At 46.2% G+C, this 115,343-nt stretch carries 95 protein-coding genes (2 of these 95 running past the window's edge); 39 read left to right on the top strand and 56 right to left on the bottom strand.

Annotated features, from left to right (window positions below; all coding sequences use genetic code 11):
- On the bottom strand, positions 1-281 hold the 5' end (the start) of the coding sequence (locus AELLOGFF_RS04475; RefSeq protein ID WP_159267551.1) for an SDR family NAD(P)-dependent oxidoreductase. The gene continues 598 nt to the left of window position 1, outside the view; only the first 281 of its 879 coding nucleotides appear in the window; it begins with the start codon at positions 279-281; its stop codon lies beyond the left edge, outside the window.
- Positions 282-424: 143 nt separating this feature from the next.
- Here AELLOGFF_RS04475 and AELLOGFF_RS04470 point away from each other — a divergent pair, with 143 nt between their 5' ends.
- Positions 425-1,666 carry a cytochrome P450 gene (locus tag AELLOGFF_RS04470; RefSeq protein ID WP_159267550.1) on the top strand — a complete coding sequence of 414 codons (1,242 nt, stop codon included), beginning with the start codon at positions 425-427 and terminating at the stop codon, positions 1,664-1,666.
- Between the two features lie 62 nt (positions 1,667-1,728).
- Here the strand turns inward: AELLOGFF_RS04470 and AELLOGFF_RS04465 are convergent, their stop codons facing one another.
- Positions 1,729-2,748 carry an AraC family transcriptional regulator gene (locus AELLOGFF_RS04465; protein ID WP_159267549.1) on the bottom strand — a complete coding sequence of 340 codons (1,020 nt, stop codon included), beginning with the start codon at positions 2,746-2,748 and terminating at the stop codon, positions 1,729-1,731.
- A gap of 143 nt (positions 2,749-2,891) precedes the next feature.
- Here AELLOGFF_RS04465 and AELLOGFF_RS04460 point away from each other — a divergent pair, with 143 nt between their 5' ends.
- Positions 2,892-5,990, top strand: coding sequence for a parallel beta-helix domain-containing protein (locus tag AELLOGFF_RS04460; RefSeq protein WP_159267548.1), 3,099 nt, complete (start codon positions 2,892-2,894; stop codon positions 5,988-5,990).
- 48 nt (positions 5,991-6,038) lie between these two features.
- On the opposite strand, the gene tmpT is transcribed toward AELLOGFF_RS04460, so the two are convergent.
- The gene (gene tmpT, locus AELLOGFF_RS04455) at positions 6,039-6,677 is read right to left on the bottom strand and encodes a thiopurine S-methyltransferase (RefSeq protein WP_159267547.1); all 639 of its coding nucleotides are present in this window, start codon (positions 6,675-6,677) and stop codon (positions 6,039-6,041) included.
- Positions 6,678-6,906: 229 nt separating this feature from the next.
- On the opposite strand from tmpT, the gene AELLOGFF_RS04450 reads away from it, so the two are divergent.
- The 5 genes from AELLOGFF_RS04450 (at position 6,907) to AELLOGFF_RS04430 (ending at position 13,605) form a co-directional block, all read left to right on the top strand.
- A complete protein-coding gene (locus AELLOGFF_RS04450; RefSeq protein WP_159267546.1) occupies positions 6,907-7,722 on the top strand; it encodes an alpha/beta hydrolase in 816 nt (271 codons plus the stop codon).
- Between the two features lie 153 nt (positions 7,723-7,875).
- Positions 7,876-8,745 (top strand): hypothetical protein, encoded by an 870-nt coding sequence (locus tag AELLOGFF_RS04445; RefSeq protein ID WP_159267545.1) that lies wholly within the window; start codon positions 7,876-7,878, stop codon positions 8,743-8,745.
- Positions 8,736-9,929 carry a hypothetical protein gene (locus tag AELLOGFF_RS04440; protein WP_159267544.1) on the top strand — a complete coding sequence of 398 codons (1,194 nt, stop codon included), beginning with the start codon at positions 8,736-8,738 and terminating at the stop codon, positions 9,927-9,929. The genes AELLOGFF_RS04445 and AELLOGFF_RS04440 overlap by 10 nt, the downstream gene beginning before the upstream one ends.
- A gap of 204 nt (positions 9,930-10,133) precedes the next feature.
- The gene (locus AELLOGFF_RS04435; protein ID WP_159267543.1) at positions 10,134-12,602 is read left to right on the top strand and encodes a TonB-dependent receptor; all 2,469 of its coding nucleotides are present in this window, start codon (positions 10,134-10,136) and stop codon (positions 12,600-12,602) included.
- An 85-nt stretch (positions 12,603-12,687) separates the two neighbouring features.
- Complete coding sequence (locus AELLOGFF_RS04430; RefSeq protein WP_159267542.1) at positions 12,688-13,605, top strand: tyrosine-protein phosphatase; 918 nt, start codon at positions 12,688-12,690, stop codon at positions 13,603-13,605.
- 111 nt (positions 13,606-13,716) lie between these two features.
- Here the strand turns inward: AELLOGFF_RS04430 and AELLOGFF_RS04425 are convergent, their stop codons facing one another.
- The gene (locus AELLOGFF_RS04425) at positions 13,717-15,180 is read right to left on the bottom strand and encodes an amidase (RefSeq protein ID WP_159267541.1); all 1,464 of its coding nucleotides are present in this window, start codon (positions 15,178-15,180) and stop codon (positions 13,717-13,719) included.
- Positions 15,181-15,437: 257 nt separating this feature from the next.
- On the opposite strand from AELLOGFF_RS04425, the gene AELLOGFF_RS04420 reads away from it, so the two are divergent.
- From AELLOGFF_RS04420 to AELLOGFF_RS04390, 7 genes are all read left to right on the top strand, one after another.
- On the top strand, positions 15,438-15,689 hold the full coding sequence (locus AELLOGFF_RS04420; protein ID WP_159267540.1) for a TIGR02647 family protein: 252 nt from the start codon (positions 15,438-15,440) through the stop codon (positions 15,687-15,689).
- Positions 15,690-15,820: 131 nt separating this feature from the next.
- A complete protein-coding gene (locus AELLOGFF_RS04415; protein WP_159267539.1) occupies positions 15,821-16,819 on the top strand; it encodes a metal-dependent hydrolase in 999 nt (332 codons plus the stop codon).
- A gap of 43 nt (positions 16,820-16,862) precedes the next feature.
- Positions 16,863-17,861: an LLM class flavin-dependent oxidoreductase gene (locus tag AELLOGFF_RS04410; protein WP_159267538.1), complete on the top strand. Its 999-nt coding sequence runs from the start codon at positions 16,863-16,865 to the stop codon at positions 17,859-17,861.
- Between the two features lie 213 nt (positions 17,862-18,074).
- Positions 18,075-18,605, top strand: coding sequence for a MarR family winged helix-turn-helix transcriptional regulator (locus AELLOGFF_RS04405; protein ID WP_159267537.1), 531 nt, complete (start codon positions 18,075-18,077; stop codon positions 18,603-18,605).
- Positions 18,602-20,140 carry an efflux transporter outer membrane subunit gene (locus AELLOGFF_RS04400; protein WP_159267536.1) on the top strand — a complete coding sequence of 513 codons (1,539 nt, stop codon included), beginning with the start codon at positions 18,602-18,604 and terminating at the stop codon, positions 20,138-20,140. The genes AELLOGFF_RS04405 and AELLOGFF_RS04400 overlap by 4 nt, the downstream gene beginning before the upstream one ends.
- Positions 20,133-21,326, top strand: coding sequence for an efflux RND transporter periplasmic adaptor subunit (locus AELLOGFF_RS04395; RefSeq protein WP_159267535.1), 1,194 nt, complete (start codon positions 20,133-20,135; stop codon positions 21,324-21,326). The genes AELLOGFF_RS04400 and AELLOGFF_RS04395 overlap by 8 nt, the downstream gene beginning before the upstream one ends.
- Before the next feature lie 12 nt (positions 21,327-21,338).
- On the top strand, positions 21,339-22,904 hold the full coding sequence (locus AELLOGFF_RS04390) for a DHA2 family efflux MFS transporter permease subunit (protein WP_159267534.1): 1,566 nt from the start codon (positions 21,339-21,341) through the stop codon (positions 22,902-22,904).
- A gap of 71 nt (positions 22,905-22,975) precedes the next feature.
- Here AELLOGFF_RS04390 and AELLOGFF_RS04385 read toward each other — a convergent pair whose 3' ends face one another.
- From AELLOGFF_RS04385 to AELLOGFF_RS04375, 3 genes are all read right to left on the bottom strand, one after another.
- Positions 22,976-23,416: a BLUF domain-containing protein gene (locus AELLOGFF_RS04385; RefSeq protein WP_159267533.1), complete on the bottom strand. Its 441-nt coding sequence runs from the start codon at positions 23,414-23,416 to the stop codon at positions 22,976-22,978.
- A 213-nt stretch (positions 23,417-23,629) separates the two neighbouring features.
- On the bottom strand, positions 23,630-24,424 hold the full coding sequence (locus AELLOGFF_RS04380; protein ID WP_159267532.1) for a haloacid dehalogenase type II: 795 nt from the start codon (positions 24,422-24,424) through the stop codon (positions 23,630-23,632).
- 13 nt (positions 24,425-24,437) lie between these two features.
- Positions 24,438-25,019: a TetR/AcrR family transcriptional regulator gene (locus AELLOGFF_RS04375; protein WP_159267531.1), complete on the bottom strand. Its 582-nt coding sequence runs from the start codon at positions 25,017-25,019 to the stop codon at positions 24,438-24,440.
- A gap of 237 nt (positions 25,020-25,256) precedes the next feature.
- On the opposite strand from AELLOGFF_RS04375, the gene AELLOGFF_RS04370 reads away from it, so the two are divergent.
- From AELLOGFF_RS04370 to AELLOGFF_RS04360, 3 genes are all read left to right on the top strand, one after another.
- Positions 25,257-25,814, top strand: coding sequence for a carboxymuconolactone decarboxylase family protein (locus tag AELLOGFF_RS04370; protein WP_159267530.1), 558 nt, complete (start codon positions 25,257-25,259; stop codon positions 25,812-25,814).
- Positions 25,815-26,033: 219 nt separating this feature from the next.
- Positions 26,034-28,184 carry an FAD-dependent oxidoreductase gene (locus AELLOGFF_RS04365; RefSeq protein ID WP_159267529.1) on the top strand — a complete coding sequence of 717 codons (2,151 nt, stop codon included), beginning with the start codon at positions 26,034-26,036 and terminating at the stop codon, positions 28,182-28,184.
- A 106-nt stretch (positions 28,185-28,290) separates the two neighbouring features.
- Complete coding sequence (locus AELLOGFF_RS04360; protein ID WP_159267528.1) at positions 28,291-28,725, top strand: MauE/DoxX family redox-associated membrane protein; 435 nt, start codon at positions 28,291-28,293, stop codon at positions 28,723-28,725.
- A gap of 129 nt (positions 28,726-28,854) precedes the next feature.
- Here AELLOGFF_RS04360 and AELLOGFF_RS04355 read toward each other — a convergent pair whose 3' ends face one another.
- From AELLOGFF_RS04355 to AELLOGFF_RS04340, 4 genes are all read right to left on the bottom strand, one after another.
- Complete coding sequence (locus tag AELLOGFF_RS04355; RefSeq protein ID WP_159267527.1) at positions 28,855-29,460, bottom strand: TetR/AcrR family transcriptional regulator; 606 nt, start codon at positions 29,458-29,460, stop codon at positions 28,855-28,857.
- A 43-nt stretch (positions 29,461-29,503) separates the two neighbouring features.
- On the bottom strand, positions 29,504-30,187 hold the full coding sequence (locus tag AELLOGFF_RS04350; protein ID WP_159267526.1) for a glutathione S-transferase family protein: 684 nt from the start codon (positions 30,185-30,187) through the stop codon (positions 29,504-29,506).
- 23 nt (positions 30,188-30,210) lie between these two features.
- Positions 30,211-32,028 carry a long-chain-acyl-CoA synthetase gene (locus AELLOGFF_RS04345; RefSeq protein WP_159267525.1) on the bottom strand — a complete coding sequence of 606 codons (1,818 nt, stop codon included), beginning with the start codon at positions 32,026-32,028 and terminating at the stop codon, positions 30,211-30,213.
- A gap of 224 nt (positions 32,029-32,252) precedes the next feature.
- The gene (locus AELLOGFF_RS04340; RefSeq protein ID WP_159267524.1) at positions 32,253-33,017 is read right to left on the bottom strand and encodes an SDR family oxidoreductase; all 765 of its coding nucleotides are present in this window, start codon (positions 33,015-33,017) and stop codon (positions 32,253-32,255) included.
- Positions 33,018-33,375: 358 nt separating this feature from the next.
- Between AELLOGFF_RS04340 and AELLOGFF_RS04335 the strand changes: the two genes are divergently transcribed.
- From AELLOGFF_RS04335 to AELLOGFF_RS04295, 9 genes are all read left to right on the top strand, one after another.
- The gene (locus AELLOGFF_RS04335) at positions 33,376-34,014 is read left to right on the top strand and encodes a glutathione S-transferase family protein (RefSeq protein WP_159267523.1); all 639 of its coding nucleotides are present in this window, start codon (positions 33,376-33,378) and stop codon (positions 34,012-34,014) included.
- Positions 34,015-34,124: 110 nt separating this feature from the next.
- Positions 34,125-35,471, top strand: a complete 1,347-nt coding sequence (locus AELLOGFF_RS04330) for a DsbA family protein (protein WP_235035497.1) — start codon at positions 34,125-34,127, stop codon at positions 35,469-35,471.
- Between the two features lie 983 nt (positions 35,472-36,454).
- Positions 36,455-37,837: a TolC family protein gene (locus tag AELLOGFF_RS04325; protein ID WP_200842601.1), complete on the top strand. Its 1,383-nt coding sequence runs from the start codon at positions 36,455-36,457 to the stop codon at positions 37,835-37,837.
- Positions 37,834-39,114, top strand: a complete 1,281-nt coding sequence (locus AELLOGFF_RS04320) for an efflux RND transporter periplasmic adaptor subunit (protein WP_159267521.1) — start codon at positions 37,834-37,836, stop codon at positions 39,112-39,114. Before AELLOGFF_RS04325 ends, AELLOGFF_RS04320 begins: the two co-directional genes overlap by 4 nt.
- Positions 39,107-42,259, top strand: coding sequence for an efflux RND transporter permease subunit (locus tag AELLOGFF_RS04315; RefSeq protein WP_159267520.1), 3,153 nt, complete (start codon positions 39,107-39,109; stop codon positions 42,257-42,259). The genes AELLOGFF_RS04320 and AELLOGFF_RS04315 overlap by 8 nt, the downstream gene beginning before the upstream one ends.
- A gap of 2 nt (positions 42,260-42,261) precedes the next feature.
- Complete coding sequence (locus AELLOGFF_RS04310) at positions 42,262-42,936, top strand: response regulator transcription factor (protein ID WP_159267519.1); 675 nt, start codon at positions 42,262-42,264, stop codon at positions 42,934-42,936.
- A gap of 11 nt (positions 42,937-42,947) precedes the next feature.
- On the top strand, positions 42,948-44,210 hold the full coding sequence (locus tag AELLOGFF_RS04305) for a sensor histidine kinase (RefSeq protein WP_159267518.1): 1,263 nt from the start codon (positions 42,948-42,950) through the stop codon (positions 44,208-44,210).
- Positions 44,211-45,185 (top strand): prolyl aminopeptidase, encoded by a 975-nt coding sequence (gene pip, locus AELLOGFF_RS04300; RefSeq protein ID WP_159267517.1) that lies wholly within the window; start codon positions 44,211-44,213, stop codon positions 45,183-45,185.
- Between the two features lie 84 nt (positions 45,186-45,269).
- Positions 45,270-46,574 carry an NAD(P)/FAD-dependent oxidoreductase gene (locus AELLOGFF_RS04295; protein ID WP_159267516.1) on the top strand — a complete coding sequence of 435 codons (1,305 nt, stop codon included), beginning with the start codon at positions 45,270-45,272 and terminating at the stop codon, positions 46,572-46,574.
- Between the two features lie 103 nt (positions 46,575-46,677).
- Here the strand turns inward: AELLOGFF_RS04295 and AELLOGFF_RS04290 are convergent, their stop codons facing one another.
- Positions 46,678-47,031, bottom strand: coding sequence for a YkgJ family cysteine cluster protein (locus AELLOGFF_RS04290; RefSeq protein ID WP_159267515.1), 354 nt, complete (start codon positions 47,029-47,031; stop codon positions 46,678-46,680).
- A 388-nt stretch (positions 47,032-47,419) separates the two neighbouring features.
- On the bottom strand, positions 47,420-47,845 hold the full coding sequence (gene pedF / locus AELLOGFF_RS04285) for a cytochrome c-550 PedF (protein ID WP_159267514.1): 426 nt from the start codon (positions 47,843-47,845) through the stop codon (positions 47,420-47,422).
- A gap of 366 nt (positions 47,846-48,211) precedes the next feature.
- Here pedF and AELLOGFF_RS04280 point away from each other — a divergent pair, with 366 nt between their 5' ends.
- Together AELLOGFF_RS04280 and AELLOGFF_RS04275 are read left to right on the top strand one after the other, a co-directional pair.
- The gene (locus tag AELLOGFF_RS04280; protein ID WP_159267513.1) at positions 48,212-50,065 is read left to right on the top strand and encodes a methanol/ethanol family PQQ-dependent dehydrogenase; all 1,854 of its coding nucleotides are present in this window, start codon (positions 48,212-48,214) and stop codon (positions 50,063-50,065) included.
- Between the two features lie 59 nt (positions 50,066-50,124).
- Positions 50,125-50,775, top strand: coding sequence for a pentapeptide repeat-containing protein (locus tag AELLOGFF_RS04275; protein WP_159267512.1), 651 nt, complete (start codon positions 50,125-50,127; stop codon positions 50,773-50,775).
- 11 nt (positions 50,776-50,786) lie between these two features.
- Here the strand turns inward: AELLOGFF_RS04275 and AELLOGFF_RS04270 are convergent, their stop codons facing one another.
- Positions 50,787-51,455, bottom strand: coding sequence for a response regulator (locus tag AELLOGFF_RS04270; protein WP_159267511.1), 669 nt, complete (start codon positions 51,453-51,455; stop codon positions 50,787-50,789).
- 645 nt (positions 51,456-52,100) lie between these two features.
- On the opposite strand from AELLOGFF_RS04270, the gene AELLOGFF_RS04265 reads away from it, so the two are divergent.
- Complete coding sequence (locus AELLOGFF_RS04265) at positions 52,101-52,778, top strand: response regulator transcription factor (RefSeq protein WP_159267510.1); 678 nt, start codon at positions 52,101-52,103, stop codon at positions 52,776-52,778.
- A 14-nt stretch (positions 52,779-52,792) separates the two neighbouring features.
- Here AELLOGFF_RS04265 and AELLOGFF_RS04260 read toward each other — a convergent pair whose 3' ends face one another.
- The 9 genes from AELLOGFF_RS04260 to AELLOGFF_RS04220 form a co-directional block, all read right to left on the bottom strand.
- Positions 52,793-55,054, bottom strand: coding sequence for a NahK/ErcS family hybrid sensor histidine kinase/response regulator (locus tag AELLOGFF_RS04260; RefSeq protein WP_159267509.1), 2,262 nt, complete (start codon positions 55,052-55,054; stop codon positions 52,793-52,795).
- 36 nt (positions 55,055-55,090) lie between these two features.
- Positions 55,091-56,272, bottom strand: coding sequence for a nitric oxide-sensing protein NosP (gene nosP, locus AELLOGFF_RS04255; RefSeq protein WP_159267508.1), 1,182 nt, complete (start codon positions 56,270-56,272; stop codon positions 55,091-55,093).
- A 1,024-nt stretch (positions 56,273-57,296) separates the two neighbouring features.
- Complete coding sequence (gene pqqE / locus AELLOGFF_RS04250) at positions 57,297-58,412, bottom strand: pyrroloquinoline quinone biosynthesis protein PqqE (RefSeq protein ID WP_235035500.1); 1,116 nt, start codon at positions 58,410-58,412, stop codon at positions 57,297-57,299.
- Entirely contained in the window at positions 58,405-58,677 is a 273-nt protein-coding gene (pqqD, locus tag AELLOGFF_RS04245; RefSeq protein WP_159267506.1) for a pyrroloquinoline quinone biosynthesis peptide chaperone PqqD, read from the bottom strand. The genes pqqE and pqqD overlap by 8 nt, the downstream gene beginning before the upstream one ends.
- The gene (gene pqqC / locus AELLOGFF_RS04240) at positions 58,674-59,444 is read right to left on the bottom strand and encodes a pyrroloquinoline-quinone synthase PqqC (protein WP_159267505.1); all 771 of its coding nucleotides are present in this window, start codon (positions 59,442-59,444) and stop codon (positions 58,674-58,676) included. Before pqqC ends, pqqD begins: the two co-directional genes overlap by 4 nt.
- Positions 59,445-59,449: 5 nt before the next feature.
- A complete protein-coding gene (gene pqqB / locus AELLOGFF_RS04235) occupies positions 59,450-60,448 on the bottom strand; it encodes a pyrroloquinoline quinone biosynthesis protein PqqB (protein ID WP_159267504.1) in 999 nt (332 codons plus the stop codon).
- 55 nt (positions 60,449-60,503) lie between these two features.
- Positions 60,504-60,575 (bottom strand): pyrroloquinoline quinone precursor peptide PqqA, encoded by a 72-nt coding sequence (gene pqqA / locus AELLOGFF_RS04230; RefSeq protein ID WP_103683251.1) that lies wholly within the window; start codon positions 60,573-60,575, stop codon positions 60,504-60,506.
- 409 nt (positions 60,576-60,984) lie between these two features.
- Complete coding sequence (locus tag AELLOGFF_RS04225) at positions 60,985-62,505, bottom strand: aldehyde dehydrogenase family protein (protein WP_159267503.1); 1,521 nt, start codon at positions 62,503-62,505, stop codon at positions 60,985-60,987.
- 249 nt (positions 62,506-62,754) lie between these two features.
- Entirely contained in the window at positions 62,755-63,936 is a 1,182-nt protein-coding gene (locus tag AELLOGFF_RS04220; protein WP_159267502.1) for a porin, read from the bottom strand.
- 485 nt (positions 63,937-64,421) lie between these two features.
- Between AELLOGFF_RS04220 and AELLOGFF_RS04215 the strand changes: the two genes are divergently transcribed.
- The 5 genes from AELLOGFF_RS04215 (at position 64,422) to AELLOGFF_RS04195 (ending at position 70,343) form a co-directional block, all read left to right on the top strand.
- Positions 64,422-66,452: a NosR/NirI family protein gene (locus tag AELLOGFF_RS04215; protein WP_159267501.1), complete on the top strand. Its 2,031-nt coding sequence runs from the start codon at positions 64,422-64,424 to the stop codon at positions 66,450-66,452.
- Positions 66,453-66,581: 129 nt separating this feature from the next.
- On the top strand, positions 66,582-68,522 hold the full coding sequence (acs, locus tag AELLOGFF_RS04210) for an acetate--CoA ligase (RefSeq protein ID WP_159267500.1): 1,941 nt from the start codon (positions 66,582-66,584) through the stop codon (positions 68,520-68,522).
- Positions 68,523-68,913: 391 nt separating this feature from the next.
- Positions 68,914-68,991 carry a GTP-binding protein gene (locus AELLOGFF_RS18210; RefSeq protein WP_159269273.1) on the top strand — a complete coding sequence of 26 codons (78 nt, stop codon included), beginning with the start codon at positions 68,914-68,916 and terminating at the stop codon, positions 68,989-68,991.
- 76 nt (positions 68,992-69,067) lie between these two features.
- Positions 69,068-69,757, top strand: coding sequence for a DUF1826 domain-containing protein (locus AELLOGFF_RS04200; RefSeq protein WP_159267499.1), 690 nt, complete (start codon positions 69,068-69,070; stop codon positions 69,755-69,757).
- A 124-nt stretch (positions 69,758-69,881) separates the two neighbouring features.
- Positions 69,882-70,343, top strand: a complete 462-nt coding sequence (locus AELLOGFF_RS04195) for a Fur family transcriptional regulator (RefSeq protein ID WP_159267498.1) — start codon at positions 69,882-69,884, stop codon at positions 70,341-70,343.
- Between the two features lie 143 nt (positions 70,344-70,486).
- Here AELLOGFF_RS04195 and AELLOGFF_RS04190 read toward each other — a convergent pair whose 3' ends face one another.
- On the bottom strand, positions 70,487-71,719 hold the full coding sequence (locus AELLOGFF_RS04190; protein WP_159267497.1) for an iron-containing alcohol dehydrogenase: 1,233 nt from the start codon (positions 71,717-71,719) through the stop codon (positions 70,487-70,489).
- A 316-nt stretch (positions 71,720-72,035) separates the two neighbouring features.
- The gene (locus tag AELLOGFF_RS04185; RefSeq protein WP_159267496.1) at positions 72,036-74,033 is read right to left on the bottom strand and encodes an alkyl/aryl-sulfatase; all 1,998 of its coding nucleotides are present in this window, start codon (positions 74,031-74,033) and stop codon (positions 72,036-72,038) included.
- Between the two features lie 371 nt (positions 74,034-74,404).
- On the opposite strand from AELLOGFF_RS04185, the gene AELLOGFF_RS04180 reads away from it, so the two are divergent.
- Positions 74,405-75,529 carry a beta-ketoacyl-ACP synthase III gene (locus AELLOGFF_RS04180; RefSeq protein ID WP_159267495.1) on the top strand — a complete coding sequence of 375 codons (1,125 nt, stop codon included), beginning with the start codon at positions 74,405-74,407 and terminating at the stop codon, positions 75,527-75,529.
- Between the two features lie 102 nt (positions 75,530-75,631).
- On the opposite strand, the gene AELLOGFF_RS04175 is transcribed toward AELLOGFF_RS04180, so the two are convergent.
- The 9 genes from AELLOGFF_RS04175 to AELLOGFF_RS04135 form a co-directional block, all read right to left on the bottom strand.
- Complete coding sequence (locus tag AELLOGFF_RS04175; protein WP_159267494.1) at positions 75,632-76,420, bottom strand: PhzF family phenazine biosynthesis protein; 789 nt, start codon at positions 76,418-76,420, stop codon at positions 75,632-75,634.
- 143 nt (positions 76,421-76,563) lie between these two features.
- Positions 76,564-77,286, bottom strand: coding sequence for a YebC/PmpR family DNA-binding transcriptional regulator (locus tag AELLOGFF_RS04170; RefSeq protein WP_159267493.1), 723 nt, complete (start codon positions 77,284-77,286; stop codon positions 76,564-76,566).
- 122 nt (positions 77,287-77,408) lie between these two features.
- Positions 77,409-78,164 (bottom strand): SDR family NAD(P)-dependent oxidoreductase, encoded by a 756-nt coding sequence (locus AELLOGFF_RS04165; RefSeq protein WP_159267492.1) that lies wholly within the window; start codon positions 78,162-78,164, stop codon positions 77,409-77,411.
- A gap of 39 nt (positions 78,165-78,203) precedes the next feature.
- Positions 78,204-79,325, bottom strand: a complete 1,122-nt coding sequence (locus tag AELLOGFF_RS04160; RefSeq protein ID WP_159267491.1) for a helix-turn-helix transcriptional regulator — start codon at positions 79,323-79,325, stop codon at positions 78,204-78,206.
- Positions 79,326-79,503: 178 nt separating this feature from the next.
- Entirely contained in the window at positions 79,504-80,532 is a 1,029-nt protein-coding gene (dmpG, locus tag AELLOGFF_RS04155) for a 4-hydroxy-2-oxovalerate aldolase (protein ID WP_159267490.1), read from the bottom strand.
- A 12-nt stretch (positions 80,533-80,544) separates the two neighbouring features.
- A complete protein-coding gene (locus tag AELLOGFF_RS04150) occupies positions 80,545-81,462 on the bottom strand; it encodes an acetaldehyde dehydrogenase (acetylating) (RefSeq protein WP_159267489.1) in 918 nt (305 codons plus the stop codon).
- A 43-nt stretch (positions 81,463-81,505) separates the two neighbouring features.
- Positions 81,506-82,297 carry a fumarylacetoacetate hydrolase family protein gene (locus tag AELLOGFF_RS04145; RefSeq protein WP_419183916.1) on the bottom strand — a complete coding sequence of 264 codons (792 nt, stop codon included), beginning with the start codon at positions 82,295-82,297 and terminating at the stop codon, positions 81,506-81,508.
- Positions 82,297-83,130 (bottom strand): alpha/beta fold hydrolase, encoded by an 834-nt coding sequence (locus tag AELLOGFF_RS04140; protein ID WP_159267488.1) that lies wholly within the window; start codon positions 83,128-83,130, stop codon positions 82,297-82,299. The genes AELLOGFF_RS04145 and AELLOGFF_RS04140 overlap by 1 nt, the downstream gene beginning before the upstream one ends.
- Positions 83,131-83,309: 179 nt before the next feature.
- Entirely contained in the window at positions 83,310-84,170 is an 861-nt protein-coding gene (locus AELLOGFF_RS04135) for an SDR family NAD(P)-dependent oxidoreductase (protein WP_159267487.1), read from the bottom strand.
- Positions 84,171-84,399: 229 nt separating this feature from the next.
- Here AELLOGFF_RS04135 and AELLOGFF_RS04130 point away from each other — a divergent pair, with 229 nt between their 5' ends.
- On the top strand, positions 84,400-84,765 hold the full coding sequence (locus tag AELLOGFF_RS04130) for a DUF3703 domain-containing protein (protein ID WP_159267486.1): 366 nt from the start codon (positions 84,400-84,402) through the stop codon (positions 84,763-84,765).
- Positions 84,766-84,772: 7 nt separating this feature from the next.
- Here the strand turns inward: AELLOGFF_RS04130 and AELLOGFF_RS04125 are convergent, their stop codons facing one another.
- From AELLOGFF_RS04125 to AELLOGFF_RS04055, 15 genes are all read right to left on the bottom strand, one after another.
- On the bottom strand, positions 84,773-85,120 hold the full coding sequence (locus AELLOGFF_RS04125; protein WP_159267485.1) for a PBPRA1643 family SWIM/SEC-C metal-binding motif protein: 348 nt from the start codon (positions 85,118-85,120) through the stop codon (positions 84,773-84,775).
- A gap of 84 nt (positions 85,121-85,204) precedes the next feature.
- Positions 85,205-85,582 (bottom strand): STAS/SEC14 domain-containing protein, encoded by a 378-nt coding sequence (locus tag AELLOGFF_RS04120; RefSeq protein WP_159267484.1) that lies wholly within the window; start codon positions 85,580-85,582, stop codon positions 85,205-85,207.
- Between the two features lie 217 nt (positions 85,583-85,799).
- Positions 85,800-86,753, bottom strand: coding sequence for a transglutaminase family protein (locus AELLOGFF_RS04115; RefSeq protein ID WP_159267483.1), 954 nt, complete (start codon positions 86,751-86,753; stop codon positions 85,800-85,802).
- Positions 86,750-89,275, bottom strand: a complete 2,526-nt coding sequence (locus AELLOGFF_RS04110; protein WP_159267482.1) for a circularly permuted type 2 ATP-grasp protein — start codon at positions 89,273-89,275, stop codon at positions 86,750-86,752. Before AELLOGFF_RS04110 ends, AELLOGFF_RS04115 begins: the two co-directional genes overlap by 4 nt.
- Before the next feature lie 218 nt (positions 89,276-89,493).
- A complete protein-coding gene (locus tag AELLOGFF_RS04105) occupies positions 89,494-90,426 on the bottom strand; it encodes an alpha-E domain-containing protein (protein WP_159267481.1) in 933 nt (310 codons plus the stop codon).
- Positions 90,426-91,835 (bottom strand): circularly permuted type 2 ATP-grasp protein, encoded by a 1,410-nt coding sequence (locus tag AELLOGFF_RS04100; protein ID WP_419183921.1) that lies wholly within the window; start codon positions 91,833-91,835, stop codon positions 90,426-90,428. The genes AELLOGFF_RS04105 and AELLOGFF_RS04100 overlap by 1 nt, the downstream gene beginning before the upstream one ends.
- Positions 91,836-92,667: 832 nt before the next feature.
- Positions 92,668-94,290: a dihydrolipoyllysine-residue acetyltransferase gene (aceF, locus tag AELLOGFF_RS04095; protein ID WP_159267479.1), complete on the bottom strand. Its 1,623-nt coding sequence runs from the start codon at positions 94,288-94,290 to the stop codon at positions 92,668-92,670.
- A gap of 21 nt (positions 94,291-94,311) precedes the next feature.
- Positions 94,312-96,957, bottom strand: coding sequence for a pyruvate dehydrogenase (acetyl-transferring), homodimeric type (aceE, locus tag AELLOGFF_RS04090; RefSeq protein ID WP_159269271.1), 2,646 nt, complete (start codon positions 96,955-96,957; stop codon positions 94,312-94,314).
- Positions 96,958-98,208: 1,251 nt separating this feature from the next.
- The gene (locus AELLOGFF_RS04085) at positions 98,209-98,832 is read right to left on the bottom strand and encodes a hypothetical protein (protein ID WP_159267478.1); all 624 of its coding nucleotides are present in this window, start codon (positions 98,830-98,832) and stop codon (positions 98,209-98,211) included.
- Positions 98,833-99,061: 229 nt separating this feature from the next.
- Complete coding sequence (locus AELLOGFF_RS04080; RefSeq protein WP_200842599.1) at positions 99,062-99,865, bottom strand: AraC family transcriptional regulator; 804 nt, start codon at positions 99,863-99,865, stop codon at positions 99,062-99,064.
- Positions 99,819-100,280 carry a carboxymuconolactone decarboxylase family protein gene (locus AELLOGFF_RS04075; RefSeq protein WP_159267477.1) on the bottom strand — a complete coding sequence of 154 codons (462 nt, stop codon included), beginning with the start codon at positions 100,278-100,280 and terminating at the stop codon, positions 99,819-99,821. Before AELLOGFF_RS04075 ends, AELLOGFF_RS04080 begins: the two co-directional genes overlap by 47 nt.
- Positions 100,281-100,482: 202 nt before the next feature.
- Positions 100,483-101,559: an RES family NAD+ phosphorylase gene (locus AELLOGFF_RS04070; protein ID WP_200842598.1), complete on the bottom strand. Its 1,077-nt coding sequence runs from the start codon at positions 101,557-101,559 to the stop codon at positions 100,483-100,485.
- A 531-nt stretch (positions 101,560-102,090) separates the two neighbouring features.
- Positions 102,091-104,928 (bottom strand): insulinase family protein, encoded by a 2,838-nt coding sequence (locus tag AELLOGFF_RS04065; RefSeq protein WP_159267476.1) that lies wholly within the window; start codon positions 104,926-104,928, stop codon positions 102,091-102,093.
- 37 nt (positions 104,929-104,965) lie between these two features.
- Positions 104,966-106,051, bottom strand: coding sequence for an AI-2E family transporter (locus AELLOGFF_RS04060; protein WP_159267475.1), 1,086 nt, complete (start codon positions 106,049-106,051; stop codon positions 104,966-104,968).
- 42 nt (positions 106,052-106,093) lie between these two features.
- On the bottom strand, positions 106,094-106,324 hold the full coding sequence (locus AELLOGFF_RS04055; RefSeq protein ID WP_159267474.1) for a sulfurtransferase TusA family protein: 231 nt from the start codon (positions 106,322-106,324) through the stop codon (positions 106,094-106,096).
- A gap of 272 nt (positions 106,325-106,596) precedes the next feature.
- Here AELLOGFF_RS04055 and AELLOGFF_RS04050 point away from each other — a divergent pair, with 272 nt between their 5' ends.
- The gene (locus tag AELLOGFF_RS04050; RefSeq protein ID WP_235035570.1) at positions 106,597-108,030 is read left to right on the top strand and encodes a M48 family metalloprotease; all 1,434 of its coding nucleotides are present in this window, start codon (positions 106,597-106,599) and stop codon (positions 108,028-108,030) included.
- Positions 108,031-108,095: 65 nt separating this feature from the next.
- Here AELLOGFF_RS04050 and nadA read toward each other — a convergent pair whose 3' ends face one another.
- A complete protein-coding gene (nadA, locus tag AELLOGFF_RS04045) occupies positions 108,096-109,136 on the bottom strand; it encodes a quinolinate synthase NadA (protein ID WP_159267472.1) in 1,041 nt (346 codons plus the stop codon).
- A gap of 401 nt (positions 109,137-109,537) precedes the next feature.
- On the opposite strand from nadA, the gene AELLOGFF_RS04040 reads away from it, so the two are divergent.
- Together AELLOGFF_RS04040 and AELLOGFF_RS04035 are read left to right on the top strand one after the other, a co-directional pair.
- On the top strand, positions 109,538-110,194 hold the full coding sequence (locus tag AELLOGFF_RS04040) for a TetR family transcriptional regulator (RefSeq protein WP_159267471.1): 657 nt from the start codon (positions 109,538-109,540) through the stop codon (positions 110,192-110,194).
- On the top strand, positions 110,184-110,405 hold the full coding sequence (locus AELLOGFF_RS04035; protein WP_159267470.1) for a DUF3820 family protein: 222 nt from the start codon (positions 110,184-110,186) through the stop codon (positions 110,403-110,405). Before AELLOGFF_RS04040 ends, AELLOGFF_RS04035 begins: the two co-directional genes overlap by 11 nt.
- Before the next feature lie 11 nt (positions 110,406-110,416).
- Here the strand turns inward: AELLOGFF_RS04035 and AELLOGFF_RS04030 are convergent, their stop codons facing one another.
- From AELLOGFF_RS04030 to AELLOGFF_RS04005, 6 genes are all read right to left on the bottom strand, one after another.
- The gene (locus AELLOGFF_RS04030; RefSeq protein ID WP_159267469.1) at positions 110,417-110,848 is read right to left on the bottom strand and encodes a hypothetical protein; all 432 of its coding nucleotides are present in this window, start codon (positions 110,846-110,848) and stop codon (positions 110,417-110,419) included.
- A 79-nt stretch (positions 110,849-110,927) separates the two neighbouring features.
- Positions 110,928-113,279 carry a TonB-dependent receptor gene (locus AELLOGFF_RS04025; protein WP_159267468.1) on the bottom strand — a complete coding sequence of 784 codons (2,352 nt, stop codon included), beginning with the start codon at positions 113,277-113,279 and terminating at the stop codon, positions 110,928-110,930.
- Between the two features lie 90 nt (positions 113,280-113,369).
- Entirely contained in the window at positions 113,370-113,747 is a 378-nt protein-coding gene (locus AELLOGFF_RS04020; protein WP_159267467.1) for a hypothetical protein, read from the bottom strand.
- Positions 113,737-114,168 carry a nuclear transport factor 2 family protein gene (locus tag AELLOGFF_RS04015; RefSeq protein ID WP_159267466.1) on the bottom strand — a complete coding sequence of 144 codons (432 nt, stop codon included), beginning with the start codon at positions 114,166-114,168 and terminating at the stop codon, positions 113,737-113,739. The genes AELLOGFF_RS04020 and AELLOGFF_RS04015 overlap by 11 nt, the downstream gene beginning before the upstream one ends.
- Positions 114,169-114,179: 11 nt before the next feature.
- The gene (locus AELLOGFF_RS04010) at positions 114,180-114,488 is read right to left on the bottom strand and encodes a ferredoxin (protein WP_159267465.1); all 309 of its coding nucleotides are present in this window, start codon (positions 114,486-114,488) and stop codon (positions 114,180-114,182) included.
- Between the two features lie 40 nt (positions 114,489-114,528).
- Positions 114,529-115,343: the 3' portion of a cytochrome P450 gene (locus AELLOGFF_RS04005; RefSeq protein WP_159267464.1), read on the bottom strand. It continues 448 nt past the right edge of the window; only the last 815 of its 1,263 coding nucleotides appear in the window; its start codon lies off the right edge, out of view; the stop codon is at positions 114,529-114,531.

Genomic DNA, 115,343 nt, shown 5'->3' with positions numbered 1-115,343 from the left:
CCCACACCGGCATTAGCAAAAACAAGATGGATAGCCCCAAACCTAGCCATTACAGCCTCTACCAAGGCCTTCATTGAATCCGCATTGGTAACATCAGCACGCTGCGCCATACACTCGCAACCCAAGCCCTCTAGTTCAGTTATGGTTCGATCTAGCGCTTTCTCCTCGATATCTGAGATCACCACTTTTGCGCCTTCTTTGGCAAGGGCATGGGCAATTGCCCGCCCGACACCACTGGCGCCACCCGTAATAACGGCCACCTTGCTCTTAAAATTCTTCATGCCCACGTCTCCAGAAATCATTATTAATTATTTAGTAACTTGAGAATAAAATTACACTGGAGTATATTTTTTTGCAAGTAGCGGAATCATATCCTTCACAATAATAATCTGAGCGCAATAAATGCCCGAAGAGAGGACCGACCATGTCAGAAAATGCGACAGCACTACCCCCTATTGAATCCCTGTTTGATCCAAATTCGCAGTCCTATAGCGAAAACCCAGCGCCACAATGCCTTGCCATTGCGGCCCGAGGCCCACTAGTTTGGTATGCACCGTGGCAGGCGTGGATCATGACGCAAATGACCGACATCATGGACTGCTGGAAGCGTGAATACCTTTCTTCTGATTTTTATGACTGGGAATTTGCGCCCCCTCGCCCCACCGAGGAAAACTGGAATAAGTTTGAGAAGGCATTAGTGGGCCACAGCCTTTTGGCAGACCCTGACCACCATCGTTTGGTGCGCAGAATTACCTCACCGGCCTTCTCTCGGAATGTCGTTGAGAATATCCAGCGCCAAATTGAACCGCATGTTAAGCGCCTTTTTGACGATATTGGCACCCCAGAATCATTTGACTACATCACTGAAGTTGCCCAGCACATTCCGTTTATTTCTATCACCGCCATGGTCGGTGTGCCGGAAAAATATTGGCCCGAAATGAAGCGTGTTACCCAGACCTTCACGGAAACATGGAATCCGACAATCTCTGAAGAGCGTCGCCTTCGCGCCCAAGAAGACAGCAATAAAGCCATCGACATTCTTCAAGTAGTGATTGCCGAGCGCCGAGAAAATCCTCAGGACGGTGATTTTCTCAGTGCTTTATTAAAAATTGAAGCAAGCAACGATAATTTTAATGAATGGGATATCATCACCCTGATTCTCGCCCTCATTGGCGCCGGTGCTGACACCACCCTAATTGCTCAGCAGTGGTCGGTTTACGCCTTATTAAAAAATCCCGATCAAGTGCAAGACGCCTTAGAGTCTGCCGACGCCTTCTCAAATGCCTTTAGTGAAATCATGCGCTGGTCAGGTAACTCTAAAATGGGATTTGCGCGCTACGCGCCCAGCGACATGAATTTGCTAGGACAAGAGGTGAAAAAAGGCCAAATGGTTTTGATGATGCCGCACCTCAAAGACCACGACCCAGCTTATTTCAGCAATCCCGAAAAGTTAGATGTAAAACGCAAATTTGAGCCCGACGTGTTGTTTGGTTATGGTCCGCGTTTTTGCATTGGCGCCGCCCTCGCCAAACGACAGCTCTATTTAACCTTGTCAGAAATGTTCAAACGCTTCCCCAATATCACCTTAGCAGAAGAGCCCGAGAGAGATTTAGAAGATCATAATGCGGTGGTGTTTAAACGTTTAATCGTAAAAACCCACCTTTAGTAACATGTTTATTGAGGTGTAACGCAACAAGATAAGCTAGAGGCACAGCTAATTACTGTGCCCTAGTGTTTTATTGGGCTGGATCGCAAGGCTCGCACACTCATCCCGGTTCGTCGCCTAAGCATTTTTCTAAACGACGTTGCATCGGCATAACCAAAGCGTTCTGCTATCGACTCCATGGAGTCACCTTGCTGTAATGACCGCACAGCGAGGGTTTCAAATACCTGTTCCTGTAATTCTTTAAAGGTTAAGTTCTCGTCTTTCAAGCGACGTAGCAAGGTGCGCTCGCCCACCTCCAAACTTGACGCCACCGCACTACGCGACGGCGTAACACCTTGATCGATGAGCCCCAATATGGTTTTTTCAATATGGGCGCTAAGGCTATTAAGGTGGCGTGTTTCATGATCCAAGCGGTAATCTAAGGTTTCATAGAGCTGGGGATCAGAAGAACTCAGAGGGATATCAAGTAGACGTGCATCCATACACAGAGCATATTCACTTGCGTCAAATCGACAGTGACATCCCAGTGCCTGCTCATATCTTTTTTTCATGCCTAAATCTGGCCGCGCAAACCATATCTCAGAGAAGGAGTAGTTTTCAGTGGGAAAACAATCGCGTACGAGACGTGTACAAGCACTAATAAAGGCATCGTATGAATGGTGGGTAACGTCTACGGCGGGATTAACGAGCCTAAATCGCATCACCCCTTGGCCTCGCTCCTCGGCTAAAGAGAATCGCCAAACATCACTCACTAATGAGATTTGATGATTTGCCTCAAGGATAGACTGCCGAAAGGTTGTTGCTACCATCATTTTAAAGGCTAACGAGCCAACCGTGCGGAAATGAAACTTTTTAAGAACGCCTAAGCCAATGTCTGGCGGCCCACCCAAACGGTCTGCGGCCTTCCACAACGAAGTAAGGTCTTCTTGGGTAACCCGCGAAAGTGACATCCAGCTCGTCATATCAAGATCTGCTTCTTTAAATAAGCATTCTTGATCCACATCACAAGCATCCAGAATGACCTGAACGACCATCTGCGCCCATTGCATACTGGTGGTATCTGCACCTGCGCTTTTTGTCACGAATTAACCCATTAACGACACGAATTTGCATTGTATCCGCATTTGTTATTGCTAGGATAGTCCTTTAATTACCAAAGCTAATTCGCCTTTTCTGGCTTTGGCTCCTATTCTCTTTTTTGACAACTCTTGCCGGGCTTTAAACAATGCGGAAACTCTCCAAATATTCGATACACCTCTTTTTAATCCTCCTCTTTCTTGGGCTTGCCGGCTGCGGCGGATCAAGCAGTAGTTCATCTTCTGGCGACAACCCTGATGGTGGCGACCCAGGAACAGAAAACCCCGACCCAAGCGAAGAAGCTGTGGGAAGAACCTTTCTCATTGAGCCCGGTGAGAATGCCACAACTGAAATGTTAGTGGCCATGATAGAAGCCAAACCTAAAGATGTTATTGAATTTGCCGCTGGTTATTTTGAGTTAACATCTGGCATTCAAATTTCTGGCACCGAAGACATCCTAGTTAAGGGCCAAGGCATGGACAAAACCGTCTTGTCTTTCAAAAACAGTGGCTCGCAGGAAGGCTTTTTGGCCACCACCGTTCGCGGTATCACGGTTGAAGACCTAACGGTTCTCGACTCCCCTGGTGACGCATTCAAATTGCAAGGCGTAGACCACGGCACATTACGCCATGTTCGTGCTATCTGGTCTAGCGGGCGCAACACCGACAACGAAGACACGATAACAGCAGAGAACTACACCACTAAACTGAATATTGCTTGTACGGATCCTGCTCGCCACAACCCAGACAACCCAAATCCACTGGAAACCGATACCACGTCTCCCGATTATAACGTGAGTAAATTATCGGGCCGCTATGGGGTTTACCCAGTTAACTCTCAAAACATTCTAGTTGAATTTTCAGAGTCCATCGGTGCATCTGACGCCGGTATTTATGTTGGTCAAACTGACAATGCCATTATTCGTAACAGCCGTACGGCCTTTAACGTATTTGGCTTTGAAATCGAAAACGTTCGTGGCGGTGAGTACAAAGATAATTTATCCGAGTGTAATACCGGCGGCTTTTTGGTCTATGACTTAGATGGCCTAACGCGCTACGGTAGCCGCACTCGCATGCACGGCAACGTCTCACGTAACAACAACACCTACAACTTTGCCGAACCCGGAAGCATTGTCTCTAACGTTCCTCGTGGTACAGGTATGTTGACCATGGGTTACGACAAAATCGACGTCTTTAACAACACCTTCGAAAACAACGGCACCGCCGGTATCTTACACATCAGCTACAAGTTGCTTGGTGTACCAGGTGACCGCCGCATGGACTTATACAGCGAAGGCGTTCATGTTTGGAATAACACCTTTAATGACAACGGTAACGACCTACCTAGCCCAGATTTTGCCGCTATTATCGATACCGGTGGCGAACAAATAACCTCAGCATTTCCAACCTTAGTCGGCTTAAAAATGCTGGTAGGCTCTGGTCAATACCGCGGTGCTCATATTGCATGGGACGGTTACGAAGACGAATACAATCCCGACTGCCCATACCCAACTGACAGCAACGGTGACCCTGTTCCTGCAGATGCAGAAGGCAAACCCATATCAGGCAACCAATACCCCAACCCATCTTGCCGTTACAACGGCTACAAGTTTGACGAGGCCGGTGAACGCAAAAAACCTCAGTGGTGGTATTCCTGTATCGATAAAGACAACACCTTTAATAGCGATAGTGAGACCTTCTCCAATTTCCACGGTACTGAGGGTTTAGAGACACTACTTTATTTCCCCGCTTCTAGTCAGGAAGACATATTAGATATCATCACCAGTATTCCTAACTTCCCTGCTGATACTGATATCACACCACACCTGTGTGACGACACCTATGGCAGCAATATGGAGCCATTACCCGAAATTGAAATTCCTGAATTTGTTCCTTCAGGCAATATTGATCCTGCACCTTCGCAAGCACTCATCGATCAACTTTGTGAAACGAGTGTTGCGGAAGGAAAAATCAACGCAGATGCTTACCGCGTAAACTGCCCACGTTTAGATCAGTACAATTTGTTTAGTGACCCAGAAGACCCTACCAGCCTGCCTAATGGCCAAGGTATACCTTTTGTACTAAACACCAAACTGTTCTCAGACTACTCCACAAAATATCGTGTTGCTTACATCCCAGAAGGCGAGCAGGCCACTTACCGTGATGGTAATGACAGCGCTAATGCTACGATTCTGTTCCCAGTGGGCACGATCTTAGCGAAAACCTTCTCGTTTACCGATGAACCAAGCCAAACTGAAACCGCAGCTGAAACACGCTTAATTATTAAACGTGAAACCAGCGGCGGCCAAGTTTACTGGGAAGGGTTAGAATACAAATGGACGGAAGAAGATGGTAAAAAAGTAGCGACGCTGCTTCAGCAAGGTGACGTTATCAGCGCCAGCTGGGATTACCATGACGTAAACAGTGGTGAGCACTATGTTGGTTCTACCGACGAGTACACGCTTCCCAATGCCAACCAGTGTCAAAGCTGTCACGCCAACGATGATGCAGAAACTGGCTCAGCCCCCATTGGCCCTAAAGCGCGTAACTTAAACCGTCCGTTTGCCAGCGAGTCACCATTAACAACGGGAATAGATTCACATCCTGTAAATGGTAAAAACCAATTGGTTTACTGGTGCCAAAACGGGTTAATGAAAAACTGCCCTGACAATTTAGAAACTGACCCTACAACCTTGTACTTAAGCTCGGTTGAACGTAACCCCATCTTCAACATTCCCGGTGACTCTGGTTATACTGCTGGCAGCGATGAAGATATTGAAGCACGGGTCCGCTCTTACCTAGAGGTTAACTGCGCTCATTGCCACAACCCACGTGGATTAGCACAGAATACCGGCTTCTATATGGATGTCTTCCGTGAAGTAAACGACACCTTTGGTATCTGTAAAGGGCCAACCGCAAGTGGTACAGAAGGTCGTGGCGGCCATGAGTACGATATCGTTCCGGGTAATGCTGCAGAATCAATTTTGCCATACCGCTTAGGACCTGATGCAACCACTCTTGCCGCGCGTATGCCGCCAATCGCTCGCAGCACTGTGCACGGCACCGCCGTAGATTTGGTCTCACAGTGGATCAACGATGTTGTAGATGATTCCTACGATAACGCCGACGCCTGTAACACTAGCTCAAGTGGCGGTGATTTAGACTTCTTGTGCGCACCTGATGAGATCCCACTCATTGGCGGACAGTGTCTACCATTAAGTGACATCTTTGGCCCGCTTATTCCTTAAAGCCAATCCGACATACACCTATGTTCACAGGTGTATGTCATACTTTTCTTATCCTTTCTTTAATAACCACACCACTTCATTCGCTTCAACAGCACCCTTTAAACCACCCTCCAGTTCTACGGTAATTACCCGCTCCAGCTGATAATTTTCAGAGTAATGCTGTCTTATTTCTGCTTCGCTAATTGAAAATGGCGGTCCCGCTTGCAGCGCTTGATCATATTCAAAGCAAATAACTAACTGCGGCGCACCCTGAGCAATCCCTACGACATGCTGGCTATAGCTTTTACGCATCTCTGCCGGCAAAGCTACCAAGGCAGCGCGGTCATAAATGGCATCCACCTCACCAAGCAGTTCAGACGACAAATCGAAGATATCGCCCACGAAAATATCAATATTTTCTGCATGGTAGTGACGCAAATCAGATAACTCATCCACAACCGGAGAAATAGCCAAGTCTTCAAATAGAGCTTGAACTGCCATTTCACTCAACTCTGCACCTACCACGGCATAACCATTGGCTAACAGCCAGCCAATATCATTCGTCTTGCCGCACAGAGGAATAAACACCCTAGCGCCCTTAGCTAAGGCCAATCTTTCAAAATAAGCTTTTAATAAGGGATTCCCCTGCTCTTGATGAAAGCCGATTTCATTCGCTCTCCATCGTTCATGCCAAAACGCTGCGTCCATTGTCACTCCCCTCATTAGCAATTGCGCTAGTCAGTCAGCGCGCTTGTTTGTACGATATTGAATAGATAGCATACAAGCTCAAGTTGACTTCAAGTCAAGCGTGAATTGTTATTTATTAATGCGCTGAAATATACGGTCCAATATACTCAAAACACCGTACAGTTAATCGCAATAACCGTTTTTCACTTACCGCAGCCGTTCTGCCCTGCATATTATTAGGCGCCACCGTATGAAATTCATTTTAATCGCCACCGCTTTATTATTTATTGTGGCGTGCGCAAGCCTCAGTGTTAACAAATCGACAAAATTTAACAAAACCGAACATATTACCTACAAGCAGACGGCAGAAACCACACTCACTGGCGATTTATATATTCCGGATATTAGCGGCCCAAAACCTGCGGTGCTGGTGGTGCATGGTGGCGGCTGGTCTAAACGCAGCGGTGATATGGAGGGCATAAGCAAGCAACTCGCAGGCGCAGGTTTTGTTGTTTTCAATATCCGCTACCGCCTTGCGCCGGAATATCACCACCCAACACAAATGAATGACGTCTCAGATGCCCTAGAATGGTTGTACCAACACGCCGATGAATATCAAATTGATCGCGAAAACATCAGTGGCTGGGGCTACTCCGCCGGCGCACATTTAATCTTGATGGCCGGATTAGATCGCGCCCAAGCGCCGCAACTGCGCAGTATTATCGCCGGCGGCACCCCAGCAGATTTAAGCCGCTGGCCCAATTCGCCGCTGGTATACAAACTTATTGGCAAATCTATGGCCGAGGCAGAAGCCGAATGGCAGGATGCTTCACCGGTAAACCACGTGAGCGCTAGTTCGCCCCCTGTCTTTTTATACCACGGTCAATGGGACAAACTCGTCGAACCGGAACAAATGGAATTAATGAACAACGCCCTAGACAAAAAGAATATTCCAAGCGAAACCTACACGGTAAGTTTTGCCGGTCATATTATGACCTATTTATTTGCAGGGAAAGCAGAGCGCAGAGCCATCGCGTTTATCAAAGAGCAAAGCCGCACCCAATAAACATGACAGAGCTAGCCGTTCACTCAACATCAGCTAGATTTTAAACATTGACTTGATTTCCTTGCCCCCGGTTTTGCCCCCGGCTTCACCACCGCTGTAACAGAACTGTAAAAAAATCGCCGTATTATTAAGTTTTTTAATCACTTCAATATAATGCTGCCTTCCCCCTTCATTAGCGCTAACCGCCCAGTTTATTATTTTGTCGTTAGCCTAGCGCTATGTATACCGCTGGCAGCTAGCTTATACCTCTCTAATGCTCAACTGCACAAACTACATCTTAGTGATTACCGAAGTTATCAATGCGCTACCAGCAACACCGACGCTCACCGTACATTCCGTGTATTGACCCTTTTCTTTAGCTACGCGTCGGAATTTGCTGACTCCTTATGTGCCAACAAGACGATTCGCCAACACTTCACTGATGTAGAAATTTTATGGCGCCCTAGGTCTTACCTCAATGCCCAGCATATTCTTGATGAAGAGTTCGACCTATTCTGGAATCGACGCCATATCGTTACTGGATTAGTCCCTGAGTTATCCAATTTTTATAGCCTGTTACTAGAAACACCCACATACGAGCTCTATTGGATGAGTAAAGACGCACTCCCCACGCTGAACGCTGATTACCTCAAAGACAAAATCATTGGCTTATCTCGTGACTCGCAAAGTCAAACTCATTTTTTACAACCCATGAGCGCACTGCGGGCATCAGGAATCTCCTTATCATCCAAACAGAAAAAATTCTACACTGATCCCAATGCGATCTATAAAGCCTTCAATAACAACGAAGTCGATATCATCAGTACACCACTGCCTTTGGCTAAGGCCAACGACGGATCAGAAGTCTTCGTAAGCTTAATTGAAAGCGAGGTTCCCTCTGGCGCCTGGTATGTAAGCAAGGACTTACTGCTTGCCGAAACATCTCGCGACCTAGAGTGCGCCCTGCTCAAAAGCCTAATCATTTATGCGCCTATATTTGATTCAACACAGGCGCCACTGGCAGTAAAACCCGCATGTCTATAAGCCAAGAAAGACAGCAAATCATCCCCCTTATTGCCATTGCGCTATTATGCACAGCAATACTAATAGCCTTGTCCTTTCAGCTTAGTCTAAACAATATTGCCAATGACCTAGAAGAAAAACTGCAAGCGCAATTACCGACAAAAATCACTGACGCTGGCCTCAATAATTTTCAAAATGAATTGCTCAATAACTTCTTAGTGAGCAAGGTCAATCAAGATTTGGCCCTTATTAAGGTAACAAGTCATCTCAATATTATTGAAAGCTGCCAGGCAGAAATTCTTAGTTTTCTTGCTAATAACTATCAAGCTTCCTCGCCACCATCACGAACAATCACACTGAACTGGCTAGTCAACGATCACAGCCAAACCATGTCGCTTGGACTTAACTGCCAGTACAACTGGCTCACATTAAGTCTTAGCCATTTACTATTTTTAGTACTGGCAGGCGGAATTCTGAGTAGCATTACCAAACCCCTAAAAGGCCGCCGCAAGCAGCTTGTGGCCTTACTCACGGCTAATGGGCTTAATAAGAAAGAGGCCTTAAAATTATGCCAAGCCTGCACGCAATACACAGCCCTTCAAAATCAAGCGCTTGATCTTGTCATCAAGATGAATCCCTCGCATACCGCCTCCATGTTGATTTTTTTAAACAGTGGCGGCTGTAAAACCGCAGATTCAGCGCAATTATCTTGGTTTCAGTGCGGTCTTCAGTTACACCCTGACGATATTGACCAAGCTATTAACATAGCGCTTTCGCCAGCAACGCTGAGTCTATCTCCCTCGAGCGGGCTTATTACTATTCATGGAATAGAGATTAAACTCGCTACAACGCCCTTTCTATATTATTTATGGTATGCACAGCGACGCCTTAACAACGAGGCTGAAGATCAAGACGGTTGGTTTATCAACCCACCGTCCAACCGAGCAGACTTTGTCTCTAACCATGAATTAATCTCGCTAATGCGGCAGCACGGTGGCCATGTTAAAGCGATAAAAGATTTAGAAGAAAAAGGGCTTCGTGCAAAAACCTTAGATCAAAATAGAAGCAAAATTAAAGAAGAAATTACCCGAGTGCTTGGTGAACAATTAGCCAAGCCGTTTTTATTTGACGTTGAACGTGATCATCAAACTGCTCGCTTCAAATACCGCCTAGCTTTAACGCCAAATGATATTTCTTTAGCATAATCAAAATTTGAACTTAGAAATCACCAAAATCTCGAATTCCCTTTTATTACAACAAGATAGATTCCACGCAAGTTCCCCTCTTCGCTATTTAGAGATATCTCTAAAGCCAAAAAGATGTCTTTGTCACAGTGCCGAAATATTAAATCACGACAATCCTCCTGCCTAAAACATTCACACCTTAGCCATAGCGCAGGAGACCACCCAATGACTTCTCATGTTGTAAAGAAGTTATCCGCAATCGCACTCGGCAGCTTAAGTGCCAGCGTGCCCTTAATTGCCAATGCCAACGACAAACCAATGGAAATGGTGACCGTCACAGCCGCCCCCATCCGCGATAGCCAGCAGGCTGCTTTTGACGCTAAAAAGTTCTCAGACAATTACGTCGAGATTATTTCGTCCGACACGATTGGTCGTTTTCCCGACCAAAACCTAGCCGACTCCCTAGGGCGTCTACCCGGCCTTGCCATTGAGCGCGACCAGGGCCAAGCGCGTTACATCAATCTACGTGGCGCACCGTTTCGCTACACCAGTATCGCCTTTGACGGCATTGATGTACCCGGTGCTGAAAATGGTCGTATCCCAAGGTTCGACAGTATTCCCTCCGTCATCACCCGCCGGATAGCAGTCAACAAAGCTATTTTGCCGAGCATGCCCGGTGAATCGGTAGCCGGTTTTATTAATATTGAAACCTTTAGCCCCTTCACTCAAGAAGGCTGGTCTTTTGCCGCCGATGTGGGACTGGGAGAGCAAGACTTAGGTGGCGGGGATATTGAAAAATACGGACTGCGTACCTCTTGGTCTAACGATAAATTTGGTTTCGTCGTTTTCACCTCAGACAATAGCCGCGAGCAAATCACCGACACCCGCGAATACGATCTAGAACGCGATGCCAACACTGGCGAGCTTATCGTTAATGAATTGGATTTCCGTAGCTACAAGGTCAAGCGCGAAGACAGCGCCTACGGCGGCACGCTAGAGTTTCGCGGCGAAGATAAATTACAACGACTATTCCTATCGACACTCTATAGCGAGTTCATCGACAGCGAACAGCGCAACCAATTTGTATTTGCAGTTAATAGCCCAGAAGCTGGAACGCAAGCCAGCAATAAAGATGTGACTGTGACCCGCGCCCTAGAAGACGGTGAATATCAAAATTCAACCTTCTCCAATACCTTGGGAGCCGACTTCCAAGTAGGCGAATGGCGAGTTGAAGCCCGTGCAAATTCGACTGAAACCGAGTTCAGCATGAATTTACCCATACCGCAAAGCGTAGGTGGCGCTGCCGTTGCTAGCTACGACCTCAGCGACATTGAAGATCCAAAACTCTATTTAGACCGCGACCTTGCCACGGTGAACTACGCCGCGACTATCGGTATTCACTACGGGCAAGAACTCAATATCGATGGCCTAAAATTAAAAGTAGACGCCGAGCGAGATTTTGAATGGTTTAGCAAATCTGCAGTTCTGCGTATGGGCTTACAGCGCGATAGCCGTGAAGCTGATGGCTATATCGCAACACCGTCAATCAAAGCCTTTCCCGGCAGCGTCGATATTGACAGCTACAACACTGGCGCCCTCTGGGACAGCAACACCACCAATACCATTGGCGGCACCATCTACGACAATGTCGGCCTTAGAAATACATGGGCGGCGAGCGGTGATCTAGGCCCGATGACACCCACAGAAGATGGTTTGATTGCGATTCAAGAAGAGATCATCGCAGCTTACGCTATGGCGACCACAGAATTTGACTGGGGTAATGTCGTAGCCGGTGCTCGTTTTGAGCAAACAGATTACAGCAGCAAAGGCTCTGCAAATGGAAACCCAGTCAATGTAGAAGACGACTTCAATCATATACTGCCAAGCATCCATTTTAATATTAATCTGGCCGACAATCTTAAACTGCGCATCTCTGGATCTACCGGCGTAAACCGTCCGACTTACAACGAATGGCGAGCTGCCGCCAGAATTGATGTCATAGAAGAAGAAATAAACGGTGGTAACCCACGGCTAAAAGCTGAAGAAGCCATGGGTATAGACACCGCCATCGAATGGTACTTCGCCCCCGCCAGCATACTGTCGGCAGGTATGTTTTATCGCACCATTGATAAGGTTATTTATGCAGACACCAGCACCATAGATCCAGGTATTTACCTGAGCAGTGCGGCTGGCGAAAGTTGGACTTATAGCGGTGCGGTAAATGGTAAAGACGGCGAAATGCAGGGCTTAGAGCTCAACTTTGTCGGCCATGCTGCAGACCTCATTGACAGCATTCACGGCTTGGGTGTCAGTGCCAATATCACCGTATTAGACAGTGAATTTACTGGTATAGACGGCCAAAACTATGACCTTCCCGGCACCTCGGACCTGCTTTATAACTTCTCAGTATTTTATGAAGACTTTGGTCTATCTGCACGGCTGAACTACCAGTATCGCGACGAATGGATCTCGCCTATCGAAGACCCCAGCGAGTACTGGGGCGAGCAAGAGCGAGTGGACTTGTCCATCAGCTATGAACTCCCCTTCGACTTGCAAGGCGCCACTATGTCGGTCTACGCCAATGCTAATAACCTGACAAACGAAACCGACGTACGTTATGCCGGCAACGGCACCATCAATCAGTCAGAGAGCTACGGTCGCCGTTACTTATTAGGTGTGAGATTACATTTCTAATCTCACACCTAAGGTGGCGCAAGCAATGCGCCACCGCTCCGAGGTAAATCAACGACAGCCGCACAATCAATTTAATGAGGTCACCATGAACACACAAAAGTTATTCACCTTAGGCACCGCGATAGGCCTTATCACGCTAAGCCTACTTTCAACAGCCTGCTCAAGCACAAACCCAAGCCAAGCCACAGCAGCAAATTCCACAGAGCAAAGCAGTGCCCAACCCTTTGTACTGCCACTTGAAGGCGGGTCTAATTTTCGCGACCTAGGTGGCTACAAAACGGTTGATAACAAAACGGTACGCAGCGGCGTTCTGTTCCGCTCCGGTGCTATGGTAAGCCTCACCGCCGCAGACCAAGCTTATTTAAACGAGCGTGACTTTAAAACCGTGGTAGACCTTCGCTCTCAAGAAGAACTGGAAATCTTTCCAAATCAATGGGCACTGGAAAACAGCAATATTAATTACGTAAACCACGTTTACAGCTTTCCAGTAGCGGCAAGTAAAGCTATGCAAAAAAACGCCAAAGAATTTGGTCTGGGCAGTTTTTATCTATCTATAGCTGACATGCTACAACCACAAATGAAACTCTACTTTTCAGAATTGCTGCAACAAAATACACCGCTTGTGGTGAACTGCTCTGCAGGACAAGACCGTACTGGCTTTGCATCGGCACTACTGCTCAGCGCATTAGGCGTACCGCGCGACGTTATTATTGAAGACTATTTGCTGTCTACCCAACACCGTGACACTGCTAACGAGTTCGGTGACATCGACTTAAAAGAAGCAGCAAAAACAAATAGCTTTGCCAAGCTCATGCTTCGCTACACTGATAACGGAAAAGCAAAAGAGGCCAAGCCATTAGTGACTAATGACGGCACACCCTATATCAACATCGCCTTTGCTCAAATTGAAGAGCAGTATGGCTCAGTTGAAAACTATCTAGATAAGGCAATTGGTGTAGATCAAAAAGCGATTGCCAGATTGAAATCGCTGTATTTGATGTAAAAAAACGTCACGACATTAAAGACTTAAATCGTAGTTTAGTGATGAGCGTGCACACTAAGCTACGATTTTTTGTCTTTCATCCACAACATACCCTTGCAGATTGGAGGGTATTTATAAGCAAAAACCAATCTCGCGCTCTAATTGCGCAGCCAAACTAAATAGCGTTTCTTCGTCATTCATTCGACCCGTAAACTGCATACCAATCGGCAAGCCGTCTAGGCTACGATGTAATGGCACCGACATACCCGGTAAGCCCGTTATATTACCCATCATAGTGAAAGCCATCTTCTCTAGTATTGGCGATGCCATCTGCTCAACCAAGCCAGAATTAAGCAATAACTTGCCAATATTTAAACGGTGCGACGCCAACATCAGCAGCTCTTCAATTTTACTATTTGGAAGCTGGCCGTGGGGAACCGCTGGTGTAGGGACCGTCGGACACAGCATAAGATCATGATCTAGCAGTAAGCGACCCATCGCCAATTGAATGTCGTGCCAGCCTTTTTGTGCGGTAACAAAATCTGCCGCACTAAGAGACCGACCGATCATTGCCATATTTTTGGTCGCCGGCTCAAACTGGCCAACACAGGCCGAACCGTAAAGCTGTTTATACCCCGCGACCATGGCGGCAACTTCACCGCACACCACCACAAAGAAATCGCGCCAGAAGCGCTCAATATTGATGTCTGGTTCTATTTCAACGACCTCATGACCAAGGTCACGCAGCTGTTGCGCTGTTTTAACTAAGGCCGCATCTACCTCGGGGTGTAACTGGGTAGTGACCAGCGGTTTACGGCTGAGTGCAATCCGAAGCGGCTTGGGATCACGCTCCGTCGCCGACAAAAACGAACCACTAGGCAAGGCAATATTGTACGGTGCCCCCACCTCATGACCACTGCTGCAATCTAACATGGCGGCACTGTCTCTGACAGTGCGAGTCAACACATGCTCTGCCACCGCCCCCTGCCAATCCTCTCCCTGATCCGGCCCCAAGGGATTGCGACCACGAGAGGGCTTGAGACCAAAGACGCCGCACCAAGAGGCCGGAAACCGAATTGAGCCTCCGCCATCACCACCATGAGCCATAGGGACAATACCCGCAGACACCGCCGCCGCACTGCCGCCAGATGAGCCACCTGTGCTATAGCCTGATTTATGCGGGTTATGGGTGGCACCTCTCGCCTTGGGCTCAGTGGTTATTATTAAGCCGAGTTCCGGCGTGTTGGTTTTAGCAAAAATATTTACCCCACTCGCCTTATAACGACGAACCAGCTCACTGTCATAATCCGGCACCACATGCATACCTCGGCTACCCATAGTCATGGGCTCTCCGGCAAATGCGGCAAGTAAATCCTTTAATACAAAAGGCACCCCAGTAAAGGGGCCGCTGGGCAGCCCGTCTTTAATTTGCTGAAATGCCCTATCTTCAAAGCGATGAATAATGGCGTTAAGACTAGGGTTAACCTCATTAGCTCGTGTAATTGCCGCTGCCAATAACTCTTCTGGAGTCACCTCGCCCGCGGCCACCAAGCTCGCCAAACCCAATGCATCGTATTGCCCATACTCTTTGAACATAGTCATTCCTCGCCACACTGAGGTGGTGCTCATTACGTCATTATTAAGTACTTTTGCTTAAGAGCTTATCCTAGTAAGCAACATTCTGTCAGTAGCCATGACAAAACAATACCCTCAGCCAAAGACTAAAATGGTTTTGGCGGAAATCTCTATTTCGCGCTACAGTGTTAGCTTAGAACATGAATTGCAGAGTTAGCACTCACACAAGCTCAGTTCTATCCAAAGCCTTTAATCCATAACAATACAAGGTTATAGCTATGCCGTTATCTAATGACGTTCTCGACGAAATACGCGTACTGACTCAGTTCAACCCCGCGTCAGCACTAGAAGGAATAAAAGTACATCACACCGCATCGCCAGACACGATTGCCGCCACTCAACGCCTATTTGATAAAGACCTGATCACCCTGCCCGATGGCGGTTATTTAACCAGCAGCGGCCAAGAGGTCATTCGCCATCTCGATAGTCTGGTCACAGTATTGAAGGGCAAAGAGGCCGTCAGCAGCTAACCTTCTTCCATCAGCGGCGTCGGTCATACACCATTTTATTGATCTTGTTTACCGACGCACTTCCACCGCAATGTGAACCCGCTAGCTATTTTCAGATACACTCTCCGCGTCTTCCCATTTTTGAGCTATTTATGGACCCTCTTACACAAGGTTTACTTGGCGCTGTCGCAGTGCGAAATGCCCCTAGCAAGCGAGCAAAAGCGCGAGGCGCAATCATTCTTGGGTTTTTATCTGGTATGGCCGCCGACTTAGATGTCCTTATCCGCTCAAATAGCGACCCACTGCTCTTCTTAGAATTTCATCGCCAGTTCACCCACTCGCTTTTTTTCATCCCCATTGGCGGCCTAATTTGCGGTTTGGTACTACATAAGCTATTTGGCAAAAGAAATGCGCTGAGCTGGCAACAAAGCGTGTTGTTTTGCACCCTAGGTTACGCAACTCACGCACTGCTTGATGCTTGCACAAGCTATGGCACCCAGCTCTACTGGCCCCTGAGTAACGAGCGAGTATCGTGGAGTACCATCTCCATTATTGACCCCTTGTACACACTCCCCATTGCGGCCTTATTGATATTAAGTTTTCGGCGTTCTTGGCAGTTGGCAGCGCCTGCCGCGTTTATTTGGATGCTAGCTTACCCCTGCATTGGCTGGTGGCAGCGCGAGCGGGCCGAAACCCAGGCTTATCAATTAGCAGAAAGTCGTGGGCATGAAGTGCGTCACCTGGAAGCCAAACCGTCATTTGGCAATAATCTCTTATGGAAAACGGCATATACCACCGATGATGCCTATTACATTGATGCGGTGCGCGTGGGTATGACACCAAAGGTATTTCCAGGCGCTAGCATTCCGTTATTAAACACCAGTAGCGATCTACCTTGGCTTATCGCAAAAAGTCGACAAGCCATCGACCTCGAACGTTTCCGGTGGTTTTCGCAAGGCTATATTGCATTAGACCCCAACAATCCCCACCGTATCATTGATATTCGCTACTCATTGTTACCCAATGAACTCGACGCACTGTGGAGTATAGAATTAACACCAGGCGCACCCGATAACGCAGTGAGCTATCAAACTCATCGCAGTGACGGCAGAGAAAAATTGAATCAACTGTGGCAAATGTTGACTCAATAGCGTCAAACATCAATTGGCCAACCCATTAAGCACGGATTAACTCATGGTTAAACTTTCAGTACTCGACCTTTCACCCATTACAGAAGATGGCAACGCCAGCACCTCACTTCAAAACAGCCTGTCACTCGCTCAACACGCAGAACAACTAGGTTTTAATCGTTACTGGCTGGCAGAGCATCACAATATGAAAAGCATTGCCAGCGCCGCGACGGCTGTTGTTATCGGTCATATTGCAGCAGGCACTAAAACAATTCGGGTAGGTGCTGGTGGCATTATGCTGCCAAACCATGCCCCGCTTATTATTGCCGAACAATTCGGCACCTTAGAAGCGCTATTCCCACAACGTATTGATCTTGGCTTAGGCCGTGCCCCCGGCACCGATCAAATAACCGCCCACGCCATGCGGCGCAACCTTGATGCCGACGTCGACCAATTTCCCCAAGACGTTGTTGAGTTGATGAACTACTTTGGCAAACCACAAAGCGGCCAAAAAATTATTGCTGTGCCCGGCGCCGGCCTGAACATTCCGGTTTGGATTTTGGGCTCTAGTTTATTTGGCGCGCAGTTAGCCGCCTCACTCGGCCTACCCTACGCCTTTGCGTCGCATTTCGCGCCGGATCAAATGCTCAATGCCATCAAGCTATATCGCGATCGCTTCCGCCCCTCGGAGCAGCTAAGCAAACCCTACGTGATGCTTGGCTATAATGTTTTCGCCGCCGACAGCGATGCCCAAGCCCAGTATATTGCCAGCTCTATGCAGCGCGCTTTTGTCAATTTACGACGCGGCCAACCTGGTAAATTACAAGCACCAACAGATAACTATCTTGAGCAATTATCGAGTGGCGAGCAGATGCTGCTTAGCCAAATCATGTCTTGCTCGGCAATCGGCAACAAAGAAAAAGTACATCAGGATATGCAGGCATTTATTGATAAAACCCAGGCTGACGAGCTGATGATCACCTCACAAATTTATTCCCATGAAGCGCGACTAAAGTCTTATCAACTGGTCTCAGAATTTCAAAATAGCGCTCACTCCAACTAAACATCCAGTGTAAAAACCACATGATGTTAAACCTAGTCTATGCCTCCCGAAGTTGACCTTAGCTAAACATTAGGAGGCTAATACCAAAATAATGTTGCCTGCATAGTCAGATAAAAGAGGCTTGCATTTTCAGTGTGGCTGGAGGATATTAGCTGCCTAGGCAGACATTGTTATGGCAGATACTGCCTTGGCATAAACTTAAGGCACCCAACGATGAACACCCAAAAAATTCTGGATCTCACCGTAGAAAATCCAAATGGTCACTACAGCTTATCGAATTACCAAATGAACTCGAGCATCGGCTACCTTCTAAAGCGTTGCTACGGATTTTTAACATCTGTTATCGATAAACAACTAGCCCCTTACGATTTAACCCATCCGCAATTCGCCTTCTTAATGACGTTAAAGCAACAAAACTGCTCAACCGCAGCAGAGTTAGCCCGTCAATCTAATCTCGACACTGGTGCTACTACACGGATGCTAGATCGCCTTGAAGCCAAGGGCATTATTGAACGCAAACGCAGTTTAGAAGACCGTAGAGTCATAACAATCGTACTAACAGAACACGGCAAATTAGTGGTTGAGAAAATGCCAATTATTGCCATCAACGTCTTGAATCAGCATTTAAAGAATTTTGATGAAGACGAAATTTCAACCTTAAAAACACTATTATCAAAACTCATTTTTGAAGCTGAAACTATTGCCGCCACGGAAAATGACAGCAACGACGAGGGGGAAAAATGATTGCCTTCAATCCTTCCCGCACTTATGGCTACCTCGCACTATCTCTGATTGTCGGCCTGACTGGATGTGTAAATTACAAAGACATAGGCAGTGAAAAAACAATATTGAACGCCGACACTTTAGCAACGCAGCAGAGCTTAACCATCGATCAGTCAAGCTCCCCCAGCGGCGAAGCATGGCCAACACAAGTATGGTGGGAAAGCTTTAACGACCCTCAGTTAAACAACTTAATGGCAGAAGCTTTACAAAACAGCCCCACACTAGCTCTCGCTGCGGCGAAAATTGCACGAGCAAACGCCTCATTGGAAAATTCCCGTGCAGCCAATTTTCCCAGTGCAGCTTTATCTGCTGACGCAACTCGCCAACACTATACTGAAAACGGCATGTACCCCGCGCCCCTTGGCGGTTCAAGTCGCAGTAGCGCCAATATCACTCTACAAACCCAGTATGAGCTAGACTTTTGGGGCCGCAATAAGGCTGCCACTGCCGCAAGTCAATCACGGCTAGCCGCCACCCAAGCAGAGTCTGCAAGTGCTCAATTAATGCTTGCTAGCGCCATAGCTAAAACGTATTTCCAGCTGGCGGAATTACAACGGTTCCTGCATATTGGTCACAATGCACTCAAGCAGCGCCAGCAAATTTATGACCTAACCAAACAAAGAGTGGATGCAGGTCTCGACACCCTTGTCGAACTCAAACAAGCTGAAACCCAACTGCCTCTTACCCGCACCAACATCGAAATGGTCAAAGAAAACATTGTCTCAACCCAACACGCTTTAGCCGCGTTATTGGGTGCTGGCCCTGACCGCACACTAACGTTGCAAGTCGCTCTTCCAGAACCAAATATAAATTTCGATTTAGCTTTACCCCAAGACTTACCCGCAACGATTATTGGTCATCGCCCCGACCTAGTTGCCGCACGCTGGCAAGTAGAAGCAAGAATGCATGACACAAGCGTTAGCAAAGCGGCCTTTTATCCGAATATTAATTTAACCGCGTTTGCTGGTTATTCAAGTATTGGCCTTGATCAACTTATTAAAACAAGCAGTGAAAACTATGGTGTTGGCCCTGCTTTATCACTCCCAATATTTGATAGCGGCCGACTGCGCGCTAATTTAAAAACCCGTTATGCAGACTATGACGCCGCAGTTGCAAACTATAACGAAACCCTCGTTGAAGCACTCCGCGATGTCGCAGACCAATTAAACAGTTTTTTCTATCTACAACCACAATTAGAGCAACAACAGCTGGCCCTCAATGCAGCGACCACAGCGTATAACTTAGCGCTGCAGCGTTATAACGCCGGTCTTGGTAATTACCTTACCGTGCTAAATGCACAAAGTATGGTAATCCAACAGGAGCTATTCCACTCCCAGCTGCTCATGCGCGCACTCACCAATCGCGTGGAAATTTTTAGAGCACTTGGCGGTGGTTTCTTACCCCACAATGAAAACAATCACATCACAGCAATCAATACAGACACCAACCATAATGACAGCCTTTACCCTCGCGTTGTAGGAGCCCAACATGACTAATTCAACTACCCCACTTTCTCCTGTTGCTGAAAACCGTCGCCGTCAAATGTTAATTGCCAGCGTTATATTTATTATCATTGGTGCACTCTGGCTCAGCTATTGGGTACTGGTCGGACGCCACTTTGAAAGTACCGAAGACGCCTATGTTGCTGGCAATATTGTCCAAGTCACACCACAAACCTCGGGCACTGTAGTCGCCATCTATGGCGAGAATACTCAGCACGTGAAAGCCGGACAAACGCTAATCAAGCTCGATGATACCGACGCAAAAATTGCATTGTCACAAGCCCAGGCCGAACTCGCACAAACAGTACGCAGGGTGCGTTCATTATTTACGAGTAACGACGCCTTAAATGCGCAAATAGCGTTACAGCAAACCTCATTAAGTCGCGCAAAAGCAGATCTCACCCGCCGCACTGGCCTAGCGAAAACCGGTGCCGTATCCTCAGAAGAATTACACCATAGCGAAGTTGCAGTAAAATCAGCGCAATCTGATTTACTCGCTGCCCGCGAAGCACTGGCCGGCAATGAGGCACTGACCGAAAACACCACCATTGATACGCACCCAGAAGTATTAGCCGCGGCAGCCAAGGTTCGCACTGCCTATTTAAATCTACAGCGCACCCATATTCCCTCACCCGTTGATGGCTACATTTCTAAACGTGGCGTACAGCTTGGCCAACGTATTGCGCCCGGCAAACCATTGATGGCCGTAATTCCTTTAGAACAGGTATGGATTGATGCCAATTTTAAAGAGAGCCAACTGCATCATATTCGCATTGGCCAATCAGTTTCATTAACCGCAGACATGTATGGCAAAGACATAGAATACCAAGGGGTTGTTGTCGGTTTAGATGCCGGTACAGGGAGTGCTTTTAGCCTGCTACCGCCTCAAAACGCCACAGGAAATTGGATAAAAGTGGTACAGCGCTTGCCAGTGCGCATTTCTTTAGACCCGATACAACTGCAAGACTACCCCTTGCGCATTGGTTTATCGATGACAGCAGAAATTGATATAAGTGATGAAAGTGGCGCGCAATTAACTCAAACCAGCGATACCTTGCAAGCCAGTTACTCAACATCAGTATATGAGATCACTGATCACGCGGCGGACACGCTCATTGAAAAAATCATTCAAACCAATAGCGGCAATCAAACCAGTGTAGCAACGTTAGTTGCACACTAAAGGGGTTTCCATATGGCCAATGTCGCAAACGCCCAAGCAGCCCCTCTGCCCCCTTTAACTGGGGCAATGCTTGCCATCGGTGCTGTCTCAGTATCATTTGCAACCTTCATGAATGTTCTGGACTCCTCCATTGCGAATGTTGCCATTCCCACTATCGCGGGTGACCTTGGCGTCTCCGCAAATCAAGGCACTTGGGTAATCACATCATTTGCCGTTTCTAATGCTATCGCCATCCCCTTAACCGGATGGCTGTCCCAGCGATTCGGTCAAGTTCGTCTATTCATCACATCAACAATTCTGTTTGTCCTTGCGTCATTTCTCTGCGGCGCAGCGCAAAGCATAGAAATGCTTATCGCATTTCGGGTACTACAAGGTGCTGTTGCTGGCCCAATGATCCCCATGTCGCAATCATTATTACTCGCCAGCTTCCCCAAAGCCAAGGCAGGTACAGCAATGGCAGTTTGGAGCGTCACCACATTAGTCGCGCCTGTAGTCGGGCCCATATTAGGCGGGTGGATATCTGACAATTATTCGTGGCCATGGATCTTTTACATAAACGTACCGCTAGGCTTACTCGCCGCCTATTCAACTTGGACAATCTATCGGTCTCGAGAAACCGCAACCAAAAAACTCCCGGTAGACACGGTAGGTTTATCATTGTTAGTACTGTGGATTGCAGCACTACAAATCATGCTGGATAAAGGTCGCGAATTAGATTGGTTTAACTCAGGGCAAATCATTGCACTGGCCGTTATTGCAGTAGTAGGCTTAGTTTTTTTCTTAATTTGGGAGCGCAATGAAAAGCACCCCATTGTCGATTTATCGCTATTTCGGAATCGAAATTTTACCGGTAGCGTAATTGCTTTATCACTGGGTTATGGCGCCTTCTTCGGCACCGTGGTGATTTTACCATTGTGGCTACAAACACAAATTGCCTATACGGCAACCCTAGCGGGCCTAGCAATGGCCCCTGTCGGCCTGTTCGCCATTATCTTTGCTCCCATTGTTGGCCGTAATTTGCATCGCGTAGATGCGCGAAAAGTCGCCACTTGCGGTTTTTTAATCTTCGCACTTGTCCTTTTTATGCGCTCGCAATTTACCAGTGGTGTAGACAGGTGGGCCGTCATGTTACCCGCCTATATTCAAGGTTTTGCGATGGCTATGTTTTTTACACCACTTTCCATGCTCATGCTTTCAGGGTTAAAACCTGAGCAGATTCCAGCTGCAAGCGGCTTAAGTAATTTCGTTCGTGTACTCTGTGGTGGATTTGGTTCGTCAATTACCACTACCGCATGGGATAGTCGCTCTGCACTGCATCACACACAGTTAATGGAACACGCCAACGCCTACAACCCTATCTATACTGATAGCCTAAATAATCTGCAGCAGCTAGGTTTGAGCAGCGATCAAACCAACGCCATGTTTGAACGTACACTATCAATACAGGCAAGCACCCTAGGGGCTAATGATATTTTTTACTTTTCATCGATGATGTTTCTAGTACTGATCATTGCGATATGGAGCACAAAACCAATTCACGGAAAACATGCTGCAATGGACGCTGGTGGGGCACACTAACCATACACTAACCATACACTAACCATAGTTAAGTACGCCCCTTAATTCATATCAACAACACTGGCGAATACTCACGCCTCGATAACAGCGAGCGAGCTTTTAAAAGCCTGCATTAATTGGAAAAGACTATCTGCCGACATGTCATAAGGGTTAAATTTCTCATCACCCGAATATAATTTAACCAAGGACTCGGTTAAAGAAGACTCACTAACATAGGCCATATCCCACTGGGAGAAAGACCGCTTAGCGATTTCACAGTAGTCAATAAGCACCACATCGCTATGACGGTCGTCTGCAACAATCGTGTTATACGTCATATTGACCGCATGGCGAGAGCCCTCTAAGCACTGTAAAAAGTAATAATCATTAAAATACAAAAGGCCGCTGACATTGTTTTTCTTATTTTTTTCGCGCGCCTCAATTAATAGCGCTGGAGCATTTACCTCAATCACACTGCTGTCTTCAGAGGAGACAGATCGAGTACTGCAGTAAATAAGATGGTGTAAAGACATGTATTAAACCTGAGTATGGAAAAGTGAGTTCTGGCTTTCGCCAGCAAATACCCCACTAATCCACAAATATCAGCTTGTCTCTATATGTGATTATACTCATTGACCCAAATACACCTTGGGCAAGGCAGTAAAAGATCTTGTCGCTAGCCGCCAAAATACCGACAATTATCTGTATTTTTCATCAGCACACTGGCTAACAGCTCTTACTGCATTTTATTTTTCTTTCAACATATCAAGCAACTGCTGAAGATCATCAACAACGTAATCTGGCCGCTCAACTAACGGATAGAGCACCGTACCGGGCCGTTGTACAAAGGCGGTCTGCAAACCCACAGATTTAGCACCGGCCAAGTCCCAAGGGTGGGCGGCAACCATCAGCACATCTTTTGCTTCAACATCCAACTGCTCCAAAACCCAACGATAAGGGCGTGGGTCTGGCTTATACGCTTGAATATCTTCAACACTAAAACGGCGTTCAAAATATTCCGTTATACCTGCGAATTTAAACTGCGCGGCCACACCGGCATTAGAGGAGTTCGTTAAACTAACCACTTTAAAGCCACGCGCTTTGAATACTTTTAATGCCGGCACCACATCAGCATGCGCAGGAAGCTGGGTAATGGTGCCCGCTATTGCTTGCCGTGCCACAGCGGGATCAAGCTCAACGCCTTTGCTCTCAGCAACCATCATTAATGCCGCCGTTCCGATCTGGCCAAAGTCGTGATAATTTCCCGTTAAGGTTTCAACAAGAGAATAATGCAACATTGTTGAAAACCACTGGGCCAAAAGTTGCTCACCACCTGGCAGAACCTGCCCCACCGAACGGCGAAGCGGCGCCAAGTCCAACAGCGTTTCATTCACATCAAAAATTACTACTTTCGGTAAAGGCATAGCGCCATCCTCAGTTGCCGAATTTACTGTGGGCGAGCCAATAAGAAATACTAATAGTAGTGGCAACACCGGCCATACTTTTCGCGCGTTCACACCACAAGACAATACCCATTTCATAAATTCAAGAACCTCACATAATTAATTGTTTAGCTTCATTTGCCAGTGTCTTTAATGCGCTATCTGTATAAGCACCCCGACCAAGTACACGAATCGATAACGCCAAGCCCAACATTGCCTTGGCTTTTGATTCAGGGTTTAGTTCTTTATTAATTTCGCCGCGCATTTGCCCGACTTCAATACTGCGCCGAAAAAATCCCTCTATTTCTCGCAGGCCATTCGCAACAATGGCATTGGTTTCTGCATCATAGGAGCCACAGTCCAACACGGTATTAAACAAGAAGCAGCCTTTGCGCTCCTCATCAGCAACAGTACTGTTCACAATGTTATCGAAAAATTGACTTACGGCCTGACGCGGATTGTCTAAGGCTTCAAGACTGGCCAGCATCGCTGATCTATTTTCTAAATCGTATTTGAGTAGGGTTTTGACAAACAACGCTTGCTTGCCGCCAAAGGTATTGTAAAGACTCCCCTTATTGATGCCGGTTTCTTCGATTAAATTGGCCATAGAGGCAGCGTCATAGCCTTTGCGCCAAAACACGCGCATCGCTTTTTCCAGAACCACATCTTCGTCAAACGACTTTTCCCAAGGCATTTTCCATCAACTCCCTCAATTAACACGCCATTTATATCATATTTATACCAGTCGTTACAAACAACGAATTTTCACCATCCCAGCCCAGCGCCATATAATTAACGGCGACGGTGCAATATATAACGCAACAATGATTATACGACAAAATAAAGATGACACGATTTTAGTTGACCGATCGGTACAAACAATATTAGTCTATACCAATCGGTACAAACAATATGCTTAACGGAGAACACAATGACTGAATTCACACTACACACCCACGACAGCGCCCCCGAAGCCAGCAAACCTCTACTAGCCCAATCACAGAAAGCGTTTGGTATGATTCCCGGCCTCCACGCAGTGATGGCTGAGGCGCCGAGCTTACTCGAAGCCTACCAAAGAGTGCATGAACTCTTTGTAAATTCCAGCTTCAACGAGGAAGAGCTTACCGTGGTATGGCAAACCATTAATGTGGAGCACGCCTGTCATTATTGCGTTCCCGCTCACACCGGCATCGCAAAGTCTATGGGAGTAGATGAAGCTATAACCGAAGCACTGCGCAATGAAACACCGCTTGAGGACCCTAGACTTGAAGCGCTACGCAACTTCACCTTAAGCGTTGTTCGCGATCGCGGCCAAGTAGATGATCAAGCTGTGCAGGATTTTCTACAGGCCGGCTTTAGCCAGCGCCATATTCTTGAAGTAATTTTGGGGGTATCTCAAAAAGTCATGTCCAACTACACCAATCACTTGGCAAACACACCCATAGATGCAGCGTTTAAACAATTTTCATGGACTAAAGTTACTAAGTAGTAGGCAATGTATTTCTGCTTCTGGCGCAAGCTCAGAAGCAGAAGCCTATGCAATCGTCTAAGATAAGTAAGAATGCGATGTAACAATCAGCGCAGGTGTAAGTCAAAAAAGACACAAGCTAAAAACATTACTGAGCTAATTAAGTATTAGCCACCAAGATGCCAGCTAAAAGATAGCAGACAAGCATCGCAACAATTTATTTTAAGATGGAATAATTTAATGAAAAAAATAGTTTTACTGACTGTAATAGCCTGCCTCTTCATTGGATTTTTCTACTTTGATCTCGACCACCTGCTTAGCCTAGAAGGCCTTAAAAATGGCTTGAGTGAATTTGAAACTCAACGCGCAGCACACCCTGTTCTTGTCGGCGGCGCTTTTCTGGCGCTATACGTTCTTATCACCGCCTTATCCCTGCCCGGTGCGGCGGTCATGACACTGGCAGCCGGTGCTTTATTTGGACTGGCATGGGGCTTGTTTATCGTCTCCTTCGCCAGTTCAATTGGCGCGACACTCGCGTTCTTGGCTTCACGTTATTTACTAAACAAAACCGTTCAACAACGTTTTGGTGATCGCTTAAAAGCCATTAATGAGGGCATAAAAAAAGACGGGGCATTTTATCTACTAACCTTGCGCTTGGTTCCCGTCTTCCCCTTTTTCCTCATTAATCTGGTCATGGGGCTAACGTCAATTCGGGTAACCACCTTTTACTGGGTTAGCCAAGTTGGCATGCTGGCCGGCACTTTTGTTTTTGTTAATGCCGGCACCCAGCTAGCGCAAATAGAAAGTATCTCAGGGATTTTATCCCCCTCTCTACTGTTCTCCTTTGCATTGCTGGGTATTTTCCCGCTTATCGCTAAAAAGCTGCTCGCGATTATCAAGGCTCGCCGAGTATACGCAGGGTACAAAAAGCCAAGTAAATTCGACCGCAACCTGATTGTTATTGGTGCCGGTGCTGGCGGCTTGGTCACCGCTTACATCGCGGCGGCGGTGAAGGCCAAAGTCACCTTGATAGAGGCGCACAAAATGGGAGGCGACTGCTTAAACTACGGCTGTGTTCCCAGCAAAGCCCTTATTAAAAGTGCCAAACTTGCCAAACAAATGCGTCACGCCAGTGATTACGGCCTAGAAAATACTGAAGTACGATTTTCATTCCGCGCTGTAATGGCAAGAGTTCACGACGTTATCCGAAAAATCGAACCCCACGACAGTATCGAACGCTATGAATCCTTAGGGGTAGAAGTCATACAGGGTTACGGCAAGCTTATTGATCCTTGGACAGTAGAAATAAAACTCGCCGATGGACAAACCCAGCACCTCACCAGCCGCACCATTGTTCTTGCCACCGGCGCCCAACCCTTCGTTCCACCGTTACCGGGTATTGAAGAATCTGGCTATGTCACCAGCGATACCTTATGGGATACCTTCTCTAAACTCGACGAAGCGCCAAAACGCTTACTCGTTTTAGGTGGCGGCCCCATCGGTTGCGAGCTGGCACAAAGCTTTGCCCGCCTCGGCTCGTCAGTAACGCAAGTCGAAATGGCCAGCAGTATTATGGGTCGCGAAGACGCCGACGTAACCACATTGGCCCAGCAATCCTTACAAGAAGATGGCGTGGTGATTCTCACCGACCACAAAGCGCTTCGCTGTGAAGTGAATGACGAGGGCAAACAGCTTATTGTCGAGCACCAGGGACAGGAGAAAGCAATTGGCTTTGACGTCTTGCTTTGCGCCGTTGGTCGCGCGCCAAGATTACAAGGCTACGGTTTGGAGGATATCGGCATTGAAACAAACCGCACTATCGTCACCAACGATTATCTAGAAACCCTATACCCAAATATCTATGCCGCTGGCGATGTGGCAGGGCCATACCAATTCACGCACACCGCAGCGCATCAAGCGTGGTATGCCGCGGTTAATGGTTTATTCGGTCACCTTAAAAAATTCAAGGTCGACTACCGTGTTATTCCTTGGACCACATTTATTGACCCAGAGGTTGCTCGCGTTGGCCTCAATGAACAAGAGGCCAAAGAAAAAGGCATCGCGGTTGAGGTTACGCACTATGGATTGGACGATCTTGACCGAGCCATTGCCGACAGTGCTACCACCGGCTTTGTAAAAGTATTAACCAAACCCGGTAAGGATCGAATTTTAGGGGTGACCATTGTGGGTGAACACAGCGGCGACTTGCTGGCTGAGTTTGTTCTCGCCATGAAACACGGCCTTGGCCTCAATAAAATTCTTGGCACCATCCACACCTATCCAACCTGGGCAGAAGCCAACAAATACGCCGCAGGGGAATGGAAACGGGCGCATGCACCGCAAAAAATTCTACATTACTTAGAAAAGTATCACGCTTGGCGACGGGGTTAATCTGGTGCTGGCAATGCCAGCGCAATCAAATTGATCGCTCATCACAGTGAAGTTTTAAGCCGTAAATTTTATATCTACATTTAAATGCAAATCAGGAGAACACCACATGAGTACATCTACCCCCCTCAGCGGGGATCTACAAAAACCCTTGGCACGTTCACTTTTCTCACTCCGACTTGGTGTGTTTATCGTGATGCTAATGTGGACGCTAGATAAATTCGTCAACCCCGGCCACGCCAGTAAAATATTTAGTAAGTTTTATGGCCTTAATTGGCTAGATCAAAACCTTTCAATCATTATTGGTGTCGTCGAATTATTACTGATACTCGCCTTTGTCGCTGGCATGTGGCGTCGCTGGACTTACGGTGCAGTTTTACTTCTTCACGCCATGTCCACCTTCATATCGTATAAACAATACATGGCGCCCTTTGAGCATTTATTATTCTTTGCTGCCTGGCCTATGCTAGCCGCTTGCCTCACCCTTTACTGGCTGAGAGCGTGGGATACACTATGGGTTTTTCCTACCCGAAAAGGAAATTAATGCCGCAGGATTAAGGGGATGAAAAATTCGTTTAATTAGAATTTTGCCGCGTGAAACCGGCGCAGTACAACTCAAAACAGACATCATATTGAGCGCTAAATAAGCTTGGCGCTCAATATTTCAGTCACGTCAAAGCGTATCGCTAAGTAATAAATTACTGATCATCCCCACGATTAACTTCACACTGTTATCTTTATCAATGCCCTGGCTTACATGGAGCCTATGCCAAAATTCAAACGAGGCAACCGCATCAACCGCTTCACGCGTTGCCGCTGACACGGCCGCTAACTCAGGCAACCAATCATCAAGATCATTTCGCAACTTATGCTGATTTTCTGCGTAATTCTTTGTCAACACCGGTGAGCGCCAAAGCAAGGCATGGGTCGCCAAAATGATGGGGGACAAGGCAATATACGCATTGGCATGACGCTCAATAGCATGTTGTAAACGCTGCGCAAGACTGCCACTGCGATCTCCCCCACGGAACAAATCGATATAATGATCCCGAATACGCGCATCTAGCTCGTTGTATAACTGCTCCATTTCAGAGAAATGTCTAAACACCGTGCGTATGGCAATATTTGCGCGGTCGGCAACTTGCTGCGCAGTGGGGATTAACACACCTTCATTGATTAATTCCAGCATGGCCTCAATGATGAGCTGACGACTTCGCTTGCTACGCTGAACGCGGCCATCGACACCGCTTTTCTTAAGGGGGAGTTGAGCTTCACTCATACTTATCTGCGCCATGACAACAAACAAAAACTACATTGACCATTCATTTCTGCAGCATATTACGAGCCGAGTCCTTAAATTTTTCTGCCTCAGCATCATCATCTAATAAATTGCCCAAGCTAAACGGCACTTCTATCCCCTTGGCCATGCCCGGTTGATTTTGCATAACAGTGAGCCAGCGCGATAAATTATCAAGACCTTCAATAGAAACCCCAGACCACTTATGGGTACGCACCCAACACCAATTGGCAATATCAGCAATGGAATAGTCGTCGGCCAGCCACTCATTATTTGCTAAATGGCTATCTAAGACCTCAAACAAACGTCGGCACTCGTTTTGGTAGCGGTCGATCGCGGGCTGTATCTTCTCGGGGAAATAGCGATGAAACACATTGGCCTGCCCCATCATTGGACCGACGCCACCCATTTGAAACATTAACCATTGAATAACTTTGGAGCGCCCTTTTGCGTCGCTAGGCAGTAATTTACCGGCCAGTTCCGCCAAATAAATCATAATGGCCCCAGATTCAAATACCGCAAAATTGTCATTATCACGATCGACAATCGCCGGTATACGACCATTCGGATTCAGGGCCAAAAACGACGCCTGCTTTTGCTCACCGGCGCCAATATCCACGTAATGCGTTTCATAAGGCAGAGCCAATGCCTCTAAAGTACAAGATGCCTTATGACCATTTGGGGTAGGTGCGGTATACAAATCTATCATGCAAAACTCCGAGTAAGGCTAGTTTAATAACCATGCTGACCATTGACGATGGCCTGATAAAAATCACTATCTAATATTTCATAACAACTAGACTTTGGTTTTAAGACATAAACCACATCGTCTATGGTGTTTATATCGTAAGCTTCCTTACGCAAATTTGCTTTAAAGAGCTTAAACGTCACCGTCGTTTCTGCCGCCGGTTGAATCCGAACAAAAACGGGTCGCGCATAGGCGGGCATTTCATTAATCACATATTGAGAAAACTCATCAACATCAAAGTGCTGCCCTGCTTTAAGGGTAATGGCGGCCATGCCAGCCCGCCCCTCTACCTGCGGAATAGGAACGCCGTAGACATTTGCCATTTCCACCTGTGCATTGCCATTTAATATTTCGCCCACTTCATTGGTAGACACGTTCTCAGAACGCCAGCGGAAGGTATCCCCCAATCTATCAACAAATTCGTAATGGGCTAAGCCCAGCGCAAAACCAACATCAATCTGCTTTATTACATCACCGGTGTTAAACCAGCGATCCCCTTTTTTCCTTACCCCTGTCATTACCTTGCTATTTGAGGCCTTTTTATCTTGGTAACCGTCAAATTTGAAACGCTCATCAATTTTCATTAATAGAACACCGGGCTCACCCTTGGCAGCTTCTACTAATTTTCCTTTTTTATCCCGCACCATCTCATCTACGTCAAAATCGTATTTTACTAATAGAATCTTTGCTGACGTAGTGCCAATGGTTTTATCTTTATTCAACAAATTAATAAAAATGGCGTTGCCTTCGCTGGAACCGTACATCTCACTGATACGGGGTATTTTAAATCGCTGCCTAAACACCTCCCACACATCCGGTCGCAAACCATTGCCCACCATTGTTTGAATTGGGTTATTAGCTTCAGCCGATGAGGTTTTTTGCATAGCAAGATATCGACACAATTCGCCAACATAAACAAACAAGGTCGTTTGATATTTTTGGGTTTCCGGCCAAAACTGGCTGGCAGAGAATCGCCGCCGCAAAAATATAGATGCCCCAGAGAAAAGGCAGGTGCCAACACCCGGCCCCAAACCGGTAAAGTGATACAAGGGTAAGCAAAGATAGAGTCGATCTGTTTGCTTAGCTCTAAACGCGATACGCGAATAAGGCTCTGCCGCAGCCAAATAACGTCGATGAAGTATTAATGCTGCCTTTGGCAGCCCAGTGGTGCCTGAGGTAAAGATATAACAAGCTCTTTCACTGGCGCGAATATCGGCGGTCTCTGCGAGGTTCCCCGTGGGCATTTCAGCCAGATCAGCCGTTAGATCAACACTCCAACTTGGCACCACAGATTGATGGTCTGCATTATCGCGGCTAAGTGCGTCATCCTTAACCCACAAATAATCCTTATCCTTTAGGCTAAGCTCATCTTTCACATTGGCAATGCTATCAATAAGCTCCTCGCCAACAATGCACTTTTTAGATTCCGTAATACTTATGCAATGAATAAGCGAACGACCTTGTAAACTGGTATTGATAAACCCCGTTGCGGCACCTAATTTGGCTAAGGCAAAAAAGCACGCCAACATTTCAATCCGGTTTTCCATTAGCAGCGCAACACAATCGCCACGTGCTATACCCTGCTTTTTAAATGAATGCGCAAATTGATTTACCAAGGCATTAAAACGACCCCAGCTTAACTCACGTCCTTCAAAAATTATGGCGGACTTTTCAGCGTAGCGCTGCGCCGTATTCTGAAATAAAAGACCTAGGGATTTTTTTTCATTGTCTTTTGGCGGCCTATACATCACTGCCGGCAACACCGAGGTTAAATCTTTAATGACTCTTATAATTTCACTCATTGCCCAATATCTCTTATCGTTATGTGTTATTGACTAAAATGATCTTGCAAAGATGGTACGGCGTAAATGTCTCGGTATTAACTATGGAATAGTGCACAGCTTATGCTTAGTTTTATTGTCCATTCAGTCCAACTATAAAGCCCAAACATGAATTTAAAAAACACCTCAGCCAAAAAGACAAAGGTGTTTTTAGCAACCGCAAATATCATGCGGTTGAGATTCGCTTAGATCGTTAAACCACCATCGACCACAATACACTCGCCCGTAGTATAACTAGACGCGTCTGACACCAAATACAGCACCGTACCCGCCATCTCATTAGGTTCCGCATGGCGATGCATGGGAATGGTCTTAACAGCGGTGTCGTAGATATCATCATTACTAAACAACGCGCCGGCAAACTTGGTTTTGGTCAGTCCGGGTAATAAAGCATTCACGCGAATTCCGTGAGGCGCGCATTCTTTTGCAAAGGCCTTGGTCATGCTGACCACCGCCGCCTTGGTAATTGAGTAGATTCCCTGTAAAGGACCGGGTTGAAGGGCATTAACCGAGGCAGTGTTGACGATGACGCCACCCCCGTTTTCCCGCATTAATCGTCCACCCTCAACCGACATAAAGAAGTAGCCACGGATATTCACATCAACGGTTTTGGTATAGGAGTCAAGATCAGTATCGAGAATATCGCCAAAATAAGGATTCGCCGCCGCATTGTTAACCAAGATATCCAATTTTCCGTGCCCATCACGAATATGTGCAAACACCTTGCTGATATCGTCCATGCTGCCCACATGACAGGGGAATGCCTCAGCGCTACCGCCATCGGCATTAATGGCATCGGCAACGGCTTGGCAAGCTTCAATTTTACGACTGGAGACAATAACGTGAGCGCCCTGCTCTGCTAATAACTTGGCAATCTCCTCACCAATACCGCGACTAGAACCCGTTACCAGCGCAATTTTGCCGCTTAAATCAAATAAATTGGTCGCCATTATTCTCTCCTGCTATTAACTACTTTTATGTGAAATTCACTTCCCGCCCGCGCTGCTAACATAGCGATGCCGGCAGCTAGATGCTCGGCTAAATTCAGAAAATCGGTTTAAATACAGCTACTTATAGATCTAGGAACAGTGTTGAAGCACCCCTTTATTTTAATCTTACAGATGCGTCAAAAAATTTTGTCACAAACACTGACATAATGTAAAGATTTAATAGAATTCCGCAGTGTTACTCAGTAAAGTAGCTTTCTGGCGACTTTGCCACTATCGACGTAAGAAACCCGATACGCCTGACATAAAATCAATAAACACCCAGAAACAGTGCAATAACTGATAATAATTTGGAGCCACCATGATCGTTTTACACGGTAATTCCGTTTCGCCCTATGTCCGAAAAGTGCTCGTTGCCCTTGCCATAAAACAATTGGAATTTGAGCAAATTCAACAAATGCCTTACTCCGGCGACCCAGAGTTCTTCAAAATAAGCCCACTGGGCAAAATACCCGCACTGCAAGACGGCGATCTCAACCTCTGTGATTCCAGCGTCATCTGTGAATATTTAGAAGATAACTACCCAGACATCCCCACTTATCCCACGGATGCCAAAACCAAGGCTAAAGCCCGCTGGATAGAAGAGCTCGCCGGCAGCAAGGTCACCGAACTCGCGTCTGGTATTTTCTTTCAACGATTCATGCGCCCCATGTTTTTAAACCAAGAAACCGACGAAGCCCTAGTCGATAAAATCATTAACAAACAGCTCCCACCCATTCTTGATTACATAGAATCGGTACTGCCTAAAAAAGGCTTTTTGTTTGGCTCACTCACCATTGCCGATATCAGCATTGTCAGCCCCTTCATCAATGCCGGATACGCAAACTATCAGGTAGATGCAGCACGCTGGCCGGTGTTCACCGCCTTTATGGAACGGGTGAAGCAGCATGACATCGTTGCCCCACTACTCCTTAAAGAAGCGGCAATACTCGGACTGTAAACACCGCATTACTGAACAGGCCAAGTGCAAGCGGGCGCTTGGCTAAGCAGATTTTCATAGATTCAATATTACCGATCAGGAATCCCATTAGCAGAGCCATGAGCAACGTCATGAGTAGAATAAAACCCTATCTCTATAGCTTGGTAAGCAGCCAAGGGCTACTTAAATTACAGCGTGCCGTGGCAGAATGGCGACGCAAACAGGCAGATAAACCTCACCTTGTTAGCGTTTATTTAAGAATTAATGATCCCCACAGCTACCTATTGTTGCAGGTCTTACCGATACTCGCCGAGCGCTACAATATCGACTTCGATTTTAGAACGGTGCTCCGTCTTCAAGAAGATATGTATCCCGCCCCGCAACTCTGGGAACAACACGCCTTTGCCGACAGCGCCTTTTTAGCAAATCAACATGGACTGACGTTTCCTAAAACACCGCCAACAACCACCCCCGCACTGGCCAAATACGCCACAGCGCAACTGCTGCATGCCGAACTACAGGGCGACTATTTAGAACAAGCCACCGAGATTTTTAAACACTACTGGCACGACCAAGAAGACGCTCTGAATACCTGCATCGACCCACGTATTCAGCGCAATATGGAATGCTATCAACACCACCTATTGGCCAATGAAACACGGCTCCACAACAACGGCCACTACTTAAGTGCCATGCTTCACTATGGCGAAAAGCCCGGCGGCGAATGGTATTGGGGACTCAGCCGATTAGCCTACTTAGAACAGCGCCTGACCGCCCTCGGCGCGGTAAAAAATGTCACTACCCCATCGCCAAGTACTGAACTAAACACCAAGCCAAACGCTGCGTCCAACACTGGTAACAACGGCGAGAGCACACCGATCTCAGACAAAATCCCCATCATTCTCTACTGGTCAGCCAGAAGCCCTTATTCTTACCTTGGGCTTGTTCGCGCCAAAGCACTGGCCGCCCGCTATGACATACCGCTAATCGTCAAACCGGTTCTACCCATGGTCATGCGACGCATGCAGGTGCCTCGGCAAAAAGGCTTGTATATTTTTAAAGACACCAAAAGAGAAGCTGAAAAATACGGCATCCCCTTCGGCTTTGCCGCCGATCCGCTGGGGGCCGCAGTCGAACGCTGCTATGCACTGGTCGATTACGCCAGCGAACAACATTGCGCCAACCTATTCTTAGAAATCTTCACCCGCAGCGTATGGTCCGAAGGCATAGATGCGGCAACAGACACCGGCCTGAAAAAGATAGTCGAGGCGGCTGGCTTAGACTGGTCCCACGCCAAAACCCTACTCAATAATAATGACTGGCGGCATTGGGCCCAAGAAAACCTGCTGGATATGTACGACAAAGGCCTCTGGGGCGTACCCAGTTTTCACTACAGACAACTCTCGGTGTTTGGTCAGGACCGGCTTGATCGGGTGGAGTGTGCGCTGCGTGAAGTTTATATAGCGGAGCAGATATAAACTGGATGAAGATTATCGGTGAATTTCTGCCACTTGCTAGACGCTATTACCATGACTGTAAAACCCAATTTAGATTCTCTATGAACACCCACGCGATACAAAATAGGCCCGCCATATACAAGATTAAACAACTATAATAACTAATCGCTCTTTCACGGTTTGAATGACGATGAAGCTCCCAAAACATACCCGAAGTAATAGGACCGGTTGTAACGGCGTCTGGCTCAATAAGAGCGTATAACTTCCGATTATCTTTGTACTTCTCTTTATACTCGCTAAAATTAATCCCAATATCTTCAGCGTAAAACATTAAATGCCACTCAGGTCTCTTTTCAGCGCTAAAGGAGTCAAAGTTCTTGTGATCACGAATAAGCTTTGGGCATCTAAATTTAAATAATAATGTTGCTAACGTAAAGAATACTGCCGCCAGGTAAAACACTTTCCATGAAAACGGAAGGTTCAAATTGACATTAAATTCGTGCGAAAAAATTATGATGTTTGCTGTGTCTCCAATATGGATTAGCAACTTCGATGCTACCGGAACAACAAATAACCAAATATACATAGACGAAACGAGCCTCGACTCACCTATGCCCAACAACAATGACCACTCAACCTTATTCTTTAGCTTTTTAGTAATATTAATCATTGAAAAACGCGGTTAGGTCTTGGGCTTGAGCGTATATCGCAGAAGACTCTGTAGGTATGTGCAAGGCTGGCTCCTTATCTCTTTTTCTTTATTCCCTTAAGCTGATCATAACCCCGTTTCACCTTAAATCAATAATTTATGTCTGTGGTGCAAATTGAGTGAGGCCGCGTCTACTGATTGACAGTCCTGAAGCATGCTTACTCGTTACCTCTCATTGAATATTCCCTACGCCCTTCGGCGCACTTAACCCTGCCTTAACCGTCTGCCCTTTATTCTTGCCCCATACAACAGCTATGTGTCGGGCCAGCACCCGCTGATTATTGGGGAACCACCAGTGCAAACCTTTAAAACACCACCGCGCTTTACGGCGCTGTATTTGAGTATGGCCATATTGGCAGGCTGTGCCGCGTCGCCCACCTCGCAAAATTATGCCCAACAAGCGCAGGCAGACCTCAACATAACAGAACAGGCTGCGACTGAGGCCGAGCAGGTAGCACCAATACTTCTACCGGAGCTGATCGGTTCAGAGAGTTTGAATGCCTTAATTGATCAGGCTTTAACCGCTAACCCCAGCTTGCAGCAAACCCTGCTGACCCTTGAGATCACCCAATTACAGCGCCGCCAAACCGGCGCTGATCGCCTGCCTGATTTAGACGCGGGAATATCAGCGTCTAAACAAGAAGAGAATAGCACCACCGCCAGCGAGACCAGCCACACTGGCTCACTCACTTTAAGTTTGAATCTTGATTTGTGGGGAAAGCTCAGTGACCGTTACAAGGCGGCGGGTAAAGATGTGGCGCAGCAGCGAGCCATTTACCATGAAGCAAAAAATGCCCTTGCCGCCGAGGTGATGACCGCGTGGCTAAACAGTGTGGCACTACAACACGCCATTGATATTGAAAGTCAGCGCTTACAGAGCTTAGAAAAAACCGCGCAATTTATTGCGAACCGTTACCGCAGCGGCCTAGGTAATTTAGAAGATATTGATACGGCCCGCAGCGCGGTTTATCAATCACAAGCGCGGATGGCCGAGTACAATGAAGACCTAGCTCGCCAGCAGCGCGCACTCGGTCAATTACTGGGCCAAAGTGAGGTCGCGGACCTGACTGAACTGAACGACTACCCCAGCGTGCTACTTCCAGTTGCCGCGCTCCCTGAACAAAATCTTGAACAACGTCCAGACCTACAAGCGGCCTACTTTGCCATTGAAGCTAATCAGCTGCGCAGCAAGGCGGCTTATAAAGACATGCTGCCAAACCTAAGCCTGCAAGCCGCACTTGAAGACACCGCAAGCTCTTTGTCGTCAGCTTTACTTAAAACCCCAGTGTGGTCACTGCTTGGGCAATTGGTGGCGCCCTTGTATCGTGGTGGTGAATTGCGCGCGGCGGCTAAAATTGCCGACCTTGAAATTGCCCAGAGCTATCAGGCATTTCGTGAAAGCCTACTCAACGCCGTGGTTGAAGTTGACGACGCCCTTGGCAGTGAACAAGAGCTTGCCAAACGCCAAGCCCATATTAGTGATGCACTGGAAGCCGCCAAGCGCACCACCACCCAATATCAAAGTAAATACCGCGCTGGCTTAGTGGATATTCTGGACCTACTCACTGTTCAGCAGCAGAGCTACGACCTAGCAGCACAACTCGACAATCTCATTTATCAACGACTCGCGAACCGAATTGCCCTCGGTCTCGCCTTGGGCCTTGGAGTACAAGCATGAGCCGCAAGCTATCCCCCACTGTTATTCTTTTGCTGTCTGTCGCACTACTGGTGACGGTTATTTTATATGTGATGAGCGCCAGTAAAGCGCAAATGAATAAGCCCATGCCGCAGCCGCCCGAGCAACATGAAAAAGCCAGCGTAAGTGTTAATGACGTCACCGTGGGGCAGTACCAAGCTAGCGTGATTGGCCACGGTGAAATGCAGGCTCGCTACCAGCTGGATTTAACCGCGTATGTAAGTGGTCGCATTGATTCTTTGTCGCCGCTGTTTGAAGCCGGACAGTTTGTTAAGGCAGGCACAGTGCTGGCCCAAATTGAAGACAGTGATTACCAAGCGGCCTATGCCGAAGCAGAGTATGACGTCAAGGCAGCTCAGCAAGCCTTGCTTGAAGAAGAACGCGAACAAGCCCAGGCCGAGCTAGAGTGGCAGGCTTCTGGCTTAGAGGGCGAACCAGATTCTGAGCTGGTATTGCGCAAACCCCAGCTTGCCACTGCCAAAGCCGCACTGCAGCAAGCTAAGGCAACACTCAGCAGCGCCAAGATAGACTTAGAACAAAGCCAAATTACTGCGCCATTTGATGCGGTGATTGTGTCTCGTGACATTGCCCCGGGCAGTTATGTGCAGAGCGGCACAGCCATTGGCACCCTGTACAGTGCCAGTCGCTTAGAAGCTGAAATTCCGCTGAGCGCACAACAGTGGCAGAATTTACCCGCTGAAAAAGACATGCTCGCCGAACCCGCTTTGCTGGTTACCGTTAAGGACGTAGAAACCGGCGCAACTTGGAGCGGCAAGGTGCTGCGCACCGAGGGCCACTTAGACAGTAGCACTCGCCAGCGCGCCCTAATCGTTGCCGTAGAATCACCAATGACGCAATCACCGGTTTTGATTCCCGGCACGTTTGTGCAAGTAACCATTCAGGGACGCGCCATTGATGGCTTATGGGAACTGCCCAGCTCAGCCCTGAGTCAGCGCGGTAGCATTTGGTATATTGACGCTAATAGTCAGCTCGCCAGCTTTGATACCAGTCCCCAGTTTAGCGTTGGCGACAAGCTGTATATCGCCCCACCCGCGCCACTCTCTGAAACTTCTCAGCAAGTACTTACTCATCCGCTAAGCAGCTATATAGAAGGGATGGCAGCACAGGCGCAAGGTACAAGCACGTCAGCAATGAAATTAGCGCCACGGACTGAACCACAGTCTCCAGCTGGCTCAGCACCTCGTCAAAAACCAGAGGCGCGGCCAGCAGGCATGCCACAGGAGTCAAACCATGAGTAACGGCGGCCCTTTAAGAGGGATTATTTCGTGGTTTGCCAGCAACCCCGTTGCAGCCAACTTACTGCTCTTGCTGGTCATTGTTCTGGGCATAATGGAAGTGGGCAGCATCCGTAAAGAGGCTTTCCCCAGTATAGAGCCCGACAGAATTACGGTCTCTATCGTCTACGACAGTGGTTCTGCCGACCAAGCCGAGGAAGGCTTAACAATAAAAATTGAAGATGCGCTAGAAGATATTATTGGCGTAAAAACAATTACCAGTACCTCGACTGCCAACGGGGTATCGGTTGTTGTTGAGAAAAAATCTGGCTATGACTTAGACACTTTACTGCGCGACACCAAGTCTGCCGTAGATGCCATTTCTAACCTACCAGACAAAGCCGAACAGCCTGTAATAGAAAAAGCAGAGCGAGAAGAACACGCACTGTGGCTACAGCTTTACGGTGAAACCAGCCGGCACAATTTGCAACAACTTGCCGAGCGTTTGAAAACCGATTTACTGGCGAATGCCAATGTTAGCAAGGTGTCGATTAGCGGCACCTTAGACCCGATGATGTCTATCGAAATTGATGAGGGCCGCTTGCAGGCATACGGCATTAGTTTGTCCGACGTTGAAACGGCGGTAAACAACGGTTCCACTACCACCCGCACACCGGTATTAAATGCAGAAAACATTTATCTGCAATTAAAAACTGCCGAGCAAGCTTACGAGAAATCTGAGTTTGCCGATATCCCTCTGCTTACTACTTCAAGCGGCACCGAAATTCGCCTTGGCGATGTGGCTACCATACAAGATACCTTTGATGATGAAGGCTCGGTTCTGTCGCGCTTTGCCGGTAAAGACAGCATTGCCTTACAGGTGATTACCACCGGTAACGACGATATTTCAAATACCGTAAAAGGTGCCCAGCAAGTCGTAGACAAGTGGATAGCTGACGGCAGACTCCCCGAATCTGTAGAACTGGCTAGCTGGTACGACCGCAGCGAAAGCATTATGGATCGCCTCAACTTACTGGTTGAAAACGCGCTATTAGGTGTGGTGTTAGTGTTTATTATGCTGGCGCTATTCTTGAATTTAAGCGTGGCAATTTGGGTCGCTCTGGGCCTACCGTTTATTTACTTTGGCACCCTGTATTTAATGGGCGACAGCGTTATGGGCATGTCGCTGAATGAGTTCACTACCTTTGGCCTGATTATGGCGCTGGGGATAGTCGTCGATGATGCGGTGGTCATCGGCGAAAGCATTTACACCCAGCGAGAGAAATACGGCGACACCATAGACAATACCATTCAGGGCACCTTGAATGTGGCGTTGCCCACGCTATTTGGGGTACTTACCACGGTGGCCGCGTTTTATTCGCTGTCAAAAGTTAGCGGCAATTTGGGTCAAATTTACTCGCAGTTTGCGGTGGTTGTCGGCATTTGCCTAATGTTATCTGCTGTTGAATCTAAGCTGATTTTGCCGTCGCATTTAGCGCATATAAACACTCGCTCCAAAACCGCAAAAAACAAAATCACCCGCGCTTGGCAGCAGTTACAAAATACCATAGATGCTGGGGTGCAATGGTTTACTGAGAACGTCTACCGCAAGGTCATCGACGGGGCGCTACGCCAGCGTTACGCGGTGCTGGTGCTATTTTTAGCGATCTTTGTTGGCGTGGTGAGTATGCCTTTTACCGGCGCGGTAAAAATGAGTTTCTTCCCAGCGATTAGTGGCGATACAACCCAAGCAACGTTAACCATGCAGGCCGACGCCAGCTTTGGTATTACCCATAGAAATTTACGCACCTTAGAAAAAACCGCCTATGAGGCCGATGCCCAGTTACGCAATAACCAGGGTGAAAGCAGTATCACTAACCTGCAACTATTGTCTAGCGGTATTCAATCTGGTGGCGTCACCGTAGAACTAGGCGACGACACGCCTTACAGCATGGACGCCTTCACCAATCGCTGGCGGCAACTGACAGGCGAGCTTGAAGGGGCGCTATCGTTGACTATTCGCAGTCATCGTCATATGACCGACGCGCTGCGTATTGAGCTGCGCTCTAGCGATGACGATGTGTTGGCCGCAGCCGGTGAGAGCTTAAAGGAAAAACTTCAAGCCATCCCCGCTGTTAGCGGCATTGAAGATAACCTCACTCCCGGTCAGCCTCAGGTTCAGTTAAAGCTTAATGACCAAGGCCGCGCATTGGGACTGACTACTGAAGATTTAGCAAGCCAGGTACTGCAAGCCTTTGAAGGACAAGTGGTACAGCGCTTCCAACGCAGCACCGACGAAGTCGAAGTGAAGGTACGCTACCCCGAAGCAGATCGCGGCAATCCGTCGAATTTGCTCGCGGCCAAAGTCCGCACCGATGACGGCAGCGTAGTGCCACTGTCGAGTATTGCCACCATTGACTATGGTTTTACTCGGCAGTCTATTAACCGTATAGACAGTATGCGCGCCGTGTATATTTCATCTGACGTTGATAAAGACATGCTGTCATCTACGGAATTGGTTGCCCAGCTAAAGGATCAAATTATTCCGCCGCTGCTAAAACAATACCCCGGATTAGATGTGCATTTTGCCGGTGAGGCCGAGGAGCAAGCAGAAACCCAAACCTCTATGGCGAAGGTGTCGGTGATGGCGATGCTGATTATCTTTATGCTCCTGGCGATACCACTGCAGTCGTATATCCAGCCCATAATCATTATGACCGCGATCCCCTTCGGCATCGTTGGTGCCATTCTTGGCCACTGGTTTAATGATCTGTCCTTGGGTATCCTCTCATTTAACGGCATTATCGCCCTCAGCGGCGTGGTGGTGAATGACAGCTTGTTACTGGTATCGCGGTTCAATGAACTTAAAAAAGAAAGCGATAATATCCACGACGCCATCAGCGAGGCCTGCCGCAGCCGCCTACGCGCGGTGTTTTTAACCTCGGTTACAACCTATGTTGGTCTAGCACCGCTATTAGGTGAAACATCGACGCAAGCGCAGTTTTTAATCCCTGCAGCGGTATCTCTGGCTTACGGTATTCTTTTTGCCACCGTGATTACCCTGATCATTATTCCTGCGCTACTCTATGTTCAGAACGATGTTAGCAACTTGTTAACCCGCGGCAAGAATTACTTGTTTGCCAATAACGCCACAAGCATAAAACCGTAGTTATGATGAATATTTTGTTAGTAGAGGATGATTTGGATCTGGCGGCCACGGTAGTGGACTTCTTTGAATTGGAGTCAGTTACCTGTGACCACGCCGCCAATGGTGTGGCCGGGCTAAATCTTATTCAACAACACCACTATGACGCAATTATTCTTGATATCAACATGCCAAAAATGAATGGCCTGTCGGTGTGTGCCGCCATGCGCAGCGAGGGCATAGACACGCCGGTGTTAATGCTCACCGCCAGAGACACATTGGAAGAAAAGCTAGAAGGCTTTGCCTCCGGCACCGACGACTATTTAGTAAAACCCTTTGAGCTAGAAGAATTACTCGTCAGAATCAAAGCCCTTGCCAAACGGCGTAGCGGCCAAGTAGATAAATTGCGCATTGCAGATTTAGAAATTGACACCCGCCAAAAGCAGGCTAAGCGCGGTGGTGAATTTCTTAAACTTTCGCCCACAGGTTTTAAAATTTTAGAAACTTTAGCGCGGCAAAGTCCTGCTCCCGTAAGCCGAGAAAAGCTGATGCAAGTGGTGTGGGGAGATAATATTCCGGACAGTAATAGTCTAAAAGTGCATTTGTATAATTTACGTAAGCAGCTTGATCAAGATAATAACAGCACATTAATTCATACCGTTGGCAGTCAAGGTTTTGCCTTGCGCCCGCCACCAGAATAGAGCTCAGCAATATGCAAACCAGAAAACTCGGCTACAGCCTACGGCTCTATGTTTTACTGAGCCTACTGTTTCTTGTGTCTAGCTTAGTTGCGCTCTATTCCGTCATTACAATTCAGTACTTCATACACGGCTTGGATACCATCACTCGGCAGAATATGGTTGATGTTGCCAGAGCGGTCACCCTTGACGAAAATGGCTACGCCACTTTACTTGATTTTCATATTACCGATGACTGGGACAAAGTACCGGCTGTCATTAAAGAAAACATTGACGAGCAGCCCTCGCGCCCCTACGAATTAAAAAAATACATCATTCAACCAAATATTTTCACCAAGCCCACTAAGGCCTATTTTGTTACCCAGGCGGTCACCGCCGACGGTAAGGTCTGCTATGTCTCTCGATATAGTGGCCCGCCAAATTTCGAGAGCATGATACACTTCCGAAAATTCACACCAACCAGTAAAGCGCTGTTTATTGGTATCACCGTACTGCTTATTTTTCTTACTCTCCTGTTAATCATACTTCGTTCCGTCGCCCACCCCGTCGAGGCCTTACGCGACTGGGCTAAAAATTTAAGCCCAAAAGGCTTAATGCAACAACCGCCGGTATTTCGCTACAACGAGCTCAACACCTTGGCCGACTTAATTCGTGGCAGCCTGCTTTCGGTTCAAGAAACTCTAGAGCGCGAACAAAAATTTCTTCGCCACGCAAGCCATGAACTGCGCACCCCCATCGCCACCATTAGCAGCAATATTGAATTAATGAAAAAAATTCACCCCAACCCAGAGCCCAATGAAAAACGGATAATTGATCGCATTGACCGAGCCAGCACCACCATGCGACACCTCACGGAAACCCTGTTATGGCTCAGCCGCGAAGACAGCACAGACCTTCCCACGCAAGAAATACGACTAGATTTACTCTTAGAGCAATGTCATCAAGACCTGCAATATCTATTGCAAGACAAAGCGGTGACAGTGAACATTGATACCGAAAACGCCACGGTTTTACTTCCCCACGTTCCGGCAAAAATTTTATTAGATAATTTAATTCGCAATGCCTTTCAGCACACCCAAGAAGGTGAAGTTAATATTTACCAACGGGGTACACATGTTCGCATTTGCAATCGCGAAATCGATCACGACAAGTCCCTCAATGAAGAGCTTGGCTTTGGTTTGGGCCTGGATTTAAGTCGCAAATTGGCCGAGCGTTTTAAGTGGCGCTACCACAATGACAGCCAGCCCCAAGGCCACGAGGCAAGAATAGATTTTTAAATGATCCTCAAAAAACGCTATCCACCCAGCAGCAGTTTCGCTTCGTACATCAATACGGAGTCAACGCATCAGATCTATGCGGAAGCCAGCGGCAACCCGCACGGGATTCCCGTGGTATTTCTTCACGGAGGACCCGGCTCCAGTTGTAACAACAATCACCGTCGTTATTTCGATCCCTCCCGCTACTATATTATCGCCTATGATCAGCGCGGTTGTGGACTGTCTACCCCCAACGGCGAACTCAAAAACAATACCAGCCAATACCTGATAGACGATTTAGAGCGTATACGACAACACTACAATATTAAGCAGTGGCTAGTATTTGGCGGCTCATGGGGGGCATGTTTAGGATTGCTTTACGCCCAAGCTCACCCCGAACAAACAAGCGGCCTGATATTGCGGGGCACGTTTCTAGCAAGAGGAAAAGACCTGCTTTGGTTTGCACAACACGGTGCCAGCGAACTATTCCCCAGCGACTGGAAAGCCTTTACCCAAGAAATTCCCCGCAATGAACGACACGACCTCGTCACAGCTTTTTACCAGCGCCTTCACCACGGCGATCATTCCACGCAACTAAAATATGCGGGTATTTGGTCACGCTGGTCGAACAAAGTCGCTACTCACAACCTAACACCCTCTGGCACTAATAGAGCCGCCGATGATGCACTTATCCGCAAAGTAAAAATAGAAACTCACTACGCACACCATCGCTACTTCATCGTGGAAAACCAAATTCTCGCGAATATCGACAAACTCCCCAAGGTGCCGGTCACCATTATTCACGGTACTCTAGACCGAACCTGTTTACTTAGCGCCTCTCAACAGCTCGCCGCGGCAATACCCGACAGCGAGCTCATCCTACTCGACAACACCGGACATTTGATTGAAGAAGAAAAAATGATTTCCGCGTTGGTGAATAGTACGGATCAATACATTAAGAAACTCGCACGCACTGCTAGAATCAGGACTAAGTGACGCCTCCATCACGACTTATGGCGAATATACCCTCGTACTCACCACTGCTAATCTTCGCGCAAAACTTATAGCGAGATGTGTACTATGGAAAACATCGTCATTATTGGTGGCGGCGCCGGTGGTTTGGCACTAGCAACGCAACTTGGCAAAAAATTCAAACGCAGTAAAAAAACACAAATCATTCTCATTGATAAAAATCCAAGTCACATCTGGAAACCGCTATTGCATGAAGTTGCCGCCGGCTCACTCGACTCGTCCTTTGACGAGTTAAACTACCGCTACCACGGTAAAAAGAATCATTTTAATTTTGTACTGGGCAGCTTAGAAACAATAGATTGCAAAAATCAGCAATTAATACTAGCAGAACGTTACGATGACAATGGAGAACTAATTACGCCGGTTCAAACTCTCGCTTATACCTACGTAGTTATCGCTATCGGCGGCATCAGTAATGACTTCGACGTGAGCGGCGCAAAGGAAAATTGTTATTTCTTAGATGACAAGGCGCAAGCAGAACGCTTTCATCAACATTTATTGAATCAAACAGACCGGCTAAGATGCACCGCTTTAAATACCTTTAACGACAAGCCAACTTTACACATAGGTATTGTTGGCGGTGGTGCCACGGGGGTAGAACTTGCCGCTGAGCTGCAACATACTGCACTCAGTCTGTCAGGTTATCAGCATAACGACAGCGAAAATGTAAATTATCACATTACCTTAGTAGAAGCTGGTCCACGAATATTGCCTGCGTTGTCAGAAAAACTTTCCAAAGCGGCTCAACGAACCTTAGAAAAAATCGGCATAGAAGTCCGTTGCGACACCGGCGTTAAAGAGTGTACAGAACAGGGTTTTATCACCAATAGCGACGAGGTAATAGAGTGTGACATTCGGGTGTGGGCTACTGGCATCAAGGCACCGCCACTGCTAACAAGTATTACGGGATTAGAATCTAATAGCCGCAACCAACTCGCCGTCTTAAATACTTTACAATCAACTACAGACGAACACGTGTTTGTAATCGGCGATTGCGCAAGTTGCCCACTGCCAAATGGTGGCTTCGTTCCTCCCAGAGCCCAAGCCGCACATCAAATGGCGAGTTTGGTGTATAAAAATATACTGAGGAGTCGACGTAATAAATCGCTGAAACCTTTCCGCTATCGTGACTTTGGTTCCTTAGTATCACTAAGTAATTACAATACGGTAGGTGGCTTAATGAGTGGTTCTATTGGCAGTGAAATGCGCATTGGTGGTCCCATTGCACGTCTCGTATACTTATCATTGTATCGTATGCATTTACTTGCTGTTCATGGCCTGTATCACTCACTGCTCATTGCCTTGGCGGGACGCATTCATCGTGCGATTAAACCTAAACTAAAATTACATTGAAGCATCGCGGGCGGCTGCTTTCCGCCGCTCGCTATCTACCCTACACCCAAGCTAGGATTTATTCCTATAAAAAGACGTGAAAACATATTCGGTGGGTGGCCCGCTATACCAACACCTGTCGTGTGCTTGCAATGTAATGATGAACTTGGCGTTCCGTTTGTTCGTCTACCATTGTTTCTGGCCGACGGCCATTTGGGCAAGGCATCCGCGGTGTAGTACCAAACAAGCGACAGATCAATGGCCGCTCACCATAAACCGTACACCCCTTCGGCCCTAAATGAACACAATTGAATTCACTTAGCGCGGCTTCATATTCCGCGTTGGTCTTACGCGGTAAACGCGACATTTCTTCAGAGGAAGTTGTGACTGGACCACAGCAATCATGGCAACCTTCAACACATTCAAAAGAGGGAATATCCTCACGTAGTCGCGCAATGATATCTCGGTTCTGATACACCAAAAAACACCTTATGCACCGCTAAGAATATGACCTTGCGACGCCTTTTTTAATGAGGCATTCATATTAACACAATAACCTAGGGACGGATTCTATTCACACCACGATTGCCATTTCACGAATTGATAACCGCCCCAGTTTTACGAATGACTAGAGTAGAGATATGCCACTGATGGTAAAAACACACTTAGTAGCCCTCAATATATAAATGATATATACATCAAATACTAGGGGAATATCGTCACAATGATAGCGCAGATATGCTTAAGAAAGGCGGAGAGGGTTTAATTGATACGTTGTTTTACGCCAACCAATACACTCTCCGTAATTGAAATGGGCTTATAAAATGAAAATAATTAGCCACTATAAATAATAGTTGACTACTACCTCACTGGCCCGACACTGATTCAACATAAGTACGAATTGACCAAATTGCAGTTTGACCCAAATTAGTCTTGAAAGAAGGCATACCACGAGCAGTACCATTCATTACTCGGCCAACATAAAACTCATCATCCCACTCTGTTAGCTCACGTAGATCTGGCGTTAAACCACCTGACTGAGCTTCTATACCATGACATCCCGCGCAATTACCGGCATAAGCACTCTCACCAATCTCTATTGCCTGCGCGTTTAATTCTCCCAACTCATTACCTTCACGAAATGGATTTTTCGTCAAAGCTTCTTGTCCTAAATCCGGCAGATCGCCAGTATCAACAGGCTGCGGCGTAACATTACCGTGACTAAAAGCGCTGGAAACCCACATGAGCGTGCAGGCACAAATAAGTAATTTAAAAAACTGGGAGAACGACATAATCACACACCTTTTTGATATATTTTTTAGTAAGCGCTCAGCACAATATCAGCGCAGTTGCTTATACGCTTATTTTAGAAACCTAAGATGCTATTCCGTATCCAACTTTAGTAGTGGGCTGCTAAGCCATTGGTTGCAAACCGCCTGACCAAGAACCAAAGCATAAGCTGTCATTCGTGTAATTAAAAAAAAACCATGTAACAAAGGGTTACCTTTTCATCGGGAAATTATCCCGACTAGTACTACCAATACTCCTCGGTCAGTCGTGATTTTCTCCGTCGCCTACCTAGCCCAGCCATGCCAACATCCGCGACGTCTACGCAAGCACCTGATGCGTAAGTCATAACTACAATGAAGGGGAAGGTCATGAAAAGAAGAGTAACAAAACGCCCCCTGCTGCACAGTTTTAGCATAGCAATCGCTATGAGCTGCGTAGCTGGCATGGCAAGTCAAGTAAATGCTAAAAACGTCACCTGGAAAGATATCGTTAATGATGCCGATACCACTGAAAATGTTCTAGGCTATGGAATTGGGCCAAAAGCGCAGCGCTACAGCCCGATGACAATGATCAACAAAAAAAATGTAAACAGAATGGTGCCAGCATGGTCATTCTCGTTTGGTGACGAAAAACAACGGGGCCAAGAATCACAAGCATTGATACACGATGGCATCGTTTACGTTACAGGCTCCTATTCTCGCCTTTATGCCTTAGATGCAAAAAGCGGTAAAAAGCTTTGGGAATACAATCACCGCCTACCCGAAGGGATTCGCCCATGCTGTGACGTCGTTAACCGCGGCGCAGCTATTTTTGGTGACAAAGTATTCTTTGGTACGCTAGACGCCGGCGTCGTTGCGTTAAACAAAAAAACCGGTAAAGTCGCGTGGCGTGTCAAATTCGGCGACCACGAAGCGGGCTATACCATGACTGGGGCCCCCACATTAATCAAAGATCAGAAGACCGGTAAAGTACTGCTAATCCATGGTTCTTCTGGTGACGAATTTGGTGTGGTAGGTAAACTCTTTGCACGTGATCCCGACACCGGTAAAGAAATTTGGATGCGTCCATTTGTTGAAGGGCATTATGGCCGTTTGAATGGCAAGAAAAGCACGCCAACTGGCGACCCACGCGCGCCAAGCTGGCCTGACGATCCAAACACTGAAACCGGAAAAGTGGAAGCATGGAGTCAAGGTGGCGGCGCCCCATGGCAGAGCGCTAGCTTTGACGTTGAAACAAATACCATCATAGTTGGTGCTGGCAACCCTGCACCATGGAACACATGGAAACGTACCTCCCCTGGTGGCGATCCCGCAGACTACGACAACCTCTACACGTCTGGTCAGGTTGCAGTAGACCCAAGCACCGGCGAAGTAAAATGGTTTTACCAGCACACACCCAACGATGCGTGGGACTTCTCTGGTAACAATGAACTCGTACTTTTTGAATACAGCGAAGGTGGAAAAACGGTTAAAGCGACTGCCCACGCAGACCGTAATGGCTTTTTCTATGTTGTAGATCGCACAAACGGCAAATTTAAAAAGGGCTTCCCATTTGTCGACAACATTACGTGGGCGAAACGTATTGGTAATGACGGCAGACCTGTTGAGAGAAAAGGACAACGTCCACCACCAGTTCCAGAAGGTGAAACTCGCGGTAAATCTATCGAAGTTTCCCCGCCATTCCTTGGTGGTAAAAACTGGAACCCAATGGCTTACAGCCCAGATACCGGCCTGTTTTATATTCCCGCCAACCACTGGAAGGAAGATTACTGGACTGAAAATGTCACCTACAAAAAAGGTGCCGCTTATTTGGGACAAGGCTTCCGTATAAAACGTATGTACGACGACCACGTAGGCGTATTGCGGGCTATGGACCCCATCTCTGGTAAAATCAAATGGCAACATAAAGAGCCTATGCCTCTTTGGGCTGGCGTACTCACCACTAAAGGTGGATTAGTATTCACCGGCACTGGCGACGGTTACTTTAAAGCCTTTGATGCTGAAACCGGTAAAGAACTTTGGAAATTCCAAACTGGATCCGGAATCATTTCGCCACCAATCACGTGGGAAATGGACGGTGAGCAATACGTCGGCGTAACATCCGGCTACGGCGGTGCTGTTCCACTATGGGGCGGAGACATGGCTGAATTGACCAAGCCAATATCTCAAGGCGGTTCATTTTGGGTATTTAAAATCCCATCATGGGCAACTGCATCCAAGTAACTTAGCAAGCAATGGAGCTGTCACGTTGTGACAGCTCCATTCTCCTTAGAGGTATTATCATGAAGACAATAATAAGCCTAGCTTTGCTAGCGTCGATGTCTCCTACTATCGCAGAAGACTATCTAGCAGATGTTAAGATACCTGAATTCAATGGGTGTAAGCTTGAGCAGCATTCAACATGCATAGGAGCAGACCTTAAAGGCGCTGACCTATCCAATTTAGACCTACGATCAATTAATTTGAGTAGTGCAGATTTAACCGGCGCCAATTTAAGCCACACCAACTTGCGCGCAGCAAATCTAAACAAAGCTACGCTAGATAAAGTTGTCGCTTACCGCACAAACTTATATCGTGCCGACCTACGTGGGGCCAAGGTGAGAAATGCAGAGCTACAGGGTACGACCGGACAATACGTTTTTGCCCAAGGAGCGAATTTTAACGGCTCAAACCTGACAGGCGCTAATTTCGATTTTTCTCGTTTTTCAGGAGCCACTCTGAAAAACACAAACCTTTCTTATACGAGTTTTGAAATAGCGTGGTTACCAAAAGCTAATCTTGAAGGAGCTATTCTTATAGGCTCCAATCTACAAGAAGCTAAGTTCGGTGGTGCCAACTTATCAGAGGCAGATTTAAGAGAGACCCGCATCCATTACGCAACATTTGTTGGCACGTACATGGAAGATTGTAATGGCTGCCCATTTGACTGGTAACAAGATAAAATTTAACCAAAAGCTGAGGCAGTTCCAGCACTGCCTCTCACTCCATAGCGCACCAATCCAGAATCAACAGCAAAATGTAACAACTCGAGTGACGAAGAAATTTCTAACTTCCCTTTTAACGCTGAAATATGATTTGAAACCGTTTTCACACTAATACTTAATCGCTTAGCGACACACTGATTAGACTCTCCACGCGCAATCAAAATTAATATCTCAACTTCACGCTGAGTCATTTCAGCAAGCCGGGCATCCACAGTATCCAGCTGCCCCATAGCTAACTGCATCGCGACATTATGCTCAAGGTATACGTTACCTGATGTCGTTTCCTCTATGGCAGACAAAAGTTCTTCAGGAGCACAATTTTTTGATATAAACCCATTAGCCCCCACACTTAACGCTTGCTTTATCATGGAGACATCGTCCATCCCGGAAAGAAAAATAATATTCGCTTTTCTCCAACGCTGACGAACCCTTCGGCATAACTCAAGTCCAGAATAGTCTGGAAGCAATAACTCAGTAATCAGTGCGTCGGGGGAATGTGCCGCATACAAATGCATTGCCTCCGCTCCACTATTCGCCGTTTCAACATCAATACTCGGCAGCATGCTCCTCAGCAAACAAGATACACTTTTCCCTACTAATCGATGACCATCTGCAATAATGATCTTCATCGTAAAAACCTCAGAGCTTATACAAGATAACTATTATTAAAATATCGTTAACTCTAATCTATTCAATAACAATATATATACTACGTTAGTAGGGCTCCATCACTACTTTTACAGAATGCTATCGAACAGATATTAAAAATATAGAGGCTTGCTTTAAAATACCCATAAGAGCTTAAATACCAGCATCGACTTTTCCAGATGCTCGGACATTACCCCCCTGTAAGCTAGGAAGCAATATATACTTTAGTAGTAAATCACTACGACTTATTGCATATATCAATCTATATCACAGAGAGTTAGCATAGCTCGCATTATTCGGGATACTGCCTAGTACAACTAACTAACAGTACATATGACAGTTAACATAGCCCAATAAAAAAAACGCGCTTGTCCAAATGTTATCCATAAAACTAACATCTATAAATCTGCGACAGTGTTTATAAAAAAATGATACACAACAAACACAATACAACACTAAACAGATTACAACAGTGCCCGCGGATCATATCGCGAGTAGCTCATTCATTTTCATTATTTGACGAACACATCACTGGACTTCATTCTACTCAGAGTGTCACCATTGCGGTATATTAAACATCTACCCATAACGATAAATATTCTATCTCTGCTCGAGGCATAGAAACCATGATTCATATAATTATCGCCGATGATCACCCTTTGTTTCGGGAAGCCATTCGCAACGCCACACAGCAACGCTTCACCGACTCACTCATTGCCGAAACTGCATCACTCGATGAAAGTTTGACCTATATCGGCGAAAACCCCGATGTTGACTTGGTGCTACTCGACCTTAATATGCCAGGAATGGATGGTTTAAATGGCATTGTTAACCTTCGCAGTACCTACCCAGATGTACCTGTGGTTATTTTGTCAGCCGAAGAAGATAAAAATGTCGTTTTACAATCAATGACTTATGGCGCGGTAGGGTTTATAACCAAATCAATGCCTCGCGAAAAAATTATTGCCGCCATTGAGCAGATCCTCGACGGACAAGCGTTTCTTCCGCCGGATATTATTCGCCGCAGCAGTGAAAACACCTATACCCGTAGACAAGACAACACCGGCATACCAACCGAAATTATCTCTTCACTCACTCGTCGACAATTATTAGTATTTGAACGCATGGCGAAAGGTGAATCCAATAAACAGATCGGCTACGAATTAAGCATCGCAGAAACAACAGTTAAAGCACACGTCTCAGCGATATTACGAAAATTAAAAGTGCAAAATCGCATGAAAGCGGTACTCTGTGCGTCTACTATAGATTTCGACCACTATTTACATCGTTCACATAGTGCTTAAAAGTCATACTCTTGTTATTTTTCTGACAATAGATAAACCAAGATCGACTTTAACTTTAATGGCTTAATGGGCTTATTCAATAGATGAAAGCCAAGCTTTTTAACTTGCTGACGTAATTCATTACTATAATTAGCGGTAATCATTACGCTAGGCAAAGATCTAAACAATTTTTCTCGAATAATTAATTCCGCTTCTAACCCTGTCGTATCGTCATCAAGATGATAATCGAGTATCAATGCATCTGGCGCTGGAGTTAATAGATCTTGATTATCATGGAGATCATCCAAGGTTTGCGCACTAACTACCTCACAACCCCAATTTTCCAGTACGAGCGACATTCCTTCGCAGATAGACCAGTCGTTATCCACAACCAAAATCCGTTTTCCTGCTAGCGGATCGTGGGTCGGCTCCAGCCTCTCTTCTTCCTCGATATGTATATACTCTGTCTCACCCGCGTAAGGCACGCAAACTGAGAATACCGACCCCTTACCAAGCTTAGACCGTAGCTTGATATCATGATTTAGTACCGCCGATAGTTTTTCAACAATAGCCAAGCCCAGCCCCAAGCCTTTATCTTCACGCTGTTTCTTGGCATTAACACGTTTAAACTCAAGAAATATTTCCTCAAGCTGATCATCAGGCACACCGACGCCAGTGTCCCACACCTGTATTTCAAGATAGTCTTTACGACGGCGACAGCCCAAGAGTATTTGTCCCTCATTGGTGTAACGAATGGCATTACTTAAGAAATTACGTAAAATTCTTGCAAGTAGCTGACTGTCAGAAAACACGGAAATATTACAAGGCACAAAGCTAAAAGTTAAACCCGCTCTTGTTGCTTGCTGCTCAAACTCGTTTGCTAAATTATTCATTAATTCATTAACAGGAAAATAATCTAATATTGGCTCAACTATACCGGCTTCTAATTTAGAAATATCAACGAGAGTACCTAGCAAAGATTCAACATCGCTCAATGAGTAACTTAATGAATTCACCAACTGAACCATACTATCAGGTAGATCATAGTCCATTAACGCAGTGGCAAACAGACGAGCGGCATTTAAAGGTTGTAACAAGTCATGACTAGCAGCGGTCATAAACTTCGTCTTTGAAACATTGGCGTCTTCTGCTTCGCGCTTAGCCTCAAGTAAGGATTGCTCAACTTGAGCTCTCTCCTCTATCTCAACACGCAATTGACGGTTTAATTCCGACAGTTCAACAGTACGTTCGTGAACACGCTGCTCCATATGTTTGTAGGCATTTTTAAGCGCCTCGGCTGTTCTTCTCTGTTCCGTAACATCTTGATAGGTATTTACATTTCCACCACTGGGAATTAAATGACTCTTAATGGCAATGACGCGCCCGTCTTCAAGCAATTGCTCCGTTTCAAACAAAGCACGCTGACCACGACTAACAGCGACATCTGAAGAATATTTAAAACTTTGTAATTGAGAATCCACAAATAACGCATCAAAGTCAGCGCCACGACATACACTTTCTGAATCCAACCCTGCTAGCTTAGTAAATCGATCATTCCACGCTTCCACATTGCGCTCTCCATTCACCAAAACAACCCCAAGCGGTAAGTTGGCTATCAGTGATTGAAGAATTCTATTCTGTTCAGCTAGGACTTTTTCCTGCCGAGCAATTTCACTTTCTTTTACTTGAGTGATATCACTGTATGCGACAACCAAGCCATCATCGGCCGTTGGTCGCTCGGAGATCTGTAACCATCGCCCATCACTAAGCCTAATCACAGTATCTCTAAAGATATCACCACGTTGCACTAATTTCTCAAAAGGCTTACCTTCTGGATCGTAAATACCATGTTCCAAGGCCATCGGCGTTAGGTCTTTAAAGCTGGTCACTCCGACCTCTATTTTTGCATCGGTATGACGCCAAAATTCATAAAAATGGCTATTCGCTAATACGAGCCGTCGATTCTTATCAAACAGCACGAGGGCATCCGAGATACTCTCTATCGTATCCAGTAAGCGCTGCTGAGAATGGGCTGACTCCAAACGAGTTTCGGTTAGACTTTGATTGGCTTCTTCGAGTTTATATAAAGTACGGCGCAGCTTAATTGTTCGGTCTTTAACTTTGTCGGCAAGTAAGGCAGCATTTTGAAATGAGCGATAGGCGTCACCGTGGTTAGCCCACCCTTGCTCAACCCTTTCAATAAGTACTTGATTGGTTTTTTTTAATTTCTCATTTTCATAGCGCAATGCTTCCAGCACACTGTTTAGGTCTTCTTTCTTCGCCGTATTACTTGTCATGCCACGTACTCTTTCACTAATAGCTTAGTCGCGCTATTACGCCGAAAATTCACAACTTTCACCAATCACTACACCGGTAAATGTGTGATTGACATGCATAGCATCGCTATGTTCTCCATACGTGTTGAAGCCCACCACTTTATAACGCTGATATAGGTCCGACAACTCACTATAGATGCCCTTTCCTTCCGCTTCAATTCTGCGATGAATGCAATCATAACCTATAATTAGCTGTGGCTCGCCAATCTCAGAAACAACCTGTTCCATGCGATTTTCAAACTCTTCAACCAAACCACCGTCACGCATTTTTGTTAGCACAATACCCGTATCAATGGCACAAAAGAAGGTCAGACTTAAATCATCATTAACCTGTTGAACTGAACGCGCAAAATAATTATCTCCCACTTGCACAGAGAGCGGATGCAGCGCGTAAGAGGTCGAACTTAATTCATCAAGCGAGATATCCATAACGCGGCAATACTCTAGTGCAGCAGGCTCTGCATTCAATTCATGAGCGATACGTTTTTCAGGATCAGCTTTAGTTACCACCATTTTTTCTCTTTCGGCCACTAGATGATGGCCACTCAAAACAGTAAAAGGACAAAGCGTATTGACCAGAATAATCACCGCCGCATTACTATAAAACTGCTTATCGTAGTAAACGTGAGTATCTCTAAAATGTAAATTATCACCTGCTGAACCGCCCACTAGTGGTATACCTGATAGCGCTTCATTTAAAGCACTAAGAACTAGTTCTTCGCTGATGGACATACCATCAAGTAAAGAAAGCGCAAAACTATTATGCGCCACCGGAGCTATAGCACGACGCTCTAAACGATGGAGCATCGATTTAACGGTATCGTAGGCAACTTGCTCTGAAAATGTCGCCAAATTCTGTAATATTGTCGTCTCAACCACAAAATGATCTGCAGATAAACAAAATCCGGTAATGGACCCCGGAGATAAACCAAGGGGCGAAATTTCGCCTGCAGTTGTGCAACCCAGTACAGGAATATCGCCAAACAATTCTGCCAATGTCCGGCTTAATTCATTGCGGTCATAATCTACGCAGCAAAAAAAGAGCACACAAGCAGGGTTCGCCATTGCCAAGGTTTGATACAACTCTTGCGCAGCGGTCGCTGCATTAGTGTGATCAGAACCACCATAGGTTACCGCGGGACCATACGTATTTAACTGTTGTCGCTCTACTGCGTTCATTTTGGCTTCCTCGATGCATCTCGTTATTGTTATGTTTCTTATATTTTACTTTTTATAATTTATCGTACATACCACCCTACGATAATGGTATGTACCTCAGAACATTACTTTATTGTTGCGTCATACAAACTAGACTAAACTGACATTCACCCAAATTACGGAGATTTTAAACTTATAGCGTCGATTTTCTGCTTACAGAAAAATGAGCTAAAGAACACTCTCGCCTTTGATAAGAAATACTGGCAAAACCGTAAAACCTGCCCGGCCACAACAACCATTTATTCTAAACAGCGAGCAACATGAACACTGTAAAATCACGCCGTTTACTTCACCCAAAGTAATCATTTTTACCATTTTATTCGGGCCTTAAAGATACCAAAGGTTATTCTCCATGCAACATACTAGACCTTGATACCTTCACTCCCGCTAATGATACTCTAGGTTACCTAACACCTAAAGCTACCCAATGTCGATGAGCGCCACTATCAATACCCTTCAAGATGAATATTACCCTAACTTGCTAGACAGCTAGTGTACCCATTGATTAATCTGACACCAAATAAACATGTACATTCAAACAAAGCCTCGGTACCTTTCTTCGCTCTTGAAACAAAAGACCTAGCCTTGGCCACCCTTTCTCTTTAAGTATTTTGGCGTAATTCCCTGTTAACTTGCAGAGCTATTAGAGAAAAACCAGAAAATGCTATAGGTAACCCCCTCACTAATAAACCATTAGCTCCACGCTGAGCGGGTTCTCTATTAAGTTAGGCTATATATTTGATTGATGAATCAGTTCGATAAACGGCAAGAAAAAACACAAACGGTTACCAATTAGGCTACACATACACTGCGCGTAGCCAATCGACATAAATTAAAAACCCTATGATCAAATTTATTACCATTGATATTAAACGTGTATTTTTTTATCGCGCCCAACTTTCCATCGGCGGCACATTCCCCCAAATCACACCTAGATATCCCCCTTTTCCTTAACGGAGTATATTGCTCCCCCTAATTAACACCATTAGCGCACACCCAAATCACGAGAATTCTTGGTATTTCTAAATAACAGTGGCACCACGTCCTTATCGCAGACCTGCGCTTTTCTCACCGCCGCTTGGATAATATGATGATGCGGCGATTTATCACATACTGGATCTGTATTTCCAGCCTCGCCGGTAAGTAAATAAGCTTGACACCGACAACCGCCAAAATCTTTTTCTTTTTCTGAGCAACTTCGACACGGCTCCGACATCCAGGCATCTCCACGATACTGATTAAAACCTGGCGACCCATACCAAATATCGCTTAACGTTGACGTTCTCACATCAGGAAAAGTAATGGGTAGATCTCTAGCACTGTGACAAGGTAGCGCTAAACCATCAGGCGCCACTGTTAAAAATACAGAACCCCAACCATTCATGCACCCTTTAGGACGTGTTTCATAGTAATCAGGTACGACAAATATCAACTGCATTTTTTGCTTATATTGCTCTCGATACCTTTGCGTCACCTTCTCTGCATGACGCAGCTGCTCCAGTGACGGCATTAAATCATCGCGATTATGTAAACCCCAGCCATAGTATTGCACGTTAGCTAATTCAACATAATCGGCACCAAGCCTCACACACAGATCAAGAATAGGTTCGATGTGATCAATATTATGCTTATGTAGCACAAAGTTGATTACCATTGGATAATCGAAATCTTTAACCACCTGAGCCATCTCAAGCTTTTTATCAAACGCCTTGTGACTTCCCGCAATTTGATCATTTAGCTCTTTATCACTGTCTTGGAAGCTAAGCTGGATATGATCTAAGCCTGAGGCTTTTAACGATGCGACCCGTTCATAACTCAACCCCATTCCGGAGGTGATAAGATTGCTGTAATAACCAAGGGTACGCGCTTCTGCAGCTAGATCTTCTAGATCTTGACGCAATAGTGGCTCACCACCAGAAAATCCAAGCTGAGCAGCACCAAGCGCCCGCCCCTGCTGCAATACACTACGCCACTCTTCCGTACTTAACTCATTTTTGATTTGTGCGAATTCAAGTGGATTTGAACAATAAGGACATTGTAACGGGCAGCGATACGTTAACTCAGCAAGCAACCACAATGGCGGCCCTATCTTGCTAGACAAAATGCGTCCAACCTTTTTCATTTGCGGCCGTAAAAAAATCATTCACATCCGCAGAGATACCCTCAGCATCAGGGTATTTTTTCTCCAATAATCCACTTATTTCGGACACAGATCTCATGCCATCACATGCATTTAAAATTTCGCCTGCACTAGCATTGAGCTTTACCATCCCCTCTGGATACAACAACACAAAACTATCTTGGACGGGTTCCCACTGTAGACGAAAATGCCTATGCAACACAGGTATTAGCTCCACCCTACTCATACACTATGACTCCATAATTCCTGATCACGGCCTAAATGATGGTAAGGGGGGCGGTCATAAACATACGCCATACTGATAGCATCAAGTAGGCACCACAAAATATCTAATTTAAATTGCAATATATTCAAAGCTTTTCTTTGCTGCTCAGCACTACGAAAATGCGCCAAAGTCACACTAAGCCCATGATCAACGTCACGGCGCGCTTCACTCAATCTTTTACGGAAGTAACCCAAAGCATTAGTATCAATCCAAGGGTAATGACGCGGCCAACTATCCAAACGGTTTTGATGAATCTCCGGAGCAAACATTTCAGTTAGCGATGAACATGCCGCTTCCTGCCAAGTAGCTCGGCGAGCAAAGTTGACATAAGCATCAACTGCAAATCTCACACCCGGCAAGACATAACGATGAGATAACAAATCTTCTCGACTTAATCTACACGCTTCACCAAGATGAATCCAAGCAGCTATTCCACCTGGGTCTTCACCTCGACCATCATGATCTAGAATACGCTGAACCCACTCACGACGGGTCGCCTGATCCATGCAATTAGCTAACACCGCCGCATCTTTGATGGGAATATTACTTTGATAATAAAACCGATTGGCCACCCAGGCACGAATTTGAGTCTTACTGCAACGCCCTTGATGCATTGCAATATGAAATGGGTGATGGATATGATAAAGATGGCCCTTTTCACGCAAGCGATTTTCAAATTCCGATGTCGACAACGGCGCCGAACTGGCTTGATATTCATGATCGAGCATACCCATCACCGACTCACTCGGTGAACATTGAACTCGAGACCTGAACTAGTACTAAGTGCATTGGCACTAGGTTGCATACCCTCACCCCGTGACAAGTCGATTTCCATACCATCGTACGCCACCTCAATCCCCTCTTTATCCAACACTCTCCGTTCAGCAGAATTATTGTCTAGAATAGGGTTAGTATTATTGATATGAATAAGAATTTTTCTATGCTCAGGGAAACAACGTAGCAGTTCTATCATACCGCCACGACCAGACTGCGGCAGATGCCCCATCTCTTTGGCAAGTTTCGTCCCTACCCCAGCATAAATCATTTCATCTTCACGCCAAAAGGTGCCATCAACCATTAAGCAATCACTGCGAATCATATACTCCAATACAGGTTCATCAAGTCCGCTCAAACCTGGCGCATAAAATACGCTACGACCTGTTTTTACGTCCTGAATATAAAGCGCAACATTATCGCCAACATGCGGATCATGCCGATGGGGGGAATATGGCGGCGCTTTGCCGTGAATAGGGACGGCCGTTATCGTTAAACCCTCAAATCCCCGGGGACTTATTGCGCTACCATCGATAGCAAGTTCACAGTAATTAATCCCTCCATTCCAACTTTCTAACATTGGAAAAACGGGAAAACCACTGCTTAAATCTTGATGCACCATACTACTTGCATAAACATCAAACGGGCATCCTTCGCGCAGCATCAACAAGCCACTGGCATGATCAATTTGGCTATCCACTAATACCACCGCGCCAATACCGGTATCTCGCAATCCTCGCTTGGGCTGAAGCGCAGGATTTGCCTCCAGCTGCGCTCTAATATCAGGTGAAGCGTTAATCAACAGCCAACGCTCACCATCGAGACTGACTGCAATCGATGACTGGGTTCGTGCACTGGCGTTTATTTTGCCATTCCGAACACCGTAACAGTTACGGCAATTGCAGTTCCATTGCGGAAAGCCGCCACCAGCTGCAGAGCCTAATATATGAACTCTCATTGCAATCTACTTCTCTGAGGCGGCTACCTAAACGTATTTTAGGCAGCCTGCAAAGTTAACGGTTTGCGAAATACATAGTGACTTCAAAACCCAACCTCAGATCTTGGTATGCTGGTTTTATCCACATAATACGTTCCTCTGTTATTTGACTACTTATTGAGTTTGCAGTAGCTAACAATTAATTACCTTACAACTGTCTCTACTGCACCCAAATAGTAAGCACCACCCTGCGCCGCTAATACTGTACTTTAGTAGCAATATATCTCCTCTTTAGTGTTAAATACTTGGCAACAACCCATATACTCAACACTAAAACCTTATCCTCCAAACAAAAAAGCCGCGACACAAAGTCGCGGCAAACACAACGTCCAAAATAACGGCGCTACCTTCTGACATAGGTCGCACCAACCCAAACTAACTCTTCAATACCCCAGTTCACCGTAGCCTTCACTACTACAGATCACTATCTTAGAGCCGGTAAGCAGCCTACACTTGCGTACACCGCAAGTAAGCTTGGGTTAAAGACCAAACCTAACTCAAAAAAATCCAAGCGGGCTGGTGCTATAACTTACTAACAAGTTTTTCGTTTGCTGGTAGTGATCCAGCATCATCTTGTGGTTTTCACGACCGATACCAGATTTCTTATAACCACCAAAAGCCGAGTGTGCGGGGTAAGAATGGTAACAGTTAGTCCATACTCTACCTGCCTGAATCCCACGCCCCATACGGTAAGCACGATTCATATCACGCGTCCAAACACCAGCGCCTAAACCGTATTCTGTATCATTAGCAATACTCAAAGCCTCAGCTTCATCTTTAAAACTGGTAACACCTAATGTTGGCCCAAAAATTTCTTCTTGGAATATCCGCATTTTATTATGCCCCTGCATGAGGGTAGGCTGCATGTAATAACCGCCCGCCAAGTTTCCTTCCAAGACATTACGGTTACCACCAATGAGCATTTCCGCACCTTCTGCACGGCCGATATCCATGTAGCCAAGGATTTTCTCAAGCTGCTGCAGAGACGCCTGAGCACCAACCATCGTATCAGTATCAAGAGGATTACCTTGCTTGATTTGACGCGCACGCACCAATACTCGCTCCATAAAATCATCGTAAATGCTTTCATGAATCAATGCACGCGAAGGGCAAGTACAAACTTCACCTTGGTTAAAGAAGCCCAACAATAAACCTTCTACACACTTGTCAATGTAGTCTTCCTCGAAATCCAAAACATCGCCAAAAATGACATTGGGTGACTTTCCACCCAATTCAACAGTAGAAGGAATCAAGCTGTCTGCGGCATTCTTAAGAATCTGAGCACCAACCGCAGTCGAACCAGTAAACGCAATTTTCGCAATACGAGGACTGGTTGCTAATGCCGACCCCACATCTTTACCAAACCCATTAACAATATTAATTACACCAGCGGGAATAACATCAGCAATCACTTCCATTAACACTAAAATGCTTGCAGGCGTTTGCTCCGCTGGCTTCATGACAACACAATTACCGGCAGCCAATGCTGGCGCCAATTTCCACGCCGCCATCAACAAAGGAAAGTTCCAAGGAATGATTTGCCCTACAACACCCAGAGGCTCATGAAAATGATATGTCGCTGTACTCTCATCTAACTCAGCAGCACTACCTTCCTGTGAACGTATGCAGCCAGCGAAATAACGAAAATGATCAACCACTAAAGGTAAGTCGGCATTGAGGGTTTCGCGAACCCCTTTACCATTTTCCCAGCTCTCTGCTACTGCCAGCATTTCTAAATTACTTTCAATACAATCAGCAATTTTTAAAAGTATATTAGATCTAGCTCCTGGAGAGGTTTTTCCCCACGCGTCCTTAGCCTTATGTGCTGCATCCAAAGCTAACTCAATATCAGCGGGCGTCGATTGCGGTACTTCACAAAAAGGCATACCCGTTACAGGAGTTACGTTAGAGAAGTAATTGCCATCAACGGGAGCAATCCACTGCCCACCGATGAAATTTTCGTATCTCGGCTTAAAGGTAATAACTGAGCCGGCTTCACCGGGTTGCGCGTATATCATTTTTCCAACCTCGCTTTATATATTATTAATTCGATCAATATTAAGAACAACCCAAACCATGACTAGGGCGCTTAAACCTAATCCTAGGTCTATTACTAAAAATCATTAACTATACTTTGGTCGTTTCATACTTAGTTATTTAGTCGTAAGCCCAAACATTTACACCCAAAGCCAATATAAAAAATCCGAGACTCCCCCACCCCTAGCAGAGAAATCCCGGAAAGCATCGACCCGATGGGAGATTAACTACTAGAAATTAGCGATGAGCCCCAAGGCCACCGTACTAGTTTCTTCATCATCGCTACCAATCTCTATGGTATTGACGTTGTATTCCACTACTGTACGCAACGTTGCGTTAATATCGTGAAACCATGCGATCTGGCTCGTACTGTTATTCCATTCAGTAGACGTCTCGACAGTAGTTTCACCATAAGAGATAACAAAGCGCTCTGCCCCCATTGTGTAGGATGCTTGCGCAACATAGCCATCGCTATCTACCTCACTTCCACCTTCGGAAATTAAGCCCTGTAAACCCAGCGCAGAATCCGTTGCGGGCCCAAGCAGCAAACCCAAACCTTCACCGGTAAACCCTGATAAATGCAACGCCAAACCGCCTGTTTTAAATTTAGCACCGTAAGACACCCCTTGAGAATCCACATCATCTACACCGGCTGCGTCGCTTTCAGAGCTTTGCTGCATAAAACCAAGCCATGCCGTTATCGAATTCCCCTCACCCATTGCGGCATTATAAGTTAGCTCACCCTCAAAGCGTGGCATACTCTCTTCACTAGTGCGGCCAGCGCCTGTATCTGTTGTTGTATTACCTGGATCAATTAAACCAAGCGCCAATTTAAAACCACCACCGAAATCTGGGGTGCGGTAAGTAATCTGCGCATGTGGAAATGGATAATGATAACCACTGCCGATATGGCCAAATGAAACACCCTGCCCATCGATCAAACCCAAGGTGTCATTCACCGCACCATAGCCCTGCAACATCTCGTCCTGGAAAATATTTGAACGACTAAATAAAGTGAAATCTTTACCAAATAAAATTTGACCCCAATCACCATCTACCGTTGCATAAAACTGTCTGACGTCAATACCTGTACTCGTTACACCAGTATCGCTATCATTAATCGTCACCCAAAACGATGAGCGGCCACCGATCTTTAAGTCACCCATCTGCTTACTAAAATTAAATCCAACCCAATTTGGCAGCAAACCCATTTTAATGCGTGCCTGCTTACGATCTTCCCCAGTAATATCATTATCCGAATCACTTTGGACAAAGAAAGTGTTAAACGAGGCATCAATAGAAACCGTTGTCTCATCTTGATTGTATATCTCTACAGCCGCCATAGTCGGAATACTAAACGCTAGCGCTGCTGCGCCAGAAGCCATGTACCGTATTATTAATTTCTTATTCATGAGTGCCCCCAAATTATTAGATTTCTTTCACAATCACATCTATATATTTTTCATAAACCTGTGATGACGCACAGCACCTGCTGCAACACGCTCAATATGCAAAAAAAATCCGCCAATCCACATCCCACCTTTTGGCAAGATAAAATATCTTTCGAACATAATACCTTGACCAAAAAGAACTACTTCTTAGGACCTAAATCAGCGATAAACAATTACATAAGACGAATAAAGCCAGAATAAACAACAACCACAATCTCGCAGCACCACCAAAGTAGTATAAATTTACACGACAAGTGTTATTTCAAAATACCAGCCTCAAAAAGCATACTTAAATATGCTCACCAGCAACCATAAAAATACTTCAAGGTGACGTATTACTTATGAATCACAACTTCTTGAAATCAAAGCTTGTATTTTTTATAAGCCTAATGACAATTTATTTCATTTTATTCTCAGCGCAGAGCCACGCGAAGGAAGCTGAGAATATGGAGTCGATAGAAAGTAAAATACTGTCCCTCTTTCCAAGCGCAACACGCGCACCAGAGCTAGACACTGAGAATAAAATTTGGACCGTATATCAACTCAATGAGATTATTGGCTACGCTTACGAATCCAATGATTTTGTCGATTTCAAGGGGTTCTCAGGCGAGCGCATCAATATGCTTATCGGCCTAGACACCCAAGGCATGTTTACCGGACTGACCATTCTCCACCATCACGAACCCATATTTATTTACGGACTCGGCCCCGAACCACTAATAGAGTTTATTAATCAGTATCCACTTCACTCCTTATCTGATCGCATTATTTTTGGCTCACCCAAGGCAGGACAAGAGAAAGATGCAAAAGACACCTATTTTGATGGTATTACCAAAGCAACCATCTCAATTATAGTTATTAACGATACAATCTTATCTTCTGCTCGCGAAGTAGCAAGAAAAGTTCTCCCTAGCTTTGCTCAAAAAGCACCCGCCATTGCCCGCACCGATTTATTTACAAAAATGAACTGGGACAACTTACTCAGTAACGATCTAGTAAAATATTGGCGGTTTACACAGCAAGATATAGAAGCCCTAGTATCTCAAGATCTCTCTCATTACCCCCCAGGGCAATTGAATCTCACCAAGCCACATACTGATATTTATTATGCGTATTTAAACGCACCAACGATCGGTAAAAACCTTCTTGGTGAACACAACTTTCAGCGTTTAATGGCTAAATTAGACGATGGTGAACAAGCTATCGCGATTATGTCCAATGGGTTTTACAACTATTTAGGCTCTGATTTTAGATCGGGTGCTATCCCAGAAAACATACGGATTGAACAACATAACCTGCCTATCACCATTAGAGATGTTAATCTTCCCGACGCCATCAATCCCCAGCTGGCCATTAAGAATAAAATAGATAATTTACATATTTTCAAAATACGCCCTCAAGCAGGATTCGATCCCAGTGCGCCCATGCAGCTTCTCCTTAACATGAAGCTCCATCGCAACCATATAGCACACGACAATGTCACGCTCAGCAGTAACTATTCACTCCCTAGCTCGCTATTCGATCAAACATCAGAAGACGCGACTCAAAAACCCGAAGCCACTTGGTTAAAAATTTGGAAGGGACGCCAATTACACATTTTTATTTTAACAGCAAGCTTACTGCTATTAACTCTTGCATTTACGATGCAACGTAAACTCGTAGCCCATAGCAAAGGCTTTACATGGTTTAGACGAGTATTTTTACTTTACACCTTAGTTTATATTGGTCTGTACACCCAGGGTCAGCTCTCTATTGTTAATCTTATAGCCTTACTGGTAGGCATAATAAATAATTTTGATGTTCAAGTATTTCTCCTTGATCCCATCATATTCATTCTCCTTTGCTATACAGCCTTCACCCTCTTGCTGTGGGGACGAGGCCTATTTTGTGGCTGGCCATGTCCCTTTGGCGTTATGCAGGAGCTTCTTGCGAACGTAGCCATTAAAACAGGTATAAAACAATGGCGGATAAAACCGGCACTCCACGATAAGTTACTTAAAATTAAGTACATTATTTTAGTAACACTGCTGTTAATTGCCCCTTACTCACTAACGACCGCTGAAAAAATGGCTGAAATAGAACCCTTTAAAACTGCAGTCACACTGGCATTTATCCGCGAATGGCCCTTTGTGATTTACGCTGTATTAATTCTCGCCTTAGGCCTATTTATACATAAATTTTACTGCCGCTATCTTTGCCCACTCGGGGCGGCACTTGCGATTTTAGGGAAACTCCATCGATTCAAATGGCTAGACCGACAAAAGGCATGCGGAAACCCCTGCCAGCTGTGCAAACGTCGGTGTGGTATTGATGCTATAAAGAAAACGGGCGAAATTGACTATGACGAATGCATTCAGTGCCTCGAATGCGTTGTCATATTACAAGACCCCAAGCAATGTGCGGCAACCCTGTCTGCCAGAAAAAAATCTGGGAACAACACCGCTCCTGTCATCATTACTCCTATTAAGTCGGTTTAATACCATGGGGCAATGATATTTTTTAGTTATTCAACTAAATCTATAGATCCATTACGACTTTCGTTTAATTGTCATTAATGGCTTAGGCGGTAACACTTAACATCATATTTTTTAATTGGAACACCTGTCATGTCTAAAGCGCCATTATACAAAGTGCCAGAAAATTTTCGCGATGCACACATCACGCCACAGAAATACCAGGAAATGTATCAACGCTCAATAGATGACCCAAGCGCGTTCTGGGCTGACATGGCGACTGATTTTTTAGATTGGGACCAAACATGGAGCCGTGTTGTAGATTACAATTTCTGTAAAGGTCAGGCCCAGTGGTTTAACGACGCGGAATTAAATGTAAGCTATAACTGTATCGATAGACACCTTCCCAAACGGGCGAATCAAACCGCATTCATATGGGAAGGTGACGATCCCGACTACAGTGTGTCAATCAGCTATGCAGAACTGAAAGATGAAGTCTGTAAATTAGCCAATGCGCTCAAAGCACGCGGCGTAATGAAAGGCGACCGTGTGTGTATTTATTTACCCATGATCCCACAAGCTGCATACGCAATGCTTGCGTGTACCCGCATAGGCGCAGTTCACTCTGTCGTGTTTGGCGGGTTTTCTCCCGAGGCACTCAAAGACCGTATTTTAGATGCTGACTGTCGCGTAGTCATTACCGCCGATGAAAGTACCCGAGGCGGGAAAAACACGCCACTAAAAATCAATGTCGATAAAGCACTTGAGGGCTGCCCAGACGTCCACACATGCTTTGTCGTTAAAAACACTCAGAAAGACATTCCCTGGGTAGAAGAACGCGATCTTTGTTACTACGACACCGTCAACTGGATGAGTAACGATTGCCCACCTGTATCAATGGCAGCAGAAGACCCGCTTTTTATTTTGTATACATCAGGATCAACGGGCAAACCCAAAGGGGTTTTACACACTACCGCCGGCTACCTATTACAAGCCGCGATGACGTTTAAATATACCTTCGACTACCAAGAAGGCGAGGTATATTGGTGTACCGCCGACGTCGGCTGGGTAACAGGACACTCCTACATCGTTTACGGCCCATTGTGTAACGGCGCCACCAGCTTAATGTTTGAAGGTGTGCCCACCTATCCTGATGCAGGCCGCTGCTGGGAGATTATAGACAAGCATCAGGTCAATATCTTTTATACTGCCCCCACCGCCATTAGAGCCCTGCAGGCACAGGGCGATGAATTCGTCGTACGCAGCAGCAGAAGCAGCTTGCGCTTGCTGGGCACTGTTGGCGAGCCGATAAATCCCGAAGCTTGGGAATGGTATTACCATGTCGTTGGGGAGGCCCGCTGCCCAATCGTCGACACATGGTGGCAAACAGAAACAGGGACCCATATGATCACCGCCTTGCCGGGCGCCACAGATCTTAAACCAGGGTCCGCAAGTTTTCCGTTCTTTGGCGTTCAGCTCGCATTGCTGAACGAAGACGGCAGTGAAATCGACGGCGCTGGCTCAGGCTATTTGGTCGTTAAATCTTCTTGGCCAAGTCAAATTCGCACTATCTACGGCGACCATCAACGCCTAATTGACACCTATTTTAGTCATTACAAAGGCTATTATTTTACCGGTGACGGCGCAACTCGTGACGAAGATGGTTACTACTGGATCACCGGACGCGTAGACGATGTACTAAATGTATCTGGCCATAGAATGGGCACCGCAGAGGTAGAAAGCGCTTTAGTACTCCATCAAAAAGTGGCCGAAGCTGCTGTGGTCGGATTCCCACATGAGATAAAAGGCCAAGGCATTTATTGCTACGTAACCCTTATGGACAATGCCGAGGTTGACGAAAATTTACGTGCCGAACTTATCGCGCTATGCAATAAAGAGATTGGTCCCATTGCTAAACCAGATATCATTCAGTGGGCGCCGGGCTTACCCAAGACACGTTCTGGGAAAATTATGCGGCGGATTTTGCGAAAAATTGCAGAGTCGGACGTTGATGCTTTGGGCGATATCACCACCTTAGCGGACCCTTCAGTGGTAGAAGTCTTAGTAAAAGATCGCTTAAGTATTAACTACTGAGCATCACCTAACTAAAATGATGGATATGGCCGGTAAACTATTAGCGTGTGACGCACACTTAGGTAGTTTTACTCGGTCGTTGACCCAATAGTCTAATTATATTGCTGATTACAGAAAACGTGACACCCCGTTAAGATATGACGTATCATTTCAAGCCAAGGCAAGCAAATATAGACTCAGTAGAAACATGAAACCAAAGCCGAGCCATACCGTTACGCTTACTTTATAGCAAGACATCCTGAATTTTCTGAGCAATGACCTCAAGCAGACGATATGGTTTGGTACGGATTTACTGGCATTTTTTGGAAAGCCTTTCCCCATAACCAGTGACTAGTGGACGAGAGCGAACCTGATAACCACCAAAAAGAACTTGTAGAACCCTTTTGGTCGCATGCGGCAGGAATTGGTATTTATCGGTCAAAATTTTGACCAGAATCAAGTTACCCATGAGCTTAATAAATATCTATGACCTGTCACCGAAATACCGAGTGGCGTAAACAGAGGCAACCACTTCAAGATTCCTTATCAACATGGAAACCATCATTATGGCAAATCTAAGCACAGCAGCAATGCCACAGGTATTTACTCAAGGAGAAGAAAAAAAAAGAGATATTTCAGGCTTAAGCTTTGATGTTCTAGGCGAGATCTATGAACCCGATGTCAATCTTGCCACTTGGCAGCGGACTCTGTCAGATGAGTTACAAAATGAAGCCGAGTCCCTGCTGCACAAGCGGCCCAAATTCAGTGACCGCATTATTGTCGAACCCCGGGACATTGAGCACAGTCTTCAGCAATCGTTTCCGCAATTGCATGACAAAGCGCATTTAATGGCTGATTTACAACTTCTGACCACCATGTTCAGCGTCTTGTTTGGCGATAGCGCAGTCGGTGTCAGACTAGCCATAATCGATTCGCCCATGTGCCCAAAATTTCACGTCGATCACGTGCCATGTCGCTTAATTACAGCCTATACCGGCACCGGCACCCAATGGCTTCCCCATGATTGCGCAGATCGCAGTAAGCTCGGTAGAGGCAGTCATGGCAAAAGCGATGATGAAAGTGGGCTCTACGCCTCTACAGATCACATCCAGCAGCTCTTGCCTGGTGATGTCGCACTACTTAAAGGTGAAATGTGGGCAGGTAATGAGGGAGCTGGGCTTATCCATCGTTCTCCGGCTGCCAGCAGTACAACACCGAGGTTACTTCTCACCTTGGATTTTGTTAAAGCCCAATAAGAATTTAAGCTGAAAAATACTCAGGGGTACTTCCAGCTATACGCACTTATTCTGTCTCTTATTGCCTATATACTGGTACACTTAATCTGCTAAGAAGGCCCTATTTCAGGTAAGAACCCAATATATGAGCAATATCAACACTATCCTTAACGATGCAGAGAAAAGCTGTCAAACCACGGGAGCGCGCCTCACTGATAAGCGCAAAAAGGTACTGACAGGTTTACTTCAGTCCTCTAAAGCGTTGTCAGCTTATGAGCTAGTGGATTATTGGCGAGAAGAATTTAATGAGTCGATTCCCCCCATGTCGGTGTACCGCATACTCGATTTTTTAGAAGGGGAAAACTTAGTACACAAGCTCAAGTTAGCCAATAAATACGTTGCCTGCTCTCATATTAGCTGTAACCACGCCCATGAAATTCCACAATTTCTCATTTGCGATGCCTGCGGTGTTGTTAAGGAAATTGGGATTAAAAAAGACCTCATCAACACCCTTGAGCACAATGTAGAAGAAGCGGGCTACAAATTACAGAGCCCACAGCTTGAGCTACATTGCCTGTGCCAAGACTGCGCTAATAAAGCCGCCTAGCGCGACATTCCCAAACACAGCATCCCTTTCGACACCGTCATCATTAACCACAAACCGTATGAAAATAAGACAGGGGCAGGAGACACCAACCTGATGCCCCCTGACTTCCGCTACAATACGAATTATCTAGCTTGATTCTCTGATCACGCTAATGCCGCAGCACCTTGAGGGCTCGCTAACAAGGTGTTCAATATCGCTTGGCATTCCTTTTTACTCATTAATATGGCAACCGGATAACCCGCACCTTCTTTGACTGCCGCCTCGGCAATGGCGGGAATATCTTCTTCGCGCAAACTATCGAGCTGCTCAGGAATACCTAAACGGCGGTTTAAATCTGCCACCGCGTCGATGAATTTCTCGGCGGCGTGTTGGTCTGTATCTCCCTCTGCGGCCACCTCAATTAAGCGGCCTAATCTTGCTAATGGCGCCTGCGCTGCCACCGCCATAAAACGCAAAACTGCCGGCATAACCAAGGCATTAGCCAATCCGTGAGGCGTGCCATACTGACGCCCTAATTGATGCGCTATCGCATGAACATTACCTACACCAGCATCGTTAATTGCCATCCCAGAATAATAAGCGGCTAATGCCATTTGTTCTCTGGCTACCGCATCACTACCTTCGCGGTATGCACGGGGCAAATACTCAAATATCATTTTTACTGAAGCGTAGCCGTAAGCATTGCTGGTTTCTGTTCCCCAGAGACTTATATAGGTCTCAATAGCGTGGGTGAGTGCATCCATGCCCGTTGCAGCCGTAATACCTGCCGGCATTCCGAGCAGTAAATCGGCATCTAAGGCAACGGCTTTGGGTAACATTTTGGGGTCGGCAATAAAGCACTTTTCATGGCTATGTTGGTCAGAAATAACCGCCGCAATGGTCGCCTCAGACCCCGTCCCCGAGGTTGTAGGCAACACAAACAAGGCTAATGGCGCCTGCTTAACTTTGAAATAGCCGACTAACTTTCTTGCATTTCTACCGTTAGTTGCGGCTGAGACTATGGTTTTAGCGCAGTCAATGGATGAGCCACCACCAATCGCCAACACCGCGTCACAATTATGCTGCGCCTGAAGAGCAAGGCCTTCATCTACCATGGCAAACGTGGGGTCAGGTAAGATGCCGTCGTAAATCGTGCAGACAACCCCCTCTTCTGTGAGGACATCAACTGCACGGGCAACAATACCCAAATCGACCAAGGGTTTATCACTTACGATAAGCACCCGTTTAAAGCCTTGCCGCACCATGTGGCTACAAAGCTGAGCAGTGCTACCCCGCCCCGTAAACGCCATATAAGCCAGTGATGGCATTAATTTAAATGGGATAGCAATTAATGCCAGGTAGCTGCGCTGTAATAAGGTTCTTAAAAACTTAGTCACTCTATGCTCCACTCGGTCAATGACCCGATATTACTTTTATAGGAATACACGGCTCACCAGAAAGGCTATAGACCGCTAGCACCTCACCCTCCTCAATATGCAAAGAGAATACGGTTTGAGTGCTTATTATTTTTCAATTAGTGAGATGTAGGCTATCAGCATAAACAAACTGCCGTTGGTCTTTACGCGCCGCTTTTGGCAATTGCCGACGTAAACATGAAAAAATAGACTCAGAATTCATAAAGTGGGCAATATTATTATATTTTATTAGCGGCCCACTTTTGTCCGTTTTTATCTGTTTTAAGGCTTCGGTACTTTATGGCGTCACAATAGAAAATCCACCCTTGGCTTTATCTTGTAAGCTAAAGAATTTAGCCACATCGATTTTACTCCCCTCAATCGACATCTGGCCTGAGAATAACAAGTCTTTAACGCTTGCCCGTCCCAGCGCTACATCTAAGAATAAATCATGGGTGATACTCAGTGTTGCATTTGCATGAGGGTCGGCCTCAGCTTGCTTGTGGTGTAAGACTGAGTTTTTAAGTTTTAATACGTGGGTTTCATTTAAATCAGTGAAGACAAAATTAAGCACCATTGCCACGCCTTCAGCATCCTCTGCGTCTAACTGAGCCGCCATCACGTTAAAGAAATTTGATCGCGGCGAATAAACCACCATGTCTTTGGCTACGCTCAAATCTTGGACTTGGTTGCTCTTGCCCTGGCGAAGTTCATAAGCGGCAGTAAGGTAGACATCCCGCCACGGGCCGGACTCCGCTTGGTAGCCGAGCTGATCGTAATTGCGGGCCAACAAGCTTTTTGCTGCTTTGTTGTTAGGCTCAGCAAATACTAAATGATTAAGCAATGTTGCCACCCAACGATAGTCACCCTCTGCAAATGCTTGCTTGGCAAGCTCCAGCACTTTGTCGCTGCCGCCCATTGAGGCCACGTATCGCTGGCCTTCTTCCTGTGGAGGATGTGGGTTTAAATTAGCGGGATTCCCGTCATACCAGCCAAAATACCCTTGATATACCGCGCGTGAATTATGCGATGTGGTGCCGTAATAGCCCCGGTTTGAGAAGCCTTTTTGCAAGGCATCAGGCAGCTCTAGCTCCTCGGCAATTTCAATGGGGGTATAGCCCTTATAGGCCATGCGCAAGGTTTGATCGTGGATGTATTTATAGGTGTCGCTTTGCACTTCTAAGAACTCGTTAATGCGGTCCTGGCCCCAAATGGGCCAATGGTGGCTAGCAAAGTAAATGTCGGCTTCAGCAAACATCGCTGCGGCTTCGTCTATATAGCCACTCCACGCTAAGGCATCACGTACCTTGGCACCCCGTAATGTATAAAGGTTATGCATATTTCGCGATAATAATTCGGCACCACAAAAGGCCTTTTTCTCTGGAAGATAAAAAGTAAATTCAGCGGGTGCTTCAGAACCAGATACATTTTGAAATACAAAAGACACGCCATCAATCAGCAAGGTTTGCCCTGTTTCCTGTATAAGGTCTGTGGGCGTTAAAATGCCCACTGTGCCCATACCCGGCTCTTTACCCAACCCGCTATCGACATGGCCTCGCGGCGTTCTTGGCAAGGGCATACCGTACATATACTCCGCACGGCGTGTCATGGTTGGCCCCGCTAATACATTCTCACTAATCGATTCATTCATGAATCCCGCTGGCGCAATCACGCGAACATCATCAGGATTCGATTGCGCCGCTAACAGGGCCCCAAGGACGCCGCCAAAGTGGTCAATATGGCTATGCGTAAATAAAATGGCTGATATGGGACTATCACCCAGATGCTGGCGCGCAAAATCGATGGCAACCGCCGCCGTTTCAGCGGTCGTTAATGGATCAACCACAATCCAGCCATTCTGACCTTGGATTATGCTCATATTGGCAAGGTCAAAGCCCCGCAACTGATAAACCCCCTCCGTTACCTTGAACAAACCATGGATGTTGTTGAGCTTAGCCTGACGCCAAAGACTGGGGTTTACGCTGTCTGGCGCATCGCCACTTACAAAATTATAGGAGGGTAAATCCCAAATCACACTTCCATCACTGCCTTTAACTACCAAGCTATCATCACTAGCAATTAAGCCGCGCCTAGCTTCTATAAAATCTTGTGTATCTTCAAAGGGAAGCTTTTTGAGTAATTCGCGATTTCTATGAGCTGTAATGGCCGTAGCAGGTGTGCTGCCATTCTCATCGGTATCTCCGATACCTTTTTGTGCTTCGTCATTACTGCAGGCGCTTAGTAAAGCTACATTCGCCCACAATAAAGCCGCTGCCATTAAGGTGATCATTTTCATGTAAACATCTCATCAAGAAATTATTTTTATAGCTAAAACCAAAGTGTTAGTGGGTGGACAAAACCGACCACAGACATCTGACTTACGAAGAAATATTCAGCCATGACGCAGTTTCAAAAAGATAACAACAATACTATTGCGCACAATCAGCAGGTTAATAAGACGTAAATTTTCTTATTTTCACGCCTACAGATAGGCCTCTCTTTAACAAGTACGCTTGTTTTTCTCAAGCTCTGAAGCCAGTTAATTTTGCGACTTAATTCATGTAATACAATTAAACTAATTTTTGTTACCCCAATATATAGACTGAATGCGCTATGTCGGCCACACTATTACCCATATTTTCTTAAAACAATACTAGGATTACTCACATGAACTCCTCCGTTGTTATTAGTGGGGTGGGCCTATGGACTCCAACACATAGCATAAGTAACGAAGAACTTGTCTCTAGCTATAACGCTTACGCAGAGCAATACAACCTCCAAAATAAAGCGGCTATTGAAGCCGGCGAGCTAGACGAAAAACCAAGCTCTAGCCCTGCCTTTATTGAAAAAGCGTCCGGCATAAAAAGTCGTTTCGTTCTTTCAAAAGAAGGTATCTTAGACATAAACCGCATGCGCCCCTACATTGAGGCACGTGGTGACGATGAAGTATCTCATCAGGCAGAAATGTCTATTGCGGCTGCAAAAAAAGCATTGGCATCTGCGAATAAAACCGCCGCAGATATTGATATGGTCATTGTGTCATGCGCCTATACTCAGCGCTCCTACCCCGCTATTGCTATTGAAGTGCAAGCAGCACTGGGAATAGAAGGATTCGGCTTTGATATGCTGGTTGCCTGCTCGGCAGCCACCTTTGGCTTGGAAAGAGCCGTAGATGCAGTCAAAAGTGGCACGTCAAAAGGTGTGTTGGTGATTAACCCTGAACTCACATCGCCTCAAGTGAACTTCAAGGACAGGGACTCACATTTCATTTTTGGTGATGTCGCCACCGCAACCGTGATTGAGTCCAGTGATACCTGCACATCTGATCATGCCTTCGACATTCTCAGCACAAAATGTGTGACGTCTTATTCAAATAATATCCGCTCCAACTTTGGCCATATCACGCACGCGACCGATGAAGACCCTTATTCAGCAGATAAGATGTTCCATCAGAACGGCCGCAAAGTGTTTAAAGAAGTCTGCCCGATGGCGGCAGAACACATAGAAACGCATTTGCAAGATCAAGGGATTGCCGTTTCTGACTTAAAACGCTGGTGGTTACATCAAGCCAACCTCAATATGAACTTATTGATTAGCAGACGTTTGCTGGGTCGAGATGCGACCTTGGAAGAAGCGCCTGTAGTGCTTGACGAGTACGCAAATACCGCGTCAGCGGGTTCTATCATTGCGTTTGCCAAGTATCACGACGACCTCGACAGTGGCGATATCGGCGTCATTTGCTCGTTTGGCGCTGGCTACTCTATTGGTAGCCTCGTTCTCAGAAAAAGATAAGTGGCTTAGACTCTGGGGCTTTCCACAGTCGTTCACAAACGGGTTTAGCTTACTGTACTAAACCCGTTCTTACCCAGCCCAAGCAGACATCCCCGCTGACTGTTATAGCCTTAACTCTCCCTTCATTGTTGTCACTGCCTGCCCCGACAACACAACTGTATCACCCTCTATAGCAACCCCAATATCGCCGCCTCGACGTGAGACCTGCTTGGCAACAAAACTATTTTTTGCCATTTTCGGTGACCAATAGTGCGCAAGAGCACAATGAGCAGAGCCAGTAACGGGGTCTTCATTAATACCGGCATTAGGTGCGAAAAATCGAGACACAAAATCGACGCCAGATCCGCTATCGCCCTTGGCCGTCACAATTAACCCTCTTGTGCCAAGTGCCGCAATGGCTGCTAAGTCAGGTACAAAATCGCTAACAGACGTCGCATTATCTAGCTCTATAAGAGCATCTTCCTGCGCCGATGCCGCAGCTTGCACAGCTGCCGGCTGAGCCACACTCAAGGCCCATTCATTTACATCCACCGGGGTGGTGGCAACGAGTGGAAAACGCATCTGTATGAGCTGTTCCGTCCGCATCACCGTGAGCTCGCCGCTTCGTGTCATAAAACGCAAGACCTCACTTTGATCACCAAACTCATGCCAAAGTGCATGCGCAGCGGCCAATGTTGCATGGCCGCAGAGATTAACCTCAGTGACTGGGGTGAACCATCGCAGTGACCATACTTCACCCTGCTGAGCTATATAGGCGGTTTCCGAGAGGTTAAATTCCGCAGCGATGGCCTGCATATCTTGCTCTGCTAACTCAGACGCTAACAAACAAATCGCTGCCGAGTTTCCGCTAAACCGCGTTGAAGTAAATGCATCAACCACTACATAGTTCATTTTGCCTCCAATTTACCAAGCCTGCGGTATTGCACACTTGGCTGTAATTGCCATCAAACCCAAGATGGCCGCGATAAAAACCAACAAGGCCCCGCAACGTACATTGCGGGGCCTTGTTGAAAAGCGTCAAGCACTAAGAATGGTTAAGACTCAGCTAATTCCGCATTGTGATAGACATTTTGCACGTCATCTAAGTCGTTAAGCATATCCATGAATTTTTCAAACATGGCCACATCATCGCCTTCAACGGGCGACATGCTTTGTGCAAGAAATTGAATTTCATCAACGTCAAAGTCGGCAACGCCCATTTCCATCAAAGCCTGCTTGGCTTTGAAATATTCTGTATTGGGTGCAAAAACGGAGATTTTACCGTCTTCATTTTCAATATCATTAACGTCAACATCGGCCTCCATAAGCGCTTCTAAAGTCGCTTCTTCGTCATCACCGTCAAAAACGAAGATGGCCGAATGGTCAAACATATGACTTACACTGCCTTGGGTACCAATTTTACTCTTGGTCTTGGTAAAGCAAAGTCGCACATCGCCAAAGGTCCGGTTTGGGTTATCGGTTAGGCATTCGACAATCACCATGCAATTACCTGGACCGTAACCTTCGTAACGCGCTAATGAGAAGTCTTCGCCAGCGCCACCTTTGGCTTTTTCAATCGCCTTCTCGATAACGTGACTAGGTACTTGATCTTTTTTGGCTCGCTCAATCATGCCTCGCAGTGCTAAGTTACCAGCAGGGTCAAAGCCCCCTGATTTAGCACACACGTATATTTCGCGTCCGTATTTACTGTATACCTTGGCCTTGGCATCTGAGGTTTTGGCCATGGAATCTTTGCGGTTTTGGTAGGCTCTGCCCATTGCGCTGCTCCGCTGAAAATAACAAAAACACGGATTTTACAGTTAGGCATTCAGTTAGGGAAATTTTTCGTGAAATTCACAGTAATATTACATCTATAGTGCAGGCTGAGATGCCAAAGCCATCAGCGTATAAATGCTTGACCACCATCTATAGGTAAAGTGTGACCGGTAATATAGGCTGCATCTGGGCCACATAAAAAGACCACAACTCGCCCTACGTCCTCTTCACAGTCGCCCACGCGGCCCAGAGGCACCGTGTTCAAAAACGCTTCGACATCGTCACCGCCGCTCTCAACCCAGCGCCCCATTCCAGGAGACATCGCTAAGGGCATAATGCAGTTAACGCGGATATTATCTTGCCCCCACTCACAGGCTGCCGCGCGGCTCAGGGCCCGAGTCGCCTCTTTTGCAGCCGCATAGGCGCCAAAGCCACCAGAATCTGAACGCATCGCCGCCGAGCTAGCAAGATTTACAACACTGCCATCACCCCGTAAAAAGGGATAACACGCCTTCATAAATCGCAGGGTTGCCAAGGGGCCAGAATCCATACCGTCAAGGTACTCATCGTCGTTTATTTCGAGAAGGTTACCCAGTGTGACTATCTGCGCGTTATTGACAAGAATATCGACGCCGCCAAATTCATCGACCACTTCCAATACTGCGGCATCAATATCGTCGGCCTCGGTCACATCACAAACAAAGGCTTGAGCTTCGCCACCACGCCGATGAATCTCGGCACAGGTTGCCTCCAGCTTAGCCAAAGTACGCCCAAGGACCGCCACAATCGCTCCCTCAGCCGCCAATGCAAAAGCGATACCGGCACCAACACCTTGACCACCGCCGGTCACCAGCGCAATTTTATTATGTAAAACAGCCATTATTCACACTCCCATTACGAATGCGAGCCGCCGACTGTTTTAGTCTGCCAGCTGAGCCACGCTTTTCAGAATTAACCTCACCAACAGGGTTTGCCTGCTGACACCGGTTTTTGAAAAAATCGACCGCAAATGGGTGCGTGCGGTATTGCGGCTCATGCCGAGCGCCGCCGAAGCTTCATCTAGGCTTAGACCATCGGCCAGCAATAAGGAGAGCTGCGCCTCTGTTGGTGTAAAGCCAAACAACTGAATAATAACGGTAACTGGCGCTTCTGCACCATATTCTGGGTCACTGATAAAAATTGCCACGGTCGGCACTGACTTGCCTTCTGACCACTCGGTGACAGGCACCGGCCTTGCAATAACCCCTAAATCAGAGAAGTCGCCGTCTCGTGTTACCCGCATAGCTTCGACCACGGCGGGCTCATCGCCACCGCGGTGTTCCAAAATACTATTAATTAAGCGCTGTAATTTTTTTGTTGTAGCCTGATCGCCTAATAATAACTGCCCATCCTCGACTCGGACATCGGGCTCGCGAATGATTAAATGCTCTGCCATTCGATTACACGTCAGCACACGACCATCTTCATCTAGAATAATAGTCGCCAGTGACAAACTTTCCACTGCACCCGCGTACAAAGCACGTTCAGATTCAACTTTATTCAAGCGAACGTGAAAACGCAGGGCACGCTCTAGGTGAGGAAGCAAGGCATATATCAAATCGCGATCAGCCTGACAGAAACTGGCTGAATGCTCAGTGCGGGCAACCCGCAAGCCGGCGTTCATTTCTCCAGGCACAACAATATCGACACCCAAAGAATCATATAAACCAGCAGGTTTCATGCATAATTTGTACAGTTCGCTATCTAGCCAGCCTTCCCCCGGCACCATTTCCATCAGGCTCTTCACTTCGCCAGGGCGTAATGACTGAAAGGGATCCATAGCAAACAGCCGCTCTTGATAGCGGGCAATGCCTTCAAGATTGCCACCAACAACCCTCAAAACACCACGCCCCTTTTCTGAGGGTTGGTTAAGTACCAGTGTCACCGACACCGCATCCATCATTTTGCATAGCACAGACAAAAAGTCTTGCCATGGCTCTTCTTCCAAAGGACCTTGGTAAATGGTTGCAACGAGTTCATCAAAGGCGGGATCAATAAGCATAACAGCGGCAGTAAAACCTTATTCATTATTAGACGCGCCAGTATAACTGAGAAAATCATCTAGAAAAGGCTTTCCTCATAAGCTCTGTCAATATTCAGTATAGTGAATAATTTAATGCCACCTAATCACGCTTACATTACACCACCCTCTAAAATTTCTCATTTATGGACGAATACGCTTATATCAGCCCTCGTGCTTTCGCCATGTCTAGGGCCAAGTCTTCAATCATATCTTCTTGACCACCCACGGTACGTCGGCGTCCTAGCTCCACCAAAATATCACGAGATGACACCCCATATTTGGCTGCCGCACGCTTGGCAAACAGTAGGAAAGAAGAATACACACCGGCATAGCCTAAGGTTAATGAATCGCGATCAATACGAATAGGCGCATCCATAATCGGCGTCACTAGATCTTCAGCAACATCCATTATCTTATACAGATCAATACCATGCTTAACTTCCATCCTATCCATAACAGCCACCAACACCTCTAGTGGCGTATTACCCGCACCTGCACCTAAACCTGCCACAGAGCCATCGATACGATTTGCACCAGCCTCAACCGCCACCAGTGAATTCATAACCCCTAAGCTAAGGTTATGATGGGCGTGGAACCCTAGTTCCGTTTCAGGTTTCAGTTCCTTACGTAAAAGTGCAATCCGCTCCTTCACTTGGTCTGGCAATAAGTACCCAGCGGAATCTGTGCAATAGATACAATTTGCCCCGTAGGACTCCATGAGCTTAGCCTGCTCAACAATCTGATCCGCTTCGATCATATGGGTCATCATTAGAAAACCAACGGTATCGAGGCCCATTTGCGCCGCCAAGCCAATGTGCTGCTCGGATACATCCGCTTCTGTGCAGTGGGTGGCAACACGAATCGTTGTCACGCCTAAATCAGCCGCCATTTTCAAGTGATCGACAGTGCCAATTCCCGGCAACAGCAATGCCGAAATTTTTGCCTTTTTCACCACCCCAACAACCGCTTTTAAGTACTCTTCATCAGTATGGGCAGGAAAACCGTAATTAACCGATGCACCACCCAAGCCATCACCGTGAGTCACCTCGATCAGCGGCATACCGGCCTCATCCAAGCCCTTGGCAATGGCTGTCATTTCTTCCAAAGAAATTTGATGTTGTTTGGCATGCATACCGTCACGCAGACACATATCATGTAATACAACTTTTTTACCGCGTAAATCCATGTTCGACTCTCCCTAGACCGACGCAAGTGATGAAAGTGAAAAACGTCCAGCCAGCATTTCTTCTGCAAACATTTCTGCTGTTCGTAAGCCCGCCGCCGTCATGATGTCTAAATTACCGGCGTACTTAGGTAAGAAATCGCCCAAGCCCTCAACCTCCATGAACATGGAGACCCGGTTGCCATCAAATACAGGGCCGTTCTTAAGTCGATAACCGGGAACATATTTTTGAACCTCGGCTACCATTTCAAGCACGGATGCTCGTATTGCATCTTGGTCCGGTGTGTCATCGGTAAGACAGTGTATGGTGTCTCGCATGATTAACGGTGGCTCAGCAGGGTTTATCACGATAATGGCTTTTCCGGTTCGTGCACCGCCTACTCGCTCTAGAGCACCAGCAGTGGTGCGGGTAAACTCATCAATATTTTTTCTAGTACCTGGGCCAACCGATTTCGAACTTACGGTGGCAACGATTTCGCCGTAACTCACAGCCTGAACTCGGGACACAGCCGCCACCATCGGTATGGTCGCCTGCCCACCACAGGTCACCATATTGACGTTACTACTGCCCGCAGCAAGCGCATCTTTTAAGTTAACTGGGGGCACACAATAAGGGCCAATTGCTGCAGGTGTCAGGTCTATCATTAACGCACCCTGCTCATTCACTAAGCGTGAATTTTCGGCGTGAACATACGCCGAGGTCGCATCAAAACACACCTTTACACCGTCGGCTTTCATGCTCGGCAACATGCCAGCCACCCCATCCGCCGTCACCTTTAAACCCATTTCATTGGCCCGTGACAAGCCCGGTGAATCAGGATCAACCCCAACCATCCACACCGGCTCTATCAAGCTAGAACGCATTGCCTTCATGAGCAAATCGGTACCGATATTACCGGGACCAATGATTGCCGCCTTAATTCTTTCTGCCATCTTTCTACACTCTCTTCATTAACGCCCAGCTTATCAATTCAGCTCAAACAAACTGTACCGACGCACGACCAATTCCATGTAATTGCATTTCCATTTTGTCTCCAGCCACCACCGGCTCTAAAGGCACCAGAGAGCCTGACAAAATGACCTCACCCGCTTTAAAAGGAATTCCGAACCGCCCCAAGGTATTGGCCAGCCACGCTACCGCCGTCAAAGGATTCCCCTGCACCGCACTGCCTACCCCCTCGCTAAGCAGTTCGCCATTTTTCCAAACTGTTATTTTAAGCTGAGGTAAATCATGCTGATTAGGGTCTGCTGTCTCATCGCCCAGGACATATACCCCGCACGACGCATTATCGGAAACCGTATCTTGAATACGAATATTCCAATCGGTAATCCTCGAATCAACAATTTCAAAACACGGCATAATACATTCGGTAGCGTCAAGCACATCTTGCTCAGTCACACCGGGCCCCAATAAATCTGACTTAAGCTTGAAACCAATTTCGGCCTCAGCACGAGGTTGAATCAAGTTTCCAGCTACCGAGATATCCGCGCCATTTGGGTAGGCCATTGCATCGGTTAAAAAACCAAAATCAGGTTGATGCACACCTAACATGTCTTGAACTACTTTACTGGTTACCCCAATTTTTTTACCGACAACTTTTTCACCATCCCCTTCAACTCGACGCTTCAACATTTGCAATGAAATGTAATAGGCATCATCTAAACTAATCTTTGGCTCTAGCTCTGTTAACGGCGCCATGGGTTTAAAACTGCGCATGGTTTCATACAGTGCATCACCAAGTTTATTAATACGGTCTTTCTGCATCATTAGTCGTATCTCAAGAAATCAGCAGTAGTTCGATTAAACATCTCGCGATGCTCAACCATGACCCAATGGCCACACTGCGACACCAACATTAGGCGGATATTGGTACAATTTTTAGCGAGGGTTTGAATGCCGGTTTCCGGCATCATTTTTTCATTTACACCCCAAAAGGCGAGGACGGGACAGCTAATTTCGTGCAAGCTAGCGGCCATATTTGGCACGACCATCGAGCTAATGACCTGACTATTTTGTTGTTGAAAAATACCCCAGCGCTCATTAATTAACTGCTCATCAACAACGCTATCGTCGTACACCAATCCCCGGCGAATAAAATCTTCTAAACGCTCCGGCGCCATCGGCCCTGAAGTGAACACTTCTTTCATTATTTGCATGCCGGGCATCTGAAAATAGTCTGCTTGTTCCTCTATCCCGCCTGGCGCCATTAAGACTAGCTTTTCAATTTGAGAGGGATTATCTAAGGTATATTTTATGGCAATCGCACCACCCAGCGAGTTACCAATCAAGGAACAACTGCCAACACCCAAGTGATCTAATAATTGCGCTATGCACTCAACAAAAACGTCGAGGTGGTAAGCAATATCTTCTGGCTTATCAGAGTAGCCATAACCTATGAGGTCGGGCACTATCACTCGATAGCCCTGTTCAGCTAAATAAGGATAATTATATTTAAAATTACTGTGGCCACTTGCACCGCTACCACTGCCATGTAAAAAAACAACCACCGGACCATGACCATAATCTATATAATGTAGGCGGTGTCCATTGGGCAGTTTGGCATAGTTTTCCTCTGGTAATCCCGCTACGTTCACTGCCATTGTTATTATTCCCCGGTACAAAATATTAAAGAGCTCAAGCGTGTTAGCACTGCTAAAACAATGCTAATTCACTCTTTTACACCATGATAATAGTACCGGTTTGGGCCAAGCTCCCTAATACCTCAAATGGATGACAGCATATGGGTAGTCGCCCCACTATTACTGCTTTGAGTATTCAATCACTGAACCACCACGTCGCTGAACTGGGTTTCATCACCAAACATTAGCCTCGGCGACGGCGGTAAACGTCCATCAATATCCGTTAAGCCATACTCAGCACCAAGCTCTGCAGCAAACCAAATCTTACCGCTGCGCGCCATCCGCTCTTTATCTGCTGCCAGCGCGCTAATGACTCGGCCGGTAAACTCTGGTGACTCCGCCATCGCCATCATTTCACCATATAGCTCTGGATCAGCATCGAAAACCGCCTGAGTACGTTCGGTTTTTAACAGCCCCATCCACAATGACACCACAGCAACCTCAAAAGGAGCAAAATCCACCGCCATATCATGGGCCATTTTATCAATAGCCGCTTTACCCGCTCCGTAAGCTGGGCCATGCATATAACTCCGGCCACCTGGCGAGGAGGTGTTAACAAGGAGTCCACCGTGCTTTATAAGCAACGGGGCTGCGTAATACGCGGCGACATAGCTCGACCTCATCCCAACATTTAAAATATCTTGCAGCTTAAGGGGTTTCTGCCAAAACGGACCGGGTAGGGTTAATCCGTCGGGAACAGCAAGGGCATTATTGACAAGGATATCCAGCTTGCCATGATCGCGCTCTATTCGCTGAAACACACTGGCAACCTCGTCATCATTGCCATGATCACATATTAGGGGGATACCAATCCCGCCACGCTGATTGATGTCCTTGGCCGTTGCATCCAATGTACCCGGCAAAGCAGAATCACCTTCAACCTGACTGCGACCCGTTATATACACGGTTGCGCCGGCATCAGCTAAAGCGAGTGCAATCCCTTTTCCCGCGCCACGCGTTGCTCCCGTGACTAATGCAATACAGTTTGAACCTAAAAACATCACCACCTCTTATTGTTGTTTTAATTAATAAAGTAAACTGAGCAGAACTGGGACCGTCGCGGCCACATAGGGATTAAGCATAGTCGAGTGTGGCTTTAATCACCCTCCCTCGGATAGACGAGACTGACAGGCCTCAGCGACTTAATAACAATACCTAGCGCATTGTCAGGACAATCACTTTCGCTTATCTTTCAGCTATGGCCTGAATTAAATAGATGGGTGATTAACTATGCGGAAATTCACAAAAAATATTGCGCCCCATGTCAATAAAGAGCTGGGCTTAGCCCTTAAAGCTAGACACCGTAGAGACACCGCCAAGGAATTTACTCACTTGGAAAATGCTCACGTTCTCGGGCAGGAATCAACATATCAACACACCAAGGTTCACTGCTTAATGTTGATGTGGGGAATACGGCAAGGCGATTTTCGAGAGATATTTGGGCAAGTTTTTAGAATTATTGGTGCAGCGACAAAAACAAGCCTGGGGCTCGTGCCTAGTGGAAATACTGGCGGAAGTAATATCAGCCCCTTTGCCACTCGTCCAATATCATCTAGCCACGCCCAGGCCATTATCAATGCCAAAAAAACGAGATAGGGATTATTCAGGCGCTAAGCGCACAACATTTTTTGTATTTTTTACCACTGCCGCAATAACAGGGATCATTACGAGCAGGGGTTTTCTCAACTATTTGCGTCCCTTTATTACTTAACATCACCGTTAATTCAGAGATATCTTCAACCGCGAGCTCGCTGGTATCAATGGCAATATCCGCATACAAGCCAGCCTCAGTCACCATCGCTTCAAGTTCAACCTTGCGCTGTTCGCTGTTTACCACCAAATTAAGCGGGTGTTTTTTACTACCGGCTTTCACCACCGCATTAGTCTGATAACCATGGTTGATATGGCTTTGCCGCGCATCTTTGCGGCCCTTAAAGAAAAACTTAGACACGTTTACTACCTTATCGTTAATCGAAGATAACTAAAACCCAAGGCACAATACGGCGAAGTATCTTCATTGTCGCTAAAAAGTTGCTTATTTTTCATTCAGCCACGATATAGCGTCAACCTCATTATCAAAGTACTTAATCTCTCCAGCAACAAACCATGCACCCACTTTTGCCGCCAACTGCTGCCATTTTTTATTCCCATATATGGAGATTTTTTCAAATTCATTGCCGTGCTTTAAACCAATTTTAAAATCATCCCACGCAGCTCTTGCATCCCAGCCATCTAACTCTGTCCCGTCAATAAGGGCTTTCACTTTTGGGTTTTTCACTTCCGCCAAGGCTGAATCTATCAATGGCGTAATGATATTATAATCATCGTGAGTTAAAGTCCCTTGCGCTTTTAAAGAAAGGAAAAACTCACTCCCTGTTCTTTCGATTCCTATAGATAGACCATGTCTTTTCATTTTCAGAATCCGCCTCTTCTAATCAAGTAAAACCCTAGACTTTTACACAGCGCTATTGTGGTCCGCAATACACAATCCATATACAGATGTATTGACGTAACACGCTAGTATTTAAAGTTAATATTGTTTCGCGCGCTAATGTCCCAAGCTCAAGAGGCAACACCCCTTTTGCCGCTACTTTATATCGCTCTCGCAATGCTAAAGACTCTGGCTCTAATCAGGACTGGGACTGGGATTGACCCTGCGATTGCGGGGGAACGTGAGGTACAGAGCTAAATCCGACAGGATTTCCCAGCTCAACTCGTGATACGTCCACGGCCACGGATAATATCTGTTTACCACCCCCGCCAAAGACAACCCCTTTTAACGGAGTGACGTCGGAGTAATCTCGACCCCATGCAGTGGTAATATGTTGATCCTCTGGCATGACATTGTTAGTTGGATCAAAATCCTGCCAGTCATCACCCGGTATATAGACAGCAAACCAAGCATGAGAGGCATCTGCCCCCTGCATTTTCACCTGACCTGGTGGCGGCAAGGTTTCAAGATAGCCACTTACATAACGAGCTGAAAACCCTAAACTTCTGAGCACGCCGATCGCCAAGTGCGCAAAGTCTTGGCATACTCCGCGACGATTTTTTAGCACCTCGTCTAATGGCGTTGCCACCGTGGAAAACCCTGGGTCGTATTTAAAATCTTGAAAAATTCGTGTGTTCAGCGCACTTACTGCTTCAAGAAAGGGCTTGTCAGGAAGAAATAAATCTCGACCAAAGTCTGCTAACACCTGATTAACCGCAATCATAGGTGATGTAAAACAAAATTCAGAGGCAAACATATCTTCTTGCTCAACCCCTGAGCTCAAAGCAAATAGCACTTCTTTGCAGGTTATTCCGCCACTCAATAAGCGCGGCTCTGGCGGCGCAACGTCAACCTCACTGTCAACAATGACCTCCAGTGAACGGTGTGGCCGCTCAAGGGTAAAATGACACACTACGTTACCAAAATAATCGACCCGTTTTATTCTGCTGGTTGGCGCAGGAATGATGCGAATATCACTAAAATTCACTCGCTGGCCATTGCAGTCTCGCGGAATTAAATACGCAACGTTATATCCCTGATTTACTTGGTCGGCATATTCGTAACGGGTGGAGTGCCTTACCCTGTATTTCATGAAACACCTCTACCGCTCATTTCCACGGGTTGCGGCCCCATTGCGTGATCAAAATAACGATCTGCAATAGCTTGGGACGCGGCCTTAAGATCACTGTCTAATTGCGTCAACAATTTACCCAGCCGGAGGTGCTCGCCGGTTTTCTCATCGCGCTGCGCAATTTCATCCAAGGGTGTTAGTAATAAATTATTTGTGGCGCGCAGAATACAACGCATATCATCACTCAGCTGAACGCCTTTATTTGGACCTTCAACGTCTTCCAAATGATTGCGCAAACTCTCTAACTGAAACATGACGGATCGGGGGTTTTGGCGATCAAACAACAATAGCTCCATACCCTTATCTAAACGATAACCACTGCGATAATAACGCTTATACACTATTCGTGATTCTAAACTTGCCAATACCGGCTTTAACAAAGGCATACCTTGGCCATCGCTTTTGCCGGGAATTAATATATGGCTGAGAAGCTCAACAGATTTTTGCGCTCGCTCTAAACGACGCCCCATTTCCATAAAGCGCCAAGCACGACCACGCACCATACTTTCTTGGCTTAAACCACATAGCGCCAGCAAGCTGGTAATCAGTGGGTCTAGCAATTCTTCCGGCGCGGCCTGCAAGCTGCTCTCAAGGTTCTTGTTTAAATACTCCATGCCATCACGAATGTCATTAACCAAACGCAGCATATCGTTAGACAGCAACTCTTTTACACCGTCTGCTGAATGTAAAATAGCCTCAAGGCAATGAGCAATACTTCCCGGTCTAGAGCGATTTGACACTATATCAAGCAGCTCATGCTCTGGGTTTTCGAAGTCAGCCCCTTTTGCCGTAAAGCCAGGAAAGGTGCCGGTAACTTTAGTCACTGAGCACAGTAATATACGGCGGTTATCGGGCGACAAGGGCTCAATACTGTTGAGCTCTTCAAAAGCCGTTCGAACCAAACGCAAACCAGATTCTGCGCGCTCCGCATAGCGGCCAAACCAAAATAAATTATCGATAACACGACTAGGCAGACTGAAATTTCGGTCCATCTTTTGGCGAGCTAATTTTTCCGGTTCAAAAACACTGTCTTCTATTTCCGGTTCGGATGCCAATATCCAGGTATCTTTGCTGCCACCACCATAGTGACTAACAATGTGCTGGGTATCGGTGTGAGTACCGACATGAGTAAGACCACCCGGCATAACACTGTAAGAACTACCGCTGGCAACGGTAAAGCCACGCATAACCAGTGGCCGGCTACTAAACACATTGCCATCTAGGGCCGGTGTCTGAGAGGGTCGCACCGCACTCTGGGCTACGTAATCTATCGGGTTTGCCAATACCTTCGCCATTAAGGCAGCGCGCTCTTCTGGATTAAGCTCTGCCACAAACTGGCTATGACGTCCGGGCATACGGCAGGTATGACGAATTAGCAGGTCATCAAAATGCGCTTTGACATACTCCAAGTCATCCGCATCACCACACCACCAAGTTGGTACTGAGCTTAAGCGCAGATCGCGACCAAGAAAATGTCGAGCAATGGCAGGCATATATTTAGCCAAAACAGGACTTTCTAAGATGCCGCTACCCAGTGAATTGGCAATAATGACACCACCGGCCCGTGCCACCTCGGTTAAACCGGGGACACCTTGACCAAAACTTTGCCGCGAAACAACAGGATCTGCCACGCTGTCATCGATTCGACGCACAACAACATCAACTTTGCGAAGGCCATCCAAAGATTTTAGCCACAGCGCACCTTTACGGACGGTTAGATCTCGCCCCTGAACCAGCGGATAGCCAAGATAGTTGGCAAGATAGGCATCTTCAAAAGAGTTTTCTTTAAATGCACCTTGGGTAAGGTAAACAATTAACGGCGCATCTTTGGTGGGACTCAATTCCGCTAATTTGCGACGCCATTGCAGAAAAAAGTTGGAGAGACGATGAACATGCGCATCGCGGAAGAGACTAGGCATTACCCGTCGCAAAACGGTTCTATTCTCTAAGGCATAACCTGTTCCCGACGGTGCCTGTGTACGGTCACCTATAACCAACCATTCACCGCTAGCTGAACGAACCAAATCTGCGGCATGAAAAATCAGCTGGTGTTCGCCGGGTAGACGAATTCCATCGCAGGCACGCAAAAAACCTGGATGACTAAAGATAGCGGCCGCTGGAATAACTTTACTGCTGATGAGCGTTCGCTCACCGTATAAGTCACTTAAAATTAAATTTAAAAGCTCGGAACGCTCGCGTAATGCGTTCTCGATAGACTCCCACTCCTGACTCGACAGGATCATCGGCAGTAAGTCTAAGCTCCAAGTATGGCTTACATTGAGCTGATCGCCAGGACTGTAACTGGCGCCATCATCGCGTAGAATACGCTTAGCCGTTCTCTGGCGCTCAAGTAAGGCATCCATACCCATAGCGTTAAGTACGCGCATTGGATAGTGCCAATGCTCTCGCACTTTACCGTCAGGCCCCATAACCTCGTCATATTGGTCATGTTGCGGTTTATAAACAAATCGATCAGTTAACATGGATGTGATGCCAAAAAGCGTGCGTCGAGTAAAAGAAATACCCAAAATAAAGGAATATCGCTACGGCCACATTCGCTAATTTGCATCGCAAAGTTACGAAATTGCACTGTATTAGTGCTAGTGTCGCGACCGCCAGCAAATCACGATGGAGAAGACTACCGTAAGTCCCCTATCTGGGCAAACCTATGCCACTACGAGAAGTACCTAGTCATACCCAACTAGGTTGGCTGAAACCACGTTTCTTGAATAGCCTTATGGATCACAAGCGAGTTTTTTTCTAATTCAGTTAGATACGCAGGGAAACCCTCCGCTACATCGTTATAATCGCTGCCCTTGGTCACGGTTTTTAAGAATTTATCTAAACAAGCCAGTACATTTTCGCTAGAAGGCAGCTCCTCAGCAGAGGTTCTCATTCTTAACAAGCCTGAGCTTACTGAACGAGGAAATAAGGTATCTTCCAACAAGAAGCGCGCTGAATCGTCGCCATTAATTGCCACTTTCATGGTACGTCGATAAGGCATTGTTGCATTCAATGTACCCAATACACTGCCCCACACCGCATCGAGAACATGATTAGAATCATTTTCCATGAGGTCGTTAGACATACTCGCACCCGCCTCAAGAATACGGATGGTCATATCAGCGCGCTCTAAACTGCGCCCCATATTCAAAAAATGCCATGCGGCATCACGCCGCATTGTATCGGCAATCAAACCGTTAATTTGCTGACAAGTTTTGATAATTTCCTCAAGAAATTCATGGCGATAGCGGCGATTCACACCCTGACTAATATTATCTGCAACGAATATCTGGAACTCATTCACCAACTCCCAGCTTTCTAAGGGCACGATGTCTCTAGTGGTCCGAATATTTTCCCGAACCATCCGTAATGACGACGCCAATGAACTTGGATTACTGAGGTCTTCAAGTAAGAACTTAACCACCCGCTTTTCGTCCTGAACGGTAAAACGGCGGTTATATTCTGCGTGGCTACCACTGGCGATAACCAAGTTATGCCAGCTAATACCTGTGTCTCTTGGTAAATCGAATAATAATCCCGTGTAAACCTGAATGAGACGAGCCATACTTTCAACACGCTCAAGATAACGCGCAAACCAATAAACACGTTCTGCGACTCGCGATAACATCATTATTTTGCCCCTCCTTCCGCCACTATCCAGGTATCCTTACTACCACCACCTTGTGACGAATTAACGACAAGCGAGCCTTTTTTCAGCGCCACTCGTGTTAAACCACCGGTAGTCACCGCCAAATCCGTACCCTGTAAGACAAATGGCCTAAGATCTAAATGACGAGGCTCAGCCTCACCGGGGCCAGTAATTACCGGGGCGGTAGATAGCATCAATGTGGGCTGAGCAATATAGTTACGGGGATTTTCCTGCACTAATTTTCGAAATTCTTCATGGTCTTTTTTGCTCGCGTGCGGGCCTACCAGCATGCCATAACCACCGGATTCATTGGCGGGTTTAACAACCAGCTTTTCAATGTTTTCAACCACATATTTAAGCTGCTCGGGATCATCGCACAAGTAGGTTTCAACATTGGGCAAAATCGCTTTTTCACCCAAATAGTACTCAATCATCTTGGGTACGTAGGCGTAGACCACTTTATCATCGGCAACACCTGCTCCGGGCGCATTCACCAAGGTGACGTTACCCGCTTGCCAGGCGCGCATAATACCTGGCACCCCAAGAATAGAGTCTGGGTGGAACGCTTCGGGATCAAGAAATAGGTCATCTATGCGGCGGTAGATCACATCAACTCGATCGAGACCGGAGATACTTTTCATGTAAACACAGTCATCTTTATCAACAAAGAGATCACTGCCCTCAACCAATTCAACGCCCAGTTGCTGGGCCAAATAAGCGTGCTCAAAATACGCTGAGTTATAGATACCAGGGGTCAAGATAACAATTTCTGGCTGGCGTACTTTGCGGGGAGAAACCGAGGCCAGCATATTAAATAATTTAGTTGGGTAATCATCGACCGGCAGAATATTGTTGGTCTCAAAAAGCTCTGGCAATACACGCTTACTAATCTCACGATTTTCAAGCATATAGGCGACACCAGAAGGCACCCTTAGATTGTCTTCTAGCACGTAGAATTTGCCGTCGGCATCTCGCACCAAATCACAACCACAGATGTGGGCCCACACCCCTTTTGGTGGAGTAACGCCCACACACTCGGGGCGGAAGTTTTTAGAATCTTTAATCAGGTATTCAGGCACCACGCCGTCTTTAAATATCTTTTGTTCGTGGTAGACATCATTAATAAACATATTTAACGCCCGCACCCGCTGTTTTAAGCCGTTGGCGGTCACTTCCCATTCCTTTGCGCTAATCACTCGAGGAATAAGATCAAAAGGCCAGGTGCGATCGATATTTTCACCGTCGGAATAGACGGTGAAACTCACCCCCATATCACGAACCGTGCTCTCGGCTGCCACGCGTCGACTCTCTAGCTCGTCACGACTGAGCTGTCCTAGATGTTTAACGACACTTCTACTAGCGCGGCGAGCAGCCCCCTTGGGCGTGATCATTTCATCAAAAAAACCGCTTGCCTGATACTGACTCCAATCGATTCCGCCGGATTCCTTGTCTGCCGTTTTCGTCATCTATAAAACACCTTACTGAAATGTATTTTCTTCAACATTAAACCGCACCAAATAAGTGCAGTCATAAGCCATGCTTCGCGCCATCTCGTCGCAAAATTAATTTTGATCGCCTGCCATGCCCTTAAAACAAACAAACGACCGCTAAATCAACAGCAATTGGCAGGCCAACTTGCACAATAATCGACGTCCGCCAATTATTTTTCACCTGTTTGGCTTTATTGGTATTCGCTCAGCTCAAACCTAACATTTTCAAAAAACAACTGCGATGCAAGCTAACGCTAAGCAGTGATCACAGAACAAACACCAACCGTTACCACGTCTTTCATTTTTACCGCATTACAGCCTGAATTTATATCACTACTACGAAAAAACCGCACAAATAATGCGGAAAACACATCGACCACCTTACTTAAGCAGCAATTATCGCTTCTCGCTTTAAACTATGTCGCTCATTACTCTAATATCAAGCCATCGGATTAGGAAAAGCTACTAGTATTATTATGTTATCTGTCTAGCGCCCAGCTAATATACACGACGTTTTTTCAGGCAGGCCAAAGTACATTCGCTCTATTAAGAATGGATGCGTGACGCCAAAAAATAGCTGCGAAAATTAGATTAGGGAATTTACGGACACTAGATTGAGGTGGGTAGGACTTATTGCACCTATGTATAGCAAAAATACAGATAGTTACAATGAAGACAACAAAAGCCCAGTGGCAGATCCTTTGCCACTGGGCTAGTAGGACGACATAGGGAATTACAACATTATTTTCCGTATGTCGGTTAGCAACTCACCTAAAAAGGTGAAAAACTGACCTGCATCAACACCATTAATAGCACGATGATCATAAGAGAGTGACACCGGCAACATTTTACGTGGAACAAATTCGCTTCCATTCCAGAGTGGTTTTACGGCGAGCTTAGAGACCCCCATAATAGCCACTTCAGGCGCATTAATGATGGGCGTAAAACCCGTACCACCAATCCCACCTAAACTAGAAATTGTAAAACATCCCCCCTGCATATCCGCAGGTTTTAACTTACGATCTTTCGCCTTTTTCGCTAACTCTGCTGATTCTGCCGCCAAATCCCACAGCGATTTTTTATCAACATCGCGAATAACAGGGACCACTAAGCCCGCAGGAGTGTCTACAGCAATACCAATATTGATGTAATTTTTGTAGATCATACTCTCGCCATCGCTACTCAGCGACGCATTAAACTTAGGGTATGTACGAAGCGCCAATGCCGCTGCTTTCAACAAGAAAGGTAAAGGCGTTAACTTAACCCCTCGCTGCTCTCCTTGTTTTTTAACGCTGGCACGGAAGTCTTCTAACTCACTAATATCAACATCATCAAACTGCGTGACGTGCGGTAGATTGACCCAGCTACGGTGCATATTTGCAGCGGTGAGTTTATGCAGCTTTGTTAAAGGCTGCACATCGATTTCACCAAACTGGCTAAAGTCCACCTCAGGTATGGCCGGGATTCCCGTCCCAGATACCGCAGCCGACGATTTCCCACTAGCTAAGTCTTTTACAAACTGCTGCAAGTCTTCTTTTAAAATCCGACCGCGCGGCCCCGTGCCAGGCACCTGCTCTAATTCCAGCCCAAACTCCCTTGCCAGCTTTCTCACCGCAGGACCAGCATACACTTCTGCATGACTCACGACCGTAGGTGCTGCTGGTGCAGAGGGTTTCGCTGCTTGCGCTTGAACTGGCGCAGGAGAAGCCGCTGGCGCTGATGCTTTCTGTGGCTCAGGCTCAGCGTCTACTTTAGCGGGCTCTTCAGAGGCAGACTGATATTCAATTTCAGCAATGGCCATGCCCTGCTTAGCGGTATCACCGGTTTTAATTGCTAAGGACACAATTTTGCCGGAATACGGCGATGGGATTTCCATTGAGGCTTTATCAGACTCCAACACCACTAAGGAGTCACCCTCGCTGATGTCATCCCCTTCGGCAACGCACACTTCAATGACTTCAATACCATCACTGGCGCCAACATCAGGCACTTCAATCATTTCACGCTTTAGGCCTCCAGCTTCGGTTTTTTCTACCTTGGCTGGCGCTGCCTCTTCTGGGGCAGCTTGCTCGGCTTCGGGAGCAGGTGCAGGCTCGTCTACCTCCTCCGTCGAAGCATCGCCTTCCACTTCCAATTCAAGAATCACATCGCCTTCACTAACCGTACTACCTTCTTTAATACTAATAGACAGCACTTTACCGGCTTGCGGCGACGGAATTTCCATCGACGCCTTATCTGATTCCAACACCACTAAAGAATCTTCTTTAGCCACTGAATCACCGACTTTTACACAGACCTCAATGACATCAACTTCACCGCCACCCAAGTCAGGAATTTTTACCGTTTCTTTTGTCACAAAAAAATCCTTCTTAAACAATTAGCGATAAAGCGGATTAATTTTATCCACACCCAAACCAAACGCGTCGATAGCTTTAGTTACAACACTTAATGCTAGCAAGCCATCATCAGCAAGCGCTTTTAACGCTGCCACTACGATATATTGCCGGTCTACTTCAAAGTGTTCACGCAACTTAGCTCTAGTGTCTGAGCGACCATAACCGTCGGTTCCCAAGACAACATAACGCGCATCTATATAAGGTCGTAATTGCTCGCCATAAGACTTGATGTAATCAGTAGCACAAATTACTGGCCCCTGCTTATCACGTAATTGCTCAGTCACATAGGGAACGCGTGCGTCACTCTCTGGGTGAAGCATATTCCAACGCTCACAATCCATGCCGTCACGCTGCAACAAGTTAATACTGGTTGTACTCCAAATATCAGCTTCTACTTTATAATCTGATTTAAGGATGGCCGCTGCTGCCTCAACTTCTCTAAGAATTGTGCCACAACCCATTAGCTGTACTTTTAGCTTGGGCTTTTTCACAGCCGAAGGCGCTAAACAATACATGCCTTTTATAATGCCCTCTGCACAACCTTCAGGCATGTCAGGGTGGGCATAATTTTCATTCATCACGGTGACGTAGTAATAGACATTTTCTTTGTCTTGGTACATCCGACGCATGCCGTCCTGAATAATCACAGCAAGTTCGTGAGAATAAGTTGGGTCGTAAGAAATACAGTTAGGAATCATATTAGCCATTAAGTGACTATGGCCATCTTGGTGCTGTAAGCCCTCACCATTTAGCGTTGTTCGACCTGCAGTAGCACCGATCAAGAAGCCTCGTGCCTGTGAGTCACCCGCAGCCCAAGCAAGGTCCATAATCCGCTGAAATCCGAACATAGAATAAAAAATGTAAAACGGAATCATCGGATAATGGTGGTTACTATAAGACGTAGCAGCCGCCAGCCACGCTGAAAACGCGCCTGCTTCGGTTATGCCTTCTTCAAGAATTTGCCCTTGCTTATCCTCTTTGTAGTACATCACCTGATCAGAATCATGCGGTGTATAGCGCTGGCCCTGCGAGGAATAAATACCGAGCTGGCGGAACATACCCTCCATACCAAATGTACGTGCTTCATCGGGAACGATGGGCACAATACGACCACCAATTTCTTTATCTTTTACCAAGCTAGATAAAATACGAACAAAGGCCATTGTCGACGATATTTCACGCTTTCCGGTTGCCTTTAACTGCGCGCCAAAACTATCTAATGCTGGAATCGGCAAGGCTTGGAAATCAGCTTGGCGAGCAGGTAAATAACCACCAAGGCTTTCACGACGTTTACGCATATAGACCATTTCTGGGCTATCTTCTGCAGGTCGATAATAAGGAACTGTTTTTAGATCCTCGTCACTGATTGGCACGCCAAAACGGTCACGGAATTTTTTCAGCTCTTCAATGCCAAGCTTTTTAACTGAGTGAGTTTCATTTTGAGCTTCACCACCATCACCTAGGCCATACCCTTTAACCGTCATGGCCAAGACCACGGTTGGACGCCCCTTGGTTTCCATTGCCTGAGAGTAGGCTGCGTATACTTTATAGGGATCGTGACCGCCACGGTTGAGATACATAATATCTTCGTCAGACAGGTCTTTAACTAACTCAAGCAGCTCGGGATACTTTCCAAAGAAATGCTTACGGGTATATGCACCGCCATTGGCTTTGTAATTTTGCAACTCGCCATCGACAACTTCATTCATACGGCGGCGTAATAGCCCGGTGGTGTCTTTTTCTAAGAGTTTGTCCCAGTGACGCCCCCAAATAACCTTGACGACATTCCAGCCCGCACCGCGGAAGACACCCTCTAATTCTTGAATGATTTTACCGTTGCCGCGAACAGGACCGTCCAAGCGTTGTAGGTTACAGTTAACAACAAAAACTAAGTTATCCAAACCTTCACGACCAGCCAAGGCAATAGAGCCCAAAGATTCAGGCTCATCACTCTCGCCATCACCCATAAAGCACCAAACCTTGCGATCGCCATGGTCAACCAGACCACGACTGTGTTGGTACTTCATTACGTGAGCTTGATAAATCGCCTGAATCGGCCCCAAGCCCATGCTAACTGTTGGAAATTGCCAATAGTCTGGCATTAACCACGGATGCGGGTAAGACGACAAACCTTCGCCATCAACTTCGCGACGGAAGCTATCCAGCTGCCCCTCATCAATGCGACCCTCAAGAAAGGAGCGCGCATACATCCCCGGAGAACTATGCCCTTGATAGTAAATTAAATCGGCTTTATCACCACCGCGGAAAAAATAGTTAAAGCCTACGTCGTACAATGTTGCCGACGATGAAAAACTCGATATATGGCCACCCAAGCCCTCATTGTTATCATTGGCACGCATTACCATTGCCAGTGCGTTCCAACGAATCAGAGAACGAATTTTTCGCTCCATAAATAAATCGCCAGGCATACGGCGTTCATTGCTGGGCTCAATAGTGTTACGAAAAGAAGTGGTGATAGCAGAGGGGAGTTCAGTGCCGGCACGCGTTGCATGCTTGGCTAACCTTTTCATTAAAAAAGCAGTGCGGGCTCGCCCACCATTTTTTAAAACGCCATCGAGAGCTTCCAGCCACTCTTGAGTTTCTTGGGGATCGAGATCTTCTCGCAAATCATGGTCTTGATACATACACAGTCCTTTACCAATACAGTGGGCTGTCTAGACCAGCAAGCATTGCGCTTGGACGTGTTCCGCTTAGAACTGACTCACCCGAAAGCGATCAGCTTCGAGAGGATGAACTCAGCCTGTGAGTGACGGTTATCACCTGGCCTAGCTGGGTTTATCGTTTGCCTTTTGAGCTCACGCAAACCCGAATACAGGGCTTATTATCTAAACTCAAACCTGGTTTGCAGGTTTTGAGCGACAGAAATTTTCACAGCTTTTTAGCCATAAATCAACTAAATAAAGCTATTTACTATATGAATAATTTATTATGGCTATATAGCAAAATGTAGATACTGGGAAATTTAGTAGTAATTGAGAATGATGCAATATTGACTCGGCAAACGAGGATGAGAAAAATAAATTCGCTGAAACGCTTATATAATGGGGCTTTCAGGGCTTCTACCCTAGCCCTTGAAAGCTTGAAAGTAATCCGACCACCCGAATTTAATCACTCAAGAGGTCCGACCCAGGGCGTAATAATCGCCAGGCCACCAAGCCTGAATTGACTGCTCATAATATCCGCTTGGCTCTTACGGTCCCACTGAATTAACACCCTAGCGCGGACATACGAACTTAAGGGTAGCCTCAAGATGTCAGCAATAGACGTTCAATGACGGGTATTTCTACAGCCTCAACGCCCCAATAACAGGAACCGAACCGTGAGCGTAGTGTAGCGCATATAATGGGCGGAGCCCATGCGCGTAACGAAGTGTAGGTTTGGTTTCCTGTTGATTGGCTTGTTATGTGCATATATCAATTACTAAAAAACATAATATGTATAATAACAACTGGGAAAACACCTATACAGTACCATCCCCACACCCTATTTAATCGCCTTAAATATATATACTTTTGTTTTGCTTTATTGTCATTTTTAATCCAAAGGGCCGCTTCATACCTTTTATAATTCCTGTACCCAAGCACTTTGTATGCAAATACAGATGATCTGGGCGGGCTAAATAGAAACCCCCGAGGGCACCCGTCTTTTTTCCATTCCTCTCTGTAATTATGGTACTGATACTCAAGTAGATCGTCCTGCAACACCGAGATAACTAAGAATAAAACCACAGCAAAAACTAGATATATCTGTATCATCTTTATATACCAGAATACTTTTTACATAACGGCGCAGTAACACGCCCGCCGGAGCGAAGCGGAGCGGCGGTTTTTTGGTCCCTCTGGCTGGCTTTGTTATGGCTATTTTTTAATGTACGCAAAATCCGTTTTTCCTGCTACCAACCAATGCTCCAGTTCCTGCTGGGTGTGATCTAACATTTCTATTTTATTACCAAGTACAGTACTAAGAGCCTCTAAATACTCGATTCCAGACTTTACTACATGAGTTAAGAAAATAAGAAACCGCTTTAGGTCGGGCGGATATACTAAGTCTGTTTCGGAATCGAATAACTTATGGCTACCATCAGGGTTTACGTATGTGTTAATAGCTGTTTCTAAAACCCAAAGATTGTACATAAACATAGCATCTGGTTTTTCAGTGTCTTTGAGCATGTACCTCAACTCAGGTTTCCACTCTATAGCCTTTTCCAAAAGCTCAGGCTTGATGCGGCCAATAAATGTATTTCTTAAATACTTAGCAAATTCGAACTCTTTAGATGCCTTTGCATATATGGCTGATAAATCCCTATGTTCCGCATAAATTGAACGCACGGTTAATTCAAAATCGACTAGGTTCGCGATTGCAACAAACGCTTGCTTAACCAAGATGATGCTGGACATATCTTTGAAACCAGAATCTTCAAATTGCCGATCTATTTCGACTAGATCCGCTTTCAATAGCTTAGATTTAATGAATTGTTCCATAACTCTCAAGGGCCATAACGCCCACGCTAGGGGCAAACAAAGTGGAGCGCATTTTTGTGCAAGAATGAGCGCAGCGATTGCACAAAAAGGTGCGGAGCTTTGGCTGTCCCGCCGCGCTTTTCAGCGGCTAACTTCGCGTGCTTGTATGGGCCCTGCCTCGGGTTTAAGTTTATTAGGCTAACTACAGAACGTTTATCGATGGAACTAAAATCCGAAAGCCAATGACCCTTCATACTTGTCCTGGTGTAATACATGCAATAGTGCGGAACTCTCGTGTCATATGAGCCTGATCACTGAATCCGAACTGTTGAGAAACATCCGCCAGATTTACGTTTTTATGTAGCCGTAAAAAACAGATTGCTTTTTTAATCCTTAAAATGCGCTGATAATGTTTGGGAGTCATTCCTAGCCGGAGTTTAAAAAGTCGCTCGATTTGTCGTTGGCTCAATTCAATACTTTCACTCAGTTGACCCAGAGTTTCGTCTTGCTCGATACATTCCAGTGCTTTTTCCAGAGAATTTGGAATCACATTGGTAAAATCCAGGTTTGTTTCTGCCCACAGGTACAGAGCTTCAATCTGCCTATCATTGTCTTTTTGCATCCGGAGTTCAGAATAAATCTGGTAGAGGCTATACAGTTGATCTTGTTCTGGCAATAATAACGTTGGCTTGTCATAGTGCCGCCCTAAGACACCATAACCAATTGCCGGATGGAAGCGGATGCCTGCGAGTTGCGCTCCAGAGGCCAAAACAATGTTCTCAGCCTGTTTATTTATCGGAAGCATGATTACACCTTCCGGCAGAGCTTCATTGCCAATCTTCACGTCACCAACCAGATTAAAAATAATGCCACTGCCTGCATCAGAATACAGTGGCCTCATTACCGAATCTGACTGAAGCACAGATGCTGACCATATTCCCTGTACAAATGCAGACAGCTGCCCCGATGGTTGAGACAGCTGAAAGTTGAATGCTTGTTTAAGTGGTTTATTGCGGTTTATAGCTGCCCACCTCTGGTTTAAATGTTTTGGCAATTCGATTCCAGCTGTTGATTGCATTAATTGCAATGGTTAAATCTACAACGGCTTGTTCACCTAATGCCTGTACCACTTTCTTATAGCTTTCATCGTCCGCTGGTTTACCTGCGGTCAAATGCTCTGCCCAATCTAGTGCTACGAGTTCTGTCTCTGAGTAAAGAGGCATATCACGCCATGCGCTTAAGCCAATGATACGTTCCAGAGTTTCACCCTGACTCAGCGCATCTTTGCTGTGCATATCGATACAGAAAGCACAATGGTTGATCTGGGACACTCTCAGTTTAACCAATTCCCAGATCTGGATTGACACTGTTTCTGAAACGCTAAATTGCTCACATAAATAGTTTTCCTGATTCATCAGAATCTGCATTGCTTTGGATGCAAGACCGAAGTAGTTTGCACGTAAAGTCATATCTTATCTCCTCAATAGTTGTTGGAGCAAAGATAGCTTATGACTCAACCCTGGTATTGAATATTTTCGACACGTATTCAGCTCAAATTAAAACTACTTAAAGCCATTTAACGCTTGCAGCATGCGCGCCTGCGGAATGGAGCCGAAGGCGCAATGTAGTAGGTGTCGCCGTGCCGGCACTTGTTAGGTGTGCTCATACGCATCAATACTCGACTGGCCCGAAATGACCTTTGTAGCCAATTTGGGTGAGTATAAGTCGATTGATACATTCAACACTAACTACACCTTTTTCTAGTGGGCGTCCAAACAAGGCTAAATTTTGAATTGTGAATGCCTCCGCATACTTGTTCTTCTCTGCGTGAAATCGGCGCAAGGAAAGACCATAAGCTGTTTCAAAGGGATGACCGCCCGTACGAATAAGACTGAAAAATGAGGGGTAAATGACACCATCAAAACCAGCGTCTCGTGCCGCTAATGCGATAGAACGGGAAATTTCATATGAATGAGATTTGGCAAGAAACAGCATATGTATCGCCATATCTAGACTTTCAAACTCAGTGCATTCCTCTTCAAGAACATGAGTCAAATCGAGAAGGCGCAAATCTTGCTGAGTCACTATAGTAGCGACATAAATGTCGTCTTCTGCTGCGGCGCGGCATTCATGGATACAAACATCGATATCTTGGGAACCGTACATCACTCGAAGCTCAGTTAAACACAAGCGTCCATTTCCCGAATACTCAACCGGGGGACTGTCGTACTCTCCAGTATCCGCAGGCCTATTCGGCTCAATACGAAGGCGGTAAAACTTAGTACCTTTAGCGAGCTCCGTTACTGGGTATTCCGTTAGCACTCGCTCTATAATCTGTGGCCTCATCGCAGGGTCTTGCAGAGCTTTAAGCGGCTCCACTTCACCAACCATCCAAAGTCGTGGACCATAGTGAAAGAACCCGACCTTTGCTGCTTCTTCAATCAGATTAATGTCATTTTCGAGCCATGAAGATGGGGAGATATCACTCTTACGATAGTGATACTCATTGCATTGGATTACGGGCGCTGCGCCGTAATCACAGCGGATTGTCGTACCACTAACAAAAAAACGCCATGCGAGGCCTTCTATATGTTTTTTTGAGAGCTTACGGCCTTCAGTACTTCCACAATTCGGGCATACATCTTGTTGTTCAAGACCATGTTTGGCCGCATCAATTCTCAATCCCTCATCTGCAAAGCATTCTGAGCATAGGAGGATTGCATTACCTCTGGTCGATTCGGAAGTCATCTCGATCTCATACACCTAACATTTTAATCGTGCGCATGCTCGTTTTGCCAAAATCGATATACCTAGGGAACTAGCGCAACTCATTAATTTATTTAAGAAAAAACAGGAATTGATACTTAGGCGCGTTTCGATTAAACGAGCATGCGTAGTTGTAAATTTGAAGGGGTCTCATATGTACAGCCTCATACCCCTATGCTCTTGTTTTTTATTCCATTTTTCTGACAGCTACCGACAAAACGAGCACAGCGAACTGGAAATATGAGCATATATCTTGATGCCATAAAAATATACTTTATTTGTGCTCAGTGTATTTAAGCAGGGGGAGCGGCAGAGAGGGATATACTTGTTGCTTTTCTATCTATACTCGTGAATGAACGCCATGTCGCTGTTAATGCACATCAGCCGGCCCTCAACGCTCTGGCTTTCATGTATGACAAGATATTTCAGCAACCGCGAGGTGACTTAAGGTTCACACAAACGAGTAAACAGCGATCCTTGCCTACGTTGTATTCACCCTAAGCAAAGACACTCTCAATCAAATTGATAAGCCGGCAGCCTAGATTTGAATTCATTTGGCTCGCCACTCGGCGCACCCTGGGGTAAAGATTCAGGCCATTTGCCTGCGTTATAGACCACTATAGCTCGCTGCCCTTGCTCTGCCAGATCACGCTTAGCCAATGCCAACCAGTCGGTATAGCTTAGATCACGTAAAGCGGTTACCAATAATTCTCGGCTATTAAATTCTGGGTAACCCTCCAACAAATCCTGCCAATGGCGGCTTGCCGCATCCCAGAGGTTTTCCGGCTGCTCTGCCAAGCGTAGCAGCAGTCCGGCCTTGTGTTTATCAAAGCTAGCCTCATCCATGCCAGAGCTTAACCATTGCTGTAAATAAGCGCTAATCTCCGCCTGCACTGAAGCAGGATCTAATACCGGAGACTGTATCAAAAACATCAAGCCAGCCACCTCTCGCTGCGGATAAACACTGGCATTAACAACATAGCCGAGTTGCTTTTCAGTGCGCAGCTGATGATAAAAATCAGCACTTAACATTTGTGCCGTTAAGCCCATCGCGACCCGTGCTTTCATACCTGTATCAGCACTTTGCAAATACATAAGCACCGCCGTATCGTCATGCTCTGCGGTGATTTCCCTGACTGACTTGCCAATGGGTAAATGGGTAATAAACTGCGATGATGTTCCTTCGCTTAAGGATTTCGGTAATACGCTCGTTACAACACTGGCCAACGAGACGGCGTCCGCCTCATCAAAATTGCCATCAAGCAACATTCGCAAACGCACACCCTTCATCACCGTTTTCGCATGCTCGCTGACCGCAGCCATATCCGTAGATTTGGTTGCCATCTCATGGTTATCCAAACTGGGCGTAACGCGTTTTAGCATACGCGGAAGCTCAGCAACCACTTGTTTGTAAGGCGATTGGCGACGTGCATTTTCAAATTGTCGAATTCGCTGCGCCTTTAAACGATCAAAGCGTGCTTGCTGCCATTCAGGGTCTTTTAATGCTGTCAGCAGCTCACGGAGTAATTCACCTTGTTTCTCATTAAACCCGCCAATACTGATTTGCACGCCACGCCAGCCAACTGATAGGTCAAAATTCAAACCGGCGAGTTGTGCGGGATATGAAAGCTCGTTTAGCTGATCTTTGACCATTTTCAACCATAAATCACTTTTCGCTCTACTTGCCGCGTCGGTCACCGCCTTATCAGACTCAAGCAGCAAATAAACCCGCCCTTTCGGCAAATCAAATACATCATCGGTATTCAGCCAAACCTCAAACGGCGTCTCGGTCAGTTGTTTAGGCCCCTTTTCACCCACTGCCTTTTTTAGGCTGAAATTTGTAGCAACAAATTCATTTTTACTTGGAAGCGTCATGCCGCTGGTATTTGCCGACGCCATCGCCGTCAATTGCGGCTCACTGATATCACGCAGGCCATACTCAACTTGATATCGCGGTATATCCGCGCTGACGTCCACATCTGGCGCCACTAGACTAATAAAGCTATTTTCTGGCGTCATCATTGCCAGAAAATCCTCTAGCAATTCAGGCCGGTATTGATTCATCAAATAAGGTCCACGCAACAATTCACGTGCTGGCAATTTCTGTAAAGCCATCGATAGCTGCACGACTTCGTGAATGGCTGCCGGCTGCGCCCGAAACATGAATTGCTGGTTCGCTAATCCCGCTTGCTCGTCAAAACGCCATTCGTCAATGCCCTTGTCACGAAGCTGGGCAATACCTTCATAAATAAGCCCCAAAATATCATCAACATGATCTAGGCCCGACTCGGTCAACGCCACATCAATGCCAAATAGGGCTCCGCCTTGATAATTAAAGCCCTGTCCTGCATTCAAGCTATCTGCCCAGCCCCGCGCCTTGAGTAACGACAACAAACTGCCTGGCCCTTCGTGACCGAGAATATTGCCTATGTAATTCAGCGGCTTGCTCTGCCAATATTCTTCAGCATCAGCAACTGGGAAATTAACGGACAGCGAACGCCGATTTTGCACGGGTTGAATATTCACCCAACGGGGTAAATCTTGTGCTTTAAACAACGGCGTTTCGATAGGCGCAAGCTCGCGATTATGGTTTTCAACCTCGGCAAACTTAGGCAGTACTATTGACTCGAGTTCATCAAGCGATTCACGCCCAATGACAGTTAACGTCATAATATTGGCAGAGTAATTTTTACGGTAAAAGGCCAGTAACTGCTCACGCAAGGCCGCTTCGTCATTGCTGTGTAGGGTATGTAAATTACCAACGGAGAATTTGGAAAAAGGATGTTCTGGATTAATTTGCGACTTAAAAACCGCTAGCTCTCTACGCTGATCATCGCGAATACGTGCCCGATATTCTGAGTTAACCGCATTAACTTCACGCTGCACATACTCTGCATTAAATAGTGGTGCCACAAAGAACTGAGCGAATTGATCTAATGCTGGCTCTAGGGAATCAGCGCTAATATCAAAGAAATAGTTTGTATGCTCAAAACTGGTAAAGGCATTATGACTTCCGCCGTGAGCCGTAATATACGCTTGATAAGCACCAGCCTCGGGGTATTTTTCGGTGCCAAGAAATAGCATATGCTCTAAAAAGTGAGCCAAGCCTTGGTAATTACTGGGATCTTGGCGGCTCCCCACATTCACATCTAATGATGCCGCCGCTTTATCTGCACCGGCATCCGAAATCAGAACAACTTTCAAGCCATTTTCAAGCTCTGTATAGCGATATTCTCGTTGATCACTGGCAGGCTTCAATACTGCACTATCTTGATTACCTAGGGGCAAGTAACTACAGGCAAACAGCTGTAACATCACCCCAAAAAAAGCCACTGATTTTAGATATTTCACACATTGTCCTTTGTTAAGCTTGGGCCCAGAGGCCAGTTTATTCGTCTATTGCTACATCGCCGCCATCAACTGGATTAGGCTGCGGGCGCGGCCAGGCATATAAAATCGCCTTGACGAGGGTTGCCAGCGGAATCGCAAAAAACACCCCCCAAATTCCCCATAAACCTCCAAAAACTAACACTGCAACAATGATTGCTACGGGGTGCATATTCACGGCTTCAGAGAACAAGAGCGGAACTAATACATTGCCATCCAAAGCCTGGATCACGCTATAGACAATAAATAAGGTGAAAAACTCCCCTCCCCAGCCCCACTGAATAAAGCCAACGAGCAATACCGGCAAAGTAACAACCGCAGCACCGATGTACGGAATGACAACAGAAAGCCCCACTGCAAGTGCCAACAACGCAGAATAATTCAAGCCAATAACGTAAAACGAGATGTACGATATGAAACCGACAATGACGATTTCCACCGCCTTTCCGCGAACATAATTTGCCACTTGGACATTCATTTCAGCCCAGACCGCACTTAAAAGGGGGCGCCGCCCCGGAAGAAAGCTCGCCAACCAAGCTAAAATCGACTCCTTATCTTTTAAGAAGAAAAACACCAAAATGGGAATCAGCACTATATTTATAATTAGCCCGACCACATTGGGTAGCTGAGCAATAGAGAAGGACAAAAGATACTGCCCCACCGAGCCAAGCTCTTTACTCGCCAACGCCATCCAGTCGCGTATTTGTTGCTCGGTGAACATTTCAGAGCGCTGAGGTAACAGCAATAACAAATGCTGCAGCTTACGCAGCATACTGGGAAGCTCTTGGAATAAATTAGTAAGCTGCTGCCAAACCAACGGCATCAAAATCACTAACACCCCAAAAAACACACTGACAAACACAGCATAGGCAATAGTAATCGTCAGCCAGCGAGGCATTCCCATACCACTGAGCCGAGCAATAATCCCCTGCATCATGAACGCTAAAACCACGCTCGCCACAATGGGCACCAGCACATTACCCAGCGTCAGCATTAATACTAAGCAAGCCGCTAGCAGTAACAGAAGAACAACGGTCTCTTCTTCTGCAAACAGGCGATCAAACCACGAACGAACAATACCCAGCATGACTGAGATTCCTATTTGGTTGGTGATGTAGGGAAGATAGTGTTACTTCTTTTTAAATAGATAGCGATAAATTCCCGCATTATCCTCGCTCAATAACAAAGTATTACCACTTTGCTTGGCAAACACGTCAAAATCTCGTACCGAGCCGGTATCGGTTGCCAGGACTTCTAGCACTTCGCCACTTGTCATTCGATTTAAGGCCTGTTTTGCTTTTAATAGTGGTAGAGGGCAATCCAAGCCCCCTGCGTCTAAAAAGACATCAATTTCAATCATAGATTCGCTGCGTATTTACAAAGTTCACTAGTATAGCTTGTGCCCCCTGCTGCCCCAAGCTAGGAAGCTAGAGTCCACTCAAAGACATAATATATACAGCTGATTTTTTACTGCAATCAGCGCTCTCTTCTGAAAACCAGTAGTATATGCTCTGTATTAAAATGCAGGGGTATCCCCAGCACTTTTAACAAATAAGAAGGTCATAGACAAAGTGCTCTAGTATGATAAAGACCTCAACATAATTTCTCGATGCAAGGTAACTAAGATTGACTGTGTTAAAACAACTACTCGGTATTGGTGTTCTGTTTGCAGCTAGTCTGAGCCTTGCAGACAGCAGTCCATCTAGCCAATTACCCGATCTCGGCGACGTTACCGCATCACGTTATTCTGCACAACAAGAGTATGACCTCGGGCGCATGTGGTTAAAAATGTTCCGCAGCAGCGCTAAAACGATTGATGACCCCTTAATGCAGGATTACATCGAATCGTTACTATACCGCCTAGCATCTAATAGTGAGCTGAAAGATCGGCGATTAGAAACCGTGGTTGTTAATAACGCCACAATTAACGCATTTGCGGTACCAGGCGGCGTTATTGGCGTACACAGCGGCTTATTCTTAAACACCGACAATGAATCGCAATTAGCAGGTGTACTTGCTCACGAAATCGCCCACATTAGCCAACGACACTTTACCCGCTCGCTGGACAACTCTGCCCAAAGTACCATTCCAACGTTAGCGGGGCTGCTGGCGGGGATTGTCTTGGCCGCCACCGCAGGTGCTGATGCGGGCATAGCCGCCATTACCGCAACCCAAGCAGCCGCCCTAGACAGCCAGCTTCGCTTTAGTCGGCAAAACGAACAAGAAGCAGATCGTCTAGGTATGGAAACCCTCTCCAAGGCCGGTATGGACCCAAACGGTATTCCTGCCATGTTTGAAAACATGGGTAAAAACCTTCGCTACGCCCGCTCCAAACCGCCAGAATTTCTTTTAACTCACCCACTTACTGAAAGCCGGATTAGTGACAGTAAGAATCGCGCCCGCCAATACACCCGCAATGTCTATGTAGACAACTTGAACTTTCAGCTGATGAAAATGCGAGCCACCTTGTTCCATAGCAGCAATCCCGAGGACCTGCTCAAAAACTGGACCGCGCATACCGGCTCTAATGGTGAAGCTTACCGATACGGTGTTGTTATTGCGTTAATTAAGCTAAAACGCTGGGAAGAAGCCGAAGACAAACTCAGCGAGCTGCTAAACAACGACATTAACCGGATAGCTTATCGCATCGCCCAAGCGGATATTCTCATTGGCAAAAAGGAATACGACTCAGCAATTGAGATATTAAAGAAACAACTTGTCATCACCCCTAACAACCACCCTTATACAATGAAACTAGCTGAGGCCTTAGAGGGTGCGAACCGCTTTCAAGAAGCTGATTTATTGCTAAGTAAGCAATCACAATCACGACCAAACGACCCACATCTTTGGTATGAATTAGCAGAAATTCGCGGCTTGGCGGGTAATATTTTTGGTGTTCACCATGCGAGAGCAGAATATTTCATTCTTGTTGGCCAATTTGACCGCGCTAAACAGCAGCTACGCTATGCCCACGAGCGCACAGGCAACCACCATATTGAGCAAAGCCGGATAAGACAGCGACTAAAAGACATCGCCGATATGGAAGAAACACTCGAACAGCTGTAATCAAAAAAGCACCGAGAGGATGCGTAGCGCTTAGCTACGCGATACCTTCACTCTCTAAAGAGCCATCACTTAGCCGCAGCAAAGTCCAGCATTCGGGTCAGCGGCTTCATCGCTTGCACACCCAAATCTGGGTCTACAAACACTTCATTAGAACCACTTTCTAAAACAGCCGCTAAATTATCTAGGGCATTCATCGCCATCCACGGACAGTTAGCGCAACTGCGGCAGGTAGCGCCACTGCCTGCCGTGGGAGCAATAATAAACTCTTTGTCTGGCACTAACTGCTGCAGCTTATAAAATATCCCCTGATCAGTTGCCACAATCATTTGCTTATTGGGTAAATCTCGAGCGGCATTAATGATCTGAGTAGTCGACCCCACCATATCAGCCAAGGCCACAACACTGGCGGGTGATTCAGGATGCACCAACACTGCGGCATCGGGATACACTTTTTGTAAATCGAGAATACCTTGTGCCTTGAATTCCTCGTGGACAATACAAGCACCGTCCCACAACAACACATCCGCGCCCGTCTCTCTGCGCACGTAATCACCTAGATGCTTATCCGGCGCCCACAAAATCTTTTCACCTTCGCCATCTAAATAATCAACCACATCCAGGGCAATACTTGATGTCACTACCCAGTCAGCTCGGGCCTTAACTGCCGCCGAGGTATTAGCGTAAACCACAACGGTACGATCTGGATGCTCATCACAAAAAGCAGAAAACTCGTCGATTGGGCAACCAATATCCAAAGAACATGTTGCTTCCAGCGTCGGCATTAAAACGCGCTTCTCAGGAGACAATATCTTTGCGGTTTCACCCATAAATTTGACGCCCGCGACAACCAGCGTCGACGCATCGTGGTCACGACCAAACCTAGCCATTTCTAGCGAATCAGAGATACACCCACCGGTTTCCTCGGCGAGGGACTGGATTTCAGGGTCAGTATAATAATGTGCAACCAGTACCGCATTTCTCTCATTGAGAAGGCGCTTTATTTTTTCACGTAAAGCCGCCCGCTCTTCTGCAGGTACCACCGGTTGTTCATGCAACTGCGCTAAATGCTCACGAACCACTTGTTGCGCTGAAGCTTGTTCCGCCATAGCTCTATCTCTTCGTCACGGATACTGGGGCCGCGCAGTTTAACAGAATTGATTAATCCAATCACACCACTTAAGGCGTGATAGAGCCCGAGAGCGAATATCATTAACCAAAAACCAACATCACGCGCTCTAGCTACAACATCGCCAAACACCATCAACCAACATCAAGCGCCGAGTAATAAAACAAAATACTTTAAAAACAATAACATAAGAAAAACCGTTCACAGTCACAATACTGGCGCCAGCACCATCGGTAGCTCAAGCAAGCTCCCACTCTTCTAGCCAAGCCTAGTCAGGGCTTGTAAACTGGTTTATACCTAAACACTTCTCTGAGCTTTCCCTTCATGACCGTATACGTGTTTAGCTCAAGCCAACATTTTTGAATCAGAGCCACTTGCAATATGAGTCGCCCCCAAAAGCGCCATCGCGGCCACGACGACACCCTAATCAATACGCGCCAAGCTCTGCTTGAAGCCGCTCTGGAACTGATGAGCCGTGATAAAAGTTTCGATGGCATAAGCCTCAGGGAAGTGACACGCGAAGTTGGTATTACGCCGGGCGCGTTTTATCGTCATTTTCCAGACATGAACAGCCTCGGCCTAGAATTAGTTACCTCTTCATTTAGCACCTTGCGAGCTATGCTGATTACAGCGCGAGCAACCTCGATTCCAGAGGAGCTCATCATTCGCCGCTCGGTAGAAACATTCATTATTTATGTACGCGCCCATCATCGACAATTCCAGTTTATAAGCAGAGAAGCCTATGGTGGTGTCGCCACCATCCGAAATGCCATAAATAATGAGTTCAAACAATTGGAAACTGAACTCACGGACGATTTAGCAAGGCTGGTGAACAACAATAACTGGACCGCTGATGATTTACAGATGCTAGCCAGCTTGATGATTGGTTCAATGATACAAATTGTGTCAGAACAACTTATGGGCAGGCCAAACGGAGAAGATGATGCCGCTTTAATACAAAAGGCAGAAAAGCAGCTGCGACTAATTACCCTTGGCGCAAATGCCTGGCACAGCTCGGATTTTCAAAATGCCATTTGATCAAGACCCACAGCAATTATTAGATGCCGTAAATCAGGTTATGCCTTTCGGCAAGTATAAGGGGCGAAAATTACTAGAACTGCCGGAACCCTATTTAGTTTGGTTTCACAAACAGGGGTTTCCGGCAGGTAAGCTAGGCGAGCAGCTCGCACTCATGTACGAGATAAAACTCAATGGTCTAGAAAATATGCTAAGACCCCTGCTTCGCTAAGCAAGAGTGCATTACATTTCAGGGATCAAAGGCGAGTTTAGCAACGGCAAGGTTGGGATTATCGTTAAGCCTTCCGAAATGATGGTGCCACCCTCTAATATATAATCCACTGTAGATAAGGGGTCTTCAACCAGCACATCGAATATTGGAATCAACTGTCCCTTTAGAGGACCGCCCAAACCCAGCACGGTATCAAGTGGGTTATCTCCAGCTAACAAAATATCCGACCCCGCGATAACGATCGCATCAAGATTCTCAATCCCAGCCGGTAAAATACCTAAATCTCCCAGTGGAGTATAAAGCACTGCCAAAGGGCCATCGGTCAAAGAGAGAAAGTTTACAAACTCAGCTTGAGCATTAACACGGCTAGCCGCAGTAAATAGCGGAAGTGCCAGAATTGAAGCAGTAACAAGCGCTTTGGTAAAACGAGTTTTCAATTTCATAATAATTTCCTTTTTATTTTAGAATTAAAAAAGCGGAGGACACGCCGTCACATGCCCACCGCAAAGTTGACCTAAGTGGTTAGAGCAAAGTGTCGAAATCCCATTTTAATTTAAGACCATAAGTGCGTGGTGGGGCCAAGGTCACAGTTCGACCAAAGTCTTGCTGCACCATCGCTTGGGTATACTCCTTATCCTTGGCGTTGTTAACAAATGCCGTTAACTGCAAGCCAAGCGGATCATAGAAATATGAAACACGTCCAGACCACGTCTCGTACTGATCCTGAATATAGTACGGTGATGCTTGAGGGGTCGTGTTATAACCGCCGTTATAGTAATAATCGACGCCTAACTCTAAGTCACCAAAGTCACCCAAACTAAGGAATTGGTTGGCCGATACACTAGAGCTAAAGCGAGGCGTTCTTACAATGCGATTACCACTAAAGTCACGAGCAGGATCACCTGTTAAGCTGTCGTCACCAAAGTACAGACCAGTATCATCATCAAAACCTGCACCGTTTTTATAGTCGGTGTAATAGGCGTCTAAATAGGTTGCACCACCGCTCAATACTAAGCCGGGGTTGAGATTTGACATTGGCTGCCACTGAAAATCGATTTCAGCACCTTCAATTTCCGCTGTACCGGCATTTTTAAAACTAACAATACCACCAGAAGGAATAGCCACTAACGCGGTTAACAAGCCTTCAATTTTGGTCTTAAACACAGCGCCATTTAAGCGTAGGGTGTTGTCAAACAAGTCAGACTTAAAGCCGATCTCAAAAGCAGTTGCCTCTTCTCTTTCAACCGGATCAGGGTCGGTGAAGAAGTTCACAATATTATACGTGGGGCTTTTGTAACCGCGTTGCGCCGAGGCGAATATTTGCAGGTAATCCGTTGGGAAAAACTGTAAAGCCAAACGAGGCGAAAGCGTTTTTTCTTCAAGATCAGGCGCTTCAAAATCAGAAATACGAATATTTTGTGAACGATCTCCAGAGCGATAGTAATCATTTGGTGGATCACCTGCCGTAGGTAATACAACGTCTAAGTAGCTATTAGTAATACCACGAACTTCTTCCTGATAACGAACACCCGCTGTGACATTAAACCAATCTGTTGTATACCACGTTGCCTGGGCATAAGCAGAGTTCGATTCTGTGGTAAGTATACCGCCATTACCTAAAACAATATCAGGAATCCCATTCAGTAGTGGACCCAAGATAGGTGAGAGCAAACTAGGCAAACCCACTAAGTTTGCCGCAACCCCAACTGGGTTTAAGGTTAAATACAGGCTACCAAAGCCACCTTCACCTTCTAGTCGATACAAACCGGCCACCCACTGCAGATCCTCAGACAACCAAGTGTCCTCATTAGAGATCACTTGCAGCTCATAGGTCTTTTGATCATTGAACTGGTCAGCACTGTAGAAATACGCTTCTGCTTGCGCTGTGGAGTCCAGATCGTAATGGGCCTCATCAACATTGGCGTAGTTTTCAGAGTAAATGAATTTCAAATCAACAGGGCCAGGGTGCCATTCAAATATTGCCCCGTACAACTCATTCATCGTTGAGTTACCGCCTAGGTCATTATTGTGCCAGACACGGTCTAACTCATCGGTTTCTGCGCCAGCCATTAATACAGGTGCAGGACGGGTATTTTCTTGAGACAAAGAGTTACTCGTAAACTGATTCCCGTACGAGGCGATCAACGTCATCGCAAAGCTGTCAAACGGGTCCCAACGCATTTTCACTCGGGCACCCTCAGCAAACTCATCCCGCATAGGACCAGGAGCGCCGTTTACTTCATTACGACCATATAGATCTTGAGAACTATTAAACAAAGAAACGGTAAAACCCAAGCTATCAGTTACAGGCAAGCCCAAATATAACTGGCTCGCTTTGGCATTATAATTACCCATTTCCGTTTTCAGGTAACCTGTAAATTCTTCTGGTGGATCTTCAGTAATAATGCTAATTGCACCACCAGTGGCATTACGGCCAAACAGCGTACCCTGTGGACCTTTTAATACCTCAACCCGTTTTACGGCACCAAGGGTATCTTGCTTACCCTGGCTAGGCCCGATATTAATGCCATCTATATAGGTAGCGATGCTGGGGTCTGCATTTGGCAGAAAAGCATCAGTACCAATACCACGCAGATAAATAACGGTATAGCCGTAAGCGTAGGTAAACGTTAAGCCCGGTGTTATTTTTTGCAAATCGGCAGTGGATTCCACACCCATTGCATCAAGTTTTTCAGCACCGAAAGCACTGATCATAATCGGGATGTCTTGAGAGTCTTCCTCCCGTTTTTGCGCAGTAACCACTACTTCTTCAAGTAAGCGGCTCCCCTGACCTGCAGCTAGAACTGACATCGGAAAAGTGACAGCAGTACTGCCACCAATAGCCAAAGCCATCATTCGTTTAAGGTAATTCATGATTCACACACCATTTATTATCTATTTATTTATAGTGATGGCGGCATTACTGCCAGCCATACACTCCTACCCTTATATAAAATCTATAGCTCAGGTCTGCTTTATCAATGCAGCACTCAGAACCAATGCAGCCCCTAAATCGGCAACTGCAAATATCAGCAATATCAGAGATATCCCCTGAAAATATGCAAATAGCATCCAGCTACCCGCAAATAACTTCACGAAAAAACTAATCATTACAATTGAGCGGCTATCGGGAGTATTTAATCTCAATAAAGAGAAGCCCAAACCTAAGACACCAGCAATACCAACAAAAGTAGTTAACATCGTTTTTGCTGAACCAACAAAAAAGTCAGTATCACCAAACGATAGAACTAAGCCGATGACCCATTCATTCAGCCATGGCGTAGCGAGCAATAAAAATAAGCCCACATCTGAATAATAGAAATTACGATGATTAGGCAGCATTTGTACTAAACGCCTTATAAGCTACGGTGGTATTCATAAAGTCACGGAACCAAATCCATTTATTATCTTTGCAGGTAATAACATGAACAAAAGGTGACTTAATTTCGTTGCCGTTTGCCTTTGTTGTTAAACGAAGGCTTCCCACCACAATGACTTTATCATTTTCACAAATGAATTCTTCAGCATCAAAAACATGGATATTTACTGATGACAAAACTGTGGTGAAAAACTTACGACATTCTTCCAAGCCATTGTAATCTCCAGCGTATGGGATCTCACTAGGCCCATAAAACTCGATATGTGCATCGTCGTGTAATAACTCCACTATGCCATCCACATCACCAGCACCAAATCTCGCAAACAATTCTTTGGTGACGGCTAGATTATCTTCTTCAAGTTGTTTCACTTCAGTATCACTCATTATTATTTCCTCTATTCAGCTTGGGCTATGGTTATTTTCAAACTATCCACGTTTTCTTTCTTGCTTAATTGACATAGTAGGCGGCTTCCAGCCTGCACATGCAGTAAACCATCCAATATGTCTTGCTCTTCTTCTGTACAGTCCGATAAGTATTTCTCATCGCTGATTTCAGTATAAATGTGGCATGTTGCACAAGAACAACAACCGCCACACAAAGCATCAATTTTCAGTTCATCGCCCAGTACAGAAAACAACTCTGAAAACTCAGAAACATCGTACTCTGCTACGTCACCGGATCGATCTGTCACTATTACTTGCACTATTTAACCCTTATCTATAACTGCATATACAAACAATAAATTAGGCGGTTTTACCAACAAGCTCTAATGGCAATGTTGCAAATCCGTAGGCAAGCAAGCCTCCTGATTGGCGACGCGAATTAGTAATACTTCCTTTAATACCATCACATTTGTCTAGTATTACGTTAAGCATTATTTCTGCTTCTACCCTAGCCAAAGGAGCACCTAGGCAGTGATGTATTCCACGACCAAAGGTGACGTGCTTAGACACATTCTTGCGGCCAATAATGAATTTCTCTGGATCAGGAAAAACACTTTCATCATGGTTGGCTGCAGCCATAAAGAAAGCGACCCAATCTCCGGCTTTTATTTTTTGACCTGAGATTTCGCAGTCTTGCAACACTAAGCGGAACAGTCTTTGTGGCGGGCCATCGCGACGCAGACACTCTTCCATAAAAGGACGGATAATTTTTCTATCAGTTTTTAATTTATCAAACCAGCTATCATCTTCGAGCATAACGCCAAGAAGGTTACCAATAAAATAGGTTGTTGTTTCAGCCCCGGCAACGACTAAAGTGATGCAGAACAAAATAACTTCTTGTTTTGTTAACACATCGCCTTCGTACTCAGCATTAATAAAAGCGGTCATCAAATCATCAGAGACTTCAATACCTGCAGCAATATCTTGGTAACGCTTTTCTACATTGGCAACAAAGTAATGGAATAGCTCTTCATTACAAGCTTGGCGCTCTTCGGGGGTAAAATCAGAAGACACCATAAACGCGTTAGCCCAGCGTACTAATAGTTTATAATCTTCTTTTGGCAGTCCCATCAAATATGTCATCACTAACGCAGGAATTACGCCAGCAACTTCAA

The organism is Zhongshania aliphaticivorans (assembly GCF_902705875.1).
GTDB lineage: Bacteria > Pseudomonadota > Gammaproteobacteria > Pseudomonadales > Spongiibacteraceae > Spongiibacter > Spongiibacter aliphaticivorans_A.
This window is presented reverse-complemented; position numbering and strand designations above follow the sequence as displayed.

What these genes read in the sequence shown, in the direction of transcription:
- AELLOGFF_RS04470 (WP_159267550.1), top strand. Translation starts at nt 425, where the DNA reads ATGTCAGAAAATGCGACAGCACTACCCCCTATTGAATCCCTGTTTGAT.
- AELLOGFF_RS04460 (WP_159267548.1), top strand. Translation starts at nt 2,892, where the DNA reads ATGCGGAAACTCTCCAAATATTCGATACACCTCTTTTTAATCCTCCTC.
- tmpT (WP_159267547.1), bottom strand. Translation starts at nt 6,677, where the DNA reads ATGGACGCAGCGTTTTGGCATGAACGATGGAGAGCGAATGAAATCGGC.
- AELLOGFF_RS04450 (WP_159267546.1), top strand. Translation starts at nt 6,907, where the DNA reads ATGAAATTCATTTTAATCGCCACCGCTTTATTATTTATTGTGGCGTGC.
- AELLOGFF_RS04445 (WP_159267545.1), top strand. Translation starts at nt 7,876, where the DNA reads ATGCTGCCTTCCCCCTTCATTAGCGCTAACCGCCCAGTTTATTATTTT.
- AELLOGFF_RS04440 (WP_159267544.1), top strand. Translation starts at nt 8,736, where the DNA reads ATGTCTATAAGCCAAGAAAGACAGCAAATCATCCCCCTTATTGCCATT.
- AELLOGFF_RS04435 (WP_159267543.1), top strand. Translation starts at nt 10,134, where the DNA reads ATGACTTCTCATGTTGTAAAGAAGTTATCCGCAATCGCACTCGGCAGC.
- AELLOGFF_RS04430 (WP_159267542.1), top strand. Translation starts at nt 12,688, where the DNA reads ATGAACACACAAAAGTTATTCACCTTAGGCACCGCGATAGGCCTTATC.
- AELLOGFF_RS04425 (WP_159267541.1), bottom strand. Translation starts at nt 15,180, where the DNA reads ATGTTCAAAGAGTATGGGCAATACGATGCATTGGGTTTGGCGAGCTTG.
- AELLOGFF_RS04420 (WP_159267540.1), top strand. Translation starts at nt 15,438, where the DNA reads ATGCCGTTATCTAATGACGTTCTCGACGAAATACGCGTACTGACTCAG.
- AELLOGFF_RS04415 (WP_159267539.1), top strand. Translation starts at nt 15,821, where the DNA reads ATGGACCCTCTTACACAAGGTTTACTTGGCGCTGTCGCAGTGCGAAAT.
- AELLOGFF_RS04410 (WP_159267538.1), top strand. Translation starts at nt 16,863, where the DNA reads ATGGTTAAACTTTCAGTACTCGACCTTTCACCCATTACAGAAGATGGC.
- AELLOGFF_RS04405 (WP_159267537.1), top strand. Translation starts at nt 18,075, where the DNA reads ATGAACACCCAAAAAATTCTGGATCTCACCGTAGAAAATCCAAATGGT.
- AELLOGFF_RS04400 (WP_159267536.1), top strand. Translation starts at nt 18,602, where the DNA reads ATGATTGCCTTCAATCCTTCCCGCACTTATGGCTACCTCGCACTATCT.
- AELLOGFF_RS04395 (WP_159267535.1), top strand. Translation starts at nt 20,133, where the DNA reads ATGACTAATTCAACTACCCCACTTTCTCCTGTTGCTGAAAACCGTCGC.
- AELLOGFF_RS04390 (WP_159267534.1), top strand. Translation starts at nt 21,339, where the DNA reads ATGGCCAATGTCGCAAACGCCCAAGCAGCCCCTCTGCCCCCTTTAACT.
- AELLOGFF_RS04385 (WP_159267533.1), bottom strand. Translation starts at nt 23,416, where the DNA reads ATGTCTTTACACCATCTTATTTACTGCAGTACTCGATCTGTCTCCTCT.
- AELLOGFF_RS04380 (WP_159267532.1), bottom strand. Translation starts at nt 24,424, where the DNA reads ATGAAATGGGTATTGTCTTGTGGTGTGAACGCGCGAAAAGTATGGCCG.
- AELLOGFF_RS04375 (WP_159267531.1), bottom strand. Translation starts at nt 25,019, where the DNA reads ATGCCTTGGGAAAAGTCGTTTGACGAAGATGTGGTTCTGGAAAAAGCG.
- AELLOGFF_RS04370 (WP_159267530.1), top strand. Translation starts at nt 25,257, where the DNA reads ATGACTGAATTCACACTACACACCCACGACAGCGCCCCCGAAGCCAGC.
- AELLOGFF_RS04365 (WP_159267529.1), top strand. Translation starts at nt 26,034, where the DNA reads ATGAAAAAAATAGTTTTACTGACTGTAATAGCCTGCCTCTTCATTGGA.
- AELLOGFF_RS04360 (WP_159267528.1), top strand. Translation starts at nt 28,291, where the DNA reads ATGAGTACATCTACCCCCCTCAGCGGGGATCTACAAAAACCCTTGGCA.
- AELLOGFF_RS04355 (WP_159267527.1), bottom strand. Translation starts at nt 29,460, where the DNA reads ATGAGTGAAGCTCAACTCCCCCTTAAGAAAAGCGGTGTCGATGGCCGC.
- AELLOGFF_RS04350 (WP_159267526.1), bottom strand. Translation starts at nt 30,187, where the DNA reads ATGATAGATTTGTATACCGCACCTACCCCAAATGGTCATAAGGCATCT.
- AELLOGFF_RS04345 (WP_159267525.1), bottom strand. Translation starts at nt 32,028, where the DNA reads ATGAGTGAAATTATAAGAGTCATTAAAGATTTAACCTCGGTGTTGCCG.
- AELLOGFF_RS04340 (WP_159267524.1), bottom strand. Translation starts at nt 33,017, where the DNA reads ATGGCGACCAATTTATTTGATTTAAGCGGCAAAATTGCGCTGGTAACG.
- AELLOGFF_RS04335 (WP_159267523.1), top strand. Translation starts at nt 33,376, where the DNA reads ATGATCGTTTTACACGGTAATTCCGTTTCGCCCTATGTCCGAAAAGTG.
- AELLOGFF_RS04330 (WP_235035497.1), top strand. Translation starts at nt 34,125, where the DNA reads ATGAGTAGAATAAAACCCTATCTCTATAGCTTGGTAAGCAGCCAAGGG.
- AELLOGFF_RS04320 (WP_159267521.1), top strand. Translation starts at nt 37,834, where the DNA reads ATGAGCCGCAAGCTATCCCCCACTGTTATTCTTTTGCTGTCTGTCGCA.
- AELLOGFF_RS04315 (WP_159267520.1), top strand. Translation starts at nt 39,107, where the DNA reads ATGAGTAACGGCGGCCCTTTAAGAGGGATTATTTCGTGGTTTGCCAGC.
- AELLOGFF_RS04310 (WP_159267519.1), top strand. Translation starts at nt 42,262, where the DNA reads ATGATGAATATTTTGTTAGTAGAGGATGATTTGGATCTGGCGGCCACG.
- AELLOGFF_RS04305 (WP_159267518.1), top strand. Translation starts at nt 42,948, where the DNA reads ATGCAAACCAGAAAACTCGGCTACAGCCTACGGCTCTATGTTTTACTG.
- pip (WP_159267517.1), top strand. Translation starts at nt 44,211, where the DNA reads ATGATCCTCAAAAAACGCTATCCACCCAGCAGCAGTTTCGCTTCGTAC.
- AELLOGFF_RS04295 (WP_159267516.1), top strand. Translation starts at nt 45,270, where the DNA reads ATGGAAAACATCGTCATTATTGGTGGCGGCGCCGGTGGTTTGGCACTA.
- pedF (WP_159267514.1), bottom strand. Translation starts at nt 47,845, where the DNA reads ATGTCGTTCTCCCAGTTTTTTAAATTACTTATTTGTGCCTGCACGCTC.
- AELLOGFF_RS04280 (WP_159267513.1), top strand. Translation starts at nt 48,212, where the DNA reads ATGAAAAGAAGAGTAACAAAACGCCCCCTGCTGCACAGTTTTAGCATA.
- AELLOGFF_RS04275 (WP_159267512.1), top strand. Translation starts at nt 50,125, where the DNA reads ATGAAGACAATAATAAGCCTAGCTTTGCTAGCGTCGATGTCTCCTACT.
- AELLOGFF_RS04270 (WP_159267511.1), bottom strand. Translation starts at nt 51,455, where the DNA reads ATGAAGATCATTATTGCAGATGGTCATCGATTAGTAGGGAAAAGTGTA.
- AELLOGFF_RS04265 (WP_159267510.1), top strand. Translation starts at nt 52,101, where the DNA reads ATGATTCATATAATTATCGCCGATGATCACCCTTTGTTTCGGGAAGCC.
- AELLOGFF_RS04260 (WP_159267509.1), bottom strand. Translation starts at nt 55,054, where the DNA reads ATGACAAGTAATACGGCGAAGAAAGAAGACCTAAACAGTGTGCTGGAA.
- nosP (WP_159267508.1), bottom strand. Translation starts at nt 56,272, where the DNA reads ATGAACGCAGTAGAGCGACAACAGTTAAATACGTATGGTCCCGCGGTA.
- pqqD (WP_159267506.1), bottom strand. Translation starts at nt 58,677, where the DNA reads ATGAGTAGGGTGGAGCTAATACCTGTGTTGCATAGGCATTTTCGTCTA.
- pqqC (WP_159267505.1), bottom strand. Translation starts at nt 59,444, where the DNA reads ATGCTCGATCATGAATATCAAGCCAGTTCGGCGCCGTTGTCGACATCG.
- pqqB (WP_159267504.1), bottom strand. Translation starts at nt 60,448, where the DNA reads ATGAGAGTTCATATATTAGGCTCTGCAGCTGGTGGCGGCTTTCCGCAA.
- AELLOGFF_RS04225 (WP_159267503.1), bottom strand. Translation starts at nt 62,505, where the DNA reads ATGATATACGCGCAACCCGGTGAAGCCGGCTCAGTTATTACCTTTAAG.
- AELLOGFF_RS04220 (WP_159267502.1), bottom strand. Translation starts at nt 63,936, where the DNA reads ATGAATAAGAAATTAATAATACGGTACATGGCTTCTGGCGCAGCAGCG.
- AELLOGFF_RS04215 (WP_159267501.1), top strand. Translation starts at nt 64,422, where the DNA reads ATGGAGTCGATAGAAAGTAAAATACTGTCCCTCTTTCCAAGCGCAACA.
- acs (WP_159267500.1), top strand. Translation starts at nt 66,582, where the DNA reads ATGTCTAAAGCGCCATTATACAAAGTGCCAGAAAATTTTCGCGATGCA.
- AELLOGFF_RS18210 (WP_159269273.1), top strand. Translation starts at nt 68,914, where the DNA reads ATGCGGCAGGAATTGGTATTTATCGGTCAAAATTTTGACCAGAATCAA.
- AELLOGFF_RS04200 (WP_159267499.1), top strand. Translation starts at nt 69,068, where the DNA reads ATGGCAAATCTAAGCACAGCAGCAATGCCACAGGTATTTACTCAAGGA.
- AELLOGFF_RS04195 (WP_159267498.1), top strand. Translation starts at nt 69,882, where the DNA reads ATGAGCAATATCAACACTATCCTTAACGATGCAGAGAAAAGCTGTCAA.
- AELLOGFF_RS04185 (WP_159267496.1), bottom strand. Translation starts at nt 74,033, where the DNA reads ATGAAAATGATCACCTTAATGGCAGCGGCTTTATTGTGGGCGAATGTA.
- AELLOGFF_RS04180 (WP_159267495.1), top strand. Translation starts at nt 74,405, where the DNA reads ATGAACTCCTCCGTTGTTATTAGTGGGGTGGGCCTATGGACTCCAACA.
- AELLOGFF_RS04175 (WP_159267494.1), bottom strand. Translation starts at nt 76,420, where the DNA reads ATGAACTATGTAGTGGTTGATGCATTTACTTCAACGCGGTTTAGCGGA.
- AELLOGFF_RS04170 (WP_159267493.1), bottom strand. Translation starts at nt 77,286, where the DNA reads ATGGGCAGAGCCTACCAAAACCGCAAAGATTCCATGGCCAAAACCTCA.
- AELLOGFF_RS04165 (WP_159267492.1), bottom strand. Translation starts at nt 78,164, where the DNA reads ATGGCTGTTTTACATAATAAAATTGCGCTGGTGACCGGCGGTGGTCAA.
- AELLOGFF_RS04160 (WP_159267491.1), bottom strand. Translation starts at nt 79,325, where the DNA reads ATGCTTATTGATCCCGCCTTTGATGAACTCGTTGCAACCATTTACCAA.
- dmpG (WP_159267490.1), bottom strand. Translation starts at nt 80,532, where the DNA reads ATGGATTTACGCGGTAAAAAAGTTGTATTACATGATATGTGTCTGCGT.
- AELLOGFF_RS04150 (WP_159267489.1), bottom strand. Translation starts at nt 81,462, where the DNA reads ATGGCAGAAAGAATTAAGGCGGCAATCATTGGTCCCGGTAATATCGGT.
- AELLOGFF_RS04145 (WP_419183916.1), bottom strand. Translation starts at nt 82,297, where the DNA reads ATGATGCAGAAAGACCGTATTAATAAACTTGGTGATGCACTGTATGAA.
- AELLOGFF_RS04140 (WP_159267488.1), bottom strand. Translation starts at nt 83,130, where the DNA reads ATGGCAGTGAACGTAGCGGGATTACCAGAGGAAAACTATGCCAAACTG.
- AELLOGFF_RS04135 (WP_159267487.1), bottom strand. Translation starts at nt 84,170, where the DNA reads ATGTTTTTAGGTTCAAACTGTATTGCATTAGTCACGGGAGCAACGCGT.
- AELLOGFF_RS04130 (WP_159267486.1), top strand. Translation starts at nt 84,400, where the DNA reads ATGCGGAAATTCACAAAAAATATTGCGCCCCATGTCAATAAAGAGCTG.
- AELLOGFF_RS04120 (WP_159267484.1), bottom strand. Translation starts at nt 85,582, where the DNA reads ATGAAAAGACATGGTCTATCTATAGGAATCGAAAGAACAGGGAGTGAG.
- AELLOGFF_RS04115 (WP_159267483.1), bottom strand. Translation starts at nt 86,753, where the DNA reads ATGAAATACAGGGTAAGGCACTCCACCCGTTACGAATATGCCGACCAA.
- AELLOGFF_RS04110 (WP_159267482.1), bottom strand. Translation starts at nt 89,275, where the DNA reads ATGTTAACTGATCGATTTGTTTATAAACCGCAACATGACCAATATGAC.
- AELLOGFF_RS04105 (WP_159267481.1), bottom strand. Translation starts at nt 90,426, where the DNA reads ATGATGTTATCGCGAGTCGCAGAACGTGTTTATTGGTTTGCGCGTTAT.
- AELLOGFF_RS04100 (WP_419183921.1), bottom strand. Translation starts at nt 91,835, where the DNA reads ATGATCACGCCCAAGGGGGCTGCTCGCCGCGCTAGTAGAAGTGTCGTT.
- AELLOGFF_RS04085 (WP_159267478.1), bottom strand. Translation starts at nt 98,832, where the DNA reads ATGGAACAATTCATTAAATCTAAGCTATTGAAAGCGGATCTAGTCGAA.
- AELLOGFF_RS04075 (WP_159267477.1), bottom strand. Translation starts at nt 100,280, where the DNA reads ATGACTTTACGTGCAAACTACTTCGGTCTTGCATCCAAAGCAATGCAG.
- AELLOGFF_RS04070 (WP_200842598.1), bottom strand. Translation starts at nt 101,559, where the DNA reads ATGACTTCCGAATCGACCAGAGGTAATGCAATCCTCCTATGCTCAGAA.
- AELLOGFF_RS04060 (WP_159267475.1), bottom strand. Translation starts at nt 106,051, where the DNA reads ATGCTGGGTATTGTTCGTTCGTGGTTTGATCGCCTGTTTGCAGAAGAA.
- AELLOGFF_RS04055 (WP_159267474.1), bottom strand. Translation starts at nt 106,324, where the DNA reads ATGATTGAAATTGATGTCTTTTTAGACGCAGGGGGCTTGGATTGCCCT.
- nadA (WP_159267472.1), bottom strand. Translation starts at nt 109,136, where the DNA reads ATGGCGGAACAAGCTTCAGCGCAACAAGTGGTTCGTGAGCATTTAGCG.
- AELLOGFF_RS04040 (WP_159267471.1), top strand. Translation starts at nt 109,538, where the DNA reads ATGAGTCGCCCCCAAAAGCGCCATCGCGGCCACGACGACACCCTAATC.
- AELLOGFF_RS04035 (WP_159267470.1), top strand. Translation starts at nt 110,184, where the DNA reads ATGCCATTTGATCAAGACCCACAGCAATTATTAGATGCCGTAAATCAG.
- AELLOGFF_RS04030 (WP_159267469.1), bottom strand. Translation starts at nt 110,848, where the DNA reads ATGAAATTGAAAACTCGTTTTACCAAAGCGCTTGTTACTGCTTCAATT.
- AELLOGFF_RS04025 (WP_159267468.1), bottom strand. Translation starts at nt 113,279, where the DNA reads ATGAATTACCTTAAACGAATGATGGCTTTGGCTATTGGTGGCAGTACT.
- AELLOGFF_RS04020 (WP_159267467.1), bottom strand. Translation starts at nt 113,747, where the DNA reads ATGCTGCCTAATCATCGTAATTTCTATTATTCAGATGTGGGCTTATTT.
- AELLOGFF_RS04015 (WP_159267466.1), bottom strand. Translation starts at nt 114,168, where the DNA reads ATGAGTGATACTGAAGTGAAACAACTTGAAGAAGATAATCTAGCCGTC.